Origin of the sequence: Mangrovihabitans endophyticus (assembly GCF_014646155.1) — a bacterium.
Taxonomy (GTDB): Bacteria; Actinomycetota; Actinomycetes; order Mycobacteriales; family Micromonosporaceae; genus Actinoplanes; species Actinoplanes endophyticus.
The window spans coordinates 1-103,249 of record NZ_BMMX01000017.1; the positions used below are offsets into that span (position 1 = coordinate 1).

The window sequence follows — 103,249 nt, forward strand, 5'->3', positions numbered from 1 at the left end:
CCGCCGGGGCGGGTCCCGGCCAGCCCGGCCGCCCCGCGGGTTATCCCGGCCAGCCCGGCCGCCCCGCGGCTTACCCGGGCCAGCCCGGCCGCCCCGCGGCCACGCCCGCCCGGCGCACCTCTGCGCCGGCCTCTACTGCGCCGGCCCGCACTGCGCCGGCTTCTACCGGGCCGGCGTCCACGGCGGTGGCCCCGGTGCCGCCACCGTCCGCACCACGCCGTGTCACGGTCGTGGCCGGTGGACGGCGGGCCGACATCGCCCTGCCCGCGCCGTGCACCATCGCCGAACTGACCCCGGTGCTGCTGCACGCGGTGGCGCCGCATCTGGCCGATGAGGAAGCCGGCACCCGGGGCTGGGTGCTGCGGCGGGTGGCTGGGCCGCCACTGGCCGGCGCGCAGACGGTCGCCGCGTCGGACCTGCGTGACGGCGAGATCCTGCATCTCGTGCCGGCCGGGCTGGACGCCCCGGTAGCGGTCTTCGACGACACCGTCGACGCGGTTGCCGACAACGTGCGTACCGGGCCGGGCCGGTGGGGACCGCGGCTGTCCGGCCGGGTGGGCCTCGCCGTGGCGGTCCTGTCCTTCGTGCTGGCCGCCGTCACCATGGCCGCCGCGGTCGCCGGCCCGGCCGGTCCGGCCGCCGCGGCGACGATGGCGGTCGCCCTGCTCAGCGCGGGCGTCGTCGTCGAGCGGCGGCGCGGTCTGCCGGATCTGGCGGTGGCGTTGACCGCCGCGGGCGTTCCGGCGGCCGCCGCAGCCGCAGCCGCAGCCGGTGCCGGCCGGCTGCCGACGGCGGCGGATCCCGCACTGTGCACCGCGGCCCTCGCGGTGACCGCCCTGTACGCCGCCGTTGCCGCCCTGCTGTTGCGCCTGCGCCGGGCCTGGTTCGTGGCCGGCACGGGCGTCTGCGCGTCCGGGGCGGTCGCCGCGGCGTGTGTCACCGTCGGCGTGGCCGGCCCGGCGTCGGCCGCGGCGGTGCTGGTCGTGCTGGCCGTCGTGCTCACGCCCGCCTTCCCCGGCCTCGCCCTGCGCATGGGCGGGCTGCCGGTGCCGGAAGTGCCCGCCGACATGGCGACCTTCCGGGACGCTGAGCAACCCACCCCGGCGACCGAGACGGCCGGGCGCACCCGGGCGGCGGAGACGGCGCTGACCGCCCTGCTGGCCGGCTCGGCGGCGACCGTGGTCGCGGGCGGTGCGGTGCTCCTGGACTCCGGTGTCACTGCCGGCTTGGCGCTGACCGCCGCGGCGGCTCTCGCGCTGCTGGTGCGCAGTCGCGCGTACGCGGCGGCGGCGCACCACGCCGTGCTGCTCGCCGCCGGGATGGGCATGCTGGTGGCCGTGTCGGCGAAGGTCGTGCTGGTGTACGGCGGCCCGGCGGCTGCGGCGATCGGCGCCGCCACCCTGGCCGCCGGGATCGGGTGCGCGGTGCACGCCGCCCGTGCCGGCCGCAGATCTCCCTCGCCGCGCTGGGCCCGGCTGGCCGACGTCGCCGACTTCGTCATGGTCACCTCCCTGGTGCCGCTGGGCGTATGGGTGCTGGGACTGTACGGCTCGGCGCAGGCGCTGGCCGGGTGATCCGCGCGGCGTGACGCGGTGGGCGAGACGACAAAGTTCCCGCCCACCGCGAACCGTTCTCGCCGGCCGCACGGAGTACCTCGTAGAACCGTCGGCGACGATGTGCGAGGACGACGATGTGGACTCAACGGGATCAGCTTCAGGCCTACCAGTTCCTGCGCCGCCGCATCGTGTCGGCGCTGCAGTTCGGTGACGCGAACCATCCGGTCGCGCCGGGACGGCGGCTGATCCGGGCCACCGCCGCCGGTCTGGGCGTGGCCTTGCTGGTCACCGGTGGTTTCCTGGTCGCCGCGGTGCTGCATCCGGGCAGCACGGCCGACTGGCGCAGCCCGGGGCAGATCCTTGTCGAAAAGGAGACCGGAGCGAGTTTCGTGCTGGGCGACGACGGCCTGGTGCATCCGGTGCTGAACCACGCCTCGGCCCGGCTGCTCATCGGCTCCGCGAAGATCACCTCGATGTCGTCCCGCGCCCTGGCCGATGCACCGCGCGGCCGGCCACTCGGCATCCCCGGCGCCCCCGCGTCGCTGGCCGCGCCGGACGCCCTGATCACCGGTCCGTGGGCGGTCTGCACCACGCCGGGCGACGCGGCGGCGCTCACCACGGCCGTGGTCGGCGCGTCGCTTCCGGCCGCGCGGCTGAACGCCGGCCAGGGTGTGGTGGTCAGGGACCCGGACGGCGCCCGCTACCTGGTGAGCGACGGGCGCCGTCTCCGGGCTCGCACCGGTGCCCTGGTGGCGCTCGGGTACGACGCGGTCCGTCCCCGCCCGGCCGGCTCGGCCTGGATCCGGGCGCTACCCGCCGGACCGGATCTGACGTTGCTCGACGTGGCCGGCGTGGGCCGTCGCGGCCCCCGGCTGGCCGGCGCTTCGACGCGGGTCGGGCAGATTCTGCTGGCCCGGGGCGTGGACGGCGCGGACCGTTACTACCTGGTCGGGGCGGACGGGCTGGTGCCGGTGGGGCAGACCGAGGCGGCGCTGATCCTCGGGAATCCGGACAACCGCGATGCCTATCGCGACGGTGTGCCGCGTCCGGTGGACGTGGCGGCGGCCGATGTCGCCGCCTCCGGACTCGTGGCCACGCGGGCGAAGGATCCGGGGTTCCCGCCCCGGCTGCCGAGGATCACGCCCGGCGAAGGCCCGGTGTGTGCCGGCGGAAGCGGCACCGGCCCGCTCGCTCTGTGGACCGGGCCGGCGCCGGTGCCGTCCGGCGCGCGGGCGTTGCCGGTGGAGGCACCGGCATCCGCCCGTACGGCCGATCGCGTCTACGTGGCGCCCGGAGCCGATCTGCTGGTGCGGGCGGGTGGCGGCGGCACCGCGCTGATCACCGACCAGGGCACCCGTTATCCGGTCGCCGGCCCCGACGATCTGAAGGCCCTCGGGTACGGCGATGCCACCGTCACGTCCGTCACCACCGGACTGCTGAGTCTCTTCCCGGCGGGGCCGGAACTGTCCCGCGCCGCCGCCCGCGGTCCCGCCTGACCACGGCCCATCAGAACCGGCCCACCGAGCAAGCCCACCCCACCAGTGCAGAAGGAGGCGGCATCATGCCGCAGACCGACGACGCCATCGTGGTGTCCATCGTGGAGGACCATCCGTTGTTCCGTGCGGCGCTGTCGCGCGTGGTCGAAGGGCTGCCGGGCTTCCGCCTCGGCCCGGTGGCCGGGTCGGTGGAGGAATTCCTCGCCCACCGCCTGCCGTCGGGCGCGGTGGTGCTGTTGGATCTGCACCTGCCCGGGCGGCAGGGTGCGGCGGCGGCGCTGGCGATCGCCGAGGCGGGTCATCGCCCGCTGGTGATTTCGGCCCAGGCGGCGCAGTCGGACGTGCTCGCCGTGCTGGCCGCGGGCGCCCGCGGATACCTGCCGAAGTCCGCGGATGCGGATGAGGTCGGGACGGCGCTGCGTCAGGTGGCTCACGGGGAGACGTACGTGTCCGCGTCGCTGGCGGCCGCGCTGCTGGACCGTTCCCGGCCGCGGCAAGCCGGCCCCCGCCTGGCGCTCACGCCCCGCGAGCACGAGGTGCTGGCGCTGCTGGCCGAGGGGGAACGCGACATCGACATCGCGGAATCACTCACCATCAGCGTCCGTACCGTGCGCTCGCACCTGGACCGCATCCGGGAGAAGACCGGCCGTCGCCGCCGTTCCGAACTGACTCGCCTGGCGATCGGTGAGGGCATCATCCGGCGGCCACTGCGGACCGCCTGACCCGCGCGGCCGGTGCCGGGGCGGCGCATGCCCCGGCACCCGGCATGCCCGGATCAGGCGCGTGTCGTCCGCAGTCGGCGGATCCAGCCCTGCGCGGTGTGCCGAGGCACGTCGTAGTGCGCCGCCACGGCCGACGTGCTGCCGGTGCGGTCGTACACCGCGGCCAAGTCGTCGGGGGTGCGCCGGTAGGCGCGACTGGCCGTCGCCTTCTGGGCTGTCGTCTTCTGGGCTGCTGCCTTCTTGGGCGCTGTCTTCTTGGCGGCGGTGGTGGCGGAGCCGCGGCCGGTGGCCTTGCGCGCGGTGGCCGTCGCCGCGCTGCGCCCGGCGGCCGTGGCTTTCCTGGTGGTCGTGGCTTTCTTGGCGGCGGTGGCCTTCCTGGTGGTCGTGGTCTTCTTGGCGGTCGCGGCCTTCTGCGCGGTGGTCTTCTGCGCGGTCGCCTTGCGCGCGGTGGTCTTCTGCGCGGTTGCCTTCCGCGCACCGCGAGGAGCGCTGCCGCGCGCGGTTGTCTGTGCGGCGGCGGCCCTCGAGGCGCCGCGGGTGGCCGCCTTGCGTGTCGTCGCCCGAGGGGTGCGCCGCCGCGGCGCCGCCCTCGGCTGCTCCTCCGGCTCCGGTGCGTCGGCGGTCCCCGCCGGCTCCATCACGGGCGCCGTCGTCGCCGATGCATCGTCGGTCATCCCGTCCACGGCGGCTTCGCCGGGGGACGGCTGTGGTGCGGCATGCGCCGCCGGGGATTCGCCGCCGTCCGGTGGTGCCGCGGCGAGGGCGGGCGTGCCCGCCCCGGGGATTTCGGTGGCGGTCGCCCGGACCCGCTCGGCGCCGGGCACCGCCGCCGAGACGGCCTGCAGCAGCAGAGGAAAGTCGATGGTCGGCACATGGCCGCTGGACAAGCCGCCCGCGGAGTGCAGATGCACATCGGTGATGCGGACCTCGTCGCCCGAGGTGTCCACCACGATTTTGGTCGTGGCTCCGCTGTCGTTGTCGGGTGCGATGGTGATGGTGTAAGAGTCCATGGGGGTGTGTCCTTCCGGGATCGGCGGCTCACCTGTGCACGCGATGCCTGCCCCCGACAGGCGATGACGGCCGCCGCGCCGACGTGTGTGTCAAGATCAGCAATCTACCTCACCCACGCCGTGCCGACGCCCACCGCGGTGCACCGTTTCTCCAGCATGCCTCGCCACCCACCTCCGACGCGACGGAACACCGCCGATCGGTGGTGCCGAAAATGCCCGGACCGCACGTCCGGCCGAGCGTCCACTGGGGAGTCATGCGGGGCGGGCACTCCTTCGTGGTCATCCGTTCGAACCGCGTCCGCGACCTGGACGGACCTCGCGCAGTTGATCAAGGCATGCGAAGATTTCCGGCCTTCATGGCAATGACCTGCGCGCTGGCCTCGGGGACCGTCGGCGCGATCGCCACCGCCACACCCGCTGCGGCCGCGGTGTCGGCCCGGTCCTCGACGACACCCGGCTTCAACTCCACGGTGTGGGCAGTCGCATTCCGCGGCAACGTGGTGTATGTGGGCGGTTCGTTCACCAAGGTTTCGTTCTACGGCAAGACGTATACCCGCAAGCGGCTCGCCGCGTTCGACGCCCGCACCGGGGCGGTCCTGTCCTGGAACCCGGTCGCCGACGGCACCGTGCGGTCGCTGGCCGTCGCCGGTCGCGCGGTGTACGCGGCGGGCGACTTCTCCACCGTCTCGGGAACCCGCCGCGATTCCGTCGCCCGCTTGGATGCCGTCACCGGACGGCTCACGTCCTTCCGGCACGAGTTCACCGGCAAGGCCACCACCCTCGCGATCGGCAACGGCCGAATCTACGTGGGCGGGAAGTTCTCCGCGGTGGACGGGAAGAAGCGCGGCAACCTCGCGGCCTTCCGGCACTCCTCCGGGGCGCTGGACGGCTCGTGGCGACCGCGCACCAACGACCGGGTCAAGGCGGTGGCCGTCACCCGTACCCGGGTGTATGTCGGTGGTGGATTCCGCACGGTGAACGGTTCCGGCAGGCAACCGCGCCTGGCCGCGGTGCATCCGGTCTCCGGCAGGCTGATCACCGCGTTCCGGCCGAAGGCGCCGGCCATCGTGCTCGATGTGGAGGCGGATGCCCGCACCGTCTACACCGGCACCGGCGGGCCCGGCGGGCGCGCGGTGGGATACACCAATTACGGGTACGTGCGCTGGACGCATCTGTTCGACGGAGACGTGCACAACATCGCGGTGCTGCGCGGCGTGACCTACGCCGGCGGCCACTTCGACCGCGCCTGCACGACCACCAGCACCATCAAGCAACTGGGCTGCCCGAAGGGTTACGCCAAACGGATCAAGCTGGCCGCGCTGGACACCCGGGGACGGCTGACGGGCTGGAATCCGCAGGCGAACGGCGTCCACGGCGTGCAGGTGCTGTCGTCGGACACGCGCACCCGCCGGGTCGCCGCCGGGGGCGCCTTCACCCGCATCGGCGGCGCCCGCCACGAGCGGTTCGCGCTGTTCGGCTGACGAGAGGGCGGGCGGCGGCTACCGCGGCTGCCGCCCGCCTCCCGGCGCGATAGGGTCCGGACGGCGCCGGGTGGAAGGGCCGCCGGGTGAAGGGGTGACGGCATGAGCGACGCGGTCGGGGTCCGCCGTGCGCGGCGGGTGGCCGTCGCCGCGGTTCTTGCGCTGGTCATCGCGGTGCTCACGCTGTCGTGGGCGAAATGGTTGCCGTACGCAGCGAAGACTCGCGCGCTGGCCGGCACCGGGGTGTGGCCCGGCTCGGACATTCTGCGGGTGGGCGAGGTGCACCCCGGCGACCCGCCGAGTTGGTCCGCGGCGTGGTCGTTCACCCGCGCCTACGCGTCGGCCATCTGGCCGGCCCTGGTGGCCGCGCTGCTGATCAGCGCCGCCCTGCAGACCCTGGTGCCGCGGGCCTGGTTGCTGCGCGTGCTGAACCGGCCGAGCCGGCTGGGCGCCGCCCTGGCCGGGGCGGCGGCGAGCACGCCGTCGATGATGTGCACCTGTTGCACCGCCCCGGTAGCGGTGGGCCTGCGCCGCCGCGGCGCCGGCATCGCCGCCGTGGTCGCGTACTGGCTGGGAAATCCCTTGCTGAACCCGGCGGTGCTGGTCTTCCTGCTGTTCGTCGCGCCGTGGCAGTGGACGGTCACCCGGCTCGCCGTCGGTGCCGTCGTGGTGATCGGCGGCGCATGCGTCGTTTCGCTCGTCGCCGACCGCGGCGTCCCAGCGTCCGCGGTCCCGGCGTCCGCGGTCCCGGCGCCCGCGGCCCCGGCTGCGGATCCCGATCCGTCCGCGGCCGGTTTCGGTCGGGCGCTGGTGCGCCTGCTGGTCACCCTGGTCCCCGAGTACGCCCTGGTGGTCATGCTCGTGGGCGGGTTCCGTGGCTGGCTGTTCCCGCTCGGTCAGGGCGGCCTCGGCACCGGCGTGGCCGTGGTGCTGGTGGCCGCCACCGTCGGCACCCTGATGGTGATCCCGACCGGCGGCGAGATCCCGATCGCCCAGGGCGCGGCCGTGGCCGGACTGTCCCTGGGCGCGGTGGGCGCGTTGCTGATCACCCTGCCCGCGGTCAGCCTGCCCGGCATCGCCATGGTGGGCCGGGCCTTCGGGTGGCGGGTCACCGCGGCCGCCGCCGGCGTCACCGCGGCCGGTGGCCTGCTGGGCGCCGCGGTGCTCGCGCTGCTCCCCGGCTGAACCGGATCACCCGACCGCCGGGTCGCCGATCCAGACCGTCTTGAGGTTGCAGAACTCGCGGATGCCCGCGGCCGACAGCTCCCGTCCGTACCCGGAGTTCTTCACCCCGCCGAACGGCAGTTGCGGGTACGACGCGACCATCCCGTCGATGAACACCGCCCCGGCCTCCAGATCGTCCACCAGCCGCCGCCGCTCGTGGGGGTCGGTGGTCCAGGCGTTGCTGCCCAGCCCGAACGGTGTGGCGTTGGCCAGCGCGACCGCCTCCTCGTACGACGACACCCGGTAGACGCCGGCCACCGGGCCGAACACCTCCTCGGCGTACATGCGCATCCGCGGCGTGAGGTCGGTGACCACCGTCGGCGGGTACCACCAGCCGCCGCCCTCGCCGCGCCGTCCGCCGCAACGCACCGCGGCGCCCTTGTCCACCGCGTCGGCGACCTGCGCCGCGACGTCATCACGGCCCTGCTCGGTGGCGAGCGGGCCGATGTCCGTGCCGTCGGCCATCGGATCGCCCACGGTCAGCTCCGACATCCGCGCGGTGAACTTCTCCACGAACTCGTCGTAGACGTCGGTGTGCACGATGAAGCGTTTGGCGGCGATGCAGGACTGCCCGTTGTTCTGGCACCGCGCGGTCGTGGCCACCTGCGCGGCGCGGTCCAGATCGGCCGACGGCAGCACCACGAACGGGTCGCTGCCGCCCAGTTCCAGCACGGTCTTCTTGAGTTCCCGCCCGGCGATCGCGGCGACCGCCCGCCCGGCCGGTTCACTCCCGGTCAGCGTGGCCGCGCGCACCCGCGGATCGGTGAGGACCTGCTCGACCGCATCCGAGCCGATCAGCAGCGTCTGGAAGGCGCCCGCGGAAAAGCCCGCGCGCTCGAACAGCTCACCCATGTAGAGCGCGGTCTGCGGGACGTTGGAGGCGTGCTTGAGCAGCCCGGTGTTGCCGGCCATCAGCGCCGGCGCGGCGAAACGCATCGCCTGCCACAGCGGGAAATTCCACGGCATCACGGCCAGCACCGGGCCGAGCGGTTGATAGCGCCCGTACGCCCGATGCGCGCCGACCGCCTCCGCGTCGGCCGGTTCGTCGGCCAGGAACTCCTCGGCGTGCTCGGCATAGAACCGGCACGCCGTGGCGCACTTGGCCACTTCGGCCTTGGCCGCGCGCAACGGCTTGCCCATCTCCCGCGTGATCAGTGCGCCGACGTCGTCCTGCTCGGCCTCCAGCAGATCGGCCGCCGCACGCATCCAGGCCGCCCGCTGCCCGAAGGAGGTGCCGCGCAGGGCGCGGAACGCTTCGGCGGACCGGCCGATCGCCGCGTCGACCTGGTCCGGCGTCATCGGCTCGAACTTCTTCAGCACCTCGCCCGTGACCGGGCTGATCGTCGCGATGGGCATCTGTACCACCTCGTTTCTCACCGCATCGTCTCCGCTGGGGCTACCCGCCTGCGGCCACGCTAACCGCCCGCGCCGCAGGCACGCACCCACCGTTTGCGGGCCGGTGCCACGGGTAGCCGACGTGTATCAGTGATTCGGAGGTTCTCTCATGAAAGCCGTCGTCTATCAAGGCCCGCGCGACGTGACCGTCAAGCAGATGCCGGATCCGACGATCCAGGCGCCCACCGACGCGATCGTACGCATCACCACCACCAACATCTGCGGCTCCGACCTGCACATGTACGAGGGCCGCACGAACGTCGAGGAAGGCAAGATCCTCGGGCATGAGAACATGGGCGTCGTGGAGGCCGTCGGCGACGCGGTGGACCGGATCAAGGTCGGTGACCGGGTGTCGGTCCCGTTCAACATCGCCTGCGGGACGTGCCGCAACTGCGAAGCCGGATGGACCAGCTTCTGCCTGCGCACCAACCCCGTCGAAGGGATGGACGGCGCCGCGTACGGCTATGCCAACATGGGCCCGTACGCCGGAGGGCAGGCCGAGCTGCTACGCGTGCCGTACGCCGATGTGAACCTGCTGGAGCTGCCGCCGGGCACCGAGTACGAGAACGACTTCACCATGCTCTCGGACATCTTCCCGACCGGCTGGCACGGCACCGAGCTGGCCGGCATGCAGCCGGGTGACCGGGTCGCGGTCTTCGGAGCGGGTCCGGTCGGCCTGCTCGCGGCGCACAGCGCGATGATCCGCGGCGCGTCCGAGGTGTTCGTGGTGGACAAGGAACGCGACCGGCTCGACCTGGCCGGCAAGATCGGCGCCACGCCGGTGGACTTCGGCCGCGGCGACCCGGTGGAGCAGATCATGGACGCGACCGCGGGCCGGGGCGCCGACTGCGGCGTGGAGGCGGTCGGATACCAGGCGCACGACCCGTCCGGCGACGAACATCCCGAACTGGTGCTGGACAACCTGATCAAGGTGGTGCGCTCGACCGGCGGCATCGGCGTGGTCGGGGTGTACGTGCCGCAGGATCCGGGCGCGCCGGATGAGCGGGCCCGCCAGGGGCGCATCGCCTTCGATTACGGCACGTTCTTCAGCAAGGGGCAGCGGATGGGCACCGGGCAGTGCCCGGTGAAACGCTACAACCGGCAACTGCGCGATCTCATCACGGCCGGCCGGGCGACGCCGTCGTTCCTGGTCTCGCACGAGATGCCGCTGGACGAGGCGGCGCAGGGATATGCGCACTTCGACGCGCGGGAAGCCGGATGGACCAAGGTGCTGCTGCGGCCGTCCGCGGCGTGACACGGGTGCCGCCCGATGCCGTTTGGCGGCGCGCCGGGCCGGGCACCGCAACCGGGTAAGCCACCACGTGGAGGAGAACTCATGCGAACCGGAATCCTGGCCGGCGCCGCCGCGGGCGCCGCGGGCACCGCCGCGCTGAACGCCGCGACGTACGTGGACATGGTGGTGCGGGGCCGCGGCAGCAGCAGCACGCCGCAGCAGACCGTAGAGGCGCTGGAGGACCGCTTGCCGGTGACCGTGCCCGGCGAGGGGGAGACCCGGCAGAACCGCGTCAGCGGGCTGGGCAGCCTGTCCGGCATGGTGACCGGCGTCGGCATCGGAACCGTGTTCGGCGTGCTGCGGCGTGCCGGGGTGCGCCCGCCGGCCCCGGTCGGCGCCGCCCTGGCCGGTGTGGTCGCGATGGCCTCCACCGACCTGTCCATGGCCGGGCTGAAGGTCACCGACCCGCGCACCTGGTCGGCCGGTGAATGGCTGAGCGACCTGCTGCCGCACCTGATCTACGGTGCGGTCACCTACGCCACCCTGGAGGCGTTGGACCGGCGTTCCTGACACGGAGCCGGACGCCACGACGCCCGCGCCGAACCGGCGCGGGCGTCGTGATCTGTGGGAGCGGGAACGTCAGGCCAGCCGGCGTCCCAGCGCCGCGGTGACCCGATCCAGGTAGATCGCCAGGACCACCACCGCCAGGCCGCCCTCGAAGCCGCGGCCGATGTCCAACTGGGTGATCGCCTGGACGACGACGGCGCCCAGGCCGCCACCACCCACCAGGCCGGCCACCACCACCATGGACAGCGCCAGCATGATCACCTGGTTGACGCCCGCCATGATGGACGGGATGGCCAGTGGGAGCTGGACGTCGCGCAGGATCTGCCGGGGACGCGCGCCGAACGCGGTCGCGGCCTCCACGACCTCCGCGTCCACGTGCCGGATGCCCAGGTCGGTCAGGCGCACCGCGGGCGGGATGGCGAAGATGGTGGTCGCCACCACGCCGGGGACCACGCCGATGCCGAAGAAGAACACTGCGGGCAGCAGGTACACGAAGACCGGCATGGTCTGCATGAAGTCCAGGATCGGACGCGCCACAAGCTGAACCTTGTCCTTGCGGGCGGACAGGATGCCCAGCGGCACGCCGATGATCACCGCCACCACCGAGGCGACGAGCACCACCGACAGGCTCTGCAGCATGTCCTTCCACAGGTCCATCGCCTGGACCAGGAGCAGGCCGATCGCGGCCACCGGCACCACCAGCCAGCGCCGGGTGGCGAGCCAGGCGAGCGCGACCAGGATCGCGGCCAGCAGCAGCGGATGCGGCAGCACCAGCACGTGGTACATGCCGTTCAGAAGCTGCCGCAGCACCTCCGAGATGAAGCTGAACACCGGGTCCAGATTGTCCCGGAGCCAGTCGATGATCGTCTCGACCCAGTCATCGATCGGGATGTTGGGAATCACGGCTTGCCCCCGTTCGTCCGCACGTCGGCCACGAAGGCTTCGACATAGTCGTCCGCCGGGTGGGCCAGGATCTCCTCACCTGTCGCACACTGCACGATCCGGCCGTCCCGCATGATCATGATGCGGGTGCCGAGGCGCAGCGCCTCGACCAGATCGTGCGTCACGAAGACGACCGTGCGGCGCTCCTCGGCCTGCAACTGCAGGAGCAGCTCCTGCATCTCCCGCCGGATCAGCGGGTCCAGGGCGGAGAACGGCTCGTCCATGAGCAGCACGTCCGGCTGGGTGGCCAGCGCGCGGGCCAGGCCGACGCGCTGCTGCTGCCCACCGGAGAGCTGCGACGGACGTACGTCGCCGCGGTCGCCCAGCCCCACCTTCTCCAACGCCTCGTCCGCCTTGGCGCGCTGCTCCTCCTTGGAGGCGCCGCGCACCCGCAGGCCGTACGCCGCGTTGTCCCGCACATTGCGGTGCGGGAGCAGCCCGAAGTGCTGGAACACCATGCCGATGGTGCGGTTGCGCAGGTCGCGCAGCGCGGGGTCGGGCATGTCCCGCACCTCGTCGCCCGCCACCTTGATCGAGCCCGTGGTGGGCTCGATCAGGCGGTTGAGCATCCGCAGCACGGTCGACTTGCCGGAGCCGGAGAGGCCCATCACGCAGAAGACCTCTCCGCGTTCCACCGCGAAGTCCACGTCATCGGCGCCGAAGAAGCCGCCGGCCTCCCGGACCGCCGCGCGGCGCTCGTCCGGCGGCCGGGACTCGTCCCGCAGCATCCCCGCGGCGACGGCATCCTGCATGCCGTAGACCTTCGTCAGGCCGGAGACTTCGATCATGACTTGAGGACCGCGTCGGCGGCGGGGTCGCCGTCGGACGTGGTCACACCGTTCAGCCATTCCTTGACGGTGTCCGGGTTCGCCTTGATCCACGCGGAGGCGATGTCTTCGGCCTTCTTGCCTTCCTTGTCCACCTGGTTGATGAACTCCGAGGCGGTCTTCGTGTCGACCTTGATGTTGGACAGGAACTTCTTCAGGTTCGGGTCGTCCGTGTCCAGGCCCGCGCGGGCCAGGGTGCGGATCTCACCGGCGCCGGCCCAGACGTGCTCCGGGTCGTCCAGGAAGGTGAGGTTCCACTCCAGAGTCATCCAGTGCGGGCTCCAGCCGAGGAACACCACCGGCTGCTTCTTGGCGGCACGCCGCTCCACCTCGGCGAGCATCGCCTCGGTGCTGCTGGCGGTCAGCTTCCAGTCGCCCAGGCCGTACGCGTCCTTGTCGATGGCCTTCTGGATGGTGGCGTTGCCCGGCGAGCCGGGCTCGATACCGAGGATCTCCTTGCCGAACTTGTCGGCGTACTTGTCCAGGTCGGCAAGCGACTTGACGCCCAGTTCGTCGGTCACGTAACCGGGGACCGCCGGGGCGTACTCGGTGCCGGTCAGCAGGGTGCCGACGACCTCGGCCTTGCCCTTGTCGAGCACCGGCTGGAAGGTGTCCTTCTGGCTCGGCCACCAGTTGCCCAGGTAGGCGTCGGCCTGGTCGTCGGAGATGGCCTGGGCGGCGAGCGGCACGGACACCTCGTTGGTGCTCGTCTGGTAGCCCAGCTTGTCCAGGATCTGCATGGCGATCTGGGTCTCGACGACGAGGTCGGCCCAGGGCTGCTGCACGAAGCGGGCGGTGTGGTCGCCGCCGGAAGAACCGGCGAAGTCGTCGCCGGAGTCGTTGCTGCACCCGGCGAGGGCGCCGCCCACCAGCAGGGTGGCCGCCGCTGTGGCGGCGAATGTCCTTCTCAACATGTCACTCTCTCCGTGTGTGTTCTCGCCGGGGGAGCCGGCGGTTACCTGGTTCGAGGAAAGCTCGCGCGTATCCGCGAGAGGCATCGTCGTTGATGAGGAAAAGCGTGGAGAAAACGCGTCGGAATCGCGCGGAAACACACCCGCCGTCGAGCGCTCGACACGGTGGCGGTCGAGTTGCCGGCTCTTCGGCAGATGGTTTTCGTTACATGCGCCTGGCCTTTCGTGCCTGGCCCGCACGGGGCACCCGGCGCGGCGCCGACGTGGTGCCGGCCGCCCGTCCGGTCGGCACACGGGGTGCCGCGCCCATCGTCGTGTGCAGGTCTCGCGTCGCTTCCATCGCTTACACCATAGAGTCACCGGCCAGCGTCCGCCAAGATCGCCCCGACCTATATATCAGCATAATTGCGACACATCGGCTCAGTCGGTCGGGACTAATCGGGCGCTGGACGCGTGAATGGTCATGAAACTGTCATACAGCGGTGTCCGAACCGCGTTGCGGCACGTCGATCGCCGCCCGAGGGGCTCGCGGGTCGTGCGTGGTGTCAGCTGGGGTGCTTGTCCTGCAGTTGGGTGACGACTCCCTCGTACGGGGCGGGGGAGACCGAGAAGGATCCGTAGTACGGGTAGTTCATCTCCACCACGAGGAACAGGTTGATCCCGATCACGGCGCTGGACAGGAACAGCAGGATGCGCCGCAGCACCGCGTCGTCCAGCCCGAAGAACAGGCACAGCCCCAGGATCGCCACCGTCGCGCCGAGCACGCCGATCCACATGACCGTCGACATGCGGCGGTCGTCGGTCTCCGCGATCACCTGCTGGCGAAGCCGTTCGGCCTGACCGATGGTCTCCACCGCCTCGAAGGTGAACGCCCGCTGCGCCTCATTGCGGGGTGTGAGGGTGCTGACGTACCGGCTCAGCTCGCTCAGATCGGCCACTCCGGACCCGCGATCCACCGCGGTGCGGGCCTGCCAGTCGTCGAGCACGTCCCGCTCGTACGCGACGATCTCCCCGGCCAGCCGGTCCTGCACCTCGGGCCCGTAGACGGCGCCCGCGGGCACCAGCGCGGTGAGGTTGGCCGCCTCGCTGCGCACGGTGTGTTCGGCGTCCTTGAAACCGTCCCACAGCGAGACCACGCACAGCCCGATGACGATGGCGTACGCGACACCGACAACGGACACGATGACGCCGGTGACCGTGTTGTGCCGGCCGAGCCGTCGGTGGGGCATGCAGCGGTGGATGATGCCGTCGAGGCCCAGGGTGAGCAGGGGCAGCCCGAGCACCAGGGTGACGCCGACGAGCCAGGCGGGCGCGTCACGGACGAGCCACAGTTCCACGACGCCTCCGGGTGAGATCGAGCAACGGCGTGGCCCATTCTCCGGCGTGGCCGGGTTTTCGTTGCGGGAACGCGAAATCCGACTGCAGAACGTGAACGGCTTGCTACTTTCGGTCGCGTCCCGTTGATCGTCCGGGAGATCTCAGATGAGCTTGCATGTGCTTGACCGTGCGCCCGCCGAGGGCCGGCGCCGTTTCACCGTCGAAGCCGGGCGGGCGCACCCGTTCGGCGCCCGCACCGATGCCGGCGGCGTCAACTTCGCCGTCTTCTCCGAGCACGCCGAGGGTGTGGAACTGGTCCTGTTCGACACCCACGACGCCGCGGAACCGTTCGCCACGGTGACCCTCGACCCGCACCTGCACCGGACGTTCGCGGTGTGGCACGTCTATCTGCGCGGGCTGCGGGCGCCGGTGTTCTACGCCTGGCGGGTCAGCGGTCCGCCGGGCGGCGGCAATCGCTTCGACCCGGACAAGCTTCTCCTCGACCCGTACGCCCGGGGCCTGTCCCGGTCGGTGTGGGACCGGGGCGCGGCGTGCCGCCCCGGCGACAACACCGCCACCGCCCTGCGGTCCGCGGTGATCGACCACGACGCGTACGACTGGGCGGGCGACCGGCCGTTGCACCACCCGGCCGACGAGCTGGTGATCTACGAGATGCACGTCGGTGGCTTCACCCGCTCGGCCACGTCCGGGGTGCGGCATCCGGGCACCTTCGCCGGCGTGGTGGAGAAGATCCCGCACCTGCGGAGCCTGGGCGTCAACGCGGTCGAGCTGATGCCGGTGTTCGACTTCGACGCGGGCGAACGCAACTTCTGGGGATACAGCACCGCGGCGTTCTTCGCACCGCACGCCGGGTACTGCGTGACGCCCGGGAACGGCACCCATCTGGACGAGTTCCGCGACATGGTCAAGGCCCTGCACGCCGCGGGCATCGAAGTGATCCTGGACGTGGTGTTCAACCACACCGACGAGGGTAACCAGCTCGGTCCGCTGTTCAGCTTCGCCGGGCTGGACAACGCGAACTACTACTACCTGGACCCGGCCGACCCCCGGTACTACGACGACTATTCCGGCTGCGGCAACACGCTGATGGCCAACCATCCGATCGTCTCCAAGCTGATCGTCGACTGCCTGGAGTCCTGGGTGCGTGACATGCACGTGGACGGGTTCCGGTTCGACGAGGCCGCGGTGCTGACCCGCGGCGCCGGCGGCGCGGTGCTGGACGAGCCGCCGGTGGTGTGGCAGATCGAGCTGTCCGAGACGCTCGCCGATACGAAGATCATCGCGGAGGCGTGGGACGCCGCCGGCGCGTACGAGGTGGGCCGCTATCCGGGGTACCGCTGGGCGGAGTGGAACGGCAAGTTTCGCGACACCATGCGGCGGTTCGTCCGCAGCGACCCCGGCCTGGTCGGCGAGGTCGCCGACCGGCTGGGCGGCAGCGCCGACCTGTACCAGCAGCGCGGGCACCGGCCGGTGAACAGCGTCAACTTCATCACCTGCCACGACGGGTTCACGCTGGCCGACCTGGTGTCGTACGACCGCAAGCACAACGAGGCCAACGGCGAGGGCAACCGCGACGGCAACGACGACAACATGAGCTGGAACTGCGGCGCCGAGGGACCGACCGGCGATCCGGCGGTGCGCGCGCTGCGCGAACGGCAGACGCGGAACCTGGCGACCCTGCTGATGCTGGCCCGCGGCGTGCCGATGATGCTCGGCGGTGACGAGTTCGGCCGCACCCAGGGCGGCAACAACAACGCCTATTGCCAGAACAACGAGATCGGCTGGGTGGACTGGCGTGCCGCGCACGACAACGCCGGCCTGCTGCGGTTCTGGCAGCGACTGATCGCCTTCCGCCGGCGGCACCGGGCGCTGCGCGCGCCGGAGTTCCTCACCGCGGCGGAGGTGTCCTGGCACGGCACCCGGCTGGGCGCCCCCGACTGGGACGACCCGCAGGCCCGCGCGCTGGCCTACACCCTGTCCGGCCGCGACGGCGACCCGGACCTGCACGTGATGCTGAACATGTTCTGGGAGCCGCTGGAGTTCCAGATCCCCGCGGGCCGCTGGGCGCAGGCGCTGGACACCGCGCTGTCACCCGGAGCGGACCTGCCCGACGCCGGGACCGAGCCCGCCGTCACCGCACCGACCTACACCGTCGCGCCGCGCGGCATCGCCGTGCTCGTCGCCACCCACGCCAGTCAGGAGAACGCATGAGCAACGACATCGACTTCACCTTCTCCGACCTCATCGCCGGGTACGTCATCGACGTCGAGGCCGATCGCGGATTGGTCCATCTGAACACCTCGGACGGCCGTCCGTTCACCGCCAAGCTCACCTCGACGACCACCGCGGAGATGGTGCGGAATCTGGGCGACGGGTACGTGGACGCCACCACCGCGCTGACCGAGCTGCTGCAGCACGGCCGGCTGATTCACGCGTACGGCGTGTTCTATCCGGCCGACGGTGACGGCGGCACCGCGTTCGAGGCCAAGCACATCCTGCTGTTCGGCAAGGGCCACGACGAGTTCCGGTTCGAATCGCCGAGCTGGTGGATCAACCAGATCTCCCGGATCGCCGACTTCTATCTGGACGACGAGTTCGGGCCCGGCGCCACCACCTTCGACTACCGCGGCTACCGCACCGACCTGACCATGGAAGGCACCCGGACCGGCGCCGCGCGGCAGGAGACCGACACCGTCTCCCGCCTGGTGTACGGGCTGGCCACCGCCTACATGATGACCGGCAAGGACCGCTACCGCGACGCGGCGCTGGCCGGCTGCCACTACATGATCGAGAACCTGTGCAGCGTGGACCGGACCGAGCAGGTCGCGTACTGGTACCACGCGCTGGTGCGGTCCGCGGACGGCACCGAGCGCAAGATCTTCGCCTCGGAGTTCGGCGACGACTTCGATGCCATCCCGTGCTACGAGCAGATCTACGCGCTGGCCGGACTGACCCAGACCTACCGGATCACCGGCGATGAGAAGCTCCGCGAGATCATCGACCTGACCATCAACCTGTTCCACCGCTACTTCGCCGATCGGGGCACGTTCCCGGACGGCACGCCGCGGCGTGGCTACTACTCGCACGTAGACCCGGTCACCTTCGACCCGCGCAGCCCCGCGCTGGACGACGGCACCCGCACCAACCGGGACCGCAAGAACTGGAACTCGGTCGGCGACCACATCCCGGCTTACCTCATCAACCTCTTCCTGGCCACCGGCGACAAGCGGTACGCCGACGAGCTGGAGGAGCTGTGCGAGATCATCGCCACGCGCTTCCCGGACTTCGACAACACCCCGTTCGTGCAGGAGAAGTTCTTCGGCGACTGGACCCCGGACCGCGCGTACGGGCAGCAGCAGGACCGCGCGATCGTCGGCCACAACCTGAAGATCGCGTGGAACCTCACCCGGGTGAACAACCTGCGCCCGCACGCGAACTGGGTGACCGTGGCCAAGCGGATCGCCCAGCTCATGCCGGGCGTGGGCATGGACCCGCAGCGCGGCGGCTGGTACGACATGGTGGAACGGCACACCTCGCCCGGTGAGCGTTTCCACCGCCTGGTCTGGCACGACCGCAAGGCGTGGTGGCAGCAGGAGCAGGGCATCCTGGCCTACGAGATCCTCAACGCGGTGTTCGCCGACCCGCTGCACGCCAAGTACGCGCGGGAGAGCTCGGCCTTCTACAACGGCTGGATGCTGGACACCACCGCCGGCGGCATCTATTTCAACGTGCTGGCCAACGGCAACCCGTTCATGCTCGGTGGCGAGCGCAGCAAGGGCTCGCACTCGATGGCCATGTACCACAGCGCGGAGCTGTGCTTCCTGTCCGCGGTCTACCAGAACCTGGAGACCGAGGAGCAGCCCCTGGACCTGTTCTTCAGCCCGCAGCCGGGCGCCTTCGGCGGCGTGCTGCGGGTGGCGCCGGACCTGCTGCCGCCCGGCGCGGTGAAGATCATGCAGGTGTGGGTGGACGGCCACGAGTACGCCGACTTCGACGCCGCGAACCTCACCGTCACCCTGCCGCACAGCACCGCACCGCAGCACGTACGGGTGCGCCTGGCCGCGTCCGCCGTGACGTTCAGCGCGGACACCCTGGAGAACGTGGACGGCACGGCCCGCATCGCGCTGGCCGGTTCGCTGAGCCCGCACCGGCTGCCGGTGCTGCAACGCGCCATGGAGGACGCGCTGACCGCCGGCAGCACCCGGATCGTGCTGGACGCCACCGACCTGGTCTATCTGGCGAGCGAAGCCACCCGTTACCTCGCCGTGCTCAAGCAGCAACGCGACTTCACGCTGCAGGTCGACGGCGCGGCCGGTCAGGTGGCGCAGGAGCTGTGCGACAGCGAGCTGAACCAGGAGCTGGTCCGATGAAGGTCGCGGTGCTCCTGGAGAGCGATTACTACGAGCACGAGATCTGGTACTACTCCTACCGGTTCCCGGAGGAGGGCATCGAGGTGGACTACCTCACCCGGCTCTGGGGGCAGCCGTCGCTGACCTTCACCGGGCACGAGTACAAGGCGCCGTTCGCCTGCGACAAGTCCTTCGAGGACATGTCCGACGAGCAGCTCCGCTCGTACGCGGCGGTGATCGTGCCGTCGGCGTTCGTGGCCGACCGGTTGCGGTACAGCGCGGACCTGGCACAACTGCCTCCCGCCACCCGCTTCCTGCAACGCGCGTTCGCCGAACCGGGCATCGTCAAGGGCGTCATCTGCCACGGGCTGTGGCTGCTGTCGCGGACCCCGGAACTGGTGCGGGGGCGCCGGGTCACCTGCCACCCGAACCTGTACGGCGACGCGCTGAACATGGGCGCGCAGTACGTCGACGACGACGTGGTGACCGACGGTGATCTGGTCACCGCCCGCACCGGGGCGCAGGCCGGGCTGTTCGCCCGTGCCCTGATCGAGCGCATCGCGCAGCGCACACCGGCGCTGGCCGGGGCATGACCGCGGCCCGCCGCACGGCGGGCCGGGCGAAGGGGAGATCCATGCAGCGTCACGAGGCGCAGAACCTCATCGAACCGTTCTACGACCTGTTCCGCAGCAAACGCCGCGACTGGGACGCCGGCTTCGCCGTCCTGGCCGACGACTGGCGGTCCTACTACACCAACGGCGACTACCGCACCAAGACGGACACCCGGCCGTACATCGAAGGGCTGTTCGAGATCGTCCCGGACATCAACGTGGAGATCCTCCACCTGACCGTGGACGGGCAGTTCATCGCGGTGCGCAGCGAACTGTCCGGCACCCCGGCGACCGACTTCATGGTCCCGCACACCGGGCGCTCGTTCCGCATCATGACCATCGACATCCACCAGGTCGGCGCCGACGGCCGGCTGTCCGTCCTGCATCACCTGGAGGACTGGGGCACCGCGATCCGGCAGCTACAAGGCACGCAGGAAGAGGTACCGGCATGAAGATCCTCATCGTGGCGTCCAACTACGGGGTGTGGGCGGAAGAGTTGCAGGGTCCGTGGGACGCGCTGAAGGGCGCCGGCCACGACCTGACCCTGGCGACCTATCTCGGCAAGACCCCGCTGCCCGGGGCGATCAGCATGGACCCGGACTTCGTCGACCCGCAGCAGAAGATCAAGATGAATCCGCCGGAGTTGCTCACCCGGATCAACGAGATCCTGGACTCCGGGGAGTGGTCGGCGCCGATCCGCACCCGCGACGCGGACATGGCCGAGCACGACGCGCTGGTCGTGGTCGGGGGCGCCGGCTCGGCGCTGGACGTGGCCGGCAACGGCCTGGTGCACCGGCTGGTGCTGGACGCCTACCGGCAGGGCAAGACCATCGGCGCGTTGTGCTACGCGGTGGGCGCGCTGGCGTTCACCCGCGACCCGGACAACGGCATGCGCAGCGTGATCTACGGCAAGCACGTGACCGCGCACCCGCACGCTTGGGACTTCGTCGACGACCTGGAGTACGACGTGGTCCGGGCCACCCCGGACAACCCGCGGCTGCAACTGAAGACCAGCGGCTTCGTCTTCCCGCTGCAGTACATGGTGGAGGACGCGGTCGGCCCGGACGGCTCGGTGGCCGCCGACCCCACCACCTCCCGGGAACGGCCCAGCGTGGTCTACGACCCGCCGTTCGTCACCGGGCTGTCGGTGGAATCGGCGCAGGCGTTCGGCGCCAAACTGGTCGAGGTGCTGGCGAACAAGCCGGTGAGCGCCCATGCCTGAGGACTTCGGGACACCGGCGACGGCCGTGCTGGAGCGTGACGGCCTGCGGGTGCACACCTTCACCGCGCCGGCCACCGTGCTGGCCAACTCCACGCACGTGCTGGAGACGCCGTCCGCGCTGGTGGTGGTGGACGGCCAGTTCATCGCCCCGCACGCCGCGGCGTTCCGGCGCTACGTCGACGCGCTGGGCAAGCCGATCGCCCGCATGTACCTCTCACACGCCCACGTTGACCACTGGTTCGGCATCGCCGCCGCGTTCGCCGACGTGGACGTGTGGGCGGCCGAGGCGACCATCGCCGCGTTGCGGCGCGACGGCGAGGCCGAACGCGCCGCGCGAGCCGCCCAGTACGGCCCGCTGGTGCCGTCCCAGGTGGTGGTTCCGCGGCACGTGGCGGAGCCCGGCGTGGACACCGTGGACGGCGTCAAGCACGAGATCGAGGTGGTGACCGGCGCGGAGTGCGACGCCCAGTTGCTGATCACCCTGCCCGATCACGGGGTGACCGTGGCGCAGGATCTGGTCTACAGCGGCACCCACGTCTATCTGACCCGGCGCATGGACCGCTCCCTGGCGCTGCTGGAGTCCCTGGCCGGGTCCGCCTCCGATGTCTTCCTGGCCGGCCACGGCCCGGTCGCGGACCGCGCCGAGCTGCGCCGCAACGCCGACTACCTCGGGTACGCGCGGGACCGGCTGACCGGGGTGAGCGACCCGCACGCGTACCGGGACGCGCTTGTCGCCGCGTTCCCGGACCGGGCCTGCCCGCAACTGCTGGACATCTGCGTCCCGTCGCTGTTCGCGGACTCCGCCGCACCGGGCACCGGCCACACCGAGCATGGCCACATCGAGCATGGCCACACCGAGCATGGGGAGTGAAATGAGCAAGAAAGTGCTGTGCATCGTGTCCGAACACGGCTTCTGGGCTCAGGAGCTGCTGCTGCCGGTGGACCAGTTGGAGGCGGCCGGCATCGAGGTGCGGTTCGCCACCCCGACCGGGGCGCAGCCGCTGCCCGACCCGGGCAGCCTGGACGACACGTACGTCGATCCGCCGCTGGGCCGCCCGGTGACCTCGCCGCAGATGGGGGAGCGGGCGCGCACCACCGACTGGGAGACGTACTTCAAGGACCGGCTGAACCTGACCGACATGCTGCCGGTGCGCCCGTACCTGAGCCGCGACGGCTATCTCGGCGCGCTGGAGGACTACTACGAGGCGCGTGCCGCGGCGTGGCGCGACATCGTGCCGCACTACGACGGGCTGCTGCTGGTCGGCGGCAGCGGACCCATCGTCGACATGGTGAACAACCCGCGGGTGCACGACTTGATCCTCGGCTTCCACGACGCTGACAAGATCATCGCGGCGGAGTGCTACGCGGTCACCTGCCTGGCCTTCGCCCGGGAACTGGACGAGCGTCGCAGCCTCCTCGCCGGGCGGCACGTCACCGGCCACACCATGGAGTACGACTACACCTCCGGCTGGGCGGTGATGGCCAACGGCGCGCCGCTGACCTTCCAGTCGCCGCCGTTCGCCCTGGAGTACATCCTGCGCGACGCGGTCGGCCCGGACGGACAGTTCCACGGCAACGTGGGCCGCAAGCTCTCCGTCGTGCTGGACTACCCGCTGCTCACCAGCCGCTCCGTCGGCGAGTCGCAGCGATGCGGGGAGATCCTGGTGCGGGCGCTGACCGACGGGTTGCGCCGCTACGGCTGGCAGCCGCGCCCCGAGCCGGTCCGGTGATCGGCGACCAGCAGCGGCAGCGGACCGTCGCCGCGCTGCGCCGCCTGGAGACCGACGGCGGCTACCCGGACGTCGAGGGCGGCCCGCCCACCCTCGGCGGGACGCTGAGCGCCCTCAAGTCCCTGGCGCTGCTCGGCGAGCGCGCGCCGGACCCGGACGCGGTGCACGCGTGGCTGATCGCCGCCATCGATCCGGCCACCGGCACCTGGCCGGATCCCGCCGGTGCGCCGTCGGTGCTGGCCACCGCGGCCGGCCTGCTCGGGTTGCGCGAGATCGGTGCCACCGGGTCGCTGGACCGCTGGCTGGCGCCCGGGCTGCGGACGATGAGCGCGCGGGCGGCCACCAGGGAAGAACACTTCATGACCATCGCGGTGGCCGACGAGTGCGGGGTGGCGGCGGACCTGAGTCGCAGCGTGGCCTACTTCCGGTCGCTGGCCGCGCCGGACCAGACCTTCGGCACCGACCCGCTGACCAACGCGATCGCGGCGAGTGCGCTGCTGCGGGCCGGGCAGGAGCTGCCCGACCCGGCCGCCGTGACCCGGCTGCTGCTGGCCGCGCAGTCGAGCGACGGGGCGTTCGCCGACGACCTGTGGACCAGCTACTGCACGATGCGCGCCCTGGTGCTGCTGGACGTGGCGCCGGGACCGGGCCTGGCCGGCTGGGTGCTGCGCGCGGCCTGCCCGGAGGGCGGGTTCGGCACCGGTTCCGCACTGGCCACCGGAACCACGTACCAGAGCCTGAGCGTGCTGGACTGGATTGCGGCGCCGATGCTGGCCGCGGCCCGCGCCGGCGACCAGGAGGCGACCGAGCGGCACCTGCGCGCCGGCGCCGACCCGGACCTGCGCGACCTGTGCGGATGGACGCCGTTGGCCGCCGCGGCGGTCCGTGGCCAGGCGGCGGCGGTGCGGCGATTGCTGGACGCGGGCGCCGACCCGGATCTGCGGGTGCCGCGCGCCGACGCGCTGCCGATCTTCTGGGCCGGCCAGTCGGGCAGCCTGGACACCGTGCGGGAGCTGCTGACGGCGCGGCCCGCGCATCTGTTCGCGACGAGCGCGGTCAACGGGCACACCGTGCTGTTGCAGGCGGTGTTCTTCGGCACCGAACGGCATCGCGACCTGGCGGCCTGGCTGATCGCGCACGCCGCGGAGGTGCTCGGCATCCCGGAGCGCGACGCGGATCACCGCCAGGCCACCCGCCGTCGCCTGCTGGCCGCGTGCAACGTGCGCGGCTACACCGCCACCACGATGTCCGCGCTGTGGCACAACCCGGAGATGTCCGCGCTGCTCGCCGAGGTCGACGACACCACGCCGGCGGAACGCGACGACTACTACCGCTGGCTGCTGGCAACGATCGCGCCGCCGCCACCGGACGACCTGGCCGCGCAGCGGGCCACCGACGACCTGATCGAGCGCATCGAGCAGGCGTTCGCTGCGCCGGCGGGCGCGTTCGACGTGACCGCCCTGCTGGCCGACGTCACCGCCGCGGTCACCGCGCCGGGCTTCGACATCAACCGGCGTGGCGGGCCGCTCGGGCAGACGCCGATCGTGGTGGCGGTCACCGGCGTCGACCCGGACGCCGAGACGGCCGCCGGACGGCAGCGGCTGACCGCGCTGTTGCTGCGCTACGGCGCCGACCCCGACCTGCCCGAACGCCACCCGATGGCGGTGGACGCGGTGATCCGCGCGGCGGTGCTGAACCACTTCGAGTGCCTGCGGGAGATCGCCGGATACATGGGGCCGCTGGCATTCGCCGCCGCCCTGAACGAACCGCCGGCGATCAACGGGCAGACCGCCCTGGACGACACCGTGCACCGGGCGCTGACGGCGCCACCGGACTCGCTGGACCGGCATCTGGAGCAGATCCGCTGGGCGATCGAGCACGGGGCCCGTACGGACATCGCGGACCTGACCGGCGTGACGGTGGCGGACCGGGCCCGCCTGGCCGTCGGCGACGAGATCATGGGCGGCAACGCGACCCGCGTCCTGCAGGCGCTGGGGATAACGGCGGATGAGCCGGCACTTGTCGCCTCCTGAAGCGGCAGTCGCGCCGTAGAGCGGTATCACCGGTGGGGGACGCCCAGGCCGGAACAGGCTGCCTTCACGACCACCGACCCCCGCGGGAGGACGCGACATGCGGGCGGCCGATGTCGCCTTGCCATCGATGATGATGGGCGACTACTGTACGCAGGACAAGTGGCCGTGCGGAAACCCAGCTCATGGGCTCAACGCTGCCCGCAGCCTTCCCGCGCGCCCGGTCATTGACTCGCGTGCGGCAATGCCGGCCGGACGGCACTGAACGCTGATTTACCTCGGGCGGGCACTGCGGCACACTCAGATTGATGCCCATCGTGACGAGGGGATCGACACCGTGGCGCAGGACGAGCACTGGACGTGCGACGTGGACGTGTTCTCACCCGACCGCAGCGTGCGCCTGATCGCCGACCGTACCGGACACCTGCACGTCGACGTGCAGAACCTGCACCGGCACGACGAGACGAGCCTCGCCGGGCAAATCCGCTCCGCCGCGCGCGTCGCACTGGCAGCCCTGCAGGACGACCCATCAGCCGGTGGCTCCGACGCGGATGAGGCGCGGCGGTGAAGACCACCCGCGCGTCGGCGATCGCCGGGTTCACCGTCGTGGCCCTCGTGGCCCTCGCCGTCGCGGTGTGGCAGATGCATCCCTGGCGCGAAAGCGCCGCCTGGGTGCCCACCTGCTCCGACCTGACCACCGCGATGCAAGGTGCCGCCGGGGGAGCGTGGACCGTCAGCAAGCCCGACGCCGGCCGGGACAAGAACGACACCTCGACGGTCTGCCAGATCGCCTTCATCACGACCGGTCGGCGGCACACCGGCACCGTCGATGTCTTCATCGCCGGCACCCCCGACCCCGACACCACTGGTCGGCAGGCCGCAACCGCCGACTGCGCCGGCACCCCAGCACCAGCGCCGGCACCGGCGGGATACCTCGTCTACCGCGCCTGCACCCGCAACGCCGGCGACCGGATCAACGAGACGGTCATCGCAGCCCGGCAACGACGCTGGGCCACCCTCAGCCTGTCTGCCGCCATCCCCGCGGACGGCAACCCGGCCGAGGTCAGCCGCTTCGCCCACACCGCGGCCGGCAAACTCGCCGACCTCGGCCTCACCCTGCCGGAAGACCGGTGACAACCGTCATGACCCGGCTCGACGATTACCTGGCCGCCGTCGCCGCCATCGCAGCGACCGGCGCCTCCGCCAACCGCTGGATCACCGTCACCCGCGCCGCCGACGGCGCCATCGACGTACGCATCCGGCCCGGCATGCTGCACGAGCTGTCCGCGGCGCAGATCGCCGACGAGATCCGCACCGCTCTGCTGGCCGCCGTCGCGGACCATCGACGCCAGTACGTGCAACGGCGCATCGACTACTTCGGCTCACCCGCCGGAGCCGGGCACGACCCACCGTCCGGCACCACCGACAACCCGGGACGACCATGACAGACCTCGCCGCGTACGACGTCGCCACCCGCACCCTGATCACCTATGGCGCCGAACGTTACGAAGACGCCGTCATCTATCGCGCGGTCCGCCGCTACCTCGACGACATCGGCGCCATCCCCGCCGCGGCCTGGGGAACCCTGCCCGAGGTGTCCGAACGGCTCGCCCGCGACTGGCAAACCTCCCTGGCGTCCCGCGTCGACGAAGCCATCGACGCCTCCACCGAAATGGATCGCATCGCCGACGCCCTGCTCCAGATCGCCGCCGACTACGAACACGCGGACCTCCACATCGCCACCACTTTCGACCTGGTCAACCGAGACCTGAAGCCCTACCTGCCGACCGCCGACGGCTACACCGGCGACTTGCGCCTGCACCCCGGCGGCACCGGCGTCATGACGCCACCGCCGCATCACCACCGCGACGAACGCCCCACGGTCGTGGTCCCACCCGACAACGACCGGCTCGCCGCCACCCGCCACGAAACCCTGCCCCGTACCCGAACCGTCGAAGAACCCCTCACGATCGGCACCAGCGACGGCAACAACCTGATCATCAGCGGTGGACGCAGCACCCACTACGAGGGCGGAGCAGGCGACCCGCTCGACCAGTTCGTTCAGCACCATCGCAGTGACCTGCTCCAACTTGAGGCCCTGCTCACCGAACTCGGCACCGGACACCGCATGCCCCTGTCCGACCTGATCATCCACGCCTGGCGCAGCGTCCCCGCCATCATCCGCAACCGCGCCGACCTGCTGCACTCGGTCGCCAACACCTACGCCGAAACCCGGACGAACTTCGGTGAGGAGACCACCAGCCTCGCCCGCTATTGGCGCGGCACCGCCGGCGACGCCTACATCCAGCACGCCCGCGCTTACCGCACCTGGCTGGACCACCTCCACACCCAGGCCGCGTGGCTCGCCGACGAAGGCAAGAAGGCGGCCTCCCTGCTCGAAGGGCTCCGCAACGCGTACGCCAACGCAGGCTACCAACGCATCAGCACCCTGCTGGAGGCCATGCACGCCTACATCACCGCGATCAACTCACCGTTCGCCGCGTGCAGCAAACCCGAAACCGCGTTTCTCAACGCCGTCGACGTCTTCACCAACTACCTGATCCAAGCCGAACGCAACGCCGTCGACCTCGCCGCCGACCTCCTCACCATCGACGAACAAGAACGCAAGGAACGCCCCGACCTCGGCACCCGCAACCACGACAGAACGCCCCTGCCCGTATCCGCCCTCGACTACGACACCTGGACCAATCGCGCAGGCTGGTCACCCCGACCAGCCGACGCCGAGCACCCGTGAGCAACGGGCGCGATGCGTCGTCAGGAGGTGCTGCGACTGGTGCGTCGCCGCCATCCGGCGAACAGCCCGGCCGTCGTCAGCGCCGCGAGCAGCAGGGCGAACACCGTCACCCCGGCGCGCCCGGCGACGTCCGCCAGCCAGTGCTGCACCGTGCCCGCGGCGGACACCACCGGATCGGACGGGTCGCCGCCGCCCGCGAGCCGCGTCTCGTACCAGCCGTAGTACGCCACGTACAGGCCGGCGACCACCATGATCATCCCGCCCGCCCGGGACAGCGCCGGTGCGGCGCGTCGCATCCGGGCCAGCAGGGATGTCCGGGCCAGCGCCACGGCCAGCGCGGCCACCCCGACCAACAGGCCCATGCCCACCGCGTACGCGACGAACAGGCCCGCCCCGGCCAGCGGTGACCCGCCGCGCAGCCCGGCCACGACGATAGCCAGGAACGGCCCGACGGTGCAGCCGAGCGAGGCCAGCGCGTACCCGGCGCCGAACAGCATCATGGACGGCACCGACCGGGTCACCGCGCCGCGGCCGGTGCCCGGCAGGCGCAGCCCCGGCAGCGTCCGCCCGGCCAGCAGCCAGACACCGGCCACCGCTACCGCCACGCCCAGCACCACGGTGAACCAGGGCAGGTAGGCGTGCACGGCCCCGGCCACCGGCAGCAGCACCAGCCCGAACACCCCGAAGACGGCGACGAACCCGGCGGTCATCGCGGCCGTGGCCAGCAGCGCCCGCCGCACGGCCGGCACCCGTCCCGGTGCGTCGTCGCCGACCGTGAGCAGGGACAGATAGACCGGCAGCAGCGCGAACCCGCACGGATTCACCGCTGCCAGCATGCCGGCGGTGAGCGCGAGCGCGTACGGGACCTCGGTCACGTCAGCTTTCCCACCCGGCCCGCGAGCTGATCGCCGGGCAGGTAACCGGAGAACACCGTCCGGCCGGAGCCGTCCAGCATGACGAACGTGCTCTGCTGCGTGACGCCGAACCGCCGCCACACCGCGCCGGCCTCGTCGGACAGGTGCGGCAGACCGTCCACGTGGAACTGGTGCACGAACGTGCGCATGTTCGCTTCCCCGTCCAGCCCGCCGACCCCCACCACGGAGATCCGCCCGGCGGTGTCGCGGGCCACCGCGGCCACGTCGCGGGCCTGCCCGGCGCATGTCGGGCACCACGGCGCCCAGAACCAGAAGACGACCGGCCGTCCGGCCAGGGCGGCGGCGTTGAACGCGGCCCCGTCCACGGTCTGGGCGGTGAACCGCAGGAGGGGTGGCACCGCGGCATCGCCGCTGCGGGCGGGCGCCGCGGAGGAATCCGTGGCGGTCGCGACCGTGGACGGCCCCGGCGGGGCGGTGTCGGAGGCCGGGGCGGCGCCGGGCTCGACGGCGCCGCCGTTCGCGCACGCGGCGGCGAGGAACAGCAGAACAAGCGCGGGTGCGGCGGCGCGAACTCGCAGGACCGATGGGACACGCACGACGGGCCTCCTCACAGACACCTCCGGACGGCTGTCCGGCTCGCGGACTGCGCCGACCGTACCGTCGGAACCCGGTGTCAGATCTTACGGAACGTCGACATTCGACCGGCCCGGCGTGGGTTTTCTCGGTCACTATGTGATCTCGCCGGGAACTTCACGGCGCCGGAAACGGACTTCCGCATGTCGGGGTTTCGCGCAGCGGGACTCCTCGAAGCGGAGGGAGGCACCGGTGGCGAACGTCTGGTTGCCGGGCTGGGTGGCGTCGTCGTGGAGCGCGATCTATGTGGTGGTGCTGCTCCTGCACGCCGGGCACCTGCTGGCGATGCGCGGCCGGGCGCGGATCTGGCACGGGTCGCATGTGGTGATGGCCCTCGGCATGCTCGACATGTCCTGGCCCGGCCGGCACATGCTGGTCCGGCCGGGTGCCGGCGCGGTGGTCTTCGGGCTGGCCGCCGCCGTCGCGCTGGCCGCGGCGGTGGCGGACCGGAACCGGCGCGGGTCGGGCGGCGTCGTGTGGTTCATCGCCGGGCTCGACCTGGCTGTCATGGCCTACATGTACGCGTTGCCCGCGTCGGCGGCGGTCACGGTGGTGTGCGCGGCCTGGCTGGTGGCGGAGGCGACCGGGTGGGCCGCCGGCCGCCTCGACGGGACGTCGTCGCGGGCCTGCGAGCCAGACCCCGGCCGGCGTCCGGCCGCGTCGGCCGGGGCGACGACCGCGACCATGGCGCACCGCCGCACCGATGCGCTGCTGCTGCGGGTCAGCATGGCGGCGATGTGCCTGGGCATGGCCTACATGCTGCTCGCGATGCAGTTCGGTATGGCCGCGATGTCCGGCATGCGGATGCGCGGGGCATGACCGGCCCCCGCGCGCCCGGCGGCCGGTCCGGGTCTACCAGGTCACATCGGTTCCCCGGCCCGCCGGAGCAGGCCCCGGGGCTGCGTAGATTCGCCCCTGTGACGACGACTGCATCGGCACCGGCACCGGCCGACCTGGGCGAGATCGAACTCGCGGTCTCCGGGATGACCTGCGCGGCCTGTGCGTCGCGGGTGGAGCGGCAACTGGGCAAGCTCGACGGCGTGCACGCCACGGTGAACCTGGCCACCGAACGGGCCACCGTGCACCTGTCCGCGCCCGTCCCGCTGGAGTCCCTGGTCGCCCAGGTGGAGAAGGCCGGCTACGGCGCCGCCCCGGTGGTCGCGGAGCAGGACCGGCCGGATCACGCCGACCGGGTGCGGGACCTGTGGCGGCGGCTGATGGTGGCGCTGCTGCTCGGCATCCCGGTCGCGGACCTGTCGATCACCGTGGTGCTGGTCCCGGCGCTGCGTTTCCCGGGGTGGCAGTGGGTGCTGCTGGCGATGACGCTGCCCGTGGTGACCTGGTGCGCCTGGCCGTTTCACCGCAAGGCGGTCGCCGCGGCCCGGCACGGCTCCAGCTCCATGGACACCCTGGTCTCGCTCGGCGTGGTGACCTCGGCCGGATGGTCCTTCTACACCGTGTTCCACGACGACGCGGACGGTCTCGCCGACGCCGGATGGCATCTCATCTTCGAACCGGCCGGGTCGGTCTATCTGGACGTCGCCGTCGGCGTGACGGTCTTCGTGCTGGCCGGCCGGCTCTTCGAGGCGCGGGCCCGGCGCGCGGCCGGCGACGCGCTGCGGGCGCTGGCCCGGGTGGGGGCGAAACAGGCCACCCGGTTGCGGGCGGACGGCACCGAGGAGGCGGTGCCGGCGGACGCCGTGCGGGTCGGCGACCGGCTGGTGGTCCGTCCCGGCGAGACCATCGCCGCCGACGGTGTGGTGCGCGACGGCTCCAGCGCGGTCGACACGGCGGCGATGACCGGCGAGTCCGTCCCGGCGACGGTGGAGGCGGGCGACGCGGTCACCGGCGGCACGGTCGCGGTGGCCGGACGGCTCGTCGTCGAGGCGGTCCGGGTGGGCGCCGCCACCCAGCTCGCGCAACTGATCCGGCTTGTGGAGCGGGCGCAGACGGACAAGGCTCGGGTGCAGCGCCTGGCGGACCGGATCTCGGCGGTGTTCGTACCGGTGGTGATCGGCCTGGCGGTCCTCACCGGCCTCGGCTGGGGGTGGGCCGGCGCCGGGCCGCACCGGGCGATAAGCGTCGGCCTGGCGGTGCTGATCATCGCGTGCCCGTGCGCCCTGGGCCTGGCCACGCCGACCGCGTTGCTGGCCGCGTCCGGGCGCGGCGCGCAACTGGGCATCTTCATCAAGGGGCTGCAGGTGCTGGAGCCGGCGCGCGCGATCGACACCGTGGTGCTGGACAAGACCGGGACGGTGACCAACGGCCGGATGACCGTGGCCGAGTGGTGGGCGGCCGACAGCGCGGACTCCGATCGTGTGCTGGGCGCCGCGGGAGCCGTGGAGAACGCGACAGGTCACCTGATCGGCCGGGCGGTGGCGGCGTACGCATTGCGGGAACTCGGCGAACTGCCGCGCGTCGAGGAGTTCGGCGCGCTGCCCGGCCTGGGCGCCCGGGGCCGGGTCGACGGCCGGGCGGTGCTGATCGGTTCGCCGCGGTTGATGGACCGATCGGGTGTCCCGGTCCCGGCACAGTGCCCGGTGGCGGGCACGCGATGGGCGGACCGCGGCGGCACGACGGTCCTGGTCGCGGTGGACGGTGTGGTGTGCGCCGCGTTGCTGCTCACCGACACGGTGCGCAGCTCGGCGGCGGGCGCCGTGCGCGCCCTGCGCGAGATGGGCCTGCGCACCATCTTGCTGACCGGCGACAACCCGGCGAGCGCCGGCGCGGTGGCGGCGGAGATCGGCGTCGACGAGACGATCGCCCAGGTGCTGCCGGCGGACAAGGCGGCGGTGGTGGCCCGGCTGCGCGGGGAGGGTCACGTCGTCGCGATGGTCGGCGACGGGATCAACGACGCGCCCGCCCTGGCCGGCGCGGACCTGGGCATGGCGGTGGTGACCGGCACGGACGTGGCGATCGGCGCCGCGGACGTGATCCTCGTCCGCGACGACCTCGACGTGGTGCCGCTGGCGGTCGCCCTGGCCCGGCGCACGCTGCGCACCATCCGGGTCAACCTGGCCTGGGCCTTCGGCTACAACCTGCTGGCCCTGCCGATCGCCGCGGCGGGCCTGCTGAACCCGCTGATCTCCAGCGCCGCGATGGCGCTGTCCTCGCTGCTGGTGGTGTCGAACAGCCTGCGGCTGCGTGGCTTCGGCGAACCCCGCGACCGCCCCGCCGCGCGATGAGGCGCCGGCCGGATCACCCGTTGCGGCGCTGCTCCCACGCGCTGACCAGATCGGCGTAGTCGCGGTCCGGCTCGGCCGGGCGCCACCTCGACACCAGGACGGCGAGCATCGCGAACATCGCCGCCTCACCGATGGCCAGTGCGAGATAGGCGCCGAGCCGCTGATCGGCGGCCAGATCGGACACCCACGGCAGGGCCAGCGCGCTGTACATGTTCCCGCTGGCCCGCCCGTCGCCGAGGACATGCCCGCTGGCCAGGATGGCCACCGCGAACACGATGTCCAGCGGCATCGCGACGAGCAGCAGGGTCACCCGCACCAGCGGCGGGGACGGTGCCGGCGTCGGGTCCGGGCCGGCCACGGTCCACGCGAACAGGAACCCGATGGCCAGGAACAGCAGGTGCATGGCCAGGTGCGCCCAGTGGAACCGGACGGTGAGGCCGTAGAGGCCGGTGAAATAGAGCAGGAACGGGGCGCCGGTGAACACCACCGTGGCCACCACCGGCTGGGTCAGCAGCCGGATCACGGTGGTGGACCGTACGGCGGCGAGCCATTCGCGGGCGCCGGGCAGGGCGTCCGCGGGGGCCTCGGGCAGCGCCGCCTCGGCGAGCAGCAGCGGCGCGCCCAGGGCGAGCAGCAGCGGCGCGACCATGCCGACGAGCATGTGCGTCACGGCTTCCAGGCTGAACATCGCCGGGGCGTACCGGGCGAGGCCGGACGAGGTGGCCAGGAGCAGGACCGCGCAGCCGGCCAGCCAGGCCACCAGCCGCCCGACCGGCCACCGCCCGCCCGGCCACCGCCCGACCGGCCCCCGAACCTGGCCGGCCCGCCGGACGCCGGCCAGGTAGAGCGCGGCCAGGGTCAGGCTCAGCGGCGCGAACAGCACCTCGATCCGCCAGTCGGCGATCAGGCGCGGGACCGTCGGCGGGGCGGTCAGGTCGTACCCGAGCAGGGTCTGCTGGCCGGACACGATCTCGCCGAGGAACTTCGGAGCGGGCAGGTCGGTGAGGCCCACCGCGAGCCCGAACGCGACGGCCAGGGCACCCAGTTCGACCGCGAGCAACCGGCGCGGTGAGACGGTGCCGGCGCGCAACCGTCGGCGTAGCCGCAACGCCGTCACGCCGAGGGCCGCCACGAGCACGGCCTTGAGCAGCAGCAGCCCGCCGTACGCGGTGGTGAACGCCCGGCCACCTGGGGCAAGCGCGGCGGCGTCGACCAGCCCGGACAGCGTCACCACCCAGAAGCAGCCGGTGGACAACCGCAGGTAGCGGCGCAGCGCCGGATCCCGGTCCGGGCCGTGCGCGCGGAGCACCGCGATCAGCGTGCCCAGCCACACGACCGCGGCCGGGATGTGGATCGCGATCGCGGACGTCGCGATGTCGTGGTTGGCATCCGACGCGGAATGGCCCGCGGCAACCACCGGCAGCGTGCCCGCGATGCCGAGCGCGACCAGGCCGAACGTCGCCCGCCACCGCAACGTCCGCGCGCAGGCGACCGCGAGGGTGCCGGCCACGGCGGCGGTGCACAGCCACGCCTTCGGCCCCTCCAGCGCCCCGGTGGCGGTCACGATCCGGCCGCCGGTCAGCAGGTCGGGCACCGGCAGGCCGACCGTCGCGGCGGCGTCGAACGGCCACAGCAGCAGCGCCGCGACGGCCCATCCGGCGGCGGCCCGGGCGGCGGTGCGCAGCGCGGCGAACGCGGCGGCACCGATCACACCGGACGGTTGCGGCCGGGTGAGGAAGGCCGCGTAGACCAGCGCACCCACGCACACCGTCGCGGCGGCGTCCGCGGCGAGGCGCAGCACCGGCGTCCCGACACGGACCGCAAGGCCCGGATCGGCGGTGCCGAAGGCGGCGTACGGGAAATCGCCGGCCGTGGCACTGACAACGACCACGACGGCGAGGGCGCCGGCCGCGCCCGCGGCGGCGACGAGCGACCAGAACCGCCGCGATCCGGCGGCTGTTGCGGGCAGAACACGGGTCACCAGCGGGATCGTACGTCGCGCGGAGTACCGTCGAGGCGCCGGACCGGCCCGGGGGTGCGCGGTGCGGCGACGGCGGCACGGCAGGCGAGCGGGAGCGACAAGCATGGCGTTGACGGCGGCCGGACCGACGACGGCGGAGATCGCGGCCGACTGGTCGTGGCGTCCCTTGGTGCTGGTGCCGTTGGTGGCCGCGGCCGTGCTCTACCTCTGGGGTGTGCTGCGGGTGCGCCGGGAACATCCGGCCCGGCCCTGGCCGCTCGGCCGGAGCGCGGCCTTCCTCGGCGGGCTGGCCGTCCTCGCGGTGGCCCTGTTGTCTGCCATCGGCCGGTACGACACGGTCCTGTTCTGGGTGCACATGGTGCAGCACCTGATGCTGATCATGGTGGCTCCGGCGTTGCTGATCCACGGCCGGCCGCTGATCCTGGCCATGCACGCCACCCACAACCCCTGGCACGGCCGGATCAAGCGGGTGCTGCGCTCCCGCGTGGTCACCGTGGTCACCTGCCCGCTCGTGGCCATCCCGCTGTACGCGGCGGTCGTCGTCGTCACGCACCTCACCTCGTTCAACAACCTGGTCGTCCGGCAGCCGGCGGTGGCCGCCGCCGAGGAGGCCACCTACCTGCTGGTGGGCTACCTCTACCTGCTGTCCGGCTTCGGTGAGGAACCGATCCGGTGGCGGCTGTCCCGCCCGGCGAAGATCCTGGTGCTGGTGCTGTCCATGCCGATCGACACGTTCACCGGCATCACGTTGCTGATGACCACGACGAATCCGTGGCCGGCGTACGCCGCGCGCTCCTGGGGACCGGATCCGGTCACCGACGTGCACTACGGCGGCGCGATGATGTGGATCGCCGGGGACACCATCATGATCGCGTTGATGCTGGCCGCGCTGGTGCCCTGGGTGGCCGGGCGCACCCGCAGCAGCGCCCGGCTGCGCCTGGTGGAGAACGCGCGCCGGGCCGCCATGGACCGCTACGCGGCGTACGCCCCGGCGTCGCGCCCCGGTGGCGGCGACGTCGACGAGGACGAGGCCCGGCTGGACGCCTACAACGCCTGGCTGGCCGCCATGGCCGAGCGGGACCGCCGGCACGGGGCGCGCTGAGCCGCACCCTGGATGCGCCGGTGGGCCGGAGCCGTGGTGCTGCGGCTCCGGCCCACCGGCTTGCGGGGGATGGCGGGTGTTACGGGGACGGGTACTGGTTCACGAACACCGGCTGGCCGGTGTTGCTGTTGTCGGCCGGCCCGCCGACCCCGTTGACCACGTGGTCGATGGTGCCGGCGCTCAGGTTGACGGTCATGATGTGGTGAAGCTGAACGCCCGGACGCTGCGGCACCTCGAAACCGTTGTCGGTGTGGATGTCCGGATTGTTCTGATTGAACACGTAGACGCCGCCGCCGTACAGGTCGTGCTTGCGCACCTTGTCGCCGACCTTGTATCCGGCGTAACCCTGCACGTCGCCGTGCTGCCAGTCGGCCTGCGTCGGCGGGTCGTACGGCAGCTCGTTCTGGTACAGCACGGTGGTGCCCTTGTCGCCGTTCCAGACCGTGTTGTAACGCTGGAAGTGCTCCACGAACAGACCGGTGGCGGTCACGTTGTCCCCGTTGATGACCGCGCCGTACCGGCCGATGTTGGTGTTCCAGCGCTGCGTGTCGGTGAAGTTCTCGACGCCGTGGTCGGCGCGCCACACCCAGGTGTGGTCGATGAGCACGTTGTCGCTGTTCACCTCCAGCGCCGTCTCGGTCTTGCCGACGTGCGGGCCGCCGACGCGGAAATACACGTCGGACAGCGTGGTCGGGTTGCTCGGCGTGCTGAGCGGCCAGCCGTGGTACCCGTGTTCCCGGCCGACGCGCAGCAGGGTGTCCGACTTCTTGGTGCCGGCGTCGATGGTCACGCCCGCGATGACGGCCCCGGGCACGTCGGCCACGGCCAGCGGCGTGGCGCCGTTCACCGCGGTCAGCGTGGCGTGGCCGATGCCCAGCACCACGGTGTTCGGCCGCCGCACGTCGATGCTGCGGTCGATGTCGTACACGCCGGGGGTGAGCAGCAGGTTCTTACCCAGCGCCAGGGCCAGGTTGATCTTGCGGACCGAGTCGGACGGCTTGGCCACGAAGAAGCTGGACAGCGGAAGCGTCCGCCCCTGCGTGGTGTCGTCCGCCCAGGACGTGCCGCTGGTGTTGCGGTGCGCCGAGGGCACCCGGACCTGGTACTTGCCGTGGCCGTCGACGAACAGGTACGGCTTCTCCCGGCTCACCGGCGTGGCGTCCAGCGTGGTGTACGGCGGGTCCGGGAAGTCCGCGTCGTCCGGGGCGCCCTGCACGCCCGCGAACACCTGGTTCCACACGGCGTTGGACCAGCCGGCCACCTTGCTGTTGCGGGTCAGCCACTGCTGCTGCGAGCCGTTGACCACGTCCGGCAGATTCGAGTCGGCGATGAAGCCGCCGCTGGCGTACTGCGGGCCGGCGGTGCAGTAGTCCATCAGCGAGAAGGTGCCGCCGCTGACGTTCAGCCGGCGCACGGACACCGCCTGGGACACCGCCCAGAAGTTCGCCCCCGCCCGGCAGCCGTCCTGGCCGGCGCCGTTGATGTGGATCGACAGGTTGGACACCGTGCGCCAGAAGTTCACCAGCGCCAGGCAGTTGCTGGTGCCGTTGTCCTCCAGGCAGCGGTTGTAGACCTCGACCTTGCCGTTGATCACCACATCGGTGGGCTCCGCACCCAGGCCGGAGATCTCGGTGTAGTAGCCCACCTTGACCTGCAGTGGGTGCTCGTCCGTGCCGTACGTGCCGGGCTTGAACAGGAAGGCGTAGCGCTGCGTGCCCATCTCGTTGTCGACCTGCTCGGCGTACGCCGCGTCCAGCGTCGCCTGGATCTCGTCGACCGGCATGCCGGGGTCGAAGACGGTGACGTTGGCGCCGAGCGTCGGCTCGCCGTGCGTGGGCCATTGGTGGTGCGTCGGCTCGGCGTTGGCCGTGCCGGCCAGCAGGCCCACGGTCGCCAGGGCCAGGCCGACTGTCGCTATGCGCACCAGGTGCCGCCGGGACGGCCGGCGCCTGGGGAGACGCCCACCGCCGAACAGGCGTGTCGTCATGCGGGAGTGTCCTTTCGTAACAGGGCTGCAATGAACCGGGTCACAGCAAGCGATAGACGGCCCCGCATGTCAAGAGCGCGATCCGAGTGGCGGGGCGGCAATCACCCCATGATCAGGACAACTCGCCCGAGTTCCGGAACCGCCGATGTCCGAAAGGGCCACCGGGCCGAGTAAATCCGGGTCACCGCGGAACGCGCCGGGCATGACGCGCCGGGCATGAGATTCGCGGCAACGGGGAAACGCCAGGCTCGTTTGGTCCTGTGCGGGAGAGGGGTGACGATGCACCAGCGATGGGGTGTGATCAGCGACGCATGGCGTACCCGGTTGTGGCCGTTGCCGACCCTCGGCGTGCTGCTCGCCGTGGGACTGGGCATCGGGCTGCCGTTCCTGGACGGCCACGCCCGCACCGGGATGCCCGGCTGGCTGGTCGGCTACCTGTTCGCCGGCGGTCCGGAGGCGGCCCGGACCGTGCTGTCCGCGCTGGCCGGCTCGCTGATCACCGTCACGTCTCTGACCTTCTCCCTGACCGTGGTGACGTTGCAACTGGCCAGCGGCCAGTTCTCGCCGCGGCTGCTGCGCACCTTCGCGCGGGACCCGGTGGTGCAGGCCTGCCTGACGGTGCTGCTCGCCACCTTCACGTACGCGATCACGGTGCTGCGCACGGTACGTGGCTCGACCGAGGACCGTACGGCGTTCGTGCCGCAGATCTCCGTCACCGTGGCGTACGTGCTCGGCGTGGCAAGCGTGTTCGCCCTGGTGATCTTCCTGGCGCACATCGCCCGGCAGATCCGTGTCGAAGGCATGCTGCGCGAGGTGCACGCGGAGACCCGGGTCACCATGGACCGCGTGCTGGCGGGCTCGGCCGCGCCGGAGGCGTCCGGCTTTGCCGACACGCCAGGCGTGCCGTCCGATGCGGTGCCGCTGTGCATCGACGCGTCCGGCTTCTTCACGTACGTCGACGAGGCCGCGTTGCGATCCGCGGCGACCGCCGCCGGGGCGGTCGTCTACCTCGACCGACTGCCGGGTGATGGTCTGGTGGCCGGCGTCCCGGTGGCCGCGGCCTGGCCGGCTCCCGGCGAGCCGCCGCTGACCGACGACGCCCGCGCCGACCTGCAACGGTGCCTGTGCGCGGCGCTGCACACCGGGTTCGAACGCACCGCCGCGCAGGACGTGGCGTTCGGGCTGCGCCAGCTCGTCGACGTCGCCGTCAAGGCGCTGTCGCCCGGCGTCAACGACCCGACGACGGCCGTGCACGCCCTCGACCACATTGCCGCCCTGCTGGTCGAGCTCTCCCGGCACGACCTGCGTCCGCGGGTGCTGTGCGACGCGGACGGCACCACCCGGGTGGTGGTGCGCCGCCCCGGCTTCGCCGAGCTGCTCGACCTGGGCGTGGCGCAGCCGCGCCGGTTCGGCGCCGGCGATCCCGAGGTGCTGTTGCGGCTGTTCGCGCTGCTGCGCGAGTTGGCCTGGGCGACCGGGTCACCCGATCACCACCGGGAGATCGCCGGTCAGCTCACCCGCCTGCTCGGCACGGCCGAACAGCAGTCGTTCGACGACGCGGAACGGGACCGGCTGCGCCAGGAGGCGGCGGCCGTGCGGCTCGCGCTGGCGGGCATCTGGCGGTGGAACGCGTCACCCGTCTCGCCGTCGCCGGGTGCCTTCATGCAATGATTGCACTATGCACCGAAACCTTTCTCCGGCCCGGTGGTGGGCCTGGCTGCGCGGCACCACGGCCGGACTCCAACTGCTCGCCGTCGCCGTCGGTTTCGGTGCCGCCCTCGGCGCGGCGGCCTTCCGCTGGCTGATCGCCGCCGCAACCCGGCTCTTCTCCGGACACGACGACTACGCCGCGGTCGCCGGAGCGGCCAACCCGTTGCTGCCCTCCTGGGGGCGATGGTTCCTGCTGCTCGTGCCGGTGGTGGCCGGCCTGATCTACGGCCCTCTGGTCTATGCGTTCGCCCGCGAGGCCCGCGGCCACGGGGTGCCCGAAGTGATGTACGCCGTCGCCGAGCGCGGCGGCCGCATCCGCCCCCAGGTGGCCGTGGTCAAGGCCCTGGCGAGCGCGGTCTGCATCGGTGGCGGGGGATCGGTCGGCCGCGAGGGCCCGATCGTGCAGATCGGCTCCGCGCTCGGCTCCAGCCTCGGCCAACTGGTCCGGCTGCCCGAGTCGCGGCTGCGCATCCTGGTCGCCTGCGGCGCCGCCGGCGGCATCGCGGCGACCTTCAACACACCGATCGCCGGGGTGTTCTTCGCCCTCGAACTGATCCTGGCCGACTTCGCCGTCGAATCCTTCGCCGCCGTGGTGCTCGCCGCCGTGGCCGCCTCCGCGCTGAGCCGCGCCGCGTTCGGCGACCACCCCTTCCTCACCCTGCCGGCGTTCAGCATCTCCAGCGGGTGGGAGTACCTGTCGTACGCGGTCCTCGGCCTGCTGGCCGCCGGGGCGGGCGTTGGCTTCTCCCGCGTGCTGTACTTCATCGAGGATCTCTGCGACCGGCTGTGGCGCGGCCCGGAATGGCTGCGACCCGCCGTCGGCGGCCTGCTGCTGGGCGGGTTCCTGCTGGTCCTGCCGCAGATGTACGGCGTGGGCTACCCGGTCCTGGGCGCCGCCGTGGACGGCGGGTACACCATCGGCTTCCTGCTCATCCTGCTGGTCGGCAAGATGGTGGCGACCAGCCTCACCATCGGCATCGGCGGCTCCGGCGGGGTGTTCGCCCCGTCGCTGTTCATCGGCGGCATGCTGGGCGAGGCCTTCGGCCTGGTGCTGCACTCCATCAACCCGGCGCTGGCCGGAACGCCCGGAGCGTTCGCGCTGGTCGGCATGGGCGCGGCGTTCGCGGGTGCGGCCCGCACCCCGCTGACTGCCGTGCTCATCATGTTCGAGCTGACCGGCGAGTACACCATCATCTTGCCGCTGATGCTGGCGATCGCGCTGTCCGCGGGTGTCTCCAAGCTGATATCCAAGGACACCATCTACACCCGCAAGCTGGTCCGGCGCGGCATCGACCTGCACGCTCCGGACCGGACGCTGGCACGGGTGCCGATCTCGTCGGCGACCCGGCCGGTGCCGCCACCGCTGGACCCGGACGCGTCCCTGGAAGTGGTGACCTCCCGGTTCGCCGAGGAGGAGGGGTCGGCCCTGCCGGTGGTGGGCGACGACGGCGAACTCCTGGGCATCGTGCTGGCGATCGATGTCGAGCGAGCGGTGCAGGACGAGGCGGAACAGGTGTGCGCGGCCGACCTGGCGCGATCGGTGCCGATCCTGGAGGAGACGCGGTCACTGGACGACGCGCTGTCCGAACTGACCCGGCACGGCGGCGCGGGCCTGCCGGTGCGCGACGCGACGGGTTGCCTGTCCGGCTGGCTGACGCATCGGGACCTGCTGCGGGCGGCGGCGGGGGCACGACGCGCGGCTCGCTGACCCCGGGTGCGCGCCTGCCGATGGTTGCCCAGGGTGAGGTGGGCCCGCGGGTGGGCCAGCAGGTTGCGGTACCAGTCTGCCCGCGGGCCGAAACCGGACGCCACGACCACGTGGTGGCCCCGGCGGATCGACCGCTCGCACCGCCGCCGGTCAGTGTGCCGGCGTGGGGCGCTCGCCGGGGCCGGCGTGCGGGGACCCGTCCGGCTCCGCCGGGGGCGTCGCGTGGTGCCTGCGCAGGTGGGTGAGGCCGTCGACGATGCCGAGGAGGGTCTCGTTGAACCAGTCGTAGCTGGGAACGGCGACGCGTTCGGCGCGGTCGTGCAGGTTGCGCGGCGTGGTGGTGTCGTCGATGCGGGGGATGTCCGGCCGGTAGTCGCTCATCTTGTCCTCCCGGGCGCGGGTCGGCACGCGGCGCCCGGATGGCGGGACGCGCCGGCTCGACAATTCATTGCACAGTGCCATTATTGCACGCTGCGCAGAGGCCCGCACGGATCAGACCGCGATCTCGCTCTCCTCGCCGTCCGCCCAGCCCAGCCACCAGTCCTGCTCCGGCAGTTCCCCGGACGCCTCGGCGAACGCCTGCAGCGCCGCCGTCACCGGCGGGCCCCAGTGCTCGGCCGTCGCGGCGACGATCGCCGTCAGTTCCTCGCGGCGGGCGCGCACCACCTGTTCCACCAGCTCGCGGCCCGCCGGGGTGAGCCGCAGGCGCACCACGCGCCGGTCGGAGGGCGTGCGCGTGCGGCGCAGCAACTGCTTGCGGACCAGGCGGTCACACATCCGCGTGCCGGTGGAGGGGGCCACCTTGAGCTCCGCGGAGATGTCGGCGGGCCGCTGGGGGCCGCGCATCGCCAGGACCATCAGGGCTCGGAACTGGGGGAGCGTCACGTCCGCGTCGATGCCGGCCAGCGAGCGGGCGGTGATGCCCACGAAGGCGCGACTGGCCATCATCAGGGCGGAAACGGTGCGCTGCGTGTCCTCGGTTGCAGGCATCCGCACATTATTGCGCAGTGCAACGAGGAGGCCCTGGAACGCGCGCGGTGCGTTGCCCGGCGCGCGGCTCCACTACTCTGTTGCCTGGTGGAACCGCCCGCGAGGGGGTAATCGGCTGGCCCAGGCCGCCGGGGAACAGGAGGATTTCGGGTGCTGCTGCTGGCCTTCGCCGCCGTTCTGCTGCTCGCCGTGCTGATCTCCGCGCTGGCGGGACGCACGATCCTGTCCACCGCGGTGCTCTTCCTGGGGGCCGGGTTCCTGCTCGGCCCGCAGACGACCGGCGTGTTCGACGTGACTGCCGACACGCCGATCGTCAGTGAACTCGCCGAACTGGCTCTGTTCGCGGTGCTGTTCACCGACGGCATGCGGGTGGGCTGGGCGGACCTGCGCATGGCGTGGCGGCTGCCCGGCCGGGCGCTCGGCTGGGGCCTGCCGCTGACGCTCGCGGTGACCGCGGTCGCCGCGCACTACGTGGTCGGGCTGGGCTGGGCCGAGTCGCTGCTGATCGGCGCCATCCTCAGCCCGACCGACCCGGTGTTCGCCTCCGCCCTAGTGGGCAACGAGAAGGTGCCCCGGCGCCTGCGGCATCTGCTGAACGTGGAGTCCGGCGTCAACGACGGCCTGGCCCTGCCGTTCGTGATCATCTTCCTGGCCGCGGCCAGCAGCTCCGAGCATCTGCACCTGGGCGAGCTGGGCTTGGAGATCGTGCTGGGACTGGTCATCGGCATCGTGGTCCCGGTCGCGGCGATCCTGCTGGAGCGGTCCCGGCTGTTCTCCGCCTCTCCGGCGTACGAGCCGCTGAACGGTCTGGCCATCGGCCTGCTGGTGCTGGCGCTGGCGAAGGCGACGCACGCCAACCTGTTCCTGGCGGCGTTCGCGGCCGGCATCACGGTGGCCACCTTCGGCCCGCGCCAGCGGGAAGCCTTCGAGCACTTCGGGGAGAACATCGCCGAGCTGTTCAAACTCGCCGCGCTGCTGGTGTTCGGCGCGTTGATCTCCCTGCGCTTCTTGGCAGAGATCTCCTGGCAGGGCTGGGTGTTCGCGGTGCTGGCCATCTTCCTGGCCCGGCCGGTCGCGCTGTGGGTGTCGTTCCTGCGCTCCGGGCTGGACATGCGCGAACAGGCCGCGGCCATGTGGTTCGGGCCGAAGGGATTCGCCTCGGTCGTGTACGGGCTGCTGGTCCTGGAATCGGGCATCACCCAGGCCGACGAGATCTTCCATCTGGTCGCGTTGACCATCGTGCTCTCCATCCTGCTGCACTCGTCCACCGACGTGGTGGTGGCGCGAGCCTTCGACGAGGAGTCCGAGACGCCGGCCTGGCACGGCAGCCTGCGGCGCCGGCTGCGGCGCGGACGGCCGCCGGGTGCCGCGGGTGACACCGCACCGGCCGACACCGCACCGGCCGACACCGCACCGGCCGACACCGCACCGGGCGGCGGCACGGAGGCGGCGGACGGTGCGGTGCACGCCGACGCGGCGGAGCCGGAACGACGGTGACCCGGCCGGCGGACGCGACGACGACGGGAAAGGCGGAACCGAGCATCGTGACGACGACTGTGACGACGGCGTCACCGGAACAACAGCCGGGACAGCGGCCCTCGGAGCACCGGCTGGTGCGGTGGGAAAGGGCCACCGCGTACCCGCTGACGATCCTGTCGGTGCTGTTCATCGCCGTGTACGCGGTGCCGATTCTGGCGCCCGGCCTCGGCGGGCCGTGGCGGCGCCTGTGCGAGACGCTGAACTTCGTCATCTGGGGGTTGTTCGGCGCCGAGTACCTGATCCGGCTGGCCATCGCGGCGGACCGCCGCAGGTTCGTCCGCAGCCACTGGTTCGACCTGGTGGTCCTGCTGCTGCCGATACTGCGGCCACTGCGGGCGTTGCGGCTGGTCACCGCCCTGAAGATCCTGAACCAGCGGGCCGAGTCCTGGACTCGGGGACGGCTGGCCATCTACGTGGGCGGCACCACGGTCCTGCTGGTCGCCATCGCCGCGCTGGCGGTGCTGGACGCCGAGCGGGGCCGGCCGGACAGCAACATCGAGACGTACCCGCAGGCCCTCTGGTGGGGCGTGGTCACCATCACCACCGTGGGTTACGGCGACTTCTATCCGGCCACCCTGGAAGGGCGCTTCGTCGCGCTGGCCATGATGATCGCCGGGATCGGCCTGATCGGGTTCGTCACCGGTTCCCTGGCGAGCTGGATCGTCGACCGCATCTCGACCGGTGACCAGCAGGCCTCGGAGGCGACCCGGGGTGACGTGGAGAGCCTGCTGGGGGAGATCCGCGAGATGCGCGCCGAGCTGGCGGGACTGCGCGCCCAGGTGGGGGCCGGGCCGCCGGACGCCGGTACGCACCACGCCGGTACGCACGACGGCGGACCACCGGACTCCGGTACGCACGACCACGCGCAGCGCCGCGCCGCCGCGCCGGAAGACGGGTCTTCGCCACCACCGTCCGTGCTGTCATGAAACCGTCATTCACCCGCGGAGCCAATGCCATGTCGCGGCGCAACGCTGGTGCTCGAAACCTCGCAGAGCCGGAGCCCACACGGCCGGCATCGTGTCCGTCGTCCGGACGCATTCCAGGGCCGAGGCGCTGACATCGCACGACGAGGCGGTCGGGCGATCCTGAGCAGAGGAGCTGACGGTGTTCTACTGGCTGAACCCGGAGGGGTATCCCGACCGATCGACCTGGAACCGGCAGGACGAGCCCGCCTACGACGCGTACGACGAGCTGGAGCCGCCCTCCGCGCTGCGTGACCGGATCGCGGAGAACTGGCGCGACATCGACGAGCGTCTGGTCGACGAGGTGGCCGCCGGCCTGGTGGACGACGTGGCGGTGACCGGCGGGCAGTTGCACCTGTGCGTGCAGAACGGCGTCGTCATCCTGGACGGCACCGTCCAGTCGGAGTCGGTGCGCGCCGCGGCCGTGGCGCGAGCCTGGGCGACCCCGGGCGTGATGGACGTCTGCGACGCGCTGGTCGTCACCCCGATGGCCGCGCGGGGGCACCACGACCGCTGACCGGCGGCCAGGACGGACCGGGGCGGCATGGCGGGGCTGGGCGGGGACGCCTACCGTGGGAGTGACCCTCTCAGAAGGAGCCCGGAATGCGAGCCGCTGACATTGCGGTGCAGATGGCCACGGTCGCCGAGGACATGCCCGCGCGCGAAGCCGCCAAGGTCCTCGCCGGCCAGGATCTGCCCGGCCTGATCGTGGTGGACACCAAGGGACGGCCGATGACCGTGCTCGCCGGCACCCAGGTGCTGCGCATGGCCATGCCGTCGTACTGCCAGGACGACCCGGCGCTGGCCCGGGTGATCGACGAGGCCGCCGCCGACGTCATCCTCAACGGCATCGGCGACCGCACCGTGGCCGACCTGCTGCCCCGGGAGCGTCACGTGCTGCCCGCGGTCGAGCCGAAGGCCACCCTGCTGGAGGTGGCCGCGGTGATGGCCCGGTCCAGCGTGCCGCTGGTCGCGGTGGTGGACGGCGATCAGGTGATGACCGGCGCCATCACGCTGGACGGCCTGCTCGACCACATCCTGGGCACCTGAGACCAGCGCCCGAGATGCCCGGCGCCGGGCATCTCGGGCGGCACGCGTCCGGTCAGAAGAAGCGCAGCCACAGGTACGGCACCGCGAGCGCGACCGAGATGACGGTCACGAGCAGGCCGTACCGGGTGAACTCCCAGAACGAGATGCGGTGCCCGGACCGTTCCGCGATGCCGAGCACGACCACGTTCGCCGAGGCGCCGACGGCGGTGGCGTTGCCGCCGAAGTCGGCGCCCAGCGCCAGCGCCCACCACAGCACCTGCCCCTTGTCCAGCCCGCCGTTGGCCTCCACCAGGTCGGCCACGATCGGGCTCATGGTGGCCACGTACGGGATGTTGTCGACGATGGCGGACAGACCCGCCGACGCCCACAGCAACAGGAGCGTGGCCGGCCAGAGCCGGTCCGCGGTCGCCTCGGTGGCCGCCTTGGCGATGGTGTCGATGACGCCGGTGTTGACCAGCGATCCGACCATCACGAACAGCCCGGCGAAGAACACCAGGGTGGGCCATTCCACGTCGCGAGCGACGTCCTCGGCGTCCAGCCGGGAGAGCGCGAGCAGCAGCAGCCCGCCGAGCAGCGCGACCACCGCCGGCTCGATGTGCAGCACGGTGTGCAGCCCGAACGCGAGGAGCACCGCGGCCAGCACGCCGAGGCTGATGCGAACCAGGCGCGGGTCGCGGATGGCGTCGCGCTCGCGCAGCGACATCACCTGGGCGACCCGCTCGGGGTCGTACCGGAAAGCCTTGCGGAACATGATCCGGCAGACGCCGACCAGCACCACGAGCACCAGCGCGACGATCGGTCCGAGGGTGACCAGGAACTGGTTGAAGCTCAGGCCGGAGCGGCTCGCGATGATGATGTTGGGCGGGTCGCCGACCAGGGTGGCCGCGCCGCCGACGTTGGAGGCCAGCACCTCGGCGATGAGGAACGGCACCGGAGGCACGTCGAGCCGCTCACACACCAGCAGGGTCACCGGTGCCACAAGCAGCACAGTGGTGACGTTGTCGAGCCCGGCCGAGACGATGCCGGTGACCAGGATCAGGATGACCATGATCGGGAACGGCCGGCCACGGGCCTTCTTCGCCGACCAGATCGCGACGAACTCGAACAGCCCGGTCCGGCGCAGCACACCCACGATGATCATCATTCCCATGAGCAGGAAGATGACGTTCCAGTCGATGCCGGCTTCGCCGGAGAAGAAGGCGTGTTCGGCGTCGTTGGCGCCGATGGCGAGCATGATGGCCGCGCCACCGACCGCGACCTTCACTCGATTGATCTTCTCGGTGGCGATCAACACATAGGCGACAACGAAGATCGCTACCGCGATCCAGGCAAGGGCGCTCACCGGGCGTCCTGCGTGACCATGGAATCTCCCGGAAGGTATTCAGGCGTCATCGTCTCGCCGACCAGACTTCCCGGCACGCCCCTGATCAACCTAGCAGCCGTGGCCGGGGCGTACCCGGCTCCGCGGGCGTGGCCCGGCGGCCTGGCCAGGTCATCCGGACACCCGCTGACCCTGGTAGATGTCGGGCACCCCGTCGCCGTCCGCGTCGGCTTCCTCCTGGGCGCACAGCTTGCGGTACTGGCTGTTGCGCACCCGCAGCACGATCGCGGCGAACACGGCGGCCAGCAGTGAGCCGGTCAGCACGCCGATCTTCGCGTACCCGTCGCCGTCCGACCCGATGCCGAACGCGAGCTCGCCGATCAGCAGCGACACGGTGAAGCCGACGCCGCCCAGCAGCGCCAGACCGAACACGTCCCACCAGCTCAGCCCGTCCGCGAGACGCGCGTGCGTGAAGCGTTGCACCAGCCACGCCGAGCCGGTGATGCCGATTGCCTTGCCGAGCACGAGCCCGGCGATGATGCCCAGCGTGATGGGTTGCGCCAGGCTGGCGCCGAATCCGCCGGTGTCCGCGACCGAGACGCCCGCGGCGAAGAACGCGAACACCGGCACCGCCACCCCGGCGGAGACCGGGCGCCAGGCGTGTTCCAGTCGTTCGGCCATGCCGTGCTCGCTGTCCCGGCCGCGCACCGGGACGGTGAACGCCAGCAGCACGCCGGCGACGGTGGCGTGGATGCCCGACTCGTGCACCAGCGCCCAGGCCACCACCGCCAGCGGGATCAGCAGCCACCAGCGCAGCACACGCCGCTGGACGAGCAGGCCGAAGGCGGCGATCGGCAGCACCGCCAGGGCCAGCGGCAGCAGGTGCAGCGACGAGCTGTAGAACACCGCGATGACGAGGATGGCCAGCAGGTCGTCGACCACCGCCAGGGTCAGCAGGAAGGTGCGCAACGACGTCGGCAGGTGGGTGCTGATCACGCCGAGCACGGCGAGCGCGAACGCGATGTCGGTGGCGGTCGGGATGGCCCACCCGGCCAGCGCGTCGCCGCCGCCGCGGGCCGCGACGGCGGCGAAGATCAGCGCGGGCACCGCCATGCCGCCGACCGCGGCGGCCACCGGCAGGGCGGCCCGCCGGGGATCCCGCAGATCCCCGCCGACGAACTCGCGCTTGAGCTCCAGGCCGGCGACGAAGAAGAAGATGGCGAGCAGCCCGTCGGCCGCCCACACCGTCAGGGACAGGTCGAGGTGCCAGGCGGACGGGCCGATCCGGGCTTCGGACAGCCGGTGATAACTGTCCGCGAGGGGAGTGTTGGCCCAGACCAGAGCGATCAGGGCGGCGCCGAGCAGCAGGACGCCGCCGACGGTTTCGGTACGCAGCACGTCGCCGACGCGACGGGCCTCGGCCCAGCTACCGCTGCCGAAGAGACGGGGGGTGCGCGATAAGGGCTTGCCCATGGGCGTGGTCCTCCGAACGGGGGAGTCGTCGATGGCACCGCCGACCAGACTTCCCGGCACACCGCCCTCAAGGTTACGGGATGGATCTCGGCGTCGCCGGTGGCTCGCGGATCCGCGGCGGTGGGGTTCGCCACCCCCTCTGGGGTGCGGCGGTGCTGGCGCAGGCGTGCCCCGGTGGTCCCGCGAGGGGCGCCGCGGGCTCCGTCCGCCGGGCCGCCGACCGTACCGTCAAGCACTCTGAGTGACTCTACCGCTACTGCTTCTCGATCGCGTTGTTCCTGCTCAGCTTGGTAGCATGCCGCGGTTATCTGCTGGCGGCCGGTGCGTTGATCGCCTCGGGACGGGGGTCTGTGTGGACACGAGACCACTGCGGACAGGCCCGCACGGACGGAGCTCTCAACTGTGACTGACAATCGGATGAAGGATCGGGTCAAAGTGATGTTCGCGGCGACGTCCCCGGAGAGTGAGACCTCGGAGCACTCGATCGTCACTCCGCGCACCGGAAACGGCGGCAACCCCGCGCTGCCGAACCAGGCTCTCCAGGTGCTGTCGATGGCGCAGCGCACCGCCGAGGAGCACGTCGTCGGCGCGCAGAAGGAAGCCGACCGGATCCGCACCGACGCGCAGGCCGCGGCCGAGCAGGTGGCCCGGGACGCCCAGGTGCACGCCCACCAGGTGCGTCGCGACGCGGACAAGGTGCTCTTCGACGCGCGCGCCGCGGCCGAGCAGACCGCACGGGAGGCGCGCGCCCGCACCGAGGAGGCCCAGCGCAACGCGGAGAAGATCGTCGTGGACGCCCGCGCGCAGGCGGACGCCATCGTGGCCGAGGCCCGCGCCAGCTCCGAGCACCTGCGGATCCAGGCCCAGCAGCGGTACGAGGACGTGGTCGGCAGCCTCGGCACGAAGCGCGAGGGACTGCAGATGCAGATCGAGGCGCTGGAGCGGTTCGATCATGAGTACCGGGCCCGGCTGACCTCGTTCATGCAGGGCCAGCTCCGCGCGTTGTGGATGGATCAGCCCCAGGTCGGCGTCCAACTGGACGAGCAGGGCGGCCAGCCCGGCGACCGAGACGCCCAGCCGGGTGCGCCGAGCGTGCCACCGGAAGACCAGCGCATGCAGCTCGGCGACCGGGTGGAGGGACCCGAGGAGCCGCCGGAGCGGCAGGTGGCCGGCGGCCCGGTCCAGCACCTCGAACTGGCGGCCCGGCGCGGCGGTCGGCACGGTGCGGCCCCCCGACAGCGGGAGGCGGCGCAGCAGCAGGCCGCGGAGGGTTTGGCCGACGAGGCTGCTCAGCAGGGCGAGAACCCCGAAGCGCAGCAGAACGCGGCGGACGCGCCGGCCGAGGCGACCGCGGAGAGCGACGAGCGCTGATTCCCGGCGCGGGCGCTGACCGTCGGGCCGGGCGCCGATCGTCGGGTACGGCGCCGGGCGGCCGTCGGAGTGTGACGATTCGCCTCCTGGGTAAAGCACCGCGCGTCACCGCGGTACACCCCGGAGGAGATCATGCGCGCACTCACCGTCCAGCCGCTCAGCGCCGACACCGCCGAAGTGCGGGACGTGCCCGACCCGCAACCCGGCCCCGGCGAGATGCTGGTGGAGGGCTTGGCGCTGGGCATCTGCGGCACCGACCGGGAGATCATCGCCGGCGAGTACGGTTGGGCGCCGCCCGGAGCGGACCACCTGGTGCTCGGGCACGAGTCGCTGGGCCGGGTGCGCACCGCCCCGCCGGACAGCGACTTCGCGCCCGGGGACCTGGTGGTCGGCGTGGTGCGCCGCCCCGACCCGGAACCCTGCGGCGCGTGCGCGCGGGGCATGTTCGACATGTGCCGCAACGGTCGCTACACCGAGCGGGGCATCAAACAGCTCAACGGCTACGGCAGCGAGCTGTGGACGGTCGACACCGGCTACGCCGTTCGGCTGGATCCGAGCCTGGAACAGGCCGGCGTGCTGATGGAACCGACCTCCGTGGTGGCCAAGGCGTGGGAACAGATCGACCTCGTCGGCCAGCGATCGTGGTTCGAGCCCCGCCGCGTGCTGATCACCGGCGCGGGCCCGATCGGCTTGCTGGCCGCGCTCATCGGCGTGCAGCGCGGCTTGGACGTGCACGTGCTCGACCTGGCGACCAGCGGCCCGAAGCCGGAGGCGGTCAAGGCCCTGGGCGCCCACTACCACTCGGCCGGCATGGACGAGGTGGTGGCCGGCGGTAAACCGGACATCATCATCGAGGCGACCGGCGTGTCCAAGCTGGTGTTCGAGGCGATGGCGGGCACCGCGGAGTTCGGCATCGTGTGCCTGACCGGTGTCTCGCCGGCCGGACGCAAGGTGAGCGTCGACGTGGGCGCGGCGAACCGGGACATGGTGCTGGAGAACGACGCGGTGATCGGTTCGGTGAACGCGAACCTGACCCACTATGCGGCGGCGGCGGAGGCGCTGGCGGCGGCGGACGCCGACTGGCTGCACCGGTTGATCACCCGCCGTGTGCCGCTGGACCGCTTCGCGGAAGCCCTGCGGGCGGAACCGGACGACATCAAGGTAGTCCTCACCTTGAGCTGACATCGTGGCGCGTCGACCCGTGCCATGGCGCGGGTGCGGCCGTGCGCGGCAGCGGGGGCTGGCAGCGTGGGCGAGTGGGACTGGCGGCACCGATCTTGGACTTTGTGTGCCGGGATGCGCCACCTAGATCCGACATGTCCGACCGTCAACCTCAAGATCGGCATGGTGGGCGCGCAGGAGCGGCGCGGGGCGGCGCGTGTGGGGTGGTGTGGTGTGGGCGGGCGCGGACGGGGCGGGTGCGGCGGGGGTGAGACGGGCGGCCGCGCGCCGCGCTCGGCCTGGCGGGGCGTGCGCGGCGCGCGGTGTCTATCCGTGGGTGGTGCCTACCCGTGGAGTGTCTACCCGTGGGGTCGGGCCTACCAGCCCCGTGCTCGCTCTTCGGACGGCATGAGAATCCACAGCAGCGGATAGATCAGGATCTGGCTGCCGGGGATGATGAACAGGATCACGACGAACAGCAGTCGTGTGATCCACGGGTCGAGCCCGAAGCGGCGGCCCAGCCCGGCGCAGACGCCCCCGAGCACTCGGCCCTGCCGCGGGCGGACGAGGCCCTGGCGTGCCATCGAATCGTAAACGGTGTTCATGGATCCCTCCGGCGGTCGTTTCCCGACCGTTCCATGGTTGCGCCACCGGGCAAGCCTCCGCATCGGGGTACGGCCCTGAGGTGCCCCTGAATCCGCCACGGCGAGCTGCGACACACTTCGATGCGCTTAGTTGAACACGTTCAAATTCGGGCGCATGCTGAGGTCATGAACGTGGAGAGAGGCCCGCAGCGGCCGGGCGACCAGACGACGATCCAGCGCATCCTGCTCGTGCACGCCATCGGCGGCACGCTCATCGGGGCGGGGTGCGGATCCTTCTTCACCGTGCTCGGCCTGGTCATCGGGGCCATGGTCGGCTTCAATCTGGGGATCGTCGCCGGGCTGGTGGCGGTCGCCCTCATGACGTACGCGACGCACCGGCGTCCCGGCCTGCCGGCCCGGACCGCGCGGCTGGTGTTCCTGGTGCCGGCGGTGCTCGCGATGGCCTTCCCGCTGACGCTGTGGACCATGATGCTGCGCGACATCCTGCACGGGCACGCCGTCTTCGCGGCCGAGCGCGTGATGATGGTGGTGCTCCTGCTGCCGGGTCCGCTGGGGGTGACCCTGATCTCGATGGCGGCGGGATGGTGTCTGGAAGCCACCGTGCCGGCGGTGCGCCGGCCGCGAGCGTTGCGCCACGCGCTCTACGGCGCCCTGCCGGCCCTGCTGCTGGTCGTCGTGGGCGGGCCGCTGGGCCTCTCTCTGACCACCCGGTGACGCTCCACCGGGCGGTGCAGTCGACGGGTGGTTCAGTCCCTGTGCAAGGTGTCGAGCAGCGGCGTCCGTTGTGCGCACTGCTCCAGCGCGAATGAGTCGGCGAGGGCGATCAGTTCGCTGTCGTCGAGGCCGCGGAACAACTCCGCGTACTCGTGGGCCAGCGGTTGCGCGATGGTCACGTTGTTGAGCAGCGTGCGGACCCAGTCCGTCGGACCCCACGGGTACGGGTCGAAGGAGGGGAACTCGCGGGCCATCATCTCCTGGAACGGCACGGTCACCGCCGCCGGGCCGACCCGGTCGCTGCCCCATGAGTCGGCGGCCAGGCGGTCCTTCTTGGCCACGAAGCCGCCGAAGCGAGCCAGATAGGCAGAGTCGGACCGCACATGGGTCAGCCCCTGCAGGCCAAGATCCTTGTAGGTCCAGATGGACCAGCTCGCGCCGTGCTGCCGGTAGATGTCCAACTGATCGTCCAGCAGTGCCCGGCGCTGCGCGTCGATCCGTTCGTCGCCGGTGTAGATCGGACCGAATTCGCCCACCCAGATCGGCGTGCCGGTGCGTCGCGAGTACGCCGTACGGTCCAGGAACTTCTTTTCCACGGTGCTCTTGTCGCTGTATGCCCCGCCGGTGCGGCCGGGGTAGTCGCCGGTGCGTGCCAGCCCGGCGAGCGCGTAGTCGTGGCAGACGTAGACGGTGTTGTCCCACGGCTCGTCGAACACGTCGAACTCGGTGGAATAGGTGTTGCCGTCCAGGAACAGGGTGGTGTGCGGGTCGACGGCCCGGATTGCGGCGACGATCCGCTGGTAGAACGGGCCGAGCACGGCTCGGGACTCGTCGGCTGGCTCGTTGACCGGGTTGTATCCCGCCACCCACGGCTCGTCCTTGTATCGGTCGGCGAGCACCTCCCACAGGTGCACCGCCCGGTCCTGGAAGTGGCGATGGGTCCAGAAGCCGGGTAGGTGCGTCGGATTGTCGCTGTGCCAGTGGTGGTTCTGCGCGCCGGGCAGCGCGTGCAGGTCGATCACCGTGTAGATGCCGTGCCGGCCGCAGGCGCGAACGGCCCGGTCCAGGTGCCGGAACCCCTCCTGCTTGATCGTGAAGGGCCGGTCGTCGTCCTCGAAGTGCCGGTAGTTGATCGGCACCCGTACGCAGTTGAGCCCGCGCCGGGCCAGCAGGGCCGCGTCCGCGTCGCCGAAGAAGGAGGTGAGCAGGCGGTCGAAGAACAACTCGGAACGGTCGGTGCCGAGCACCGCGCGGACCCCGGCCCGCATCAGCGCCTCGTTGCCCGAGTAACCGGTGATGAAGTTCTCCATGTTCATCCAGCCGCCGATGCCCGGCCCGCGCAGGCGCAGCGGACGGCCGTCGCCGTCGACGAAGGCGGTGCCCTGCGTGCGGATCTTCTGCATGCACCCTCCCTGGGCCGCGGCCCGAAAGTTCCGGACTCCGAATGCTTGCCGCATCAGTAGATATTTCGTTTCACGTACGTGTCAAGGCGCGCTGCGCGGGCCACAGTTCCGGAATCCGGCACAACTTCCGGGCGGTCGCACCGGCATGGTCGCGGATCTCCCGGGCATCCGGTGGGTGAGCCGATCGAGGGAGGTATTCATGCAAGGCGTAGTCATGTACGCCCCCGGCGACGTCCGGGTGGAGGAGCGCGACGACCCGCGCATCGCGCAGCCGACGGACGCGATCATCCGGCTGTCCGCCACCTGCGTGTGCGGCTCCGACCTGTGGCCGTACCGCGGGGTGGAGAAGGTCGAGGGCCCGTCGCCGATGGGCCACGAGTACGCGGGCGTCGTCGAGGAGGTCGGCAGCGCGGTCACCGCGGTGCGGCCGGGACAGTTCGTGGTCGGTTCGTTCTTCGCCTCCGACAACACGTGCGAGATCTGCCGGGCCGGCTATCAGAGCTCCTGTGTGCACCGCGAGCCGGTGGGCGCGATGGGGGCGCAGGCGCAGCGGCTGCGCGTGCCGCTGGCCGATGGCACCCTGGTCGCCGCGCCGGACATGCCGCCGGACGACCTCGTGCCGGGCTACCTGGCCGCCTCCGACGTGCTCGGCACCGGCTGGTTCGGCGCCGAGGCCGCGCGGGTGCAGCCGGGCAAGACCGTCGCGGTCGTGGGAGACGGCGCGGTCGGCCTGCTCGCCGTGCTGGCGGCACGGCAGCTCGGCGCCGAGCGGATCATCGCGATGAGCCGGCACGAGCCGCGACAGAAGCTGGCCCGCGAGTACGGCGCGACCGACGTCGTCACCGAGCGCGGTGACGAGGGGGTGGCCCGGATCAAGGATCTGACCGGTGGGCTGGGCGCGCACTCGGTGATCGAGGCGGTCGGCACGCAGCAGTCGATGATGCAGGCGATCCGATCGGCGCGTCCGGGAGGCCACGTCGGTTACGTCGGCGTGTCGCACGACGTCAGCCTGCCCGGACAGGAGTTGTTCTTCTCCCACGTGCATCTGCACGGCGGTCCCGCGCCGGTACGCCGGTTTCTGCCCGAGCTGATGGAGCTGATCGGGCAGCGGGTGATCGACCCGGGGAAGGTCTTCGACCTGGACCTGCCGCTGGCGGAGGCGGCGCGGGGATACCAGGCGATGGACGAACGCCGCGCCATCAAGACACTGTTGCGTCCCTGAGCCGCGCGTTGTTGCCTCCCTGAGCCGCGCCGGGCGCATCCGGCGCTAGCATCGCCGGATGCGCTGGATGCGGACGCTGCCGTTGGTCACCTTGGGTCCGTTGCTGCTGGCGCTGGTCGGCCTGGTCCATCCGGGCGGGCTGGCGCCGGAGACCGCTCACCGGTGGGTGACGCTGCACATCGTGCTGCTGCCGGTCTTTCCGTTGCTGGCACTGGGCTTTCCGGTGTTGTTGCGTCCGCCTCCGGCGTGGTCGCCTGCCGGCCCGGTGGAAGCCGCCACCGTGATCGCGTGGGTGGGCGCGGCGGTCTACGCAGTCGCCTACACCGGACTGGACGCGGTGGCCGGGATCGGCGCCGGGACCATCGCGGATCAGCCCGGCGACCAGGCTGAACTGCGCGCGTTGGTGCTGTCCCTCTACGACGTCGGCGACCGGATCGGGCAGGTGGGCGTGTACGCGTTCCTGGTGGCGGTGCTGGCGGGCGCGGTGGCGCTGGGTGCCCGGCACGGCGCACGCGTCCTGCCGGGCACCGTGATCCTGCTGGGCGCCGGCTACTCGTTCATCGACAGTCACATCTTCTGGCCGCGCGGAGTGGCGACCATGCTGGCGATGGCGGCGGGGTTCGCCCTGTGGGCGTGGGCGACGGCGAAGCGCCCCGCCCCGGCGGCGGCGTACGGCGCGAGCGGGGCGTTGTAGGATCGGCGGCTGCGGTCGCCCGTGTCCGGCAACGGGCGCCGGGAGGTGACCCATGCGCACGGCGACCCGCCGGCTCGCCCTCTGGGCGGCCGATCTCGACGGCGGCGTGTGCGCCGTGCCCGAGGAGAGCGTCGACAGTCTGCGCGGGCGGGATCGGGTCACCGTTGTGCTCGAGCATCGCGACCGGGGACTCGCCGCCACCCGCAACGTCTTCGAAACTACGCTGCGTCAGGACGTCGAGTGGCAGCTCGCCGGCATCGTCTGGCCCTGCGACGTGCCGCCCGGCGTCCTCGTCACCGTCTCATGGCAGGCTGCCCGGGACGAGATCGTGGTGCGCACCGCCGCACTGGACGAGCCGGTGCGGGTGGACGGCGTGAGCTACTTCCATGCGTACGACCCGAAGGTGGTCACCCGTGACTGCCCGGCGCCCACGTCGAACCGGGGGCGAGTCTTGCACGCGGTGCGCCGGCGCGGCCGGGTCTTCGATGACGGCAGCGCGGCGCTGGCCGAGGCCGACCTGGCCGCGCACGGCGGCCTCGGCCGGGGCGCGCGTGGGACGTTCCTGCTGCGCAACGCCGTCGATCAACTGATCCGCGAAGGCTATCTGACGCGGGTGAGCGGCAGCGTCGAGGCGAGCGGCTACCCGGCGTACCCGGCGGTGACCGGCCAGAAGGCGGCCGAGTTGCTGTTCTACGCGCCGCTGGTGGAACCGGCGCCCGACCCCGGCGACGCGGATCTCGATCCGGACGCGGCGGCGTCGGATCGCGGCGAGCACTGGGTGAACGGGTTCGTCCGTAAGCTGCCGCCCGGCGCCCACCCGTCTGAGAAGCAGCTCCACCTGCATGAGCGGGCGGTGGAAAGCGAGCAGATCGGCACCGGGCCGCTGGAGCCCGGCTACACGTTCGTGAAGCGGCACCACCGCAACGGCTGACGCCGTCATATTTCGAAACTCATAGATCTGGTTACGCTGCCGCCGTCGGCTGTCTGGCGGCGCCGGGCGCCGACCACCCGTTCGACGCGCCGGCCGGTTTCGCCGCGGACGTGGTCTGGCATCCGGAGCCGGCGCTGGCCGGATGAGCCGGGGTTTCGTTGCATCGATCGGAGTCGACGCGTAGCGTGATCGTGCGAGCTGACCTGCCACGCTCAGGCCACCGGTTGCGCCCCTCCCGCGGCGCCGGGCATCGCCGTGGGACCGCCGGGCGCGGCCGCCCGCACCCCGGATCCGGGGCTGTTCCCCGGCTCCGCGGCTGTTCCCTTGTGAAGGCAGTCATGAGACAACGACTCACCGCGGTCGGCGCCGCCCTGCTCGCCGTCGCCGCGTCCGTCCTGATATCGGCACGACCGGCCGACGCGGCCGTCGGCCTGCACATCGACGGCGAATCCATCGTGGAAGCCAACGGCCAGCCGTTCATCATGCGCGGCGTCAACCATCCGCACGTCTGGTATCAGGGCGAGACCGCCGCGTTCTCCGACATCAAGGCGCTGGGCGCGAACACGCTGCGGGTGGTGCTCGGCAGCGGCAAACGGTGGGGGCCGTCCACCGACGTCGCCGACGTGGTCGCACGATGCAAGCAGAACCGGCTGATCTGCGTGCTGGAGGTGCACGACACCACCGGGTACGGCGAGGAGGGCGCAGCCGCCTCGCTGGACGAGGCGGTCGACTACTGGATCAGCCAGAAGAGCGCCCTGGCCGGCCAGGAGAGCTACATCGTGATCAACATCGGCAACGAGCCGATCGGCAACACCGACGCGGCCCAGTGGACCGCGGCCACCACCGCCGCGATCCAGCGGATGCGCCAGAACGGCTTCGAGCACCTGCTCATGGTCGACGCCCCGAACTGGGGGCAGGACTGGCAGTACGTCATGCGGGACAACGCACAGACCGTGCTGGACGCCGACAGCCTGCACAACACCGTGCTGTCGATCCACATGTACGCGGTCTTTTCCACCGCCGCCAGCATCGTGAACTACCTCGACTATTTCCACGCGCGCGGATGGCCGCTGGTGATCGGCGAATTCGGCTGGCACTTCGCCGACGGCGAGGTGGATCACGAGACCATCCTGTCCGAGGCGAACGCCCGCGGCCTCGGCTATCTCGGCTGGTCGTGGAGCGGCAACACCGACCCGATCCTGGACATGGCGACGGATTTCGATCCGGCCCGGCTCACCACGTGGGGTGAGCGGATCTTCCACGGCGCGAACGGGATCGCGGCCACCGCGCGGGAGGCCACCGTGTTCGGCGGGCAGCCCACCACGCCTCCGACGACCCCGCCGACCACGCCCCCCACCACGCCGCCCAGCGGTGGGGCGTGCACCGCGACCTACCGTGTAATCGGCGAATGGCCGGGCGGATTCCAGGCCGACATCAGCGTCACGGCCGGACCGGCGGCGATCAGCGGCTGGACGGTGACCTGGACCTATGCCGACGGGCAGACCGTCAGCCAAGCCTGGAACGCCACCGTGACCAGCAACGGCGCCCAGGTGACCGCGCGCAACGTGGCCTACAACGGCAGCCTCGGCGCCGGTGCGAGCACCAGCTTCGGCCTGCTCGGCACCACCACCGGCGGCACCGGGTCCCCGGCGCTGTCCTGCGCCGCCGCCTGACCAGCGTCGCGGCGCCTCGCCTCGCAAATGCGGCGGGGCGAGGCGCCCGGCGTCAGCACCGTCGGCCGGATGCCGCGCCGAGGCGGTCGGCCATCCAGTCGGCGATCATAGGCCGGGCACGCGAGGGCAGGTTGGAGACGCCGTGGTTGCCCTCGGGGAAGCAGACGAACGTGCCGTCCGGCGTCTCGTCGGCCTGGCGCTGGGTCTGCTGCCACGGGATCAGCCGGTCCCGCTCGCCGGTGACGTAGAGCGCGGGCGCCGTGATGCGCCGGCACACGCCGGTGAGGTCCAGGGTGAGGGCGATGCGGCGACCCTCCGCGTCGTCGCGGGCGCCCGACTTCACCACGAACGTCTGCCGCGTCATCGGCGGCAGGTCGTCCCACATGTGGCCGAAGCAGAACGGGCCGCTGATGCCCGCCACCGCGCTGACCCGCGGCTCGTGCGCCGCCACCCGCGGCGCGTAGTAGCCGCCCAGGCTCACCCCGGCCACCCCGATCCGGGCGTGGTCCAGGTCGGTGCGCGCGGCGAGCAGGTCGAGCAGCGGACCGGCCGCGGTCTCGTAGTCCGGCCGCAACGGCAGGCTCAGCCCCGTCTCGCCCTGACCCGGGCCGTCCAGCGAGACGGTGGCCATGCCCCGGTCCAGGAACGACTGCTCGAACCAGAAGAACTCCTCCTTCGTCGAATCCAGACCGGGGATCAGCACCACGTACGGCGGCACGTCGATGCCACTCGGACGGCGCAGATTGGCGTACGCGGTCCCGCCCGGCATGTTGACCTCCAGGTGCTGCCCGGAGGGGTCCAGACGGGCGAGCGCGGCGTGCGACTCGGTCACCGACCGGCGAGTGGCCTCGGCGGCGAGATCCAGGTCGAGCATCCAGACGAACTTGCCGAAGTGGCGGTTCACCGACGCCCGTAACCACGCCTGGCCGGCGGTGCGGACGTGCCCCTCGGCTTCCGCCTGGCGGGCGAACCCGGCCTGCTCGTCCGCGGCCCGGTTCCACTGCGGCAGCCAGTCCGCCCACGTCCGGGTGCGGGAGGTGGTGGCCATCAGATCGTTGTAGTCGACGCCGTTCTGGATCATCCGCGGTGCCCAATGGGCGAGCGCGGTCTCGATGGCGCTGTCGGGCATCGCGGAAACCTCCGTCAGACGAGGATGCGCAGCGGGGCCTCAAGAAGGCCGAGGAAGTGGGCCATCCAGCGGGCGGCCAGGGCGCCGTCGACCGGGCGGTGGTCGACCGACAGGGTCACCCGCAGTACCGTGCCCACCGCTGGTCTGCCGTCGTCCACCACCGCTTCCGGACGGGCGGCGCCCACGGCGAGGATCGCCGCCTGCGGCGGGTTGATCACCGCGGTGAACTCCTCGGTGCCGAAGGGACCGAGGTTGGACACGGTGAGCGTGCCGCCCTCCAACTCCTCCTGGCGCAGCCGACCGGAGCGCGCGCGGGCGGTCAGGTCGGCGCCGGTACGGGCGAGCTCGGACACGCTCATCCGGTGCGCGCCGCGCAGCACCGGCGTGACCAGCCCGTGGTCGGTGGCGACGGCGACCGACACGTCGACGTCGCGGAAGCGGCGCACCGCGTCCGGTGTCCAGATGACGTTCATGTCCGGCACCGCGGCGTGGGTGCGCGCCGCAGCCGCGACGATCAGGTCGTGCACCGAGATCCGGACGTCGGTGGCGGTGGTGAGCTGCGCCCGCAGCGCCATCAGGTCGTCGACCCGGGCGCTGCCGCGGATCGTGAAGACGGGCGTCTGCCCCGCGCTCGCGGCGAGCCGGGCCGCGATGGCGCGACGCATCCGGGTGTGCGGGACATCCTCGTAGCGGGCGTCCGCGGCGGCCGGGGCCGGCACTGCCGGCCCCGCGCCGTCGGGCTGCGGGGCGGGCTCGGTGCCAGGCGCCAGATGCGGCGCGGCGTCCGGGTCGGCGGGGGTGGCGGTGGTCCGGTCCGCCAGCGTGCGGCGCACGTCGTCGCGCACGATGCGCCCGCCCGGACCGGTGCCGTGGATGTCCGCGATGCGCAGGCCGCTGTCCCGGGCCAGGCGGCGCGCCAGCGGACTGGCGAACGTCCGGTTCGGCGGCGGCTCGGTGGGCGCCGGCGCGGGCGGCGGGGACTCCGGCGCGGGCACCGGGACGCCTGTCGGCTCGGCGGCCTGGCCGACCTCCCGCGACCTCGCGGGCATCGGCTCGGACGCCGGGGGAGGGGCCTGCACCAGGGACCGCACCAGGGCGTCCACGTCGTCGACCACCTCGCCGGGCGCGGCCAGCACCGCCATCGGCGCGCCGACCGCCACCGCCTTGCCGGGCTCGACGAGCGTACGGATCAGGATGCCGTCGGCCTCGGCGGGCACATCGACCACCGCCTTGTCGGTCTCCACCGTGGCGATCGGGTCGCCGTGAGCGAAGGCCGCGTTCTCCGCGACCGGCCACTCGCTCAGCACCGCCTCCACCATGTTGGCGGAGATCTCCGGCATCCTCAGCAGGCTGGCCATCTCACGCCTCCCCGATGCGCCGCAGCGCCGCGGCGATCTCCTCGCGGCGGGCGATGGCCGCCCGTTCCAGCACCCGGCTGATGCTCGGCGACGCCTCGCCGCCGGTGACCCGCTGGACCGGCGCGTCGAGCCAGTCGAACAGCCGCCGCGCGATCTCGTCGGCCAGCCATCCGCCGTACGAGGTGCCGACCGGTCCCTGCTCGACGACCAGAACCCGGTTGGTCTTGCGGATGCTGGCGCCCAGCGTCTCCCAGTCCAGGCCGGCCCGGTCCAGCCAGCGCAGGTCGATCACTTCGGCGTCGACGCCGGTGTCCGCCACCGCCGCCAGCGCCTCGGCCACCATGGACAGATAGGCCACCACGGTCACCGCCTCCCCGGACCGGCGCACCGCCGCCGCGCCGACCGGCAGGTGGTAGTCGTAGTCGTCGACCGGGCCGGGGCCGGTGGTGCTGTAGAGGTCGACGTGCTCCAGCACCACCACCGGGTCCGCGCAGCGCAGCGCGGCGTTCATCAGGCCCACGTAGTCGAACGGCGTGGCCGGGGCGGCGATCCGCCATCCCGGCGCGGTGGCGAAGATGCCGGCCGGGTCCATGGAGTGCTGCGAGCCGTACCCGGTGCCGGTGGCGACCTTGCTGCGCAGCACCAGCGGGACCGGGTCGTCGCCGCCGAACATGTGCCGTGCCTTGCCGACCTGGTTGAACAACTGATCGGCGGCGACCCACATGAAGTCCGCGTACATGAATTCGACGACCGGCCGGAACCGGCCGTCGATCGCGATGCCGCCGGCCAGCCCGGTGAATGCGTTCTCGCTGATCGGTGTGCCGAGCACCCGCCCGGGGAAGGCGTCCGCCAGCCCCTTGGTGGCGCCGTTCGTGCCGCCGTTGAGCCGGTGCACGTCCTCGCCCATCACCACGATCCGCTCGTCGTCGGCCATCCGTCGCCGCATCACCTCCGCCACCGCGTCGACGAATGTGGTCTCCTGGACGGCGATGCGGTCGTCGGCCATCCGCGCGTCCCGGAACTCGGCGAGGTCGCCGCGCACCCCCACGTCCACGAAGGCGGGGTCGGGCCATTCGTCCGGCCGGATGCGCCGCTCGCCGGGCTTGCCGCCGGGGACCGGCTCGAACAGTTTCGCGCCGGCCTCGGCCATGATCGCCTTTGCGCCGGCCCGCGCGGCGTCGCGGGCCGGCTCGTCGAGCAGGCCGCGCCGCATGAGATGGCCGGCCACCAGGTCGACCGGGTCGCGACCGCGCCACTGCGCCTCTTCCTCCTTGCTGCGATAGCGGAAGGCGCTGCCCGGGAACGGGCCGTTCTGGTGGAAGTAGCGGTACGTGTCCGCCTCCACGAGGGTCGGGCCGTGCCCCTGCCGCATGTGCCCGACCGCCTCGCCCATGGCCAGGTGGACCGCCAGCGGATCCATCCCGTCGACCCGCCAGCTCGCGATGCCGAAGCCCGGACCGCGGGCCGACAACCGCGGCTCGCCGGTGGCCTCGGCGACGCTGGTGGACACCGCGTACTGGTTGTTCTCCAGGAAGAAGCAGACCGGCAGCCGCCACGCCGCGGCCAGGTTGAACGTCTCCAGGGTGGACCCGATGTTGGCGGCGCCGTCGCCGAAATAGGTCACCGCGACCGCGTCGGTGCCGGCCCGGCGCCCGGCCCAGGCGAACCCGGCCGCCAGCGGCACACCGCCGCCGACGATGGCGTTGGTGCCCATCGCCCCGGCTTCCTTCCACTGCAGGTGCATCGAGCCGCCGCGACCGTGGCTGAAACCGCGCGCCAGGCCGCAGATCTCGGCAAGGGTGCGCAGCACGACCGTGCGGATCTCGGCGGACGGTTCGGTGGTCAGGTCGAACCCCTTCGGCGCCACGTGCTGCAGGGCCTTGGCCAGGAACTGGTGATGTCCGCGGTGCGAGCCGTTCACCTCGTCACCGGCGGCGAGGGCGAGCACCGATCCCACCGCGCCGCCCTCCTGGCCGATGCTGGAGTGGGCCGGGCCGTGCACCAGTCCGGCCGCGGCGAGCTCCAGCACGTACTCCTCGAAGGCGCGGATCATCACGAGCTGGCTGAACATCGTGGTGAGCAGCTCCGGGTCGGCGGCGTCCCAGTCGGCCTGAACGGCGACCAGTTCGGTCCACGCGGCCCCGGGGTGCAGCGATCGGTGTTCCGGCATGGGTGGCCTCCTCTCGCTCGACAGCCTCGCACGCATTGGATCCAATTTCCAGGGCTGCATCGGGTCAAAGATGCGATCAGCCTGGTAATGTCCGATCTATTGGATCCAATAGGAGGTGATGATGGGGCTTCCCGGCCTGCGACGGCTCGATCACATCGGCTTCACCGTGCCGGACCTCGACCAGGCGCAGCGGTTCCTGGTCGATGTGCTCGGCTGCGAATACCTCTATTCGCTCGGACCGTTCGCCGACCAGGGGTCGTGGATGGCCGACCACCTCAACGTGGATCCGCGCGCGACCGTCGAGGAGAACCGCTTCTTCCGGCTCGGCGGGCAGGCCGTGTTCGAGGTGTTCGCCTACACCGCGCCGGACCGGCGCACCGATCCGCCGCGCAACAGCGACGTCGGGGGACACCACGTCGCGCTCTACGTCGACGACCTGGACGCCGCGGTGGCGCACCTGCTGCGGCACGGGGTCACCGTGCTGGGTGAGCCGACTGCCAGCCGGGGGCCGCACGAGGGTCAGCGCTGGGTCTATTTTCTGGCACCCTGGGGCATGCAGTTCGAACTGGTCTCCTACCCGCACGGCCGGGCCTTCTTTCGAAACGAGCACCGATGACCGTCGCCACCCAGCGCGTCGCCGACCATCTGCGCACCGCCATCCTGGGCGGGATCATCGGTCCGGGCGAGCGGGTCCGCCAGGAGGACGTCGCCCAGCAGTTCGGCGCCAGCCGCCTGCCGGTGCGCGAGGCGCTCCAGATGCTTGCCGCCGAGGGCCTGGTCGAGCACGAGCCGAACAAGGGCGCCCGGGTGCCCCGGCTGTCCATGCACGAGATCGACGTCATGTACCGGATGCGTGAGCAGCTCGAACCCCTGGCGCTGGCGGAGAGCCTGCCGGTGCTCGACGCCGGCGATCTGCGGCGCATCGATCAGATCCAGGAGGAGATCGAGAGGGGGGTCGACGTGGAGACGTTCCTGACCCTGGACCGCGAGTTCCATCTGCGCACCTACAGCGCCTGCCGGATCGACCAGCTCACCACCACGGTGACCCGGCTGTGGAACGCGACCCAGTACTACCGCCGCGCCTTCATGCACCTCACCGGGCCCAGCCGCCGCTGGGTGGTGAACGCGGAGCACCGCCTGCTGATCGACGCCGTCGAGCGCCGCGACGAGGTGGACGCGGGCCGCTTCCTGGCCGGACACATCCGGCGTACGCGCATCGAACTGCGCCGGCACCCGGAGGTCTTCGGCGGATGAGCGTGGTCAGCTTCGCGGTGAACGGCGTGCCGCGCGATGTCGACGCCGACCCGGACACGCCGCTGCTCACCGTGCTGCGCAACGACCTGGGCCTGATGGGCGCGCGGTTCGGGTGCGGGCTGGGTCTGTGTGGCGCCTGCGTGGTGCACGTCGACGGGGTGCCCGTGCCGTCCTGTGACACGCCCCTGTGGTCGCTGGCCGGCAAGTCGGTGGTCACTGTGGAGGGTCTCTCGCCGCACCCGGTGCAACGCGCCCTCCTGGACGAGCAGGCGGCCCAGTGCGGCTACTGCGTCACCGGGATCGTGATGACCGCGGCCGCCCTGCTGGAACGCGAGCCGCGGCCCGGCGCGGAGGCGGTGGCCGCCGCGCTGGACGGCCACCTGTGCCGGTGCGGGGCACAGCAGCGGATGATCCGGGCGATCGTCAAGGCCGGTGCGGACCGTGCCTGACCTGCCGCAGAGTCTCGCCGCGAACCCGGTGCTCGCGCGCTGGATGCGGGTGCACGCCGACGGCACCATCGGCGTGCGGGTGGGCAAGGTGGAGCTGGGACAGGGCATCGCCACCGCGCTGGCGCAGATCGCCGCGGACGAGCTCGGCGTCGACATCACCCGGATCCGCATGCTGCCGCCCGGCCCGGAGGGCCCGGACGAGGGTCTGACCGCGGGCAGCCTGTCCATCATGCACTCGGGCGCCGCGCTGCGCATCGTGGCGGCCAACGTCCGCGCCCTGTTCGCCGCGGCGGCGGGCGCCGCGACATCGGGCGCTCCGGCCTCGGGCGCCGCGACATCGGGCGCTCCGGCCTCGGGCGCCGCGACGTTCTCCTACGCCGACCTGGCCGGGCGGGTCGACCTGAACGTGCCCGCCGACCCCGGCGTGCCGGTGCGGTCGCAACCCGGCCTGGTCGGCCGCGACGTGCCCCGGCTCGACCTGCCGGACAAGGTCTTCGGCCGCCCCCGCTACCTGCCGGACATGCGCCTGCCGGGGCAGCTCTTCGGGCGGGTGATCCGGCCGCCGTCGCGCGGAGCGCGCCTGCTCACCCCGGGCGAGGCGGCCGCGCCGGCACTGCCCGCCGGGGTGACCCTGGTGCGCGACGGCTCGTTCCTCGGCGTGGTGGGCGCGGACGAGGCGAGCGTGGTGCGTGCGGCCGACGTGCTGCGCCGGTCCGCGCGCTGGGCGGAACACGACTGCCTGCCGGCCGACGACGAGCTCGACAAGTTCCTGCGGGCCGGCCCGCACGAGACCGTCACCGCCGTGCACGACGGCGGCACGGCGGCACCGGGCCGGGTGCTGCGGGCCACCTTCAGCCGGCCGTTCCTCGCGCACGCCTCGATGGCGCCGAGTTGCGGGCTCGCGGTCTGGCACTCGGCGCACCGGGTCGAGGTGTGGTCGCACAGCCAGGGGATCTTCCCGCTGGGACGGGCCATCGCCGGCGCGCTCGGCCTGGACCCGGGCGCGGTACGGGTGGAACACGTGGAGCACGCCGGTTGCTACGGGCACAACGCCGCCGACGACGCCGCGTTCGACGCGGTGCTGCTGGCCCGCGCCGTGCCCGGCTCGCCGGTGCAGGTGCTGTGGAGCCGGCAGGACGAGCTGAGCTGGGCCCCGTTCGGCTCGGCGATGACCGCGGACGTGGCCGCCACCCTGTCGCCGGACGGGACCATCGCCTCCTGGGAGTACGACGTCTACAGCCAGGGGCACACCGCGCGGCCCGGTTACGCGGGCGTGCCCGGTCTGCTCGCGGCGACCCTGCTGGAACACCCGGCCGACTACCCGGCCCCGGTGGACCCGCCGGCCGCCGCCGGGTACGGCAGCCTGCGCAACGCGGTGCCCGGCTACCACCTGCCCGCCCGGCGGATCACCGGGCACCGCCTGCTGGCCACGCCGATCCGCAGCTCGGCGATGCGATCCCTGGGCGCCTTCCTGAACGTCTTCGCCATCGAGTCGTTCATGGACGAACTCGCCGCGTACGCCGGACGTGACCCGGTGGAGTTCCGGCTCGCCCACCTGAGCGACCCGCGGGGGCGGCGGGTGCTGACCGACGCGGCGGAGGCGGCCGACTGGGCGACACCCCGGCCGGAGGGCGTCGGCCTCGGCATCGGGTACGCGCGATACAAGGGCCGCGGCGCCTACTGCGCGGTGGTCGCCGAGGTGCAGGCGGAGACCGACGTCCGGGTGCGCCGCCTGTGGATCGCGGTGGACGTCGGCCAGGTGGTCAGCCCGGACGGCGTGCGCAACCAGATCGAAGGCGGCGCGGTGCAGGCGGCGAGCTGGACGCTCGTCGAGCGGGTCCGCTTCGACCGGCGCCGGGTCACCAGCGACACCTGGGAGTCGTACCCGATCCTGCGGTTCTCGCAGACCCCGCGGATCGACGTCACGCTGGCCGGCGGCGGCGACAAACCGGTCGGGGCGGGCGAGGCGGCGCAGGGACCGACCGCCGCCGCGATCGGCAACGCGGTCGCGGCGGCGGTCGGCGTCCGGGTGCGGGACCTGCCGCTCACCACCGAGGCGATCGTCGCGGCGATCGAGCGGGACGCCTGAGCAGGGCGTCACCAGGTGACGGCGATGTATTTCGATTCGAGGTAGTCCAGCATGCCCTCGTGGCCGCCCTCCCGGCCGACGCCGCTCTGCTTGACCCCGCCGAACGGGGCCGCCGGGTCGCTGACCAGACCACGGTTCAGGCCGACCATGCCGGCCTCGATCGCCTCGCTGACCCGCAGGCCACGGGAAAGATCGGCGGTGTAGACGTAGGCGACCAGCCCGTACTCGGTGTCGTTGGCCAGCTCGATCGCCTCGGCCTCGGAGGCGAACGTGACGATCGGCGCGACCGGTCCGAAGATCTCCTCCCGCAGGATCGCCGCGTCCGGCGCGACGCCGGTCAGCACGGTCGGCGGGTAGTAGAAGCCGGGACCCGCCGGCCGTGTCCCGCCGGTGGCCGCCACCGCGCCGCCGGCCAGCGCATCGCGCACCAGCGCGTCCACCTTGCCCACCGTGTCCTCGTTGACCAGGGGGCCGACCTGGGTGTCCGGCGCCGTGCCGGGGCCCACACGCAGCGCCGCCATGCGCTCGGTCAGGCGCTGCGTGAACCGCTGCGCCACCGACTCGTGCACATAGAAGCGGTTGGCGGCGGTGCACGCCTCGCCCGCGTTGCGCATCTTCGCGACCATCGCGCCCTCGATCGCGGCGTCCAGGTCGGCGTCGGCGAACACCAGGAACGGCGCGTTGCCGCCAAGTTCCATCGACGTGTTGACCACCGCGTCCGCCGCCTGGCCGAGCAGGACCCGGCCTACCTCGGTGGAGCCGGTGAACGACACTTTCCGCACCCGCGGGTCGTGCAGCATCGCCGACACCACCGCGCCCGAACGGCGCGACGGCAGGACGTTCACCACCCCGTCCGGCACGCCCGCCTCGGCCAGCATCGCGGCCATCGCCAGCGCGGTCAGCGGGGTGTCGCTGGCCGGCTTGAGCACCACGGTGCACCCGGCGGCGAGCGCCGGACCGATCTTGCGGGTGGCCATCGCGGCGGGGAAGTTCCATGGCGTGACCAGCACGCACACGCCGACCGGCTGACGTACCACCAGGATCCGGTTCGCCCCGGACGGCGCGGTCACCACGGTCCCTTCGCCGCGTACCGCCTCCTCGGCGTACCAGCGGAAGAACTCCGCGGCATAGGCCACCTCGCCGCGCGCGTCGGCCAGCGCCTTGCCGTTCTCCCGGCTGATCAGCCGGGCCAGCTCCTCGGCCCGTGCGGTCATCAGCTCGAACGCACCGCGCAGGATCTCCGCGCGGGCACGTGGCGGCGTTGCCGCCCAGGACGTCGCGGCTGCTGCGGCGGCGTCCACCGCCTGGCCGGCGTCGGCCACCGAGCCGTCCGAGACGGTCGCGATGACCGCACCGGACGCCGGGTCGACCACGTCGAAACGGGACTCGGCGGCGACCCATTTGCCGCCGATGAACAGATCGGTCTGCACGGGACACTCCCTCGTACGGCTCAGTAGGGGTTGGCGACGACCAGGTCCTCGGCGGGGAAGAGGGTGAGCACCCGCGGGCCGTCCGGGGTGACCACGATCTCCTCCTCGATCCGGGCCGCCGAGAAGCCGTCGTCGGCGGGGCAGTAGGTCTCCAGCGCGAACACCATGCCGGCCCGCAGCTCCACCGGCGCGGTCATGCTGTTCAGCCGGGAGATGATCGGCCGCTCGTGCAGGCCGAGGCCGAGGCCGTGCCCGAACTGCAGGCCGAAGGCGGCCATCTCGTTCTCGAAGCCGAACTCGGTCGCCCTCGGCCACACCGCGGCGATCTCGTCGGTGCCGGCGCCGACACGCACCGCGGCGATCGCCGCGTCCATCCACTCCCGCGCTCGTCCGTACGCATCCCGTTGGGACGCGGTCGCCCGGCCCACCCCCAGCGTGCGGTAATAGCAGGTCCGGTATCCGTTGAAGGAGTGGATGATGTCGAAGAACGCCTGATCGCCGGGGCGGATGATGCGGTCGGAGAAGTTGTGCGGATGCGGGTTGCAGCGTTCCCCGGAGACCGCGTTGATCGCCTCGACCTGGTCCGAGCCCATCTCGTAGAGGCGCTTGTTCGCCAGGGCGACGATCTCGTTCTCCCGGACGCCGGGTTTCAGCGCCTCCACGATGTCCTGGTAGACGCCGTCCACCATGGCCGCCGCCTGATTCAGCAGCATGATCTCGTCCGGCGACTTGATCAGCCGGGCGTCCAGCATGAGCTGCTGGGCGTCCACCACGGTCAGGCCCTGACGCTGCATCTCGAACAGGAACGGCGGTTCGACGATGTCCACGCCGACCGGCTGGTCGGCCAGCCCGGCGTCGGTCAGCATCCCCTTGATCTCGCGGACCGCGGATTCCATCAGCCCCGCCGAGGGAGCGATGGCGCCGCGCATGCCGAGCATGCCCGCGCGGCAGTCGCCGGGGTCCAGCCACGGCGCGTACAGCTTGTGATGCCGCGCGGCCGAACCGAAGTCCCACAGCACCGGGTTCCCGGAGCGGGTGAGCAGCGCGTAGCGGGTCATCTTGTCGCCCAGCGCGCCGCCGATCCAGGTCTGCGTGGTGTACCGGATGTTGTAGAAGTCGAAGAGCAGGAACGCCCCGCACGGCGAGCCCGCGAGCGCCTTGCGCGCCCGGTCCAGCCGGTAGCGGCGCAGCCGGTCGACGTCGAGCCGCTGCTCGTAGTCCACCGCCATGTGGCCGGGCGCGGCGAGCGGACGGGTGGGCGCCGGGCCGGTCATGACCCGCCCGCCAGGCCGTCGTCGACCGGCGTGTCCTCCGGTTTCAGCGCCAGGCCCGCGGCTGCGGCCTGCTGGTCCAGCAGGATCGCGAAGTCCTCGGTGACCCGGCCGCTGGACACCGTCTGCTGCACCAGTTGCGCGGTGAGCGCGGCCAGCGGCATCGGCACGTCCAGCTCGCGCCCGAGGGCCAGCCCCAGGTCGAAGTCCTTGCGCAACAGCAGCGGGGTGAACGTGGGCGTGTAGTCCAGGTGCACGAACGCCGGGGACTTGTACCGGGTGAAGACCGACCCCATCACGCTGTCGTTGAGGAAGTCCAGGAACGCGGCCCGGGACACGCCGCCCTTCTCGGCCAGCACGGTGATCTCGGCCATGCACTGGGTGACCACGCCGAGCATCAGGTTGTGGCAGATCTTCACCAGACGGGACACGTCGTCCTCGCCGACGTAGGTGACCGCCCGGCCCAGGTGCCGCAGCAGGTGTGCGACCCGGTCGAAGGTCTCCCGCGGTCCGGACACCGCGATGCTCAGCTTGCCCGACTCGACCACCTTGGCGTTGCCGCTCACCGGCGCGGCGAGGAACTGCACCCCGCGGGCCGCGCACTGCGCGCGCACCAGCGCGGACGATTCGGCCGAGACGGTGGAACAGTCCACCACGACGGCGGGCGCCCGGCCCGGTTCGGCCAGCAGGCCGTCCGCGCCGAGCAGCACGCTCTCCAGGTCGGCGGGTCCGGACACCATGGTGAAGACCACGTCGCGGTCGCGCAGCCCGGCGATGTCGTCGGCGACCGTGCAGCCGTGCTCGCGGGTCGCCTCCGCCTTGGCGCGGGTCCGGTTCCAGACGGCCGGGGCCGCGCCGGCGCGGGCGAGCCGGATCGCCATGGCGGCGCCCATCCGGCCGGCGCCGATCCAGCCGACGGTGAGATCGTTGTCTGCCATGTTGTTCTCTCCCAGGGGTCAGGTGGCCGGGGCGGTGCGGGTGGCGGCGGGCGGTGGGCCACCCAGATAGAGGGTGGCCATCTCGGGATGGTCGCGGACCTGCGCCGCGGTGCCGGTCAGGCGGACCTTGCCGCCCTCCATCACCACGCCGTGGGTGGCCAGGCCGAGCCCGAGCCGGACGTTCTGTTCGACGAGCAGCACCGTGGTGCCGGCGGCGTTGAGGCTCTGGATGAGGTCGGCCACCGCGGCCAGGCTCTTCGGGTCCAGCCCCAGGGACGGCTCGTCGAGCAGCAACACCTTCGGGTCGAGCATCAGGCACCGGGCGACCTCCACCATGCGGCGCTGCCCGCCGGACAGGTTGCCGGCGTGCTCGTGCGCGCGTTCGGCGACGACCGGGATGCGGGCGCGGACCTCGTCGTAACGGCGGGCCAGCAGTTTCCGGTCGCGGCGGATCAGATAACCGCCCAGCAACACGTTCTCCCGCACCGACATGCCCGGGAACAGGGCCTGCGACTGCGGAACCTGGGTGATGCCCAGCCGCAGGATCGCCTCCGGGGCCAGCGCGTCGGTGCGGGTGCCGGCCATCTCGACCGATCCCGCACGGCAGCGCAGCAGCCCGCTGATCACCTTGAGCACCGTGGACTTGCCGGCGCCGTTCGGGCCGACGATGCAGGTCACCGTCCGCTCGGCACAGTGCAGATCGACACCCTGGAGCACGTTGCCGCCGCCGTACCCGGCGGTGACCCCGCTAAGCGTGAGCATCCTGCGGCCTCCAGTCCTCGCCCAGGTACGCGTCCAGCACCACCGGGTCCGCGCGGATCGCCTCCGGCGGGCCGGAGGCGATGGGCCGGCCCCGGGCGAACACGTGCACCGGGTCGCACAGGTCCAGCACCATCGGGATGTTGTGCTCCACCACCAGGAACGTGACGCCCGCACGGTTCAGCTCGCGGATCACCTCGGTGATCCGGCCCAGCAGGCTCGGGTTGACGCCGCCGGCCGGCTCGTCCAGCAGGATCAGCCGCGGCTCCAGCATCAGCACCTGGGCCAGCTCGACAAGCTTCTGCTGCCCGTACGACAGGGCGCCGGCCTGCTGCGCGGCGAAGTCGGCGAGTCCCACGATGCCCAGCAGGTCGCGGGCGCGGGCCGCCTCGGCGCCGCTGACCGCGTCCGCGAACATGGTGCGCAGCCGGCCGTCCGGCAGCGGCGCGACCACGTTCTGCAGCACCGTCATGTCCCGGAACAGCCGGGTCACCTGGAAGGTCCGGCCCAGCCCGAGGTGCGCCCGCGACCACGGCGGCAGCGCATCGATGCGGCGGCCGGCGAAGGTCACCGTCCCGGCGTCCACCGGCATGGTCCCGGTGATCAGGTTGAACAGGGTGGTCTTCCCGGAGCCGTTGGGGCCGATCAGGGCGGTGATCGAGCCGCGTTCCACGGTGAGGTCCGCGCCGTCCACCGCGGTCAGCCCGCCGAAGCGCTTGGTCACGCCGCGCACCGTCAGCAGCGGTCCGGGCTCCGCGTCGGGGGTGCGCGACCGGGCCCGCTCGCGTACCACGGCCGGCCGGTGGGAGAGGGCCCCGACCTGGTCGGTGTACTCGGTGTCCCGCGGATGCCGGCGCCGCCATGCCGCTTCCAGCGTGGGCAGCAGGCCGGCGGGCAGGAACAGCACCACCGCCACCAGGATCAGCCCGAGGATCAGGACGCGGGACTGGGTGCTGCCGCCGTAGACGGTGGCGCCCTCGTTCACGAGCTGCACGATGAACGCGCCGACCACCGGCCCGTAGAGGGTGCCCCGGCCGCCGACCAGCGCGGACAGCACGATCAGCACGCTGCCCAGGATGGCGAACGAGCCGACCGGGTTGAGGAAGGTCTGGTAGTACGCGTACACGCCGCCCGCCACGCCGATGAAGAAACTGCTCGCCCCGTACGCGAGGATCTTGAAGACCGTGGTGTTGACGCCGATCGACGCGGCCTTGCCCTCGTCCTCGCGGATCGCGACCAGGCCGGTGCCGAACTTGGCCCGGCCGATCCAGCCGCTGAAGAGCACGGTGAGCACCAGCAGCAGCAGGAAGGCGTAGTAGAAGGGGATGTTCTGGAAGTCGGCGCTCCAGAACGGCAACTCCAGCGTGATGCCGTCGGAGCCCTTGGTCAGCGGCCTCCAGTTGACCGCCACGATCTGCGCAGACAGCAACAGCGCGATGGTGATGATGACGAAGGCGTGCCCGCCGGTGCGCAGCACCACCGCTCCGGCCAGCATCGCGATCAGCACGGCCGTGACGCCACCGAGCGGCGCGATCCAGAACGGGTTCAGGCCGGTGTGCAGCGCGATGATCGCGGTGGTGTACGAGCCCAGCCCGAGGAACATGCTGTGCCCCAGGGAGATGTATCCGGCGTACCCGGAGATGATGTTCCAACTGGACGCCTGCAGGGCGAGCAGGAACATCATCAGCAGCACGCCCTGCGGGTAGGGCTCCCACGGGTTGACGATCGGATAGGCGAGCAACGCGAGCAGCACCACGCCGGCGGCCAGGTGACGCCGGGGCAGGGCACGGAGAGCGTTCACGCGGCGTCCTCCCGCAGCCGGGCGCCGAAGAGCCCCTGCGGCCGGACCAGCAGCACCGCCATGATCACCAGGTAGAAGACCAGCGTGGCCCACTGCAGCGAGGCGTACGTCGCGGTCAGCGTCTCGGCGAGCCCGAGGATCAGCGCGCCGGTCAGCGCACCGGGCAGGCTGCCCATGCCGCCCAGCACGACGATGCCGAGCAGCCGGGAGATCCAGTCGTAGTGCGAGGCCGGGAAGAACGGATAGAGCACCGACAGGATCGACCCACCGACGCCGGCGCTCGCGCTGCCCAGAGCGAACGCCAGCGCGGCGGTGCCGGTCGCGCCGACGCCGACCAGCGCCGCCGCGGACGGGTTCTGCGACGTGGCCCGGATGGCCCGCCCGGTCCAGGTCCGGGTGAGGATCAGGTAGAGCACGCCCAGCACGACGATCGCCGCGAGGAAGCCGTAGACCTGCGCCTTGGGCAGCAGCACCCGGCCCACCCGGAAACTCTCCTCGAAGTACGCCGGGGTGGCCGAGCGGAACTTGTTGCCCGCGACCACGTTCAGCACGCCCTCGATGACCAGCGCGAGCCCGAAGGTGAGCAGCACCGACATGGAGGGGGCCTGCCCGCGGATGCGGGAGATGACGAACCGGTAGAGCAGCCAGCCGACGCCGAACATCAGCGGCGTGGTGATCACCGCGGCGACGATCGGGTCGATGCCGATCACCCGCCACAGCCACCAGGTGAACGTCGCGACCAGGATCAGGAACGCGCCCTGGGCGATGTTGATGACGCGCAGCACCCCGAAGATCAGGGTGAGGCCGGAGGCCATCAGCGCGTAGATGCCGCCGATGAGGACGCCGAGCGCGAGCGCCTGGACGAGCTGGGCCATCTGCCGATCACTTCCAGTCGGGCTTCGGGTTCACGATCGTCTGCGACGTGGCCGCGTCCGGCGGGGCCACCACCTGCGCCGTGCCGGACTGCCATTGCGCCAGCAGGAACTTGCCCTGGGGTTCCCCGTTGTCCGCCCAGCTCAGCGGGCCGAGGATGGTCTGCACCGTGTTGGCGTGCAGCCAGTCGCGGATCTTCGTCTGGTCGACCGCCCCCACCGCGGTGACCGCGGCCTGCAGCACCTGGGCCGCCGCGTAGGCGTCCGCGGCGTCCTCGGCCGGGTCGGCGTTCTGATAGGCGGCCTGGTAGTCGGCGACGAACTCGGCGTTGTGCGGGGTGTGCGCGTCCTGGTGCCAGCTCACCGTGTAGAAGACGCCCTCGGTGCTGCCCTCGCCGACGCCGGAGCTGTACTGGCCGGCGTTGCTGGGCGCGGAGGTCTGGAACATGATCTTGGGGGAGTAACGGAGCTGCTTCAGCGAGCGCACCAGTCCGACCCCGTCCTCGAAGACGGCGCCCTGCGCGATCAGGTCCGGCTTCTTGCCGGCCATCTGGCTGGCGATGGACTGGAAGTTGGTGGTGTCCGCCGGGTAGGTCGAGGTGTAGACGGTGCGTACGCCGAGCGCCTCCAGTTGCTCGCGCATGCTGTCGATGACCGGCTTGGCGAACGGGTCGTCCTGGCTCGGATACGCCGCCGTGGCCGGCCGCTGGCCGGCGGGCAACGACTTGATCCAGTCGACGAAGACGTCGGCCTGGTGCGGGGCGGTGGCCGGCTGGGCGAAGAAGAGGTTCTTGAAGCCGCGGGTGAACATCTTCGGGGCGCCGCCGGCCGGCTCCACGAAGACCATGTTGTTCTTCTCGGCCACCGCCGAGGCGGCGTAGTTGAGCAATGACGAGAAGGTGCCCAGCACCAGGTCGACCTTGTCCTGGGTGATCAGCTTGGTGTAGTCGCTGACCACCGTGTCCTGGCTGCTCGCGTCGTCGACGATGGTGAGCCGCACCGGCCGGCCGAGCAGTCCACCGGCCTTGTTGATCTGGTCCGCCCAGACCTGGTAGCCGCGCTTGGCCTCCGATCCGGGCTGGGAGAAGTCACCGGTCAACGGCAGCGAAACGCCGATGACCAGGGGTTTGTCGGTCTTCGTGGCGGCCTGCTCGGACGGGCGTGAGCCACAGGCGGCCAGGCCGGCGCCGACCACGGCGGTCAGGGAAGCGGTGAGAACGGTACGTCGGGAGACGGGCTTTTCGATCATGTAGGCCCTCCACATTCGGTTGCTCCCGGGCGTCGCCGCCGGGGAAGGCAGGCCGCAATCGTTTGCGATCCGAGGATGTACTTCCTGTTACGTACGTGTCAAGACTGCTTAGCGAACCTGGTCAACGTGAAGATTGCAAGACTTGTACAGGCGCAATCGGTTGCGGTTAACTCGGACCATGACGCGCTTCGTCCGAGTCGGGTCGTTCACCCCCTCCGTGCTGCTGCGCGTCGCGCGCCGGCTGGGCCGCCTCGACGCGGCCGGGCTGGACGTGACCGAGGAACTCGTTCCCTCGTCGCCGGCCCAGTTCCGCGCGCTGCTCGACGGTGCGTACGACGCCGTGCTGACCAGCCCGGACAACGTGCTGGCCTACCGCTACAGCCCGGTCAACCCGCTGGGCCGCAACGCCGCGGTGCGGACCCTGGCCGCCGTCGACCGCGGCATGGGGCTGGCGCTCTACGGCAGCACGACGGGCCGGCGCTTCGGCGTCGACGTGCCCGGCTCCGGCTTCGCGTTCGCCCTCTACGCGCTCGCCGAGTCGCTCGGCCTGTCCCGCGCCGACTATCAGGTGATCGCGCTCGGCTCGACGCCGCAACGGCTGACCGCGCTGCTGGCCGGGGCGTGCGACGCCACCCTGCTCAACGCCGGCAACGAACTGCGCGCCGAGGCGGCCGGGTTGCGCCCGCTGGCCCGGGTGAGCCAGGTCTGCCGCCCCTACCTGGGCACCGTCCTGGCCGCCCTGCACCCGGTGGACGGCCTCGCCGAGGCCCTGGTCGGCACCGCCGCGGAGGTGGTCGCCGGCCGCCACGACGAGCTCGTGGTGGCGGAGGCGGCGCGCGCGCTCGGCCTTGACACCGAGCTCGCCCGGCGCTACCTGGCCCGGCTCACCGACCCCGCGGAGGGCCTGGTGCCGGACGGCCTGGTCGACCCGGCGGCCCTGCGCACCCTGGTCGACCTGCGCCGCCGCTACGGCCCGGCGCTGGACGGCGACCCGCTCGCCGCGGCGCTGCGGTGAGCCGCCCGACGCGCCTGCTGCAGGCCGCCTCGTTCGTCAGCACGATGGACCGGTTCACCATGCCGCCGATGCTGATCGTCACGGCGCGCGCCCTCGGCGTGCCGCTGTCCTCGGTGGTGCACACCGCCAGCGTCTACTTCCTCGCGTACGGGCTGATGCAACCGGTCTGGGGCATCGTCTCCGACCGCCTGGGCCGGGTCCGGACCCTGCGCATCACCCTGCTGGTGGCGGCGTTCGCCACCGCCGGGTCGGCCTGCGCGGCCACGGTGACCCAGCTCGGTGTCGCGCGGGCGCTGGCCGGCGCGGCGTTCAGCGCGGCCATCCCGGCCGGCCTGATCTACGTGGGCGACACCGTCCCCGGCCGGCGCCGGCAGACCGAGGTCACCAACCTGATGGCCGGCGTGGCCCTGGGCACCGCGGTGGCGTCGGCCGGCGCGGGCGCGCTGGCCCAGGCGACGAGCTGGCGGGTGGCCTTCGTGGTGTCCGCCCTGTGCGCGCTCACCCTGGTATTCCTGCTGCGCGGGCTGCCCGAACCGGTCACCGACCGGCCCGCCGGGCACCTGCTGGCACCGCTGGGCCGGATGATCCGCTCGCGCGCCACGCTGCTCGTGCTGCTGCTCGCCTTCGCCGAGGGCGGGGTGCTGCTCGGCGTGCTCACGCTGCTGCCGCCCGCGGTCGAGCACGGCGGCGCGAGCGCGGCCGTGGCCGGCGCGGTCACCGCCGTGTATGGGATCGCGGTCCTCGTCTTCGCCCGGGTCGCTGGCGTGTTGTCGCGCCGCTGGCCGGTCTGGCGGCTGATCGGGGCCGGAGCGCTCGCCGCGGTCGCCGGGTGCACGCTCGCGGCGGTCAGCCGCACCCCGGTGGCCGCCGCGGCGGTGGCCGCCCTGATCGGGCTGGCGTGGGCCGCCATGCACTCCTCACTGCAGACCTGGGCGACCGAGGTGCTGCCGTCGGCGCGCGCCACGGTGGTGTCCGGCTTCGCCGGCGCCTTGTTCGCCGGGAGCGCGCTGTCCTCGGCGCTGGTGGCCGGCCCGGCCGAGGCCGGACGCTACGGAGCCGCGTTCGCCGCGCTGGCCATCGTGGCGGTGCCGCTGGGCATCGGCGCCACGCTCGCTCGGGCGCGGTGGCGGCCCGTGGTGGCCACCGAAACGGGGGAGCGCCATGGCCAGTCCTAAAATCGTGCGAATGACCGCCCCGAGGCTCCGCGACGTCGCGCAGCTCGCCGGGGTGCACCCGGCGACCGCCTCGCGGGCGCTCAACCCGCAAACTCGCCAGCAGGTCAACGCGGACACCGCCCGACGGGTTCTGCGCGCCGCGGAGTCCATCGGCTACCAGCCGAACCCGATCGCGCGCAGCCTGAAGACGGCCCGCACCGGCACCGTCGGCCTGGTCATCCCGGACCTGACCAACCCGCTGTTCCCGCCGATCGTGCGCGGCATCGAGGACGTGCTGACCCCGGCCGGCTACAACGCCTGGATCGTCAACACGGACAACGATCCGCAGCGCGAGGAGGCGCAGGTCGAGGCGCTGCGTTCGCGGCAGGTCGAGGGCCTGATCGTGGCCACCGCGCGGCGTACCCATCCGTTGCTGGCGCGGCTGCACCGGCAGGGCGTCAAGATGGTCCTGGTCAACCGGCGGGTGGACGGTCTGGAACTGCCCTCGGTGACCGCCGACGACGACGCCGGCATCGGCTTGGCGGTGGCCCATCTGGTGGGGCTCGGGCACACCCGGATCGCGCACCTGGCGGGCCCGCAGCACACGTCGACCGGCGTCAGCCGGGCCCGCGCCTTCCGGCACGCGCTGATCGACCACGGTCTGCCCGACGACCCCGCGCTGACCGTCGAATGCGGCTACTGGTCGGAGTCCGAGGGCGCGCGGGGGCTGCGCCGGTTGCTCGACGGCGGCCGGGCCTTCACCGCTGTGGTGGCCGGCAACGACCTGATCGCGCTGGGCTGCTACGACGTCTTCGCCGAGCGCGGCATGACCTGCCCGGACGATGTGAGCGTGGTGGGCTTCAACGAGATGCCCTACTTGGACAAGATGCGCCCCCCGCTGACCACGGTGGCGATTCCGCACTACGAGATCGGCGCGGAGGCGGGCCGGCTGCTGCTGGACACCATCGACGAGCCGGACCGTTACCCACGGTCGGTGCTGCTGGCACCCTCCCTGGTGGTACGCGCGTCGACCACCCCCGCCCCGTGTGACGCCGCGTCGCGCTGACCCACCTCGCTCCGGCGCCGTGCCGGGGTCAGGAGCAGTGCTGCTTGACCGGCGACAGCCACGTCGTCATGTCGTTGCCCAGCACCGTGCTGACGTCCTGGCTGGTGGTGATGGCGCGGAAGAAGGCGGGATCGTCGGCCTTGGCCTGAAGTTTGTCAGCCGTGCGTGCGCCGTCGGCGCGCAGCTCGGGGTTGTCGCTGTCGCGAGTGGCCCGGCGTACGTCCGTGGCGAACGCCGTCAATGCCTGCTTCGCCTTCTGCCGGCCCTGCGCGGTGTCGCCGGACTTGTCGACCATGGTGCTCAGGGCCTGCGCGAACGGCGCCATCCGCTGGTTGAAGACCTCGCCCAGCGTGGTGCAGGAATCGCGGATGGCGGCGTCGACCGACGGCGCGGAGTTCGGTGGTGCCGGCGCGGCCTGATCGTCGTCCGCCAGGCCGCAGGCCGAGGCCACGAGGAGTGTGCCGCCGACGATGAGTGCCTGCGCCGCCCGATGCATCGATGACTCCTGTCGCCGAAGGGAAGATGGGAGCGCTCCCATTTCGATCGAACTCTACGTCTCCGGTACGTCGCCAGTCCAGCGCGGAGGTGAGCGCGGCGGCCCTGATCCGTGCGGCGGCCCTGATCCGTCGGTGGCACGCTGCGCGCGGGAGCCCCGCCCGATTTGACGGATCGGACGACAACGGGAAACGTGGGGCTCTTGAAGGCCGTGGTTCGAGACGGAGGGATTCATTACCCCGACGACGCCGCTCCGGGCCGGGCACGCCCGGCGTGGGGTGCGCACGCCGACCGTCTCGGCTCGACCACTGTTCGCGCCGGTGCCGCCCTGCTCGGTGCGACCGCTGCTCGCCAGAGCATCGCCACACCGGCGTCACGGCGGGACCGGCCACCAGTTCCCAGAATCCCTATGACGATGACCTCGAGGAGAAGCATGCTTGCCGTCACCGAGAACGCCGCAGCCGCCATCCGCGACATCACCGATCAGCAGAGCGTGCCCGATGGCGCGGGTCTGCGCATCGCCACCGACCAGGAGGCCGGTGCCCTGACGCTGAGTCTGGCCGCGTCGCCCGCGGCCGGGGACCAGGTGGTGGACGCTTCCGGCGCGCTGCTGTTCCTGGACGCGGGCGCGGCGGAGATCCTGGCCGACAAGGCTCTCGACGCCGCCGTCGGCAACGAGGGCGCCGTCGAGTTCGCGGTAGCCGAACAACCCAAGTGACCCAGCAGTTCTGGTGACCTCCGACCGGAGGTCGTCGCCGAGCCGCCCGCGCATACGTGCCGGGCGGCTCGGTCGTTTCCGTCGCCCCCTCCCCGTCGATCTTGAAGATTCGGTGCCGGATTGGTGCTGGCACAACCGACTTGTCCGACCCGAAAGTCCAAGATCGACGGGGGAGGTGGCGACGGTCAGCGCGGCCGGTCGCGTCCGCTGACTGGTGCGCGCATCAGGCCCTCGATGGCGTCGATCAGCCCGGTCGCGGTGGCGTTCCACAGCGCCGCGGCCGATTCCCGGTCGTCGGGCAGGGTGCGTTCCCGCTGGGCGCACATGTGCACGATCAGGGTGTGCGCCATCTCGTTGCGTTCGGCGCGCACCTGCGGTGACAGGCTCGGCAGGCAACCGTGCAGCGCCTCGATCACGGCGTGCAGCGTGTGCGCGTGGCGCATCTGTTCGGCGGCCAGTTCGCGCAGCTTCGGCTCGGTCATCAACTGGGCGGCGAATCGCGCGTACCAACTGGGCGTGCCCAGTGAGATGAGGTGCTCGGTGAACGGGCGCACCACGCACGTGACCCAGTCCCGGACCTCGGTGCTGCCGTCGTGGTGAGCGTACAGCCGGCGGCGGAGCTCTTCCATGCCCTCGTCGTGCCGCCGCACGAGGGCGCGGACCAGGTCGGCCTTGGTGCCGAAGTGGTATCCGACGGCGGTGTTGTTGCCCTGTCCGGCCGCCTCGCTGATCTGCCGGTTGGAGACCGAGAAGACGCCGTGCTCGGCGAAGAGGCGCTCGGCGGTGGCGAGGATGCGCGCACGGGTGTGCTCCGCTTGCTCGCTGCGCGCGTTGCGAGCCGTCCGTGGCGGAACGGGCAGCCGGGCGCCCGCCGGGCCGGGCGTCGTTCTGGTGGGGTTCATCGTGGCCATCAGGATAGAGGGTCGGCGGCTGCCCGGCGGGCCGAGAACCTGCGGCCGCGGGGCGGGACCGGCCCGCGGCGTGCCCCCACGACGATCCACTCCGTAGAACGATCACGCCAAATAGTCAATCACTTGACTTACATGAATGGGGTGAGTTGACTGGTTCGTGCGGAAAACAGCGTCGTTGTGAGGAGGCTGCCATGCCGGAAGGTGACGCCGTCGAGGCGCTCAGTTATCCGATCCGGGTGCGCATCCGCTGGACCCGCCCCGCGAGTGGGAACGGCTGCGCCACGACTGCCCGGCCGCCGCGGTGCGTTTCCCCAGCCACGGACTCATCGTCGGACGGCTGACACAGGTTCCGGTCCGCTGGTGACCTGACGCCCCTCTTGCACGAAGGAGACACGATGACCACATCGCCGACCACCGCTCCCACCGCCGAATTCCCGCTGCCGCGGGCCGCGGGCTGCCCGTTCGACCCGCCGCCGCGGCTGCGCGAGCTGCAGGACGAGGCGCCGCTCGCCCGGGTGCGGCTCTGGGACGGCAGCACGCCCTGGCTCGTCACCCGGTACGCCGACCAGCGCACCCTGCTCGCCGACCCGAGACTCAGCTCCGACGTGACCCGCCCCGGATATCCGGCTGCGGCGCCCCGGCGGGACACCGGGGGCAACTCCATCGGCTTCATCCTGATGGACGACCCGGAACACGCCCGTCTGCGCCGCATGGTGACCGCGCCGTTCGCCATCCGACGGGTGGAGGCGATGCGCCCGGCCGTGCAACGCATCGTCGACGAGCAGATCGACGCCATGCTCGCCGGTCCGCAGCCGGCCGACCTGGTGGAGGCGTTCGCGCTGCCGGTGCCGTCGCTGGTGATCTGCGAACTGCTCGGCGTGCCGTACGCCGACCACGACTTCTTCCAGGAGAACAGCCGGAGCCTGGTACGCCGTACGACATCCGCGCAGGAGCGCAGCGCCTCGTTCGAAGCCCTGCACGAGTACCTGGACGACCTGATCAGCCGCAAGCTCGCGCAGCCGCAGGACGACCTGCTGTCCGAACTCGCCGCGCGTGTCCCGCGCGGCGAGCTGAGCCGCGGCGATGCGGCTGGCATCGGCGTCCTGCTGCTGGTCGCCGGGCACGAGACCACCGCCAACATGATCGCGCTGGGCACCCTGGCGCTGCTCGACCACCCGGACCAGTTGGCCGTGTTGCGCGACGGCGACGACCCGAAGGCGGCGGCCCGGGCAGTGGAGGAGCTGTTGCGCTACCTGAACATCACGCACGGCGGCAGGCGCCGGGTCGCGCTGGCGGACATCGAGATCGCCGGGCAGGTGATCCGGGCCGGCGAGGGCGTGATCATGGCCAACGACATCGGCAACCGGGATCCGGAGGCGTTCCCCGACCCGGACCGGCTCGATCTGGGCCGCGACGCGCGCCGGCACGTCGCCTTCGGCTTCGGCGTGCACCAGTGCCTCGGCCAGCCGCTGGCTCGCCTGGAGTTGCAGGTGGTCTACGGCACGCTGTACCGGCGGGTGCCCACGCTACGCGTCGCGGCGGACCGGGACAGTCTCCGCTTCAAGCACGACGGCGTCATCTACGGCGTGTACGAGCTACCGGTGAGCTGGTGAGGTCATGAAGGTCACGGTGGACCAGGAGAAGTGCGTCTCGTCCGGCCAATGCGTGATGTCCGCGCCGGACGTCTTCGACCAGCGCGAGGAGGACGGCGTGGCGGTGGTGCTGACCGCGCAACCGCCGGCCGGCCAGGAGGAGGACGTGCGCACCGCGGCGGCGGTGTGCCCGGCCCTGGCGATCACCGTGGTGGAGGAGTAGTCCCGGTCGGCACCGGCACCCATTGAACGTACTTGCCGGACCGGTCGTCGCCCGAGGACCGGCCGCGCAGCCGGCGGTGCAGCCAGGGCAACACGTGCTCGCGGTAATAGCGGGCCTCGGCGCGCACCCGCCTGCTCTCGGCCGGTCCCGGGTCGGCCACGTGCGCGGCACGTTCGTGGCCGAGCGCGGTCAGCACCAGGCCCGCGACGCGCTGATGACCGGCCGCGTTGAGGTGCAGGCGGTCCACCGACCAGTACGGCCCCCGGCGCAGTTCGTCGTCGTGAAAGACGTCGACGAACAGCGCGCCGTGGCGCGCCGCCAGGGCGTGCGTCGCCGTGGTGAGCAGCTCGCCGCGGCGGCGGATCACCCCGCCCAGCGGCAACCGCTGCGACGGGTCCGCGCCGGCCACGATGACCAGCCGCACGCCGGCTTGCGCGGCCCGGCGCAGCGCCCGGTCCAGCAACCCGGCCAGGCGCGTGGTGTCGGTGCCGGAGCGCATCATGTCGTTGCCGCCGCCGTTGAGCGTCACCAGGGTGGGCGCGGGGGCCAGCGCCAGCGCCGCCTCCAGTTGCTCGCACACGATCGGTTCGAGCAGCCGCCCGCGCACCGCGAAATTGGCGTACCGCACCGCCTCGCCGTGCTCGGCGGCCAGCCCGGCGGCGACCAGATCGGCCCATCCGCGCACCGTGCCGTCGGGCAGTTCGTCGCCCACACCCTCGGTGTAGCTGTCGCCGACCGCTGCGTACCTCATCGTCGTCCTCCTGCCGGGCACGGAATCCTCGGCGTCGAATCCGCAGCGCCGGGCGTGGGCTCGCAACGCCGGGACTCACCCTGCCACGATCGCCTGGTCGTGATCATGCCGGGGCGGCCGGTGCCCGGACGGGGGAGTCGCACACCGGCTCAGGCCAGGTCCACGTCGGCGTAGAGGGCGGCGTGGTCCGAACCGGCGTGCACGGCACTGGTCATCGTCTCGTAGATCGGCCAGAGACGGCCGTGCCGGCCACCCCACACGCCGTACCGGAAAATGCCGCCGCCCCGCGCCACCGCCTGCAGGGCGGGGGACAGCAGCACATAGTCCAGCTTGTTGCCGGCCGTGCAGGAGCCGTACGTGCCGGGCCGGCCACCGTCGTCGAAGCCGCTCAGTTCGGACACGTCCCGCAGATCGGTGTCGCGCAGCAGCGGTGCCAGCGTCGCGCTGTCCGGGGTGTCGTTGAGGTCCCCGGTCACCACCACGTGGTCCACGCCGGTGCGGCACAGGCCGCGGTAGATCTCGGCGACCCGCACCGCCTGGCGGCGCCGGATCCGGTCCGAAGCGGCCTTCGGGCCGTACCCCTTGCTCTTGAAGTGGTTGACCAGCACCGCGATCCGCCGGCCGCCGGGCGTGCGGAAGTGGTATTCGGCGCAGTCCCGGCTGAAGATCCGCCCGTGGTCGTCCGTGTCGTCGACGTGGCTGTGCTGGCCGATGAGCGGATACCCGGCGGCGGACAGCACACCCACGTCGATGCCGCGCTCGTCGTTGCCGTCGATCACCATCACGTACGGGTATCGGGGCCGCCCGTCGTCGGCCAGCCAGGTCCCGGTGAACCGCTTGAGTGCGACGCGGCTCTCCGCCTCGACCACACCCACGATGTCCGCGTCCACATCGCGCAGCACCCGGGCGGTGTTCGCCAGCGCCAGCTCCTGGACGCAGTCGGTGGTCAGCTCCACCCAGCCGATCCAGTCGGCACGGCCGCCGGCCACGATCTCCACCGGCCCGTTGCGCCGGCGCCGCAGCAGCCGGCCGCGGTTCTGCCGCAGGCGCGCGAACCGGGCGGCGTCGCTGTGGCGCAGTCCGAGCCGGCCGAGCTCCCGCAGGATCTCCCGGCTGACGTCCGGGGTGTAGGCGGTCTCTTCCAGCAGCACGCAGACGCGCTGGTAGGTCCGCAGGACGGCACGCCCGGCCGTCCACGTGTGACGGTCCAGGGCGCGTGCCCGGTTGAACAGGTTTTCCACGTTGAAGGCGGCGATACGCATCTGCCGTCACCCCCGAAAGCGGCGTTGAGCTGCAAATACTAGGGCGAATTCGATCTTTGTCAGAGGGCCGTGCCCCCGCACGGGTGAAGGTTTCCGCCCCGCCGCGCTGCGCCGCGGAACGTGCGGATTGCGCGGTTTCGGGGAGTGTGCCGATAGTGATCGTCAGCGCCACGTGATCCGTCGCAGCCGGGAGGTCCGATGGCGACGAGTCCCCTGCCACCGATCGCCGCGGGCGAGCCCCCGGTCAACTTCGCCGCCCACCAGATCCGCGCCGGAAGCCTCGCCGGGGCGCGGGAGGACTTCGAGCAGATGCTCGCCGCGCTGGTCCGGGCGATGCATCCGGCCGCCCGGCGGATCGCCGCGCACCGCGGCGACTGGGGCATCGACGTGCTTCTCGGCGAGTTGTCCGGCATGGTGGTCATCTGGCAGGCGAAGTATTTCTGGCCGGTGGTGACGGCGGGGGCGCACCGGCAGATCCGCGGGTCGTTCCGCTCCGCCCTGACCGCCGCGCAAGGCCACGGCTACCAGGTCGGCAGGTGGGTGCTGTGCGTGCCCGCCGGCCTCGACGCGCCCACCGCCCAGTGGTGGGACCGGTGGAGCGCGCACCAGCGCGCCGCCACGGGGGTGGCGGTCGAGCTGTGGGACGACACGGTGCTGCGCGGGATGCTGATGCGCCCGGCCGCCGCGCACGTGCGCCGGCACTACTACGATCCGTACCCGCACGCGCCGTGCCGCCCGGTGGTGCCGGAGCAGCGCACCCGGTCGCTGCTGGCGGCCCACCCCGCCGACCTCGCGGCCTGGAACCACCAGCTCTTCGTCCGGCAGTTGCGCGCGGCCGGCCACGTCGAGGTGGCCTCGGCCGTGGACGAGTACTTCAACGCCGGGCTGCTGGTCCGGGAGGTGCGCAAGCACGGCCGGGACACCGACCGTGAGGCGCTCGACGAGGCGTACGGGGTCGCGTACGGGATCTGGGAGGGCCGTTTCAACGCCGGAGTGCAGGCGTACCCGGCCCGGTCCCGGCTTCCCGGCCTGCACGCGGCCGTGATGGCGGAGATCCGCGAGTCGCTGGTGTTCCCGCCGGGCCTGGCCGCCGGCCCGGTGCACCGGTGCGGGCTGATGCACCGGCTCGTCCAGGACGGGCGCGCCGGATGGGTGCGGCACTGGCGGCGGATCGCCGGGAAACCGGCGGCGTGAACGTGCCCGGTAGACTCCGCGGTCGCGGGTGTGCCGGAGCCGGAGGATGGACAGATGACCATGCCGCTGCGGCCGGGGGAGCCGACCCGGCTCGGCCGGTACGACCTGACCGGCCGGCTCGGGCAGGGCGGCATGGGGACCGTCTACCTGGGTCGTGACCCGGACGGCCGGCCGGTCGCGATCAAGGTGGTGCGACCGGAGTTCGCCGGGGACGCCGAGTTCCGCGGCCGGTTCCGCAGCGAGGTGCACCGCGCCCAGCAGGTGCCGCCGTTCTCCACCGCGGAGGTGCTGGACGCCGACCCCGACCACGAACCGCCCTATCTGGTCGTCGAGTACGTGGACGGGCCCAGCCTGGCGACCGTGATCCGGGACCGGGGTCCGCTGTCCGGCGCCGCCCTGGACGGCCTGGCGGTGGGCATCGCCACCGCGCTCGGGGCCATCCACGGCGCCGGGGTGATCCACCGCGACCTGAAACCGGGCAACGTCCTGGTCGCCCCCGGCGGCATCAAGGTGATCGACTTCGGGATCGCGCGCGCGTTCGAGGCGACCAGCCAGCACACCCGCACCGACCAGATGGTCGGCACGGTGGCGTACATGGCGCCGGAACGCTTCGACCCCGCACACGGCCGCCAGGTGACCGCGGCGGCGGATGTCTTCGCCTGGGGGGCCGTGGTGGCGTACGCGGCGACCGGGCGCACGCCGTTCGAGTCCGGCACCGCTCCGGCCACCGCGATGCGCATCCTGACCCAGCCACCGGACCTGGACGGCGTGCCGGAATCGCTGCGCGATCCGCTTGAGTGGGCGCTGGCCAAGGAACCGGCGGACCGGCCCACCGCCCGGAAACTGCTGGACATGCTGCTGGCCGGCGACACACCGCGCCCGCCGCATGAGGCCGCGGCGGTCACCGCGGTCGGCGCGCCGCCGACGTCGGGGACCGCTCGCCGTGCCACGGTGCGGCGGGTGGCGCTGGCCGTGGTGGCTGCCGCCGTCCTGGTGGGCGGCGGGTGGTTCGGCATCGGCGCGCTGCGCGGCCGGGCGGATCCGGCCACCGGCGCAGGGGCGGCACCGGGGGCGTCATCGCCCGCGCCGGCCACCGCGTCGCCGACCGCGGTGGACCTGCCCGGCGCGATCCTGCGCGGCGAGCGGCAGACGCTCATCCACGTGGTGGAGATCGACCGGGACCTGGCACTGGACCTGCACGCCGCCCAGGTCCAGGCGCTCGACGGCACCGGGCCCAAATCCCTGTTCGCCCTGGTTCCGTACGGTGTGGACTATCTGATCAGGACCCTGCGCGAGGGCACCGGAGAGCCGCAGACCTGCCTGGGTGTGAAGATCGTGCCGGACCGTTCGGCGTCGCTGGTCCCGGTGTCGTGCACGCCGACCCGGGCCACCATCTTCTCGCTGTCGCCGACCGAGGGCCGTGACGACCATGATCGGCCGGCCTTCCTTCTCTCCAACGAGGCGTACGGCGTGGTGCAGTGGAGCCCGTCACGCCGGCAGGTGATCGTGGAGGAACTCGGCGACGCGCCCGCGCTGTCCAGCTTCAGCTTCGTCGACCGGGGCGACCTGTGACGCGGGCGGCACCTCGGCTGCGGCGGCCATCGCACGAAAGGCGCCGCTGCGAATTCCACGGGGGAAGAACTCGCAACGGCGTGTCCCCAATGTAGAGCCGACGGACCCGCGTGTCCAGCCGGGAACCGGAAGCGTTCGCCGAGAGTCAGACGCGCACCGGAAGGCTCAGCAACGCGCGCGACCGGAACGAGGGTCGCCAGCGCAGCGTCGCATCGTCCACGTCCAGCTTCAGCTCCGGCATCCGGCGCAGCACCGCGCCGACCGCCACCTCCGCCTCCAACCGCGCCAGCGGCGCGCCGAGGCAGTGGTGGATGCCGTGCCCGAGGGTAAGCTGCGCCGACGTGTCCCGCCGCAGGTCCAGCGTGTCCGGGTCGGGGTAGCGTGCCGGGTCGCGGTCGGCTGCGGCGAGGGAGACCATCACCGTGTCGCCGGCCGGGATGCGCACGCCGCCGATCTCCAGGTCCACGGTGGCGAACCGCCGGATGGACACCGGGGCCGGAGGCTCGAAACGCATCAGTTCGCGCACCGCCCCGGGGATCAGCGCGGGATCGTGGCGCAGCGCCGCCCACTGGTCCGGATGCCGCAGCAACGTGAGCACCGCCAGCCCGATCAGGTTGACCGAGTTCTCGTAGCCGGCCACCAGCACCAGGAACGCCAGCGAGGTCAGCTCGTCCTCGGTGAGCCGGTCGCCGTCGTCGTCGCGGGCCGCCACCAGGGCGGACAGGATGTCCGGACCCGGCTCCGCGCGTTTGCCGGCGATGACCGTCGTCAGCAGCTCGATCAGCGAGGCCACCGCCCGGGCCGGGGCGGCCGGATCGTCGGCCGGCGGTGCGAGCATGGTCCCGGCCCAGCCTCGCAGGTCCGCGCGGCGGTCTGCCGGAATGCCCAGCACATCGCAGATCACCGCTACCGGCAGCGGCGCGGCGAAGCCGCGCACCAGGTCACCGCCTCCGGCCGCGGCGATCGGTTCCAGCAGGTCATGCGCCTTCCGCTCGATGTCGCGCCGCAACGCCTCGATGCGGCGCGCGGTGAAGGCCGGGGACACCAGCCGGCGGATCCGGGTGTGGTCCGGCGGGTCCATGTTGAGCAGGTTGGTGTCCAGCGCCGGCGGCAGCCCGAACCCCTTCCAAGCGCCGTCTGCCGCATACCTCTTGTTCAGCGACAGGCGCGGATCGGCGAGCGCCGCGCGGGCGTCCGCGTAGCGTGTCACGATCCACGCGGTGGCGCCGTCGGGCAGGCGGAAGCGGTGCACCGGCGCGGATTCCCGCAGCTCGGTGTAGACCCCGTGGGGGTCGGTGACGACGGACTCCGGCAGTGGCGCGGTCATTCGCTGTGGTTCCCTTCGGCGGCGGCGTGGTCATTCTCGACGGATTCGTCCCCCGTCGTCGCGGCGACGTCCGCGACGACGGGGGAGCGGGACAGCGCGGCGGCCACGGCGGCCAGCCATCGCACCTCGTCGGCCAGGTCACGGCCGGGTGAGCGGTGCACCGCGGGGCCGTCCGCGGCATCCGCCGGCAGGGGCGTGCCGGCCCGCTGCGTGCCCAGCCAGGCGTCCCACCGCCGCCGGCGGGCGCGTTCGGCGGCGGTCGGTTCGAGCGCGTCGCGCCGGCGCTGTGCCTCCCGGGCGGCGAAGGCGACGCGCAACTGCGCCGCGTATACCGTCGCCGCCAGTTCCCCGCCGGTCAGGCCGGCCCGGTGGGCGGCGCCCGCGGCAAGCCGACCGACGCGGTCGTCCACATGCTCGCGGACGGCTCGCAGGCCGTCGCCGATTTCGATGATCCGGCGGTGCAGGCGGTGATCCGGGCCTCGCCGCCCGCCGGAACGGTCCAGCACCACCTCCGGCGTGGTCACCCGGACGGCCTCCCACAGCGGCCGGATCGCCCGGTACGCGCGCCGCCGGACGATCCATCCGGCGGCGGCGGACATTTTCGGGCCGAGGCCGGGCAGCGTCAGGCCGACCACGATGAGCATCGCGCCGACCGCGGACACCGGCGGCACCAGGAACTCCCAGCGGTACGGGTCACTGTCCACCTGAGCGGCCACCAGCGTCACCGTGCGCAGCAGGCAGTACAGCAGGCCGAGCCCGCCGCCCGCCGCGGTCACCCGCAGGCCGCGTGTCAGCCAGGACCGCCCGGCGCCTCCGGCGTACGACAGGCACAGGCGCATGATGTCGACCACGCCGAGGGCCACCGCGGCGACGTAGATGCCGAGATAGGCGGCGTACGCCGGGTCGTGGGCGTAGCTGGCGGCGGCGGTGCGCAGCGACTCCTCCCGCTCGGCGGTCAGGCTGAACAACACCGCCATCAGCGTGAGCACCAGCACCACGGCGGCCACCCGCCACCGGGCATGCCGCCAGCCCTGCGCGCGCGGCCGGGTCCAGAAGATGATCAGGCACTGGATGGTGACCGAGAACGCCACCACCCCGCCCTGCGACACCAGCAGCGACAGGTTCGGCATGCCCGCCGCGCGGTCCAGGGCGCCCCAGATCACCGGGGTGGAGATCGTGAAGATCGCACCCATCAGGGCGAACGCCGTGCAGATGGCGTAGAGCGCGGGGTCGCCCGGGTCCCGGCGCAGCCCTCGGACGAGCCGGTAGAGGAACGCGGCCCAGGCGACCACGGCGGCGACCGGGTAGAGCACGTCGTTCATTCCGACCCCAGCGCCCGTTCGATGCGTTCGATGACGTCCGGATCGCCCCTCGGCACACCTCGGGCATCGTCTCGTGGCCAGGGGTTGAGCAGGCTGAACAGCGCGGTGCCGAGCGCTTCGGCGTCGTGCTCGGACGACTCGTCGTAACAGGTGCGGCCCAGCGCGCGGAGCACCGTGTCCGGGTCCAGCGTGGGCAGGATGCGGCGGGTGGCGTCCGGGTCGGTGACCGGTTCGACGTGGTGGCCGAGCAGCAGATGCGCCAGCTCGTGGCAGACGATGCCGTCCTGCAGCCACGAGTCGGCCAGGGCGTCCAGGAAGATCACGAAGTGGGCCGACGTGACGATGACCAGGCCGCTGGGCAGGTCCGGGGGCAGGTGGGCGCTGCGGACGACCACCGGACGCCCCAGCCGCCGGCCGACCGCGGCGCACAGCCCCGCGACATCGACGCGCCGGGGCAGCTCAAGGTCGCGGACGAGCCGCCGGAACTGTCCTTTGTTCACCACATCGTTCTCCGAAGCCATGGGCGGGCGGGCTGGCCGCCACACGCCGACGATCACGGTTGCGAGCCCGGGCCGGGCCGCTGATCCCCGACGATGCCCTCGACCTCCAGTAGTTGCTCGAAGATCGCGGTCATCGCCGCCTGGCTGCGGTCGGAGAGCCCGGTTCCGGCCAACACGTCGCGCAGCAACACCTGTTGCGCGCCCACGCGGCGCAACTGGTCGAGGCGTTCCAGGTCGCGCGTGACCTCCGCGGCCGATCCGGGGTCGACGTCCTCGACCAGGTATCCGACCGGTACGCCGAAGGCGATGGCCAGAGCCTTGAGGTGGCTCAGGCGCGGATCGGTCACCTTCCCCTGGCGCAGCTCGCCGATGTAGGCACCGCTGATGGTGACCTCGCCCACAGCACGCCGGATCCGGTCGGCCACCTCGCCGGGTCCGTTGATGCGATCCGCGACCTCGCTGTTGAAGTACTCCCGTCCGTGCCGTCCACGTCGTATCTCCTCGGGCCTGGGCCGGATGGTGGCGAACAACCGGTTGATCTTCGTAGCGAGGGAGTCGGCGGGCTCATGAGCCTTCTCGTCCATCGTGGTTCTCCGCTCTCGTTAAACGATTGTTGAGAGCTGCGCACGGATAAACAGGCGTTGCGTACACATTGGAAACGAGCGTAGTGTCGCTTTTCGACGATGTCACCCGAGGGGGCGGGTGACCGGAGGCCAACTGCCCAGGGTAGGCGCTCCGGCCGTCTCCCGGATCGCCGCGGCATCGGCCGTGGAGGGCGGGATGCCGGTCAGGGGCAGGGAACGGGGGTGTCCCTCACCGGCGTCACCGGCCGCCGCGGTCACCAGCGTCTCAGCGCGCGGCGACGGCCCGCACGATCACGTCGGTCAGGCGTGCCGCGGCCCGCGTCGCCGCGAGGCCGCCCTGATGCAGCACGGTGAGATCCTCCGCCGCGCAGGCGGGCGGGCTGTGCCGCACCGCCGCGGCCAGCCCGGCGTGCTGTCCGGCCCAGTCGGCCACGGTCCGGTTCAGCGTCGCCACCAGCGTCGGCGGGTCGTCCGTGGCGGACTGCTCAAGCGCACGCTGCCGGTACGGCCAGTACGACCACACCTTCGTCTCGTCGATGAGCTGCTCGACCGGGTCCCGGCGCAGATAGTGCAGGGCGAGCTCCACGGATGTCGGGCGCCCGTCGCGGATCAGGGCGTCGACCATGCGATGGCGGGCCCGGGCACCGGCCACCTCATAGAACGTGCTCCTGCTGCCGCGTGGCTCGGTGGCCGCCACGATGCTGCGCCACGTCAGTGGCGCGGATACCTCATCGGCGATCAGTTGCGCCGTGGCCCGGAAATAGATGGATCTCGTCTGCCAATGATTGCGACGCGGAGAGCTGTTCGCGGACAGCCGGGCATACCACGTCGCGACCACGGTGTTGCGCAGTTCCCAGTGGAGCGTTGTCGACATCGGGTGATCTCCATGCCGGCGCCGTTGTGAAATCCGGACGTCATGGCATCGGGATCCGCGTCGCCGCCACACGACCGCCCGACAGCCGGAGATGGTTTCTATCACCGGGATGGGGCAATGCGTAGCCTGCCGGACGGTTTCGCCGTTTCCGGTTAGTGAGTGAACTTTTTTCAACAATGCTGGTCCCCGCGAGGGCTGGTCCCCGCGAGGGCTGGTCCCCGGGAGGGCTGGTCCCCGCGAGAGTGCTGGGTTGGCGAGGGCTGGGCCGGCGAGGGCTGGGCCCGGCGAGTGCCGGGACCAGCCCTTGACGTGACGGCATCCCACGCGGGGGGTGGGCGCGTGGGATGCCGTCGGCTCGGGGGGTGCCGAGGCCCGGGTTCAGCCGAACCGGGCCGCGATCCAATCGGCGACCGTGTCCACGGTGGCGAACACCGCGCCGTCGTGGTCCGCGCCGTCGACCTGCACGAATTCGACCGGCTGGTCGTACGCCTGCAACTCGGGGAGCAGCGCCCCGGCGGTCAAGCCGTACGGCACCGCCTCGTCCTCGGTGCCCTGCACCAGCAGGATCGGCGCGCTCGGTGCGGACTGTGCCGGGTCGACGTACAGGGCCAGCTCGTCGAGCACCGGCTGGGGCAACGCGCCGCCGTTGAGCAGTTGCTCGGCGGTCAGCGACGCGTACGCGTCAAGGATCTCGTACAGGCATCCGGTGCGCAGGACCGACGTCTTCTGCTTCGCCGGCGCCGCCAGCACGGTGTTCGGGTTGAACGTCTTGTCGACCGCCTTGAGCCCATAGAGTCCCATCACCAGATAGCCGTTCCCGGGCGTGCCCGGCACCAGCGGGGCGAAGATCTGCGCGTTGGACACCGGCGCGATCGAGGCCACGCCCTTCAACACCAGCCCACCGTCGTACGCGGGAGCGAGCTCGTCGGCGAACAACGCGCCCTGGCCGCCCTGCGAGTGGCCGTCCACCACATACTGGGTGCTCAGCGTCGCGTCGAGCGCACGCGCCGCCTTGACGCTGTCGATGATGGACCGCGCTTCGCTCATCCCCATCAGGTACGGGTGATCCTGCGGCGTGCCCAGGCCGGGGTAGTCGGGTGCGGTGACCGTCCAGCCCTTCTGCAGCAACTTGGCGATGGCCGCCCGCGCCTCGGGCCAGAAGACGTCCATGTTGCTGCTGGGCGCGCACTGGTCGGCCAGCCCGGTGGAGCCGTGCGCCCATACCACGGTCTTGTCCGTCTTGCCGGTCTTCGGGGTGAGCACGAGCCCGGTCGCCGGAATGGGGGTGCCGTCGATCGCGGTGGTCACGTACGTGACACGCGTGCCGGTGGCCAGCGGCTCCAGCTCTGGCGGCAGCGTCGCGGAGGTGCTGAGCAGCACCGTTCCGGTGCCGAGCCTGGCCTGTGCCGGAACGGCGGTGGATAAGATGCCGGCAATCACGACCGCGACGACCGCAGCGAATCGCCGCACGAATAGGGTTTTCACGTACGTGGCCTTTCGGTGGGGTGTGCTATTTGGGCAGGATAGAGCCGTACAGGAATAGCGAAAAGGGTGGTGAAAAAGAATCGCCGATCAGGCGAAATGATCCGCGATACGGCGCAGCGCGGTGATGGTCTCCCGGTCGCGGCGCTCATCGTCCTGTGTGGGCCAGGCGCTGCATTTGACGATCACCACGTCGGCCGACGAGTCGACGAAGAGGTATTGTCCGTGCACACCCACCGCGGTGAACGCGTCGAATGCCATGCCGCCCAGCGTCCACCACTGGTTGGCATATCCGTAGTGGTCGTACCCGCTCGGACCGAGCGCGCCGACGGCCAGGTGCGGCTGGTCGCTCCCGCGGCTGCGGCGCACCCAGTCACGGGGCACGATCTGCCGGTCCGCGATCGCGCCGTCGTGCGCCATGAGCAGCCCGAGCCGGGCCACGTCGCGGGCGGTGGCGTTGAACGAGCCGGCCCCGATCGCGGTGCGCGGGCGTGCCCGGGTCAGCCAGTAGAACGCGTCCCGCTCGGCGCCGATCGCGCTCCACAGGCGTTTCGTGGCGTACGCGGCGAGGGACATGCCGGTGGCCGATTCCAGGATCCAGCCGATGACCTGGGCGTCGAAGGTGGAGTAGTTGAACCGTTGGCCGGGTGCCGCGGTGCGCGGCGCCGCGCGTACCACCTGGGCGACGTTCCCGCCGCCCATGACGGCCTGCTCGAAACGCTTGATCCCGCTGTCCGGCACGTCCCAGTCCTCCCGGTCGCCCACCCCGCTGCTCATGTCCAGCAGGTCGGCGAGGGTGTTCTCGGCGTACGCCGTGTCACCGAAACTGGGCAGGTAGTCGGTGACCCGGTCCTTGACGCTGTCGATCGCGCCCTCGGCGAGCGCGATGCCGAGCAGCATCGACGTCACCGATTTGGAGACCGAGAACAGTTGCATCCGCGAGCGAGGGCCGGCGAACGCGCCGGGATAGCATTCGTGCACCACCATGCCCTGACGCAGCACCACGAAGGCCGTGGTGAACGTCCGCCGGTGCAGATCCTCTATGCTGTAGTCGCGGTCCTCGAAGCGATAGGTCAGGTCCATCGGCTGCGGATCGTGACGCAGCGGCCGGTGCGCCTCGCCGCGCGGCACCCGCTCGGTCGGCATCAGCCAGTTCATGTGCGTGAACGTCCATTCGTTGAACGGTCGCCGCATGATCAGGTCACCTTGACGGTCCCACCAGGACGGAGCCCGCGCGGGGCGGGCCGCGGATCGCTCGGTCGTGCTCGTCATGTCAGTCCCCATCGGTCGTCGCGGTGTCGTCGTTCGCGCCGCTTTCAAAGAGTTCACGCAGAGTCCGGCCGCTTGGTTCATCGATCGGTTCGAGATAGCTGTGCATCATCGCGAGGATCGCCTTGCCGGCCAGGTTCCCGGCCGGGTCCTCGCCGATGATCCCGGCACCCGGGTCGCCGAGCTGGTGCACCGCGAAGCCCTCGGTGATGGCGGCCAGAATGTTGGTGAACTCCTCAAGCGTGATGCCCTGGCGTAGCTGGTAGCCGCGCGCGGCGATGGTCTCGGCGTAGATCTTCATCCAGGGCTCAAGGGCGCCGGCGTAGTTGTTGGCGATCGCGTCGTGGATGCCGTCGTTGCGATCGGCGGTGGCGGCCATGATCAACTGCAGCCGGAACAGCGGCATCCGGCAGATGGCTCGCACTTCGTGGTACGCCGCACGCTCGACCGCGTCCACGAAGCTCCGGTCGGTGATCAGCCAGTCGCCGCGCGTCTCCAGGCCGGCGCCGTACTGCGGGTCGTAGTTCATGGCGTGGAAAAGGAACGTCAGAAGGTCGTTGATGTAGTCGTCGTGGCACGCCCAGGTGGCCCGGTACGGCCCGTCGCCCTTCTGGCGCAGGAATGGCGGCGACAGGGTTTCCATCTCCCGCGACAGGGCGCGCTCGGTGAGGAATCGCAGCCCTGACCAGTACGGCTTGCGATCACTGTCGGCGGCGCACTCACCGGGGTCCCGCGCACCGAGGTTGTGCTCGACGAGGTTGGCGCCTGCCTTCAGGTACGACGCCACCTTCAGCGAGTTGACCAGGGCGTCCCGTGTGGACTTCCGGACGCCCTTGACGCGGGTGACAATGCCGGAAAGGTCCTGATTATACGGGTAGGGCAGGTCCTTCTTGTCGTACGCCATGACGTGATTGTTGTCCGATTCGGAGCAGAGACAAGTCCGTACGTGCGTAGTACTCGGAGGCTAGGACTCTGGACATTTCTCACACCGACTCCAATGTGACGAAACGTGATTAGAGAATAACTCTCCGAATGCATTTCGCGGCTCCGGTTCCCCCGAACGGGTGGCAACCGCACCGCGGCTTGGGCAAAGGGCGCCACCAGGCGAACCCGAACGTCCAAGTCCCGAACGCCCCGCCCGCCCCCGCCCCCGCCCCGGCCCTCGCCCGCCCCGTCGCCCCGCGCTCGCCCGCGCCCCCGCGTGCCCCGTCGATCTTGAACTTTGTGTGGTCGTTATGCACTGCCAAAGGCCACATGTCCGACCGCAAACTCCAAGATCGACTCGGTTCTTCAGTCTGTGGAGGACGATCTTGGACTTGCGGGTCGGACATGTGCGATTTGTGCGGGCAAGACTGGCGCGCTAAGTCCAAGGGTGGCGAGGGTGGCGAGGGTGGCGAGGGTGGCGAGGGTGGCGAGGGTGGCGAGGGTGGCGAGGGTGGCGAGGGTGGCGAGGTCGGCGAGGTCGGCGAGGGTGGCGAGGGCGGCGAGGGCGGCGAGGGCGGCGAGGGCGGGGTGAGGGCGGGGAGGGCGGGCTTGGACCGGGGTCGTGTGGGCCGGCGGGCGCGCCGTACGGTCAGCCCTGCTGCGCTGCCCGGTCGTGTGCCACGCGGACCAGCTCCATCAGGCCCGCCGCGTACTCCTGGGACTCCGCATGCGCCTCGTCGAACGGCGGCTGGAAGCCCACACCCTCCCAGCGTTGCGCCGACTCGTTCCAGCGGTCGTTGCCCACTTCGAAGTCCCAGGCGAAGATGCCCTGGTCGTAGTACAGCTCGTCGGCCGAGTTGCCGGCCGCCGAGTACAGCACGTCCGCCACCGGCCCGGTGTAGGACGGCCAGGTGACGGTGCCCCGGTACGAGCCGATGGCCGCGATGATGCGCCGCGCGCTGTCCAGGAAGTATTTCGACTCGTCGATGGACGGCCGTGGCAGGGTGATCCGCCCGTCCGCCTGGTAGGCGCCCGGCGGCCACATGAAGTATCCGCCGTAGCTGTGCACGTTCAGGGCGAATTCTATGTTCTGGTGCGCCCGCGCCAGCGCGATCACGTTGCGGCTTTCCGGTTCGGACAGTTCCCCGGTTCCGGCGTACGTGCCGGACAGGCATCCCGTACTGGCCCCGGCGTATCCGTCGAAGAGCGACCCGACGGCGTAGTTGCGGTTGACGTCCACGCCCCACAGGTCGCGGTACACCGGGTCACGATCCTGGCCGGTGCAATGATTGACCATGTTCTTGCGCTGGAAGTTGAAGTCATTGAAGGAGTAGTTGGCGCCGTCCGGGTTGACCGTCGGGATCACGAACACGTCCACCGACTGCAGCAGGTCGCGGGTGGCCGGGTCGGTCGCGTAGTTGGCCAGCAACCGTTCCGCGAACTCCATGGTGACCAGGGGAGTTGCCCACTCGCGGGCGTGTTCCTGCGAATAGGCCAGCACGCCGATGCGCGAGCCGTCGCGCACCGCGCCGATCCGCAGCGCCTGGACGGTCCACGGGTGCTGCGGTACCTCGGTGCCGTGCAGGCCGTCGTCCAAGCGTACCGGGCCGGTCACCGGCATCGGCAGGCCCTCCGAGCCTTCTTCCGCGAAGGCCCGGAAACGCTGCGGGTAGCGGGCCGAGATGAAGGCCGCCACGTCGTCGGTCGTGCTGATCACCTTGCCGCCGCCGTCGGTGGCGAGCGTGACGGTGAGCACCCGGTCGCGATAGGTCGCCGTCAGCGGACGGTTCGGCCGCCCGGGGTCTACGGTGCGCGCCTGGACGCCGTTCATGCCCTGGGCGCCGAACTTCACCGATTCCACGACCACGGCGGCGGCGTTGGGGTCGCCCAGGTATGCCGCGGCGGTACGCCGGTACCCCTGCGTCTTGTCCGGCAGGTCGATGACGTCGACCAGGTCCGGGTACTGCCGGGCCAGCCGGCCGATCCGGGCGCGGACGTCGATCGGGGTCATGTACGCGCCGACGAAGTCGCTCTGATACCCGCTGGGCTGGGCGGGCGGCTGTGCGCCGGGCCACGCCTCGGGCGTGGTGGGCCGAGCCGTGCCGCCCAGGCTGGACGTCGCGGTCACGCTCACCGGGCGGCTGGGCAGCGGCTGGGGGAGCGCGTAGTGATATTGGTACTCCCCGGCGTCGGAGAACCGCCGTAGCGCGTACGAGCCGGTGGTGCCGTCGGCCGTGGTCCACGTGACGGTGATCTCGACGTCCGGGTCGTCGGTGGCGGTCGTGGCCACCTGGGTCTGCAGGAAGGTCCGCCCGCCGGAGGTCCACCAGTACGCCTGCAGGAAGTGCAGGGTGTCGGTGGCGAGGGTGCGCGCCGCGCGCCGGCTCTCGGCCAGGTGGCGGGCGCCGTCCGCGGCGGTCTGGATGAGCTGGACGGGCTGGGCGCCCCGCGCGGTCAGGTCCGCCAGCTCGGCGCCGGTGACCACCAGGTCGGCGAGCACCCCGCCGGATTCGTCGCGCGGGTGGGCGGCCAGGTCGGCGCCGTCGTCGACGAGGCGGGCCAGCATGGCCTCGCCCGGCAGCCGGAAACGCACCAGCCCGGTCTGGCCGGCGGCCAGCGTGATGGTGGGCGCGGCGTCGGGGGTGGCGGCCACACCGCGGCCCGCGGGGGCGAGCACGGTGGCCGTCACGAGGGCTGCGGCGGCGGTGGCCGCCCAGCGTCTGGCTGACATGGAACCTCCTGCGGTTCTCGGATGAGGATGCCGGTTTCACATCAGTGCATTCATCGATCAATGTCAACGAGTGTGGACCCGCGGGTGCCGGACGCGGCCGACGGGTATGCAAGTGTCATGAACGCAGAGAAGCTCGGTGCGCAACGGTTCGTCTCGCTGACCACCTATCGCCGGGACGGCACGCCGGTGCCCACCCCGGTGTGGGTGGCCCGCGACGACGAGGCGCTGCTGGTCACCACCCCGGCGGACACTGGGAAGGTCAAGCGGCTGCGGCGTGACCCGCGGGTGCGGATGCAGCCCAGCACCCGCGGCGGCAAGGTCGCGCCGGATGCGCCGGCGCTCACCGGCACCGCGCAGATCATCGACCAGGACGCCGGTGCGGCGCGGCTCACCGACCTGTTCCGGCGCAAGTACGGGCTGGAGTACCGGATCTTCTCGACGGTGGAGCGGATCGTGGCGCGTGGCCGCCGTCCACGGGTGCTGTTGCGTATCACCCCGGACCAGGCGTGACCGCCGTGCCCGGACCGGGTAGGGCGGCTCGGCCCAGGCGGTATTGACAGTCCTCGCTGGCGCGGTAAGCATGGGAGCGCTCCCATCCTCATTCCCCGCGAGGGAGGACCCATGCCGTCCGCGATCGTCCACCGGATCGCGCGAGGCGCCCTGCTGCTCGGTGGGGCGGCGCTGCTCAGCGCCGTGCCCCCGAGCGTCTCCGCCTCGGCCGCCACCACACCCGTCGCCGTGACCGTGAACGCCCCCGCCGGGCTTGCCGTCGTCCCCGGCGCCGCCCTGGGCGTCAACGACGCCGTCTGGGACGCCCAACTGGGCACCACCGCGGTGTCCGACCTGCTCGACGCCGCCGGCGTCCAGATGATCCGTTACCCGGGCGGTTCCTACGCCGACATCTACCACTGGCGCGACAACACCGCGCCCGGCGGATACGTCGCGCCGGACACCGACTTCGACACCTTCATGGCCTCGGTCCAGCGGATCGGCGCCGAGCCGATGATCATCGCGAACTACGGCACCGGTACGCCCGAGGAGGCCGCCGGCTGGGTGCGGTACGCGCGGGACAAGGACTACCCGGCACGGTTCTGGACGATCGGCAACGAGAACTACGGCAACGGTCACTACGGGTCCGCCTGGGAGGCCGACGATCACGCGGACAAGAGCCCCGCGGCGTACGCGCAAGGGGTCGTGGACTACGCCGAGGCGATGCGCGCCGCCGACCCGGACATCAAGATCGGCGCGGTGCTCACCATGCCGGGCAACTGGCCGGACGGCCTGGTCGCCGAGGGCGACGCCGGTACCTGGAACCAGGAGGTGCTGACGCGTGCCGGCGCGGCCATCGACTTCGTGGACGTGCACTGGTATCCGGCCGAGACCACCGCCGCCGCCACGCTGGCCAAGACCGGGCAGCTCGACGACGCCATGCACCTGCTGCGGGAGCAGATCGACCGGTACGCCGGCCCGCACGCCGACCGGATCAAGATCAGCATGACCGAGACCAACGTGGACGTCGGGCGCAACACCCAGCCGGGGGCCCTGTTCCTCGCCGACACCTACAGCGAACTGCTGGAGAACGGCGTGTTCACGGTGCACTGGTGGAACGTGCACAACGGCATGGGCGAGGTCAGCACCGTCGCCGGGCAGACCGACTACGCCGACTACGGCATGCTCTCCAGCGGCAACTGCCAGTCCGACGGCACCGTCTGTGAGCCTCCCCTGAACACCCCGTTCCCGGCATACCGGGCGCTGGGCATGATGAGTTCCTTCGTCCGGCCGGGGGATCAGTTGATCGGGGCCGGCGCGGACGATCCGCTGGTGGCCGCGCATGCCGCCCGGCGCCCGGACGGCGACCTGGCGGTCCTGCTGATCAACCGGGACCCGGACCGGGAGCGGTCGGTCACCCTGGACTACCGGGGATGGACGCCGGGTTCCGGCACGCCGACCGTCGCCACCCTCGGCAACGGCGACACGGCCGTGCACACCGCGACGGCCGGGACGGCGACCGCGCAGACCCTGCCGCCCTACTCGCTGACCCTGCTCACCGTGCACCCGGCCACCGCGCCCACCGGAGCGCCGCATGCGCCCGGCCAGCCCACCGCCACCGCGGTCACCGACCACGCCGCGACGTTCACCTGGGCGGCCGCCGGGGCGGGCGGGCACCCGATCGCCAAGTACGAGGTCTACCGCAACGACGGCGGGGTGAGCGAGCAGCTCGGCGAAACCCCGGGCACGTCCTTCACGGCCGGCAATCTGCGGCCCGGAACGCGGTACACGGTGACCGTGGTGGCCCGCGACGCGGCGGGCCGTGCCTCGTGGTCCTCACCGCCGCTGACGTTCACCACCGGCACCCCGGCGACCAGCGCCTGCACGGTGCGGCTGACCGACACCAACGACTGGGGCAACGGCTTCGTGGGCAGCATCGACATCACCAACAACGACGGCGAGGCGCTCCCCGGTTGGACCCTCGCCTTCACCTGGCCGACGCCGTGGCAGTCGGTGGACAGCGGGTGGAACGCCACCTGGGCGCAGTCCGGTCGCACGGTCCGGGTGACCGGCACCGGCCTGGGCGCAGACCAGACGGTGACGGTGGGCTTCGTCGGCTCCTACAGCGGGCCGAACGTGTTGCCGGCCGCCTTCACGCTCAACGGCACGGTCTGCACGACCGGCTGACGGACCGGCCGCAAGACGTGGCCGCCGGGCGGGCACCTGACCGAGGGGAGTGCTCGCCCGGCGGCCACCATGACAAATCTCTCCCGATCAGCAGGCAACACGAGGAAACCGCAGATCATTACGGATCACCACGAGTGAGACTCCGGTAACGGGCGAAGAGCCGGCGGTGCGGATCAACGGATGTCGCTGCGGCGCCGTCTTCTCCGTGTGACTCAGGAGAACCGGAGGGACCCGCGCCCGAGGTGGCGCAGAATGGCGGCGCGGGTCGCCGTGGTGACGCTCGTCTGGTGCGGCGCCGGCGTCGGGGCGGCCGAGGCCTATGTGGACGCGGTGCCGCTGCCCGGCACCCCGGCCGCGGTCCAGGCGTCCACGCTCTATTACGCCGACGGCCGTACCGTCCTGGCCCGGGTGGGCACCACCGACCACAGCGACGTGCCGCTGTCCGCGGTGCCGCCCGGCATGCGCCACGCGATCCTGGCCGCCGAGGACCGCGACTTCTACCACCACGCCGGGGTGTCGCTGCGCGGGATGCTGCGCGCGGTGGTCGCGGACGCGCGCGGCGGGCGCGAGGGCGCCTCCACCATCACCCAGCAGTACGCCCGCAACGCCTTTCTCACCCAGGACTTCTCGGCCGGGCGCAAGGCCCGCGAAATGGTCCTGGCGGTCAAGCTGGAACGGCAGTACACCAAGGACCAGATCCTGGAACGTTATCTGAACACCATCTACTTCGGACGGGGCGCGTACGGGATAGCAGCCGCGGCCGGCGCGTACTTCGGGGTCGGCGTGGGCCGTCTCACCCCCGCCCAGGGCGCGGTGCTCGCCGCGGCGGTGAAGGACCCGTACCACTTCGACCCGGCGGTGGATCCGGCCGGCGCGCGGCAGCGCTGGAGGTGGATCATCGCAGCGGAACGCGCGCAGGGCTGGCTGGACGCCGACCCGGCGTACCCGCCCGTGCGCCCCGCCCACGCACGGCTGGACGACGCCAACGGGCTGATCGTCGACCAGGTGGAACGGGAACTGGCGGGGCACGGCGTGACGCCCCGCGAGCTGCACACCCGCGGCCTGCGGGTGGTGACCACGGTGGACGCGGACGCGCAGCGGGCGGCCGTGCGCCGCGTGGCCGGGACGCTCGCCGACCAACCGGCCGGGCTGCGCGCGGCGGTGGTCGCCGTCGACCCGGCCACCGGCGGGGTGCGCGCGTACTACGGCGGCGCGCAGGGCCGCGGCTACTTCGACGACGCCGCGGCGCCCCGGCCCCCGGCATCCGCCTTCACGCCGATCGTGCTGGCCGCGGCCCTGGAACAGGGCATCGGATACGACTCGCGCTGGGACGGCAGCTCACCCCGCACGTTCCCGGGCCGCGGGCCGCTGCGCAACCCCGACGGGCGGCAATGCCCCGACTGCACCCTGCGCCAGGCGATGGTGGACTCGCTGCGCACCCCGTTCTACGCGGTCGCGCAGCGCGTCGGCGCGGGGCGGGTGCGTGACACCGCGTACCGGCTGGGGGTCTCCCGCACGTACGACGGACGCCAGACCCTGGTCGACGTGCGCGGCGACCCGGAGCCGGGGCGCACCCGCGCCGACATCGCCCTGGGCCGGTACGCGGTGACCCCGGCCGACCTGGCGTCGGTGTACGCCACCTTCGCCGCCGGCGGGATCCGGCACCGGCGGCACTTCGTGACCTCAGCGGCCGGGCCGGACGGGGCGCCGCGCTGGCGCTTGCACGCCGCCGGTGCCCGGGTGCTGAGCGCGAACGCGGCGGCGGACGTCTCCGCCGTGCTGCACGCCGTCGTCCAGGCCGGGCAGGCGCGTCCGGACCGGCCCGCCGCGGGCGAGGCGGGCAGCCAGCAATGGGGCGACACGCATGACAACCAGGACGCGTGGATGGCCGGGTACACGCCGCAGCTCGCCACCGCGGTATGGCTGGGACGATCGGTGCCAGGCCCGATCCGGGACCGGGACGGCGAACCGATCGAGGGCGGCACCGTGCCGGCCCGGCTGTGGCGCGATGTCACGCATGACGCGCTGACCGACACGCCGCCGACGGCGCTGCCGCCGCCGGCGCATCTGGGCCGCACCGATGTGGGCGACGCCGGCGCGCGCGGCCGCTCCCGCCGCGCGGCGCACTCGCCGGAGTCGGGGCCGGAGTCGGGGTCGGGGTCGGGGTCGGGGGAGTCCGGCACGTCCACCGGCGACCTGGTGGTGGTGCACACCCGGCACCCCGGCAAGCGGCTCGCCCTGACCTTCGACGACGGCCCTTCCCCCTACACCACACAGGTGCTGGCACTGCTCGCCGAGTACGGCATCACGGCCACCTTCTGCATGGTGGGCGAGGAGGTCGATCGTTATCCGGGCATCGTCCGGCAGGTGGTCGCCCGGGGGCACCGGCTGTGCAACCATTCGTGGCGGCATGACGACCTGGGCGTGGTGTCCGCGGACGTGGCGCGCCACGACATGGAGCGCACCGACGCGGCCCTGGCACGCGCCGTGCCCGGCGCCACGGTCACCTATTTCCGGGCGCCGTACGGCAGTTGGGGCGGCACCGCGCACGTCGCGGCCGGGCGTGGCCAGACGCCGCTGGGCTGGCTGGTGGACCCGGACGACTGGACGATGCCGGGCGCGGACGTGATCGCCGGCCGCATCCGCGACCAGGTGACGCCGCGCGCGGTGGTGCTGGTGCACGACGGCGGCGGGGATCGTGCGCAGACGGTGCAGGCGCTGCGCACCCTGATCCCGGAGCTGCTGGCGGACGGGTGGACGTTCGACCTGCCGGAGACGACGGTGGCGGCGCGGCGGTTGCCGTCGGCGTCACCGTCGGGCACTCCGACACGTTCCGGCGACCCGACGTCGTCATCCACCCCGCCACCGGCGACCCCGAGCTCGGCAGCCCCGCCACCGCCCACGCCGACCTCGGCAGTCCCGCCACCCCCACCCCCGCCCCCCACCCCCGCCCCCGGGGGCGCCGAGCCGTCGCGTCGATCTTGAACTTTACGGTCAGACATATACCCCCTGACGGTACTAACCGGACACAGAAAGTCCAAGATCGGCGAGGCTGGGAGCGGCACGTGCGTCGATCTTGGACTTTCCGGTCGGATATGTCGTTCATAGGTGGGCAGAAGTGGCCCATGAAGTTCAAGATCGGTGGCGT

General features: G+C 71.9%; 89 protein-coding genes. 50 read left to right on the plus strand and 39 right to left on the minus strand.

Annotated elements, in window-relative coordinates:
* The 3 genes from eccD to IEY73_RS18700 form a co-directional block, all read left to right on the plus strand.
* The coding region (gene eccD / locus IEY73_RS18690; protein WP_229715950.1) for a type VII secretion integral membrane protein EccD at nucleotides 1–1,574 on the plus strand (1,574 nt) is incomplete at its 5' end.
* Nucleotides 1,575–1,690: 116 nt separating this feature from the next.
* Nucleotides 1,691–3,052, plus strand: coding sequence for a type VII secretion protein EccB (eccB, locus tag IEY73_RS18695; protein WP_189080533.1), 1,362 nt, complete (start codon nucleotides 1,691–1,693; stop codon nucleotides 3,050–3,052).
* 65 nt (nucleotides 3,053–3,117) lie between these two features.
* Nucleotides 3,118–3,774: a LuxR C-terminal-related transcriptional regulator gene (locus tag IEY73_RS18700; RefSeq protein WP_189080534.1), complete on the plus strand. Its 657-nt coding sequence runs from the start codon at nucleotides 3,118–3,120 to the stop codon at nucleotides 3,772–3,774.
* 53 nt (nucleotides 3,775–3,827) lie between these two features.
* Here IEY73_RS18700 and IEY73_RS18705 read toward each other — a convergent pair whose 3' ends face one another.
* A complete protein-coding gene (locus tag IEY73_RS18705; RefSeq protein WP_189080535.1) occupies nucleotides 3,828–4,784 on the minus strand; it encodes a hypothetical protein in 957 nt (318 codons plus the stop codon).
* 356 nt (nucleotides 4,785–5,140) lie between these two features.
* Between IEY73_RS18705 and IEY73_RS18710 the strand changes: the two genes are divergently transcribed.
* Nucleotides 5,141–6,265, plus strand: coding sequence for a PQQ-binding-like beta-propeller repeat protein (locus IEY73_RS18710; protein ID WP_229715951.1), 1,125 nt, complete (start codon nucleotides 5,141–5,143; stop codon nucleotides 6,263–6,265).
* Nucleotides 6,266–6,367: 102 nt separating this feature from the next.
* Nucleotides 6,368–7,450 carry a permease gene (locus IEY73_RS18715; RefSeq protein WP_189080537.1) on the plus strand — a complete coding sequence of 361 codons (1,083 nt, stop codon included), beginning with the start codon at nucleotides 6,368–6,370 and terminating at the stop codon, nucleotides 7,448–7,450.
* Between the two features lie 6 nt (nucleotides 7,451–7,456).
* Here IEY73_RS18715 and IEY73_RS18720 read toward each other — a convergent pair whose 3' ends face one another.
* On the minus strand, nucleotides 7,457–8,845 hold the full coding sequence (locus IEY73_RS18720) for an NADP-dependent succinic semialdehyde dehydrogenase (RefSeq protein WP_189080538.1): 1,389 nt from the start codon (nucleotides 8,843–8,845) through the stop codon (nucleotides 7,457–7,459).
* Nucleotides 8,846–8,993: 148 nt separating this feature from the next.
* Between IEY73_RS18720 and IEY73_RS18725 the strand changes: the two genes are divergently transcribed.
* Nucleotides 8,994–10,139: a glutathione-independent formaldehyde dehydrogenase gene (locus tag IEY73_RS18725; RefSeq protein WP_189080539.1), complete on the plus strand. Its 1,146-nt coding sequence runs from the start codon at nucleotides 8,994–8,996 to the stop codon at nucleotides 10,137–10,139.
* An 81-nt stretch (nucleotides 10,140–10,220) separates the two neighbouring features.
* Nucleotides 10,221–10,688 (plus strand): hypothetical protein, encoded by a 468-nt coding sequence (locus tag IEY73_RS18730; RefSeq protein WP_189080540.1) that lies wholly within the window; start codon nucleotides 10,221–10,223, stop codon nucleotides 10,686–10,688.
* A 69-nt stretch (nucleotides 10,689–10,757) separates the two neighbouring features.
* On the opposite strand, the gene IEY73_RS18735 is transcribed toward IEY73_RS18730, so the two are convergent.
* The 4 genes from IEY73_RS18735 to IEY73_RS18750 form a co-directional block, all read right to left on the minus strand.
* Nucleotides 10,758–11,588, minus strand: coding sequence for an ABC transporter permease (locus tag IEY73_RS18735; protein WP_189080541.1), 831 nt, complete (start codon nucleotides 11,586–11,588; stop codon nucleotides 10,758–10,760).
* Nucleotides 11,585–12,415 carry an ATP-binding cassette domain-containing protein gene (locus IEY73_RS18740; RefSeq protein ID WP_189080542.1) on the minus strand — a complete coding sequence of 277 codons (831 nt, stop codon included), beginning with the start codon at nucleotides 12,413–12,415 and terminating at the stop codon, nucleotides 11,585–11,587. The genes IEY73_RS18735 and IEY73_RS18740 overlap by 4 nt, the downstream gene beginning before the upstream one ends.
* Nucleotides 12,412–13,368, minus strand: a complete 957-nt coding sequence (locus IEY73_RS18745; protein ID WP_189080543.1) for an ABC transporter substrate-binding protein — start codon at nucleotides 13,366–13,368, stop codon at nucleotides 12,412–12,414. Before IEY73_RS18745 ends, IEY73_RS18740 begins: the two co-directional genes overlap by 4 nt.
* Before the next feature lie 542 nt (nucleotides 13,369–13,910).
* The gene (locus tag IEY73_RS18750) at nucleotides 13,911–14,702 is read right to left on the minus strand and encodes a bestrophin-like domain (protein WP_189080544.1); all 792 of its coding nucleotides are present in this window, start codon (nucleotides 14,700–14,702) and stop codon (nucleotides 13,911–13,913) included.
* A gap of 145 nt (nucleotides 14,703–14,847) precedes the next feature.
* Here IEY73_RS18750 and glgX point away from each other — a divergent pair, with 145 nt between their 5' ends.
* The 12 genes from glgX (at nucleotide 14,848) to IEY73_RS18810 (ending at nucleotide 27,400) form a co-directional block, all read left to right on the plus strand.
* Nucleotides 14,848–16,914, plus strand: a complete 2,067-nt coding sequence (glgX, locus tag IEY73_RS18755) for a glycogen debranching protein GlgX (RefSeq protein WP_189080545.1) — start codon at nucleotides 14,848–14,850, stop codon at nucleotides 16,912–16,914.
* Nucleotides 16,911–19,073, plus strand: a complete 2,163-nt coding sequence (locus IEY73_RS18760) for an AGE family epimerase/isomerase (protein WP_189080546.1) — start codon at nucleotides 16,911–16,913, stop codon at nucleotides 19,071–19,073. The genes glgX and IEY73_RS18760 overlap by 4 nt, the downstream gene beginning before the upstream one ends.
* Nucleotides 19,070–19,645 carry a DJ-1/PfpI family protein gene (locus IEY73_RS18765; protein WP_189080547.1) on the plus strand — a complete coding sequence of 192 codons (576 nt, stop codon included), beginning with the start codon at nucleotides 19,070–19,072 and terminating at the stop codon, nucleotides 19,643–19,645. Before IEY73_RS18760 ends, IEY73_RS18765 begins: the two co-directional genes overlap by 4 nt.
* Before the next feature lie 41 nt (nucleotides 19,646–19,686).
* Nucleotides 19,687–20,115, plus strand: coding sequence for an ester cyclase (locus IEY73_RS18770; RefSeq protein ID WP_189080548.1), 429 nt, complete (start codon nucleotides 19,687–19,689; stop codon nucleotides 20,113–20,115).
* Nucleotides 20,112–20,885 carry a DJ-1/PfpI family protein gene (locus IEY73_RS18775; protein ID WP_189080549.1) on the plus strand — a complete coding sequence of 258 codons (774 nt, stop codon included), beginning with the start codon at nucleotides 20,112–20,114 and terminating at the stop codon, nucleotides 20,883–20,885. The genes IEY73_RS18770 and IEY73_RS18775 overlap by 4 nt, the downstream gene beginning before the upstream one ends.
* Entirely contained in the window at nucleotides 20,878–21,756 is an 879-nt protein-coding gene (locus tag IEY73_RS18780) for an MBL fold metallo-hydrolase (protein WP_189080550.1), read from the plus strand. The genes IEY73_RS18775 and IEY73_RS18780 overlap by 8 nt, the downstream gene beginning before the upstream one ends.
* A 1-nt stretch (nucleotide 21,757) precedes the next feature.
* Complete coding sequence (locus IEY73_RS18785) at nucleotides 21,758–22,615, plus strand: type 1 glutamine amidotransferase domain-containing protein (RefSeq protein WP_189080551.1); 858 nt, start codon at nucleotides 21,758–21,760, stop codon at nucleotides 22,613–22,615.
* The gene (locus IEY73_RS18790; RefSeq protein WP_189080552.1) at nucleotides 22,612–24,648 is read left to right on the plus strand and encodes an ankyrin repeat domain-containing protein; all 2,037 of its coding nucleotides are present in this window, start codon (nucleotides 22,612–22,614) and stop codon (nucleotides 24,646–24,648) included. Before IEY73_RS18785 ends, IEY73_RS18790 begins: the two co-directional genes overlap by 4 nt.
* 334 nt (nucleotides 24,649–24,982) lie before the next feature.
* Nucleotides 24,983–25,213, plus strand: coding sequence for a hypothetical protein (locus tag IEY73_RS18795; protein WP_189080553.1), 231 nt, complete (start codon nucleotides 24,983–24,985; stop codon nucleotides 25,211–25,213).
* Nucleotides 25,210–25,779, plus strand: a complete 570-nt coding sequence (locus IEY73_RS18800) for a hypothetical protein (RefSeq protein WP_189080554.1) — start codon at nucleotides 25,210–25,212, stop codon at nucleotides 25,777–25,779. The genes IEY73_RS18795 and IEY73_RS18800 overlap by 4 nt, the downstream gene beginning before the upstream one ends.
* Nucleotides 25,776–26,090, plus strand: a complete 315-nt coding sequence (locus IEY73_RS18805; protein WP_189080555.1) for a hypothetical protein — start codon at nucleotides 25,776–25,778, stop codon at nucleotides 26,088–26,090. Before IEY73_RS18800 ends, IEY73_RS18805 begins: the two co-directional genes overlap by 4 nt.
* Nucleotides 26,087–27,400 carry a hypothetical protein gene (locus tag IEY73_RS18810; RefSeq protein WP_189080556.1) on the plus strand — a complete coding sequence of 438 codons (1,314 nt, stop codon included), beginning with the start codon at nucleotides 26,087–26,089 and terminating at the stop codon, nucleotides 27,398–27,400. Before IEY73_RS18805 ends, IEY73_RS18810 begins: the two co-directional genes overlap by 4 nt.
* A 20-nt stretch (nucleotides 27,401–27,420) precedes the next feature.
* Here the strand turns inward: IEY73_RS18810 and IEY73_RS18815 are convergent, their stop codons facing one another.
* Both IEY73_RS18815 and IEY73_RS18820 read right to left on the minus strand, forming a co-directional pair.
* The gene (locus IEY73_RS18815; protein WP_189080557.1) at nucleotides 27,421–28,275 is read right to left on the minus strand and encodes a cytochrome c biogenesis CcdA family protein; all 855 of its coding nucleotides are present in this window, start codon (nucleotides 28,273–28,275) and stop codon (nucleotides 27,421–27,423) included.
* Nucleotides 28,272–28,871, minus strand: coding sequence for a redoxin domain-containing protein (locus tag IEY73_RS18820; RefSeq protein ID WP_189080558.1), 600 nt, complete (start codon nucleotides 28,869–28,871; stop codon nucleotides 28,272–28,274). The genes IEY73_RS18815 and IEY73_RS18820 overlap by 4 nt, the downstream gene beginning before the upstream one ends.
* A 229-nt stretch (nucleotides 28,872–29,100) precedes the next feature.
* On the opposite strand from IEY73_RS18820, the gene IEY73_RS18825 reads away from it, so the two are divergent.
* Both IEY73_RS18825 and IEY73_RS18830 read left to right on the plus strand, forming a co-directional pair.
* Complete coding sequence (locus IEY73_RS18825) at nucleotides 29,101–29,727, plus strand: DUF5134 domain-containing protein (RefSeq protein WP_189080559.1); 627 nt, start codon at nucleotides 29,101–29,103, stop codon at nucleotides 29,725–29,727.
* Nucleotides 29,728–29,825: 98 nt separating this feature from the next.
* Entirely contained in the window at nucleotides 29,826–32,093 is a 2,268-nt protein-coding gene (locus IEY73_RS18830) for a heavy metal translocating P-type ATPase (RefSeq protein WP_229715952.1), read from the plus strand.
* A gap of 13 nt (nucleotides 32,094–32,106) precedes the next feature.
* On the opposite strand, the gene IEY73_RS18835 is transcribed toward IEY73_RS18830, so the two are convergent.
* Complete coding sequence (locus tag IEY73_RS18835) at nucleotides 32,107–34,074, minus strand: cytochrome c oxidase assembly protein (RefSeq protein ID WP_189080561.1); 1,968 nt, start codon at nucleotides 34,072–34,074, stop codon at nucleotides 32,107–32,109.
* Nucleotides 34,075–34,177: 103 nt separating this feature from the next.
* Here IEY73_RS18835 and IEY73_RS18840 point away from each other — a divergent pair, with 103 nt between their 5' ends.
* Nucleotides 34,178–35,176: a cytochrome c oxidase assembly protein gene (locus IEY73_RS18840; protein ID WP_189080562.1), complete on the plus strand. Its 999-nt coding sequence runs from the start codon at nucleotides 34,178–34,180 to the stop codon at nucleotides 35,174–35,176.
* Between the two features lie 79 nt (nucleotides 35,177–35,255).
* On the opposite strand, the gene IEY73_RS18845 is transcribed toward IEY73_RS18840, so the two are convergent.
* The gene (locus tag IEY73_RS18845; protein WP_189080563.1) at nucleotides 35,256–37,163 is read right to left on the minus strand and encodes a pectate lyase-like domain-containing protein; all 1,908 of its coding nucleotides are present in this window, start codon (nucleotides 37,161–37,163) and stop codon (nucleotides 35,256–35,258) included.
* A gap of 279 nt (nucleotides 37,164–37,442) precedes the next feature.
* Here IEY73_RS18845 and IEY73_RS18850 point away from each other — a divergent pair, with 279 nt between their 5' ends.
* Together IEY73_RS18850 and IEY73_RS18855 are read left to right on the plus strand one after the other, a co-directional pair.
* A complete protein-coding gene (locus IEY73_RS18850; RefSeq protein ID WP_189080564.1) occupies nucleotides 37,443–38,834 on the plus strand; it encodes a DUF2254 domain-containing protein in 1,392 nt (463 codons plus the stop codon).
* Between the two features lie 7 nt (nucleotides 38,835–38,841).
* On the plus strand, nucleotides 38,842–40,581 hold the full coding sequence (locus IEY73_RS18855; protein WP_189080565.1) for a chloride channel protein: 1,740 nt from the start codon (nucleotides 38,842–38,844) through the stop codon (nucleotides 40,579–40,581).
* A 150-nt stretch (nucleotides 40,582–40,731) separates the two neighbouring features.
* On the opposite strand, the gene IEY73_RS18865 is transcribed toward IEY73_RS18855, so the two are convergent.
* Both IEY73_RS18865 and IEY73_RS18870 read right to left on the minus strand, forming a co-directional pair.
* Nucleotides 40,732–40,962 carry a hypothetical protein gene (locus IEY73_RS18865; RefSeq protein ID WP_189080566.1) on the minus strand — a complete coding sequence of 77 codons (231 nt, stop codon included), beginning with the start codon at nucleotides 40,960–40,962 and terminating at the stop codon, nucleotides 40,732–40,734.
* Between the two features lie 111 nt (nucleotides 40,963–41,073).
* Entirely contained in the window at nucleotides 41,074–41,571 is a 498-nt protein-coding gene (locus IEY73_RS18870) for a MarR family winged helix-turn-helix transcriptional regulator (RefSeq protein WP_229715953.1), read from the minus strand.
* Between the two features lie 150 nt (nucleotides 41,572–41,721).
* Here IEY73_RS18870 and IEY73_RS18875 point away from each other — a divergent pair, with 150 nt between their 5' ends.
* The 4 genes from IEY73_RS18875 to IEY73_RS18890 all read left to right on the plus strand — a co-directional run bounded on the left by IEY73_RS18875 (nucleotide 41,722) and on the right by IEY73_RS18890 (nucleotide 45,122).
* Nucleotides 41,722–43,068, plus strand: a complete 1,347-nt coding sequence (locus tag IEY73_RS18875) for a cation:proton antiporter (protein ID WP_189080567.1) — start codon at nucleotides 41,722–41,724, stop codon at nucleotides 43,066–43,068.
* A gap of 47 nt (nucleotides 43,069–43,115) precedes the next feature.
* The gene (locus tag IEY73_RS34240) at nucleotides 43,116–44,036 is read left to right on the plus strand and encodes an ion transporter (protein ID WP_306661505.1); all 921 of its coding nucleotides are present in this window, start codon (nucleotides 43,116–43,118) and stop codon (nucleotides 44,034–44,036) included.
* Between the two features lie 178 nt (nucleotides 44,037–44,214).
* Nucleotides 44,215–44,589, plus strand: a complete 375-nt coding sequence (locus tag IEY73_RS18885; protein WP_189080568.1) for a BON domain-containing protein — start codon at nucleotides 44,215–44,217, stop codon at nucleotides 44,587–44,589.
* Nucleotides 44,590–44,675: 86 nt separating this feature from the next.
* Complete coding sequence (locus IEY73_RS18890) at nucleotides 44,676–45,122, plus strand: CBS domain-containing protein (RefSeq protein WP_189080569.1); 447 nt, start codon at nucleotides 44,676–44,678, stop codon at nucleotides 45,120–45,122.
* Nucleotides 45,123–45,174: 52 nt separating this feature from the next.
* Here IEY73_RS18890 and IEY73_RS18895 read toward each other — a convergent pair whose 3' ends face one another.
* Nucleotides 45,175–46,464 carry an ArsB/NhaD family transporter gene (locus tag IEY73_RS18895; protein ID WP_189080570.1) on the minus strand — a complete coding sequence of 430 codons (1,290 nt, stop codon included), beginning with the start codon at nucleotides 46,462–46,464 and terminating at the stop codon, nucleotides 45,175–45,177.
* Nucleotides 46,465–46,614: 150 nt separating this feature from the next.
* Nucleotides 46,615–47,916: a Na+/H+ antiporter NhaA gene (nhaA, locus tag IEY73_RS18900; RefSeq protein ID WP_189080571.1), complete on the minus strand. Its 1,302-nt coding sequence runs from the start codon at nucleotides 47,914–47,916 to the stop codon at nucleotides 46,615–46,617.
* 402 nt (nucleotides 47,917–48,318) lie between these two features.
* Between nhaA and IEY73_RS18905 the strand changes: the two genes are divergently transcribed.
* Complete coding sequence (locus IEY73_RS18905; RefSeq protein ID WP_189080572.1) at nucleotides 48,319–49,287, plus strand: hypothetical protein; 969 nt, start codon at nucleotides 48,319–48,321, stop codon at nucleotides 49,285–49,287.
* A 132-nt stretch (nucleotides 49,288–49,419) separates the two neighbouring features.
* Entirely contained in the window at nucleotides 49,420–50,469 is a 1,050-nt protein-coding gene (locus IEY73_RS18910; RefSeq protein WP_189080573.1) for a glucose 1-dehydrogenase, read from the plus strand.
* A 356-nt stretch (nucleotides 50,470–50,825) separates the two neighbouring features.
* Here the strand turns inward: IEY73_RS18910 and IEY73_RS18915 are convergent, their stop codons facing one another.
* Nucleotides 50,826–51,053 carry a PspC domain-containing protein gene (locus tag IEY73_RS18915; RefSeq protein ID WP_189080574.1) on the minus strand — a complete coding sequence of 76 codons (228 nt, stop codon included), beginning with the start codon at nucleotides 51,051–51,053 and terminating at the stop codon, nucleotides 50,826–50,828.
* A 165-nt stretch (nucleotides 51,054–51,218) separates the two neighbouring features.
* Between IEY73_RS18915 and IEY73_RS18920 the strand changes: the two genes are divergently transcribed.
* Nucleotides 51,219–51,767 carry a hypothetical protein gene (locus IEY73_RS18920; protein ID WP_189080575.1) on the plus strand — a complete coding sequence of 183 codons (549 nt, stop codon included), beginning with the start codon at nucleotides 51,219–51,221 and terminating at the stop codon, nucleotides 51,765–51,767.
* Nucleotides 51,768–51,799: 32 nt separating this feature from the next.
* Here IEY73_RS18920 and IEY73_RS18925 read toward each other — a convergent pair whose 3' ends face one another.
* Nucleotides 51,800–53,170, minus strand: coding sequence for a glycoside hydrolase family 5 protein (locus IEY73_RS18925; RefSeq protein WP_189080576.1), 1,371 nt, complete (start codon nucleotides 53,168–53,170; stop codon nucleotides 51,800–51,802).
* 199 nt (nucleotides 53,171–53,369) lie between these two features.
* Here IEY73_RS18925 and IEY73_RS18930 point away from each other — a divergent pair, with 199 nt between their 5' ends.
* The 4 genes from IEY73_RS18930 (at nucleotide 53,370) to IEY73_RS18945 (ending at nucleotide 57,690) form a co-directional block, all read left to right on the plus strand.
* A complete protein-coding gene (locus IEY73_RS18930) occupies nucleotides 53,370–54,392 on the plus strand; it encodes a zinc-dependent alcohol dehydrogenase family protein (protein WP_189080577.1) in 1,023 nt (340 codons plus the stop codon).
* Nucleotides 54,393–54,450: 58 nt separating this feature from the next.
* A complete protein-coding gene (locus tag IEY73_RS18935) occupies nucleotides 54,451–55,086 on the plus strand; it encodes a hypothetical protein (RefSeq protein WP_229715954.1) in 636 nt (211 codons plus the stop codon).
* 52 nt (nucleotides 55,087–55,138) lie between these two features.
* The gene (locus IEY73_RS18940) at nucleotides 55,139–56,017 is read left to right on the plus strand and encodes a hypothetical protein (protein WP_189080578.1); all 879 of its coding nucleotides are present in this window, start codon (nucleotides 55,139–55,141) and stop codon (nucleotides 56,015–56,017) included.
* Nucleotides 56,018–56,355: 338 nt separating this feature from the next.
* Entirely contained in the window at nucleotides 56,356–57,690 is a 1,335-nt protein-coding gene (locus IEY73_RS18945; RefSeq protein ID WP_189080579.1) for a cellulase family glycosylhydrolase, read from the plus strand.
* Between the two features lie 52 nt (nucleotides 57,691–57,742).
* Here IEY73_RS18945 and IEY73_RS18950 read toward each other — a convergent pair whose 3' ends face one another.
* From IEY73_RS18950 to IEY73_RS18960, 3 genes are read right to left on the minus strand one after another with little or no spacing between them, the layout of a single operon-like run.
* A complete protein-coding gene (locus IEY73_RS18950; RefSeq protein ID WP_189080580.1) occupies nucleotides 57,743–58,819 on the minus strand; it encodes an alpha/beta hydrolase family protein in 1,077 nt (358 codons plus the stop codon).
* A 14-nt stretch (nucleotides 58,820–58,833) separates the two neighbouring features.
* Nucleotides 58,834–60,177: a dihydrolipoamide acetyltransferase family protein gene (locus tag IEY73_RS18955; protein WP_189080581.1), complete on the minus strand. Its 1,344-nt coding sequence runs from the start codon at nucleotides 60,175–60,177 to the stop codon at nucleotides 58,834–58,836.
* Nucleotide 60,178: 1 nt separating this feature from the next.
* Nucleotides 60,179–62,347 carry an alpha-ketoacid dehydrogenase subunit alpha/beta gene (locus tag IEY73_RS18960; RefSeq protein WP_189080582.1) on the minus strand — a complete coding sequence of 723 codons (2,169 nt, stop codon included), beginning with the start codon at nucleotides 62,345–62,347 and terminating at the stop codon, nucleotides 60,179–60,181.
* 121 nt (nucleotides 62,348–62,468) lie between these two features.
* On the opposite strand from IEY73_RS18960, the gene IEY73_RS18965 reads away from it, so the two are divergent.
* Genes IEY73_RS18965 through IEY73_RS18980 form a run of 4 tightly spaced genes read left to right on the plus strand, consistent with a single transcriptional unit; the run spans nucleotide 62,469 to nucleotide 66,139 of the window.
* Nucleotides 62,469–62,963 carry a VOC family protein gene (locus IEY73_RS18965; RefSeq protein WP_189080583.1) on the plus strand — a complete coding sequence of 165 codons (495 nt, stop codon included), beginning with the start codon at nucleotides 62,469–62,471 and terminating at the stop codon, nucleotides 62,961–62,963.
* Nucleotides 62,960–63,601: a GntR family transcriptional regulator gene (locus IEY73_RS18970; protein ID WP_189080584.1), complete on the plus strand. Its 642-nt coding sequence runs from the start codon at nucleotides 62,960–62,962 to the stop codon at nucleotides 63,599–63,601. Before IEY73_RS18965 ends, IEY73_RS18970 begins: the two co-directional genes overlap by 4 nt.
* Nucleotides 63,598–64,050, plus strand: a complete 453-nt coding sequence (locus tag IEY73_RS18975) for a (2Fe-2S)-binding protein (RefSeq protein WP_189080585.1) — start codon at nucleotides 63,598–63,600, stop codon at nucleotides 64,048–64,050. The genes IEY73_RS18970 and IEY73_RS18975 overlap by 4 nt, the downstream gene beginning before the upstream one ends.
* Nucleotides 64,034–66,139: a molybdopterin cofactor-binding domain-containing protein gene (locus tag IEY73_RS18980; protein WP_229715955.1), complete on the plus strand. Its 2,106-nt coding sequence runs from the start codon at nucleotides 64,034–64,036 to the stop codon at nucleotides 66,137–66,139. The genes IEY73_RS18975 and IEY73_RS18980 overlap by 17 nt, the downstream gene beginning before the upstream one ends.
* Nucleotides 66,140–66,147: 8 nt before the next feature.
* On the opposite strand, the gene IEY73_RS18985 is transcribed toward IEY73_RS18980, so the two are convergent.
* Genes IEY73_RS18985 through IEY73_RS19015 form a run of 7 tightly spaced genes read right to left on the minus strand, consistent with a single transcriptional unit; the run spans nucleotide 66,148 to nucleotide 74,459 of the window.
* The gene (locus IEY73_RS18985; protein ID WP_189080586.1) at nucleotides 66,148–67,569 is read right to left on the minus strand and encodes an NAD-dependent succinate-semialdehyde dehydrogenase; all 1,422 of its coding nucleotides are present in this window, start codon (nucleotides 67,567–67,569) and stop codon (nucleotides 66,148–66,150) included.
* A 20-nt stretch (nucleotides 67,570–67,589) separates the two neighbouring features.
* Nucleotides 67,590–68,843 carry a M24 family metallopeptidase gene (locus IEY73_RS18990; protein WP_189080587.1) on the minus strand — a complete coding sequence of 418 codons (1,254 nt, stop codon included), beginning with the start codon at nucleotides 68,841–68,843 and terminating at the stop codon, nucleotides 67,590–67,592.
* Complete coding sequence (locus IEY73_RS18995) at nucleotides 68,840–69,778, minus strand: NAD(P)-dependent oxidoreductase (RefSeq protein WP_189080588.1); 939 nt, start codon at nucleotides 69,776–69,778, stop codon at nucleotides 68,840–68,842. Before IEY73_RS18995 ends, IEY73_RS18990 begins: the two co-directional genes overlap by 4 nt.
* Nucleotides 69,779–69,796: 18 nt before the next feature.
* Entirely contained in the window at nucleotides 69,797–70,540 is a 744-nt protein-coding gene (locus IEY73_RS19000; protein WP_189080589.1) for an ABC transporter ATP-binding protein, read from the minus strand.
* Nucleotides 70,527–72,338 (minus strand): branched-chain amino acid ABC transporter ATP-binding protein/permease, encoded by a 1,812-nt coding sequence (locus IEY73_RS19005; protein ID WP_229715956.1) that lies wholly within the window; start codon nucleotides 72,336–72,338, stop codon nucleotides 70,527–70,529. The genes IEY73_RS19000 and IEY73_RS19005 overlap by 14 nt, the downstream gene beginning before the upstream one ends.
* On the minus strand, nucleotides 72,335–73,213 hold the full coding sequence (locus IEY73_RS19010) for a branched-chain amino acid ABC transporter permease (protein ID WP_189080590.1): 879 nt from the start codon (nucleotides 73,211–73,213) through the stop codon (nucleotides 72,335–72,337). Before IEY73_RS19010 ends, IEY73_RS19005 begins: the two co-directional genes overlap by 4 nt.
* 7 nt (nucleotides 73,214–73,220) lie before the next feature.
* The gene (locus IEY73_RS19015; protein WP_189080591.1) at nucleotides 73,221–74,459 is read right to left on the minus strand and encodes an amino acid ABC transporter substrate-binding protein; all 1,239 of its coding nucleotides are present in this window, start codon (nucleotides 74,457–74,459) and stop codon (nucleotides 73,221–73,223) included.
* Between the two features lie 178 nt (nucleotides 74,460–74,637).
* Here IEY73_RS19015 and IEY73_RS19020 point away from each other — a divergent pair, with 178 nt between their 5' ends.
* Genes IEY73_RS19020 through IEY73_RS19030 form a run of 3 tightly spaced genes read left to right on the plus strand, consistent with a single transcriptional unit; the run spans nucleotide 74,638 to nucleotide 77,694 of the window.
* Nucleotides 74,638–75,474: an ABC transporter substrate-binding protein gene (locus tag IEY73_RS19020; RefSeq protein ID WP_189080592.1), complete on the plus strand. Its 837-nt coding sequence runs from the start codon at nucleotides 74,638–74,640 to the stop codon at nucleotides 75,472–75,474.
* Nucleotides 75,471–76,649, plus strand: a complete 1,179-nt coding sequence (locus IEY73_RS19025; protein ID WP_189080593.1) for an MFS transporter — start codon at nucleotides 75,471–75,473, stop codon at nucleotides 76,647–76,649. The genes IEY73_RS19020 and IEY73_RS19025 overlap by 4 nt, the downstream gene beginning before the upstream one ends.
* A gap of 10 nt (nucleotides 76,650–76,659) precedes the next feature.
* Nucleotides 76,660–77,694 (plus strand): LacI family DNA-binding transcriptional regulator, encoded by a 1,035-nt coding sequence (locus IEY73_RS19030; protein WP_189080594.1) that lies wholly within the window; start codon nucleotides 76,660–76,662, stop codon nucleotides 77,692–77,694.
* A 28-nt stretch (nucleotides 77,695–77,722) separates the two neighbouring features.
* On the opposite strand, the gene IEY73_RS19035 is transcribed toward IEY73_RS19030, so the two are convergent.
* On the minus strand, nucleotides 77,723–78,190 hold the full coding sequence (locus IEY73_RS19035) for a hypothetical protein (protein WP_189080595.1): 468 nt from the start codon (nucleotides 78,188–78,190) through the stop codon (nucleotides 77,723–77,725).
* 432 nt (nucleotides 78,191–78,622) lie between these two features.
* Between IEY73_RS19035 and IEY73_RS19040 the strand changes: the two genes are divergently transcribed.
* Nucleotides 78,623–78,907, plus strand: coding sequence for a hypothetical protein (locus IEY73_RS19040; RefSeq protein ID WP_189080596.1), 285 nt, complete (start codon nucleotides 78,623–78,625; stop codon nucleotides 78,905–78,907).
* 185 nt (nucleotides 78,908–79,092) lie between these two features.
* On the opposite strand, the gene IEY73_RS19045 is transcribed toward IEY73_RS19040, so the two are convergent.
* Nucleotides 79,093–79,809: a TetR/AcrR family transcriptional regulator gene (locus tag IEY73_RS19045; protein WP_189080597.1), complete on the minus strand. Its 717-nt coding sequence runs from the start codon at nucleotides 79,807–79,809 to the stop codon at nucleotides 79,093–79,095.
* 404 nt (nucleotides 79,810–80,213) lie between these two features.
* On the opposite strand from IEY73_RS19045, the gene IEY73_RS19050 reads away from it, so the two are divergent.
* Nucleotides 80,214–81,431 (plus strand): cytochrome P450, encoded by a 1,218-nt coding sequence (locus IEY73_RS19050; RefSeq protein WP_189080598.1) that lies wholly within the window; start codon nucleotides 80,214–80,216, stop codon nucleotides 81,429–81,431.
* A 4-nt stretch (nucleotides 81,432–81,435) separates the two neighbouring features.
* Entirely contained in the window at nucleotides 81,436–81,633 is a 198-nt protein-coding gene (locus IEY73_RS19055; protein WP_189080599.1) for a ferredoxin, read from the plus strand.
* On the opposite strand, the gene IEY73_RS19060 is transcribed toward IEY73_RS19055, so the two are convergent.
* Nucleotides 81,614–82,384, minus strand: coding sequence for an SGNH/GDSL hydrolase family protein (locus IEY73_RS19060; RefSeq protein WP_189080600.1), 771 nt, complete (start codon nucleotides 82,382–82,384; stop codon nucleotides 81,614–81,616). The two genes, IEY73_RS19055 and IEY73_RS19060, sit on opposite strands and share 20 nt — an antisense overlap.
* Before the next feature lie 149 nt (nucleotides 82,385–82,533).
* Nucleotides 82,534–83,646 carry an endonuclease/exonuclease/phosphatase family protein gene (locus IEY73_RS19065; RefSeq protein WP_189080601.1) on the minus strand — a complete coding sequence of 371 codons (1,113 nt, stop codon included), beginning with the start codon at nucleotides 83,644–83,646 and terminating at the stop codon, nucleotides 82,534–82,536.
* A gap of 198 nt (nucleotides 83,647–83,844) precedes the next feature.
* Here IEY73_RS19065 and IEY73_RS19070 point away from each other — a divergent pair, with 198 nt between their 5' ends.
* Together IEY73_RS19070 and IEY73_RS19075 are read left to right on the plus strand one after the other, a co-directional pair.
* Nucleotides 83,845–84,840 carry a serine/threonine protein kinase gene (locus tag IEY73_RS19070; protein ID WP_189080602.1) on the plus strand — a complete coding sequence of 332 codons (996 nt, stop codon included), beginning with the start codon at nucleotides 83,845–83,847 and terminating at the stop codon, nucleotides 84,838–84,840.
* Nucleotides 84,841–84,894: 54 nt separating this feature from the next.
* Nucleotides 84,895–86,412 (plus strand): serine/threonine-protein kinase, encoded by a 1,518-nt coding sequence (locus IEY73_RS19075; protein ID WP_189080603.1) that lies wholly within the window; start codon nucleotides 84,895–84,897, stop codon nucleotides 86,410–86,412.
* A 145-nt stretch (nucleotides 86,413–86,557) separates the two neighbouring features.
* On the opposite strand, the gene IEY73_RS19080 is transcribed toward IEY73_RS19075, so the two are convergent.
* The 9 genes from IEY73_RS19080 to IEY73_RS19120 form a co-directional block, all read right to left on the minus strand.
* Nucleotides 86,558–87,739 carry a cytochrome P450 family protein gene (locus IEY73_RS19080; protein ID WP_189080604.1) on the minus strand — a complete coding sequence of 394 codons (1,182 nt, stop codon included), beginning with the start codon at nucleotides 87,737–87,739 and terminating at the stop codon, nucleotides 86,558–86,560.
* Nucleotides 87,736–89,061 carry an MAB_1171c family putative transporter gene (locus tag IEY73_RS19085; protein WP_189080605.1) on the minus strand — a complete coding sequence of 442 codons (1,326 nt, stop codon included), beginning with the start codon at nucleotides 89,059–89,061 and terminating at the stop codon, nucleotides 87,736–87,738. Before IEY73_RS19085 ends, IEY73_RS19080 begins: the two co-directional genes overlap by 4 nt.
* Nucleotides 89,058–89,561 (minus strand): hypothetical protein, encoded by a 504-nt coding sequence (locus tag IEY73_RS19090; protein WP_189080606.1) that lies wholly within the window; start codon nucleotides 89,559–89,561, stop codon nucleotides 89,058–89,060. The genes IEY73_RS19085 and IEY73_RS19090 overlap by 4 nt, the downstream gene beginning before the upstream one ends.
* Before the next feature lie 53 nt (nucleotides 89,562–89,614).
* The gene (locus IEY73_RS19095) at nucleotides 89,615–90,145 is read right to left on the minus strand and encodes a helix-turn-helix domain-containing protein (RefSeq protein WP_189080607.1); all 531 of its coding nucleotides are present in this window, start codon (nucleotides 90,143–90,145) and stop codon (nucleotides 89,615–89,617) included.
* A gap of 265 nt (nucleotides 90,146–90,410) precedes the next feature.
* A complete protein-coding gene (locus IEY73_RS19100) occupies nucleotides 90,411–91,019 on the minus strand; it encodes a hypothetical protein (RefSeq protein ID WP_189080608.1) in 609 nt (202 codons plus the stop codon).
* Nucleotides 91,020–91,397: 378 nt separating this feature from the next.
* Nucleotides 91,398–92,504 (minus strand): alpha/beta hydrolase family protein, encoded by a 1,107-nt coding sequence (locus IEY73_RS19105; protein ID WP_189080609.1) that lies wholly within the window; start codon nucleotides 92,502–92,504, stop codon nucleotides 91,398–91,400.
* An 87-nt stretch (nucleotides 92,505–92,591) separates the two neighbouring features.
* The gene (locus IEY73_RS19110) at nucleotides 92,592–93,773 is read right to left on the minus strand and encodes a serine hydrolase domain-containing protein (RefSeq protein ID WP_229715957.1); all 1,182 of its coding nucleotides are present in this window, start codon (nucleotides 93,771–93,773) and stop codon (nucleotides 92,592–92,594) included.
* Nucleotide 93,774: 1 nt separating this feature from the next.
* Complete coding sequence (locus tag IEY73_RS19115) at nucleotides 93,775–94,674, minus strand: hypothetical protein (protein ID WP_189080611.1); 900 nt, start codon at nucleotides 94,672–94,674, stop codon at nucleotides 93,775–93,777.
* Between the two features lie 669 nt (nucleotides 94,675–95,343).
* Entirely contained in the window at nucleotides 95,344–97,425 is a 2,082-nt protein-coding gene (locus tag IEY73_RS19120) for a M14 family zinc carboxypeptidase (protein WP_189080612.1), read from the minus strand.
* Between the two features lie 117 nt (nucleotides 97,426–97,542).
* Between IEY73_RS19120 and IEY73_RS19125 the strand changes: the two genes are divergently transcribed.
* The 3 genes from IEY73_RS19125 to IEY73_RS19135 all read left to right on the plus strand — a co-directional run bounded on the left by IEY73_RS19125 (nucleotide 97,543) and on the right by IEY73_RS19135 (nucleotide 103,086).
* The gene (locus tag IEY73_RS19125) at nucleotides 97,543–97,935 is read left to right on the plus strand and encodes a PPOX class F420-dependent oxidoreductase (protein WP_189080613.1); all 393 of its coding nucleotides are present in this window, start codon (nucleotides 97,543–97,545) and stop codon (nucleotides 97,933–97,935) included.
* Nucleotides 97,936–98,046: 111 nt separating this feature from the next.
* Nucleotides 98,047–100,101 (plus strand): cellulose binding domain-containing protein, encoded by a 2,055-nt coding sequence (locus IEY73_RS19130; RefSeq protein ID WP_189080614.1) that lies wholly within the window; start codon nucleotides 98,047–98,049, stop codon nucleotides 100,099–100,101.
* 252 nt (nucleotides 100,102–100,353) lie between these two features.
* Nucleotides 100,354–103,086 (plus strand): transglycosylase domain-containing protein, encoded by a 2,733-nt coding sequence (locus IEY73_RS19135; RefSeq protein WP_229715958.1) that lies wholly within the window; start codon nucleotides 100,354–100,356, stop codon nucleotides 103,084–103,086.
* The last annotated feature ends 163 nt before the right edge of the window (nucleotides 103,087–103,249 follow it).

Excerpts from the sequence above, each read along its gene's own strand:
- eccB (WP_189080533.1), top strand. The coding sequence starts at position 1,691 with ATGTGGACTCAACGGGATCAGCTTCAGGCCTACCAGTTCCTGCGCCGC.
- IEY73_RS18700 (WP_189080534.1), top strand. The coding sequence starts at position 3,118 with ATGCCGCAGACCGACGACGCCATCGTGGTGTCCATCGTGGAGGACCAT.
- IEY73_RS18705 (WP_189080535.1), bottom strand. The coding sequence starts at position 4,784 with ATGGACTCTTACACCATCACCATCGCACCCGACAACGACAGCGGAGCC.
- IEY73_RS18710 (WP_229715951.1), top strand. The coding sequence starts at position 5,141 with ATGGCAATGACCTGCGCGCTGGCCTCGGGGACCGTCGGCGCGATCGCC.
- IEY73_RS18715 (WP_189080537.1), top strand. The coding sequence starts at position 6,368 with ATGAGCGACGCGGTCGGGGTCCGCCGTGCGCGGCGGGTGGCCGTCGCC.
- IEY73_RS18720 (WP_189080538.1), bottom strand. The coding sequence starts at position 8,845 with ATGCCCATCGCGACGATCAGCCCGGTCACGGGCGAGGTGCTGAAGAAG.
- IEY73_RS18725 (WP_189080539.1), top strand. The coding sequence starts at position 8,994 with ATGAAAGCCGTCGTCTATCAAGGCCCGCGCGACGTGACCGTCAAGCAG.
- IEY73_RS18730 (WP_189080540.1), top strand. The coding sequence starts at position 10,221 with ATGCGAACCGGAATCCTGGCCGGCGCCGCCGCGGGCGCCGCGGGCACC.
- IEY73_RS18740 (WP_189080542.1), bottom strand. The coding sequence starts at position 12,415 with ATGATCGAAGTCTCCGGCCTGACGAAGGTCTACGGCATGCAGGATGCC.
- IEY73_RS18745 (WP_189080543.1), bottom strand. The coding sequence starts at position 13,368 with ATGTTGAGAAGGACATTCGCCGCCACAGCGGCGGCCACCCTGCTGGTG.
- glgX (WP_189080545.1), top strand. The coding sequence starts at position 14,848 with ATGAGCTTGCATGTGCTTGACCGTGCGCCCGCCGAGGGCCGGCGCCGT.
- IEY73_RS18760 (WP_189080546.1), top strand. The coding sequence starts at position 16,911 with ATGAGCAACGACATCGACTTCACCTTCTCCGACCTCATCGCCGGGTAC.
- IEY73_RS18765 (WP_189080547.1), top strand. The coding sequence starts at position 19,070 with ATGAAGGTCGCGGTGCTCCTGGAGAGCGATTACTACGAGCACGAGATC.
- IEY73_RS18770 (WP_189080548.1), top strand. The coding sequence starts at position 19,687 with ATGCAGCGTCACGAGGCGCAGAACCTCATCGAACCGTTCTACGACCTG.
- IEY73_RS18775 (WP_189080549.1), top strand. The coding sequence starts at position 20,112 with ATGAAGATCCTCATCGTGGCGTCCAACTACGGGGTGTGGGCGGAAGAG.
- IEY73_RS18780 (WP_189080550.1), top strand. The coding sequence starts at position 20,878 with ATGCCTGAGGACTTCGGGACACCGGCGACGGCCGTGCTGGAGCGTGAC.
- IEY73_RS18785 (WP_189080551.1), top strand. The coding sequence starts at position 21,758 with ATGAGCAAGAAAGTGCTGTGCATCGTGTCCGAACACGGCTTCTGGGCT.
- IEY73_RS18810 (WP_189080556.1), top strand. The coding sequence starts at position 26,087 with ATGACAGACCTCGCCGCGTACGACGTCGCCACCCGCACCCTGATCACC.
- IEY73_RS18840 (WP_189080562.1), top strand. The coding sequence starts at position 34,178 with ATGGCGTTGACGGCGGCCGGACCGACGACGGCGGAGATCGCGGCCGAC.
- IEY73_RS18845 (WP_189080563.1), bottom strand. The coding sequence starts at position 37,163 with ATGACGACACGCCTGTTCGGCGGTGGGCGTCTCCCCAGGCGCCGGCCG.
- IEY73_RS18850 (WP_189080564.1), top strand. The coding sequence starts at position 37,443 with ATGCACCAGCGATGGGGTGTGATCAGCGACGCATGGCGTACCCGGTTG.
- IEY73_RS18855 (WP_189080565.1), top strand. The coding sequence starts at position 38,842 with ATGCACCGAAACCTTTCTCCGGCCCGGTGGTGGGCCTGGCTGCGCGGC.
- IEY73_RS18865 (WP_189080566.1), bottom strand. The coding sequence starts at position 40,962 with ATGAGCGACTACCGGCCGGACATCCCCCGCATCGACGACACCACCACG.
- IEY73_RS18870 (WP_229715953.1), bottom strand. The coding sequence starts at position 41,571 with ATGCCTGCAACCGAGGACACGCAGCGCACCGTTTCCGCCCTGATGATG.
- IEY73_RS18890 (WP_189080569.1), top strand. The coding sequence starts at position 44,676 with ATGCGAGCCGCTGACATTGCGGTGCAGATGGCCACGGTCGCCGAGGAC.
- nhaA (WP_189080571.1), bottom strand. The coding sequence starts at position 47,916 with ATGGGCAAGCCCTTATCGCGCACCCCCCGTCTCTTCGGCAGCGGTAGC.
- IEY73_RS18910 (WP_189080573.1), top strand. The coding sequence starts at position 49,420 with ATGCGCGCACTCACCGTCCAGCCGCTCAGCGCCGACACCGCCGAAGTG.
- IEY73_RS18915 (WP_189080574.1), bottom strand. The coding sequence starts at position 51,053 with ATGAACACCGTTTACGATTCGATGGCACGCCAGGGCCTCGTCCGCCCG.
- IEY73_RS18920 (WP_189080575.1), top strand. The coding sequence starts at position 51,219 with ATGAACGTGGAGAGAGGCCCGCAGCGGCCGGGCGACCAGACGACGATC.
- IEY73_RS18925 (WP_189080576.1), bottom strand. The coding sequence starts at position 53,170 with ATGCAGAAGATCCGCACGCAGGGCACCGCCTTCGTCGACGGCGACGGC.
- IEY73_RS18930 (WP_189080577.1), top strand. The coding sequence starts at position 53,370 with ATGCAAGGCGTAGTCATGTACGCCCCCGGCGACGTCCGGGTGGAGGAG.
- IEY73_RS18935 (WP_229715954.1), top strand. The coding sequence starts at position 54,451 with ATGCGCTGGATGCGGACGCTGCCGTTGGTCACCTTGGGTCCGTTGCTG.
- IEY73_RS18940 (WP_189080578.1), top strand. The coding sequence starts at position 55,139 with ATGCGCACGGCGACCCGCCGGCTCGCCCTCTGGGCGGCCGATCTCGAC.
- IEY73_RS18945 (WP_189080579.1), top strand. The coding sequence starts at position 56,356 with ATGAGACAACGACTCACCGCGGTCGGCGCCGCCCTGCTCGCCGTCGCC.
- IEY73_RS18950 (WP_189080580.1), bottom strand. The coding sequence starts at position 58,819 with ATGCCCGACAGCGCCATCGAGACCGCGCTCGCCCATTGGGCACCGCGG.
- IEY73_RS18955 (WP_189080581.1), bottom strand. The coding sequence starts at position 60,177 with ATGGCCAGCCTGCTGAGGATGCCGGAGATCTCCGCCAACATGGTGGAG.
- IEY73_RS18960 (WP_189080582.1), bottom strand. The coding sequence starts at position 62,347 with ATGCCGGAACACCGATCGCTGCACCCCGGGGCCGCGTGGACCGAACTG.
- IEY73_RS18965 (WP_189080583.1), top strand. The coding sequence starts at position 62,469 with ATGGGGCTTCCCGGCCTGCGACGGCTCGATCACATCGGCTTCACCGTG.
- IEY73_RS18970 (WP_189080584.1), top strand. The coding sequence starts at position 62,960 with ATGACCGTCGCCACCCAGCGCGTCGCCGACCATCTGCGCACCGCCATC.
- IEY73_RS18975 (WP_189080585.1), top strand. The coding sequence starts at position 63,598 with ATGAGCGTGGTCAGCTTCGCGGTGAACGGCGTGCCGCGCGATGTCGAC.
- IEY73_RS18990 (WP_189080587.1), bottom strand. The coding sequence starts at position 68,843 with ATGACCGGCCCGGCGCCCACCCGTCCGCTCGCCGCGCCCGGCCACATG.
- IEY73_RS18995 (WP_189080588.1), bottom strand. The coding sequence starts at position 69,778 with ATGGCAGACAACGATCTCACCGTCGGCTGGATCGGCGCCGGCCGGATG.
- IEY73_RS19000 (WP_189080589.1), bottom strand. The coding sequence starts at position 70,540 with ATGCTCACGCTTAGCGGGGTCACCGCCGGGTACGGCGGCGGCAACGTG.
- IEY73_RS19010 (WP_189080590.1), bottom strand. The coding sequence starts at position 73,213 with ATGGCCCAGCTCGTCCAGGCGCTCGCGCTCGGCGTCCTCATCGGCGGC.
- IEY73_RS19015 (WP_189080591.1), bottom strand. The coding sequence starts at position 74,459 with ATGATCGAAAAGCCCGTCTCCCGACGTACCGTTCTCACCGCTTCCCTG.
- IEY73_RS19020 (WP_189080592.1), top strand. The coding sequence starts at position 74,638 with ATGACGCGCTTCGTCCGAGTCGGGTCGTTCACCCCCTCCGTGCTGCTG.
- IEY73_RS19030 (WP_189080594.1), top strand. The coding sequence starts at position 76,660 with ATGACCGCCCCGAGGCTCCGCGACGTCGCGCAGCTCGCCGGGGTGCAC.
- IEY73_RS19035 (WP_189080595.1), bottom strand. The coding sequence starts at position 78,190 with ATGCATCGGGCGGCGCAGGCACTCATCGTCGGCGGCACACTCCTCGTG.
- IEY73_RS19040 (WP_189080596.1), top strand. The coding sequence starts at position 78,623 with ATGCTTGCCGTCACCGAGAACGCCGCAGCCGCCATCCGCGACATCACC.
- IEY73_RS19045 (WP_189080597.1), bottom strand. The coding sequence starts at position 79,809 with ATGAACCCCACCAGAACGACGCCCGGCCCGGCGGGCGCCCGGCTGCCC.
- IEY73_RS19050 (WP_189080598.1), top strand. The coding sequence starts at position 80,214 with ATGACCACATCGCCGACCACCGCTCCCACCGCCGAATTCCCGCTGCCG.
- IEY73_RS19055 (WP_189080599.1), top strand. The coding sequence starts at position 81,436 with ATGAAGGTCACGGTGGACCAGGAGAAGTGCGTCTCGTCCGGCCAATGC.
- IEY73_RS19060 (WP_189080600.1), bottom strand. The coding sequence starts at position 82,384 with ATGAGGTACGCAGCGGTCGGCGACAGCTACACCGAGGGTGTGGGCGAC.
- IEY73_RS19065 (WP_189080601.1), bottom strand. The coding sequence starts at position 83,646 with ATGCGTATCGCCGCCTTCAACGTGGAAAACCTGTTCAACCGGGCACGC.
- IEY73_RS19070 (WP_189080602.1), top strand. The coding sequence starts at position 83,845 with ATGGCGACGAGTCCCCTGCCACCGATCGCCGCGGGCGAGCCCCCGGTC.
- IEY73_RS19075 (WP_189080603.1), top strand. The coding sequence starts at position 84,895 with ATGACCATGCCGCTGCGGCCGGGGGAGCCGACCCGGCTCGGCCGGTAC.
- IEY73_RS19080 (WP_189080604.1), bottom strand. The coding sequence starts at position 87,739 with ATGACCGCGCCACTGCCGGAGTCCGTCGTCACCGACCCCCACGGGGTC.
- IEY73_RS19085 (WP_189080605.1), bottom strand. The coding sequence starts at position 89,061 with ATGAACGACGTGCTCTACCCGGTCGCCGCCGTGGTCGCCTGGGCCGCG.
- IEY73_RS19095 (WP_189080607.1), bottom strand. The coding sequence starts at position 90,145 with ATGGACGAGAAGGCTCATGAGCCCGCCGACTCCCTCGCTACGAAGATC.
- IEY73_RS19100 (WP_189080608.1), bottom strand. The coding sequence starts at position 91,019 with ATGTCGACAACGCTCCACTGGGAACTGCGCAACACCGTGGTCGCGACG.
- IEY73_RS19110 (WP_229715957.1), bottom strand. The coding sequence starts at position 93,773 with ATGACGAGCACGACCGAGCGATCCGCGGCCCGCCCCGCGCGGGCTCCG.
- IEY73_RS19115 (WP_189080611.1), bottom strand. The coding sequence starts at position 94,674 with ATGGCGTACGACAAGAAGGACCTGCCCTACCCGTATAATCAGGACCTT.
- IEY73_RS19120 (WP_189080612.1), bottom strand. The coding sequence starts at position 97,425 with ATGTCAGCCAGACGCTGGGCGGCCACCGCCGCCGCAGCCCTCGTGACG.
- IEY73_RS19125 (WP_189080613.1), top strand. The coding sequence starts at position 97,543 with ATGAACGCAGAGAAGCTCGGTGCGCAACGGTTCGTCTCGCTGACCACC.
- IEY73_RS19130 (WP_189080614.1), top strand. The coding sequence starts at position 98,047 with ATGCCGTCCGCGATCGTCCACCGGATCGCGCGAGGCGCCCTGCTGCTC.
- IEY73_RS19135 (WP_229715958.1), top strand. The coding sequence starts at position 100,354 with ATGGCGGCGCGGGTCGCCGTGGTGACGCTCGTCTGGTGCGGCGCCGGC.